Annotated in this window: 94 protein-coding genes (2 of these 94 running past the window's edge); 40 read left to right on the top strand and 54 right to left on the bottom strand. The window is 59.2% G+C overall.

The features are described 5' to 3' along the window. The 11 genes from AC1Z24_RS25965 to yaaA all read right to left on the bottom strand — a co-directional run. On the bottom strand, nt 1–178 hold the beginning of the coding sequence (locus AC1Z24_RS25965) for an alginate O-acetyltransferase (RefSeq protein ID WP_483743272.1). 1,010 nt of this gene lie to the left of the window's left edge; the window shows 178 of its 1,188 coding nt (coding positions 1–178); the start codon lies at nt 176–178; the stop codon falls past the left edge of the window. Between the two features lie 10 nt (nt 179–188). Further along, nucleotides 189–1,754, bottom strand: a complete 1,566-nt coding sequence (locus AC1Z24_RS25960) for an MBOAT family O-acyltransferase (RefSeq protein ID WP_483743271.1) — start codon at nt 1,752–1,754, stop codon at nt 189–191. Between the two features lie 224 nt (nt 1,755–1,978). Beyond that, entirely contained in the window at nt 1,979–3,103 is a 1,125-nt protein-coding gene (locus AC1Z24_RS25955) for a mannuronate-specific alginate lyase (protein ID WP_483743270.1), read from the bottom strand. An 8-nt stretch (nt 3,104–3,111) separates the two neighbouring features. After that, on the bottom strand, nt 3,112–4,554 hold the full coding sequence (locus tag AC1Z24_RS25950) for an alginate O-acetyltransferase (RefSeq protein ID WP_483743269.1): 1,443 nt from the start codon (nt 4,552–4,554) through the stop codon (nt 3,112–3,114). 15 nt (nt 4,555–4,569) lie between these two features. Continuing rightward, entirely contained in the window at nt 4,570–6,153 is a 1,584-nt protein-coding gene (algG, locus tag AC1Z24_RS25945; protein WP_483743268.1) for a mannuronan 5-epimerase AlgG, read from the bottom strand. Nucleotides 6,154–6,220: 67 nt separating this feature from the next. Next, nucleotides 6,221–7,702: an alginate export family protein gene (locus AC1Z24_RS25940; RefSeq protein ID WP_483743267.1), complete on the bottom strand. Its 1,482-nt coding sequence runs from the start codon at nt 7,700–7,702 to the stop codon at nt 6,221–6,223. Beyond that, nucleotides 7,699–9,117 carry an alginate biosynthesis TPR repeat lipoprotein AlgK gene (algK, locus tag AC1Z24_RS25935; protein ID WP_483743266.1) on the bottom strand — a complete coding sequence of 473 codons (1,419 nt, stop codon included), beginning with the start codon at nt 9,115–9,117 and terminating at the stop codon, nt 7,699–7,701. The genes AC1Z24_RS25940 and algK overlap by 4 nt, the downstream gene beginning before the upstream one ends. Nucleotides 9,118–9,119: 2 nt before the next feature. Beyond that, on the bottom strand, nt 9,120–10,292 hold the full coding sequence (locus tag AC1Z24_RS25930; protein ID WP_483743265.1) for a PilZ domain-containing protein: 1,173 nt from the start codon (nt 10,290–10,292) through the stop codon (nt 9,120–9,122). A gap of 41 nt (nt 10,293–10,333) precedes the next feature. Continuing rightward, nucleotides 10,334–11,815 (bottom strand): mannuronan synthase, encoded by a 1,482-nt coding sequence (alg8, locus tag AC1Z24_RS25925; RefSeq protein ID WP_483743264.1) that lies wholly within the window; start codon nt 11,813–11,815, stop codon nt 10,334–10,336. Between the two features lie 105 nt (nt 11,816–11,920). Beyond that, on the bottom strand, nt 11,921–13,237 hold the full coding sequence (locus tag AC1Z24_RS25920; protein WP_483743263.1) for a nucleotide sugar dehydrogenase: 1,317 nt from the start codon (nt 13,235–13,237) through the stop codon (nt 11,921–11,923). Between the two features lie 885 nt (nt 13,238–14,122). Next, nucleotides 14,123–14,902, bottom strand: coding sequence for a peroxide stress protein YaaA (gene yaaA, locus AC1Z24_RS25915; RefSeq protein ID WP_483743262.1), 780 nt, complete (start codon nt 14,900–14,902; stop codon nt 14,123–14,125). A gap of 192 nt (nt 14,903–15,094) precedes the next feature. Here yaaA and AC1Z24_RS25910 point away from each other — a divergent pair, with 192 nt between their 5' ends. From AC1Z24_RS25910 to moaE, 6 genes are all read left to right on the top strand, one after another. After that, nucleotides 15,095–16,231, top strand: coding sequence for a polysaccharide deacetylase family protein (locus AC1Z24_RS25910; protein WP_483746719.1), 1,137 nt, complete (start codon nt 15,095–15,097; stop codon nt 16,229–16,231). A gap of 332 nt (nt 16,232–16,563) precedes the next feature. Further along, nucleotides 16,564–17,958 (top strand): PhoH family protein, encoded by a 1,395-nt coding sequence (locus tag AC1Z24_RS25905; RefSeq protein ID WP_259107420.1) that lies wholly within the window; start codon nt 16,564–16,566, stop codon nt 17,956–17,958. Nucleotides 17,959–18,545: 587 nt separating this feature from the next. Further along, nucleotides 18,546–19,034 (top strand): hypothetical protein, encoded by a 489-nt coding sequence (locus AC1Z24_RS25900; RefSeq protein WP_483743261.1) that lies wholly within the window; start codon nt 18,546–18,548, stop codon nt 19,032–19,034. 117 nt (nt 19,035–19,151) lie between these two features. Continuing rightward, nucleotides 19,152–19,637 carry a cyclic pyranopterin monophosphate synthase MoaC gene (gene moaC, locus AC1Z24_RS25895; RefSeq protein ID WP_483743260.1) on the top strand — a complete coding sequence of 162 codons (486 nt, stop codon included), beginning with the start codon at nt 19,152–19,154 and terminating at the stop codon, nt 19,635–19,637. Further along, entirely contained in the window at nt 19,634–19,879 is a 246-nt protein-coding gene (locus tag AC1Z24_RS25890; RefSeq protein ID WP_483743259.1) for a MoaD/ThiS family protein, read from the top strand. The genes moaC and AC1Z24_RS25890 overlap by 4 nt, the downstream gene beginning before the upstream one ends. Before the next feature lie 3 nt (nt 19,880–19,882). Further along, complete coding sequence (moaE, locus tag AC1Z24_RS25885; RefSeq protein WP_483743258.1) at nt 19,883–20,356, top strand: molybdopterin synthase catalytic subunit MoaE; 474 nt, start codon at nt 19,883–19,885, stop codon at nt 20,354–20,356. Between the two features lie 139 nt (nt 20,357–20,495). Here moaE and rhlB read toward each other — a convergent pair whose 3' ends face one another. Next, nucleotides 20,496–21,971, bottom strand: a complete 1,476-nt coding sequence (gene rhlB, locus AC1Z24_RS25880) for an ATP-dependent RNA helicase RhlB (protein ID WP_483743257.1) — start codon at nt 21,969–21,971, stop codon at nt 20,496–20,498. A 113-nt stretch (nt 21,972–22,084) separates the two neighbouring features. Beyond that, nucleotides 22,085–22,741, bottom strand: coding sequence for an alpha/beta hydrolase (locus AC1Z24_RS25875; RefSeq protein WP_483743256.1), 657 nt, complete (start codon nt 22,739–22,741; stop codon nt 22,085–22,087). A gap of 501 nt (nt 22,742–23,242) precedes the next feature. On the opposite strand from AC1Z24_RS25875, the gene AC1Z24_RS25870 reads away from it, so the two are divergent. The 4 genes from AC1Z24_RS25870 (at nt 23,243) to AC1Z24_RS25855 (ending at nt 27,406) form a co-directional block, all read left to right on the top strand. Then, nucleotides 23,243–24,274, top strand: a complete 1,032-nt coding sequence (locus AC1Z24_RS25870) for an amino acid ABC transporter substrate-binding protein (RefSeq protein WP_483743255.1) — start codon at nt 23,243–23,245, stop codon at nt 24,272–24,274. Between the two features lie 67 nt (nt 24,275–24,341). Then, nucleotides 24,342–25,523, top strand: coding sequence for an amino acid ABC transporter permease (locus tag AC1Z24_RS25865; protein ID WP_259107448.1), 1,182 nt, complete (start codon nt 24,342–24,344; stop codon nt 25,521–25,523). 10 nt (nt 25,524–25,533) lie between these two features. After that, nucleotides 25,534–26,631 (top strand): amino acid ABC transporter permease, encoded by a 1,098-nt coding sequence (locus tag AC1Z24_RS25860; RefSeq protein WP_483743254.1) that lies wholly within the window; start codon nt 25,534–25,536, stop codon nt 26,629–26,631. A 10-nt stretch (nt 26,632–26,641) separates the two neighbouring features. Further along, nucleotides 26,642–27,406, top strand: a complete 765-nt coding sequence (locus tag AC1Z24_RS25855) for an amino acid ABC transporter ATP-binding protein (protein ID WP_259107453.1) — start codon at nt 26,642–26,644, stop codon at nt 27,404–27,406. Nucleotides 27,407–27,474: 68 nt separating this feature from the next. Here AC1Z24_RS25855 and AC1Z24_RS25850 read toward each other — a convergent pair whose 3' ends face one another. Then, on the bottom strand, nt 27,475–27,684 hold the full coding sequence (locus AC1Z24_RS25850) for a DUF6124 family protein (protein WP_483743253.1): 210 nt from the start codon (nt 27,682–27,684) through the stop codon (nt 27,475–27,477). Nucleotides 27,685–28,230: 546 nt separating this feature from the next. On the opposite strand from AC1Z24_RS25850, the gene AC1Z24_RS25845 reads away from it, so the two are divergent. Beyond that, entirely contained in the window at nt 28,231–29,520 is a 1,290-nt protein-coding gene (locus tag AC1Z24_RS25845) for a CynX/NimT family MFS transporter (RefSeq protein ID WP_483743252.1), read from the top strand. Nucleotides 29,521–29,776: 256 nt separating this feature from the next. On the opposite strand, the gene AC1Z24_RS25840 is transcribed toward AC1Z24_RS25845, so the two are convergent. Further along, the gene (locus tag AC1Z24_RS25840; RefSeq protein ID WP_483743251.1) at nt 29,777–34,045 is read right to left on the bottom strand and encodes an RHS repeat-associated core domain-containing protein; all 4,269 of its coding nucleotides are present in this window, start codon (nt 34,043–34,045) and stop codon (nt 29,777–29,779) included. 24 nt (nt 34,046–34,069) lie between these two features. Continuing rightward, on the bottom strand, nt 34,070–38,044 hold the full coding sequence (locus AC1Z24_RS25835) for a hypothetical protein (RefSeq protein WP_483743250.1): 3,975 nt from the start codon (nt 38,042–38,044) through the stop codon (nt 34,070–34,072). A gap of 253 nt (nt 38,045–38,297) precedes the next feature. Here AC1Z24_RS25835 and AC1Z24_RS25830 point away from each other — a divergent pair, with 253 nt between their 5' ends. The 3 genes from AC1Z24_RS25830 to AC1Z24_RS25820 all read left to right on the top strand — a co-directional run bounded on the left by AC1Z24_RS25830 (nt 38,298) and on the right by AC1Z24_RS25820 (nt 40,162). After that, entirely contained in the window at nt 38,298–38,783 is a 486-nt protein-coding gene (locus AC1Z24_RS25830) for a nuclear transport factor 2 family protein (protein WP_483743249.1), read from the top strand. A gap of 43 nt (nt 38,784–38,826) precedes the next feature. After that, a complete protein-coding gene (locus AC1Z24_RS25825; RefSeq protein WP_483743248.1) occupies nt 38,827–39,165 on the top strand; it encodes a GIY-YIG nuclease family protein in 339 nt (112 codons plus the stop codon). Nucleotides 39,166–39,229: 64 nt separating this feature from the next. Next, nucleotides 39,230–40,162 carry a glutathione S-transferase family protein gene (locus tag AC1Z24_RS25820; protein ID WP_483743247.1) on the top strand — a complete coding sequence of 311 codons (933 nt, stop codon included), beginning with the start codon at nt 39,230–39,232 and terminating at the stop codon, nt 40,160–40,162. Nucleotides 40,163–40,210: 48 nt separating this feature from the next. Here the strand turns inward: AC1Z24_RS25820 and AC1Z24_RS25815 are convergent, their stop codons facing one another. Then, complete coding sequence (locus AC1Z24_RS25815; protein ID WP_483743246.1) at nt 40,211–41,512, bottom strand: DUF2599 domain-containing protein; 1,302 nt, start codon at nt 41,510–41,512, stop codon at nt 40,211–40,213. A 180-nt stretch (nt 41,513–41,692) separates the two neighbouring features. Beyond that, the gene (locus AC1Z24_RS25810; RefSeq protein ID WP_259105998.1) at nt 41,693–42,043 is read right to left on the bottom strand and encodes a glutaredoxin family protein; all 351 of its coding nucleotides are present in this window, start codon (nt 42,041–42,043) and stop codon (nt 41,693–41,695) included. Nucleotides 42,044–42,395: 352 nt separating this feature from the next. Between AC1Z24_RS25810 and AC1Z24_RS25805 the strand changes: the two genes are divergently transcribed. Then, the gene (locus AC1Z24_RS25805; protein WP_483743245.1) at nt 42,396–43,433 is read left to right on the top strand and encodes a hypothetical protein; all 1,038 of its coding nucleotides are present in this window, start codon (nt 42,396–42,398) and stop codon (nt 43,431–43,433) included. A gap of 104 nt (nt 43,434–43,537) precedes the next feature. Here the strand turns inward: AC1Z24_RS25805 and yejK are convergent, their stop codons facing one another. Next, the gene (yejK, locus tag AC1Z24_RS25800; protein ID WP_483743244.1) at nt 43,538–44,539 is read right to left on the bottom strand and encodes a nucleoid-associated protein YejK; all 1,002 of its coding nucleotides are present in this window, start codon (nt 44,537–44,539) and stop codon (nt 43,538–43,540) included. A gap of 393 nt (nt 44,540–44,932) precedes the next feature. Here yejK and AC1Z24_RS25795 point away from each other — a divergent pair, with 393 nt between their 5' ends. Then, complete coding sequence (locus tag AC1Z24_RS25795) at nt 44,933–45,214, top strand: HU family DNA-binding protein (RefSeq protein ID WP_259105994.1); 282 nt, start codon at nt 44,933–44,935, stop codon at nt 45,212–45,214. Between the two features lie 184 nt (nt 45,215–45,398). Here the strand turns inward: AC1Z24_RS25795 and rlmF are convergent, their stop codons facing one another. Further along, entirely contained in the window at nt 45,399–46,415 is a 1,017-nt protein-coding gene (gene rlmF, locus AC1Z24_RS25790; protein ID WP_483743243.1) for a 23S rRNA (adenine(1618)-N(6))-methyltransferase RlmF, read from the bottom strand. A gap of 160 nt (nt 46,416–46,575) precedes the next feature. Here rlmF and AC1Z24_RS25785 point away from each other — a divergent pair, with 160 nt between their 5' ends. Continuing rightward, a complete protein-coding gene (locus tag AC1Z24_RS25785; RefSeq protein WP_483743242.1) occupies nt 46,576–47,451 on the top strand; it encodes a LysR family transcriptional regulator in 876 nt (291 codons plus the stop codon). Nucleotides 47,452–47,453: 2 nt separating this feature from the next. Here the strand turns inward: AC1Z24_RS25785 and AC1Z24_RS25780 are convergent, their stop codons facing one another. The 8 genes from AC1Z24_RS25780 to AC1Z24_RS25745 form a co-directional block, all read right to left on the bottom strand. Next, on the bottom strand, nt 47,454–48,698 hold the full coding sequence (locus AC1Z24_RS25780) for an aspartate aminotransferase family protein (protein WP_483743241.1): 1,245 nt from the start codon (nt 48,696–48,698) through the stop codon (nt 47,454–47,456). Nucleotides 48,699–48,725: 27 nt separating this feature from the next. Beyond that, complete coding sequence (locus tag AC1Z24_RS25775; RefSeq protein ID WP_483743240.1) at nt 48,726–50,012, bottom strand: TRAP transporter large permease; 1,287 nt, start codon at nt 50,010–50,012, stop codon at nt 48,726–48,728. Further along, nucleotides 50,009–50,506, bottom strand: a complete 498-nt coding sequence (locus AC1Z24_RS25770) for a TRAP transporter small permease (RefSeq protein WP_483743239.1) — start codon at nt 50,504–50,506, stop codon at nt 50,009–50,011. The genes AC1Z24_RS25775 and AC1Z24_RS25770 overlap by 4 nt, the downstream gene beginning before the upstream one ends. A gap of 6 nt (nt 50,507–50,512) precedes the next feature. Next, on the bottom strand, nt 50,513–51,514 hold the full coding sequence (locus AC1Z24_RS25765) for a TRAP transporter substrate-binding protein (protein ID WP_483743238.1): 1,002 nt from the start codon (nt 51,512–51,514) through the stop codon (nt 50,513–50,515). Between the two features lie 244 nt (nt 51,515–51,758). After that, nucleotides 51,759–54,605 (bottom strand): valine--tRNA ligase, encoded by a 2,847-nt coding sequence (locus AC1Z24_RS25760; RefSeq protein WP_483743237.1) that lies wholly within the window; start codon nt 54,603–54,605, stop codon nt 51,759–51,761. A gap of 192 nt (nt 54,606–54,797) precedes the next feature. Then, nucleotides 54,798–55,217 (bottom strand): DNA polymerase III subunit chi, encoded by a 420-nt coding sequence (locus AC1Z24_RS25755; protein ID WP_483743236.1) that lies wholly within the window; start codon nt 55,215–55,217, stop codon nt 54,798–54,800. A 7-nt stretch (nt 55,218–55,224) separates the two neighbouring features. Then, the gene (locus AC1Z24_RS25750) at nt 55,225–55,653 is read right to left on the bottom strand and encodes a DNA polymerase III subunit chi (protein WP_483743235.1); all 429 of its coding nucleotides are present in this window, start codon (nt 55,651–55,653) and stop codon (nt 55,225–55,227) included. Nucleotides 55,654–55,756: 103 nt separating this feature from the next. Continuing rightward, a complete protein-coding gene (locus AC1Z24_RS25745; RefSeq protein ID WP_483743234.1) occupies nt 55,757–57,247 on the bottom strand; it encodes a leucyl aminopeptidase in 1,491 nt (496 codons plus the stop codon). Between the two features lie 322 nt (nt 57,248–57,569). Between AC1Z24_RS25745 and lptF the strand changes: the two genes are divergently transcribed. Together lptF and lptG are read left to right on the top strand one after the other, a co-directional pair. After that, nucleotides 57,570–58,691: an LPS export ABC transporter permease LptF gene (lptF, locus tag AC1Z24_RS25740; RefSeq protein WP_483743233.1), complete on the top strand. Its 1,122-nt coding sequence runs from the start codon at nt 57,570–57,572 to the stop codon at nt 58,689–58,691. Then, on the top strand, nt 58,684–59,745 hold the full coding sequence (gene lptG, locus AC1Z24_RS25735) for an LPS export ABC transporter permease LptG (protein ID WP_259105982.1): 1,062 nt from the start codon (nt 58,684–58,686) through the stop codon (nt 59,743–59,745). Before lptF ends, lptG begins: the two co-directional genes overlap by 8 nt. Before the next feature lie 102 nt (nt 59,746–59,847). Here lptG and AC1Z24_RS25730 read toward each other — a convergent pair whose 3' ends face one another. The 18 genes from AC1Z24_RS25730 to gap all read right to left on the bottom strand — a co-directional run bounded on the left by AC1Z24_RS25730 (nt 59,848) and on the right by gap (nt 81,165). Then, nucleotides 59,848–60,336 carry an RDD family protein gene (locus AC1Z24_RS25730; protein WP_483743232.1) on the bottom strand — a complete coding sequence of 163 codons (489 nt, stop codon included), beginning with the start codon at nt 60,334–60,336 and terminating at the stop codon, nt 59,848–59,850. Nucleotides 60,337–60,432: 96 nt separating this feature from the next. Continuing rightward, entirely contained in the window at nt 60,433–60,645 is a 213-nt protein-coding gene (locus AC1Z24_RS25725; RefSeq protein WP_024689098.1) for a cold-shock protein, read from the bottom strand. Between the two features lie 397 nt (nt 60,646–61,042). Then, complete coding sequence (gene gcvT, locus AC1Z24_RS25720) at nt 61,043–62,167, bottom strand: glycine cleavage system aminomethyltransferase GcvT (protein WP_483743231.1); 1,125 nt, start codon at nt 62,165–62,167, stop codon at nt 61,043–61,045. Between the two features lie 61 nt (nt 62,168–62,228). Beyond that, nucleotides 62,229–63,605, bottom strand: a complete 1,377-nt coding sequence (locus AC1Z24_RS25715; RefSeq protein ID WP_483743230.1) for an L-serine ammonia-lyase — start codon at nt 63,603–63,605, stop codon at nt 62,229–62,231. Between the two features lie 183 nt (nt 63,606–63,788). Continuing rightward, nucleotides 63,789–66,653: an aminomethyl-transferring glycine dehydrogenase gene (gcvP, locus tag AC1Z24_RS25710; RefSeq protein WP_483743229.1), complete on the bottom strand. Its 2,865-nt coding sequence runs from the start codon at nt 66,651–66,653 to the stop codon at nt 63,789–63,791. A gap of 9 nt (nt 66,654–66,662) precedes the next feature. Further along, nucleotides 66,663–67,046: a glycine cleavage system protein GcvH gene (gcvH, locus tag AC1Z24_RS25705; RefSeq protein WP_483743228.1), complete on the bottom strand. Its 384-nt coding sequence runs from the start codon at nt 67,044–67,046 to the stop codon at nt 66,663–66,665. Nucleotides 67,047–67,454: 408 nt separating this feature from the next. Next, a complete protein-coding gene (locus AC1Z24_RS25700) occupies nt 67,455–68,963 on the bottom strand; it encodes a sigma-54-dependent transcriptional regulator (RefSeq protein ID WP_483743227.1) in 1,509 nt (502 codons plus the stop codon). Nucleotides 68,964–69,130: 167 nt separating this feature from the next. After that, entirely contained in the window at nt 69,131–69,487 is a 357-nt protein-coding gene (locus tag AC1Z24_RS25695) for a DUF5064 family protein (RefSeq protein WP_483743226.1), read from the bottom strand. A 74-nt stretch (nt 69,488–69,561) separates the two neighbouring features. Then, complete coding sequence (gene arcC / locus AC1Z24_RS25690) at nt 69,562–70,491, bottom strand: carbamate kinase (RefSeq protein ID WP_483743225.1); 930 nt, start codon at nt 70,489–70,491, stop codon at nt 69,562–69,564. A gap of 155 nt (nt 70,492–70,646) precedes the next feature. Then, complete coding sequence (locus AC1Z24_RS25685; RefSeq protein WP_483743224.1) at nt 70,647–71,657, bottom strand: ornithine carbamoyltransferase; 1,011 nt, start codon at nt 71,655–71,657, stop codon at nt 70,647–70,649. 13 nt (nt 71,658–71,670) lie between these two features. After that, nucleotides 71,671–72,927, bottom strand: a complete 1,257-nt coding sequence (gene arcA, locus AC1Z24_RS25680) for an arginine deiminase (RefSeq protein ID WP_483743223.1) — start codon at nt 72,925–72,927, stop codon at nt 71,671–71,673. A 24-nt stretch (nt 72,928–72,951) separates the two neighbouring features. Further along, a complete protein-coding gene (gene arcD, locus AC1Z24_RS25675) occupies nt 72,952–74,379 on the bottom strand; it encodes an arginine-ornithine antiporter (protein WP_483743222.1) in 1,428 nt (475 codons plus the stop codon). Nucleotides 74,380–74,651: 272 nt separating this feature from the next. Then, on the bottom strand, nt 74,652–75,047 hold the full coding sequence (locus AC1Z24_RS25670; RefSeq protein WP_483743221.1) for a YbaN family protein: 396 nt from the start codon (nt 75,045–75,047) through the stop codon (nt 74,652–74,654). Nucleotides 75,048–75,102: 55 nt separating this feature from the next. Continuing rightward, nucleotides 75,103–75,699, bottom strand: coding sequence for a biliverdin-producing heme oxygenase (locus tag AC1Z24_RS25665; RefSeq protein WP_483743220.1), 597 nt, complete (start codon nt 75,697–75,699; stop codon nt 75,103–75,105). A 68-nt stretch (nt 75,700–75,767) separates the two neighbouring features. After that, nucleotides 75,768–78,359: a TonB-dependent receptor gene (locus AC1Z24_RS25660; protein WP_483743219.1), complete on the bottom strand. Its 2,592-nt coding sequence runs from the start codon at nt 78,357–78,359 to the stop codon at nt 75,768–75,770. 192 nt (nt 78,360–78,551) lie between these two features. Beyond that, nucleotides 78,552–79,517 (bottom strand): FecR family protein, encoded by a 966-nt coding sequence (locus tag AC1Z24_RS25655; RefSeq protein WP_483743218.1) that lies wholly within the window; start codon nt 79,515–79,517, stop codon nt 78,552–78,554. A 27-nt stretch (nt 79,518–79,544) separates the two neighbouring features. Beyond that, nucleotides 79,545–80,063: an RNA polymerase sigma factor gene (locus tag AC1Z24_RS25650; protein WP_483743217.1), complete on the bottom strand. Its 519-nt coding sequence runs from the start codon at nt 80,061–80,063 to the stop codon at nt 79,545–79,547. A gap of 100 nt (nt 80,064–80,163) precedes the next feature. Beyond that, entirely contained in the window at nt 80,164–81,165 is a 1,002-nt protein-coding gene (gene gap, locus AC1Z24_RS25645; protein ID WP_483743216.1) for a type I glyceraldehyde-3-phosphate dehydrogenase, read from the bottom strand. 220 nt (nt 81,166–81,385) lie between these two features. Between gap and edd the strand changes: the two genes are divergently transcribed. The 10 genes from edd (at nt 81,386) to AC1Z24_RS25595 (ending at nt 93,785) form a co-directional block, all read left to right on the top strand. Further along, nucleotides 81,386–83,212 (top strand): phosphogluconate dehydratase, encoded by a 1,827-nt coding sequence (edd, locus tag AC1Z24_RS25640; RefSeq protein ID WP_259105965.1) that lies wholly within the window; start codon nt 81,386–81,388, stop codon nt 83,210–83,212. Next, nucleotides 83,209–84,189, top strand: coding sequence for a glucokinase (locus tag AC1Z24_RS25635; RefSeq protein WP_483743215.1), 981 nt, complete (start codon nt 83,209–83,211; stop codon nt 84,187–84,189). The genes edd and AC1Z24_RS25635 overlap by 4 nt, the downstream gene beginning before the upstream one ends. A gap of 126 nt (nt 84,190–84,315) precedes the next feature. Then, on the top strand, nt 84,316–85,056 hold the full coding sequence (locus AC1Z24_RS25630; protein WP_259105963.1) for a response regulator: 741 nt from the start codon (nt 84,316–84,318) through the stop codon (nt 85,054–85,056). 60 nt (nt 85,057–85,116) lie between these two features. Beyond that, on the top strand, nt 85,117–86,523 hold the full coding sequence (locus tag AC1Z24_RS25625) for an ATP-binding protein (RefSeq protein ID WP_483746718.1): 1,407 nt from the start codon (nt 85,117–85,119) through the stop codon (nt 86,521–86,523). A gap of 387 nt (nt 86,524–86,910) precedes the next feature. After that, entirely contained in the window at nt 86,911–88,197 is a 1,287-nt protein-coding gene (locus tag AC1Z24_RS25620; RefSeq protein WP_483743214.1) for an ABC transporter substrate-binding protein, read from the top strand. A 105-nt stretch (nt 88,198–88,302) separates the two neighbouring features. After that, nucleotides 88,303–89,217, top strand: coding sequence for a carbohydrate ABC transporter permease (locus AC1Z24_RS25615; protein WP_483743213.1), 915 nt, complete (start codon nt 88,303–88,305; stop codon nt 89,215–89,217). After that, nucleotides 89,210–90,055: a carbohydrate ABC transporter permease gene (locus AC1Z24_RS25610; protein WP_259105960.1), complete on the top strand. Its 846-nt coding sequence runs from the start codon at nt 89,210–89,212 to the stop codon at nt 90,053–90,055. Before AC1Z24_RS25615 ends, AC1Z24_RS25610 begins: the two co-directional genes overlap by 8 nt. Nucleotides 90,056–90,057: 2 nt before the next feature. After that, entirely contained in the window at nt 90,058–91,230 is a 1,173-nt protein-coding gene (locus AC1Z24_RS25605) for an ABC transporter ATP-binding protein (protein WP_483743212.1), read from the top strand. 129 nt (nt 91,231–91,359) lie between these two features. Continuing rightward, entirely contained in the window at nt 91,360–92,718 is a 1,359-nt protein-coding gene (locus AC1Z24_RS25600) for a carbohydrate porin (RefSeq protein ID WP_483743211.1), read from the top strand. Between the two features lie 212 nt (nt 92,719–92,930). Next, nucleotides 92,931–93,785, top strand: a complete 855-nt coding sequence (locus AC1Z24_RS25595) for a D-hexose-6-phosphate mutarotase (protein ID WP_483746717.1) — start codon at nt 92,931–92,933, stop codon at nt 93,783–93,785. 117 nt (nt 93,786–93,902) lie between these two features. On the opposite strand, the gene AC1Z24_RS25590 is transcribed toward AC1Z24_RS25595, so the two are convergent. Further along, on the bottom strand, nt 93,903–94,760 hold the full coding sequence (locus AC1Z24_RS25590; RefSeq protein ID WP_259106015.1) for a MurR/RpiR family transcriptional regulator: 858 nt from the start codon (nt 94,758–94,760) through the stop codon (nt 93,903–93,905). Nucleotides 94,761–94,986: 226 nt separating this feature from the next. On the opposite strand from AC1Z24_RS25590, the gene zwf reads away from it, so the two are divergent. From zwf to AC1Z24_RS25575, 3 genes are read left to right on the top strand one after another with little or no spacing between them, the layout of a single operon-like run. Then, a complete protein-coding gene (gene zwf, locus AC1Z24_RS25585) occupies nt 94,987–96,456 on the top strand; it encodes a glucose-6-phosphate dehydrogenase (protein ID WP_483743210.1) in 1,470 nt (489 codons plus the stop codon). Beyond that, nucleotides 96,443–97,156 carry a 6-phosphogluconolactonase gene (gene pgl, locus AC1Z24_RS25580; RefSeq protein ID WP_483743209.1) on the top strand — a complete coding sequence of 238 codons (714 nt, stop codon included), beginning with the start codon at nt 96,443–96,445 and terminating at the stop codon, nt 97,154–97,156. The genes zwf and pgl overlap by 14 nt, the downstream gene beginning before the upstream one ends. A 17-nt stretch (nt 97,157–97,173) precedes the next feature. Then, on the top strand, nt 97,174–97,848 hold the full coding sequence (locus tag AC1Z24_RS25575; protein WP_483743208.1) for a bifunctional 4-hydroxy-2-oxoglutarate aldolase/2-dehydro-3-deoxy-phosphogluconate aldolase: 675 nt from the start codon (nt 97,174–97,176) through the stop codon (nt 97,846–97,848). Between the two features lie 98 nt (nt 97,849–97,946). On the opposite strand, the gene AC1Z24_RS25570 is transcribed toward AC1Z24_RS25575, so the two are convergent. Together AC1Z24_RS25570 and AC1Z24_RS25565 are read right to left on the bottom strand one after the other, a co-directional pair. After that, nucleotides 97,947–99,146, bottom strand: coding sequence for an aminotransferase class V-fold PLP-dependent enzyme (locus AC1Z24_RS25570; RefSeq protein ID WP_483743207.1), 1,200 nt, complete (start codon nt 99,144–99,146; stop codon nt 97,947–97,949). A gap of 7 nt (nt 99,147–99,153) precedes the next feature. Next, nucleotides 99,154–99,390: a DUF3820 family protein gene (locus tag AC1Z24_RS25565; protein WP_259106014.1), complete on the bottom strand. Its 237-nt coding sequence runs from the start codon at nt 99,388–99,390 to the stop codon at nt 99,154–99,156. Between the two features lie 230 nt (nt 99,391–99,620). On the opposite strand from AC1Z24_RS25565, the gene AC1Z24_RS25560 reads away from it, so the two are divergent. After that, nucleotides 99,621–100,091: a ferritin-like domain-containing protein gene (locus AC1Z24_RS25560; protein WP_483743206.1), complete on the top strand. Its 471-nt coding sequence runs from the start codon at nt 99,621–99,623 to the stop codon at nt 100,089–100,091. Nucleotides 100,092–100,282: 191 nt separating this feature from the next. Here the strand turns inward: AC1Z24_RS25560 and AC1Z24_RS25555 are convergent, their stop codons facing one another. The 5 genes from AC1Z24_RS25555 to AC1Z24_RS25535 all read right to left on the bottom strand — a co-directional run bounded on the left by AC1Z24_RS25555 (nt 100,283) and on the right by AC1Z24_RS25535 (nt 108,328). After that, nucleotides 100,283–101,809 carry a sensor domain-containing diguanylate cyclase gene (locus tag AC1Z24_RS25555; RefSeq protein WP_483743205.1) on the bottom strand — a complete coding sequence of 509 codons (1,527 nt, stop codon included), beginning with the start codon at nt 101,807–101,809 and terminating at the stop codon, nt 100,283–100,285. A gap of 200 nt (nt 101,810–102,009) precedes the next feature. Continuing rightward, the gene (locus AC1Z24_RS25550; RefSeq protein ID WP_483743204.1) at nt 102,010–103,374 is read right to left on the bottom strand and encodes a heavy metal sensor histidine kinase; all 1,365 of its coding nucleotides are present in this window, start codon (nt 103,372–103,374) and stop codon (nt 102,010–102,012) included. After that, nucleotides 103,364–104,041 (bottom strand): heavy metal response regulator transcription factor, encoded by a 678-nt coding sequence (locus AC1Z24_RS25545; protein ID WP_483743203.1) that lies wholly within the window; start codon nt 104,039–104,041, stop codon nt 103,364–103,366. Before AC1Z24_RS25545 ends, AC1Z24_RS25550 begins: the two co-directional genes overlap by 11 nt. A 10-nt stretch (nt 104,042–104,051) precedes the next feature. Further along, nucleotides 104,052–107,177 (bottom strand): multidrug efflux RND transporter permease subunit, encoded by a 3,126-nt coding sequence (locus AC1Z24_RS25540; RefSeq protein WP_483743202.1) that lies wholly within the window; start codon nt 107,175–107,177, stop codon nt 104,052–104,054. Further along, a complete protein-coding gene (locus AC1Z24_RS25535) occupies nt 107,174–108,328 on the bottom strand; it encodes an efflux RND transporter periplasmic adaptor subunit (RefSeq protein ID WP_259105947.1) in 1,155 nt (384 codons plus the stop codon). Before AC1Z24_RS25535 ends, AC1Z24_RS25540 begins: the two co-directional genes overlap by 4 nt. 303 nt (nt 108,329–108,631) lie before the next feature. On the opposite strand from AC1Z24_RS25535, the gene AC1Z24_RS25530 reads away from it, so the two are divergent. From AC1Z24_RS25530 to AC1Z24_RS25500, 7 genes are all read left to right on the top strand, one after another. Further along, a complete protein-coding gene (locus AC1Z24_RS25530; protein ID WP_483743201.1) occupies nt 108,632–109,003 on the top strand; it encodes a hypothetical protein in 372 nt (123 codons plus the stop codon). A 332-nt stretch (nt 109,004–109,335) separates the two neighbouring features. After that, the gene (locus tag AC1Z24_RS25525) at nt 109,336–109,920 is read left to right on the top strand and encodes a fimbrial protein (protein WP_259106013.1); all 585 of its coding nucleotides are present in this window, start codon (nt 109,336–109,338) and stop codon (nt 109,918–109,920) included. A 99-nt stretch (nt 109,921–110,019) separates the two neighbouring features. Next, on the top strand, nt 110,020–110,763 hold the full coding sequence (locus AC1Z24_RS25520; RefSeq protein ID WP_483743200.1) for a fimbrial biogenesis chaperone: 744 nt from the start codon (nt 110,020–110,022) through the stop codon (nt 110,761–110,763). A 122-nt stretch (nt 110,764–110,885) separates the two neighbouring features. Beyond that, nucleotides 110,886–113,372 carry a fimbria/pilus outer membrane usher protein gene (locus AC1Z24_RS25515; RefSeq protein WP_483743199.1) on the top strand — a complete coding sequence of 829 codons (2,487 nt, stop codon included), beginning with the start codon at nt 110,886–110,888 and terminating at the stop codon, nt 113,370–113,372. Further along, nucleotides 113,369–114,133: a fimbrial biogenesis chaperone gene (locus AC1Z24_RS25510; RefSeq protein ID WP_483743198.1), complete on the top strand. Its 765-nt coding sequence runs from the start codon at nt 113,369–113,371 to the stop codon at nt 114,131–114,133. Before AC1Z24_RS25515 ends, AC1Z24_RS25510 begins: the two co-directional genes overlap by 4 nt. A gap of 2 nt (nt 114,134–114,135) precedes the next feature. After that, nucleotides 114,136–115,128 (top strand): fimbrial protein, encoded by a 993-nt coding sequence (locus tag AC1Z24_RS25505; RefSeq protein ID WP_483743197.1) that lies wholly within the window; start codon nt 114,136–114,138, stop codon nt 115,126–115,128. A 200-nt stretch (nt 115,129–115,328) separates the two neighbouring features. Further along, nucleotides 115,329–115,343 carry the beginning of a hypothetical protein gene (locus AC1Z24_RS25500; protein WP_483743196.1) on the top strand. Its footprint extends 219 nt past the window's final position, so 15 of the gene's 234 nt are visible here — the first part of the coding sequence; the start codon lies at nt 115,329–115,331; the stop codon falls past the right edge of the window.

The following is a 115,343-nucleotide window of genomic DNA, read 5'->3' as shown; positions in this document are numbered from 1 at the left end:
GCTTGAGCGGGAACTGGTCGTCGTAGTGGGTTTCCACGGCCTTGGTCCAGTGACCATTGAGCACAGTGGTTTCCCTGGACGTCGAGAAGCCGCTGAAGCTGCGCAGCGACCACAGCCCCAGCGCCAGCAGAATGGCCAGGAACAGGGCGATGTAGAGGATGCGGAATGAGCGGGTCATGGCTGGCTCCTCAGAACTGGAAGTAAAGGAACGGCGAGAAGCTGGCCGCCGAGAGTTTCAGGATCGAGGCAACGAACATCAGCAGGATCAGGCCGCGCATCACGTAGCGCGACCAGTCGGCGGTCCAGTAGGCCGGTTGCACCTGAGCCTCGGTGCCGACGATGTAGCCCGGCTGATGAATGCTGCCCGGCGCATCGCCCGGTACGGCCTTGATCAGGCCCGGTTGTGCGGTGGCAGGGCCATCGGCCTGTACAGGCTTGTCGCGATCGGTCTTCAAAGGGGCGCGGTTTTTGTAGAAGTCGCGCAGGCCGAAGAACGCCAGGGTGATGTAGGCGACGATCAGGGTGGCGATCTGCAGGCCGGTGAGGCTGGCGCGGTTGAGGTCCGATAGCTGCCATTCACTGAAGCTGAACATGGCGCCGTACATGCGTGCGGCGACGTGCAGGTTTTCGGCGCGGAAGATCACCCAGCCCATGATTACCAGGAGGAAGGTCAGGGCCCAGCGGATCGGGTTGAAACTGCGTGGTGTGGTGTTGATGCCCAGGGCTTTTTCAATCGCCAGCCAGATGCCATGCCAGGCGCCCCAGACGATGTAGGTGATATTGGCGCCGTGCCACAGGCCGCCCAGCAGCATGGTCAGGAACAGGTTGCGGTAGGTCGCGATCTTGCCGCCACGGTTGCCGCCCAGAGTGATGTACAGGTAGTCGCGCAGCCAGGTCGACAGGCTGATGTGCCAGCGCCGCCAGAACTCGGTGATCGACTGGCTGATGTAGGGCTGCTTGAAGTTTTCCATGAAGCGGAAACCCATCATCAGTCCCAGGCCGATGGCCATGTCGCTGTAGCCGGAGAAGTCGAAGTACAGCTGCGCGGTGTAGGCCAGGGCGCCGAGCCAGGCATCACCGGTGGTGGGGTGTTGCAGGGCGAAGCAATGGTCGGCGACCACGGCCAGGGTGTCGGCGATGAACACTTTCTTGATGAAGCCCTGCATGAAACGCGTGGCGCCTTCGGAGAACTTGTCCAGGGTATGGGTGCGGTTGTTGAACTGATCGGCCAGGTCACGGAAACGCAGCACGGGGCCGGCGATCAGGTGCGGGAAGATCGCCACGAACGCCGCAAAGTCGATCAGGTTACGGGTGGCCGGGGTGTCGCCGCGATACACATCGATGATGTAGCTGATGGACTCGAAGATGTAGAACGAGATGCCGATGGGCAGCAGCACATGGGTCAGGATGAAAGGCGAAAGCCCCATCGAGGTCATGATCGCATTGAGGCTGTCGACGCCGAAGTTGGCGTACTTGAAGTAGCCCAGGATGCACAGATCCACGGCCACGCCGAGCAGCAGCCAGCGCTGGGCCGGTTTGGTCCGCACGCCAGCGGCGCCGACGCGCAGGCCGATCCAGTAGTTCCACAGCGTGACGGCGGCGAACAGGGCGAGGAAGTCCACGCGCCACCAGGCATAGAACACGTAGCTGGCAATCAGCAGCAGCAGGTTGCGATAGCGTGTTCCGCTCAAGTAGTACAAGCCGAGAAACACCGGCAGGAACAGGAACAGGAACACATTGGATGAGAACACCATCCTGATTTTCTCCGTTTGTCCAACAGTCAAGGGCCAAAGCCCCCCCAAACCCCCCATCAGAAACCGGGGGGATGAATCACAATCCGTGGGACTCGCTTCTGTGGGACCGGCTTTAGCCGGGATGGCATCGGTATAGACGAAAGAGACATATCGACTGTACCGGCCTCTTCCCGGCTAAAGCCGGTCCCACAATCCCTTCCCACATAGCAGCTTTAATCTCTGTTTCAGGTACCGCCTTTATCGCCCTTGTCATGACTCGGGTCGTAGACCTTGGTCACGTCGCCGCCCAGGCGCGGGTTCTTGAACGGCTGCATTTGGTGCTTGCGTTCAAGTACGTCCGGGGGGCAGTTGTAGAGCGAGCACCAGGGTTCCAGCCAGGCGTATTTGTTGTCCGCCTTGAGGTCGGTCATGTCCTGGGATTCGCCGCTGCGCGAGGCAATGGCGTCGGGGCTCTTGACCCCGGCCAGCACCTGATCGCCCAGGCGCTTGAGGGCGCCGTTGTTTTCCGGACGCAGATCGACGCCGTTGACCTGGGCGAAGCTGGCGATCATCGCCAGCGGTGCCAGGGCGTAGTTGTGATAGGCCAGGGCGCGTTGCTTGCGCTTGAGCTCGTTGGGCAGGAAGCCGTTCGGATCAACCTGCGTGGCGGCGAGGCGGAATTCCTTCACCGACCAGTCGAACAGGTCCTTGCGATTGGTCGCCACCGAAGTGGCCATCACTGCCCAGGCCGCCCAGTACGAGTGGTTGTTGGTCTTGTCCAGTGGCAGGTTGTCCCAGTCGCTGACCACCTGGGTGCCGAGCTTGCTGAACCAGGCCTCAATGATCTGCGCTTCCTGTTGGCGGGTGGCCAGCGGATGCGAGTCGGAGAACTTCAGGCGCAGATAGGACGACGCCATGCTGCCCAGCGCCCATTTGCGCATGGACTTGCCGGTGTGGTTGAAGTCAGTAGACTCCAGGGCATCGGCCTTGGCCCAACTGGTCAGCAGGTTAAGGGCACAGTCCAGTTGTTCCGGGCGGCCATCACGCATGTACTGCATGACCACCTTGCTGATGTCACGCTCAAGGGAGGTGATGCTCTTGGTGGCATCCTTGAAGGCTTCATCGGAAGCGGCATTGAAGGTCGAACGGGATTTGTCCGAACCTTCGTATTTGCTGCGGAACTGCAACGCGCCGGTGTAGGGCGCCGGTGCAGCGTCACAGCTGAAGTTGCCGGCTTTCTCCTTTACCTTATCGATGGCCGCGTAGTAACCCTGGGGCGGCACTAATGTGCCGGCGGCCTGGGTCGTACCGGCTGCAAAGAGCATGGCCAGGGACAACAGGGAAGGAAGCATCAATCTTTTAGTGTGCATAGGAAACCTCATAGCCCGGCCTGGGCGGTGGAGCTTTTGCCCGCGCCGGGGAATACGTTGCGTTTGCATACTGTCGCTTCGACTTGCTGAGGTGCCGCGCCCGCTTCCGGGCCTTGCAGTTCCAGTGCGAGCAGTTGTTGGTCTGCCCAGTCCTTGTCCTCGCGCAGTTCAAAGGCGAAGCGCCCGTCGGTATCGGATGTCTCCGGTTTCTCGATCTTCAGGTCTTCGTGGCGCCCATTCATGTACCAGAGGCGGGCCTGCAGGGTTTTCACCGAGGTGTCGGCGAAGCGGATGTCGACCTGATTACTGCCGTTACGCACGTCCTTGGCACCGCCATTGACCAGTATTTCGTTGGTGCCGGTCTTGAGGGAGGCCTTGGCGCTCATCAGCGCGGGCTTGCCTTCGCAACCATTGCCCAGCAGCGACATCATCTGGCGGTAGATGGTCTCCTGGTCGAGTCTGTACAGCGGGGAAAATTCCCAGATCAGGATCTTCGGTGGATGCTTCTGGAAATCGTCGCTGCCCAGGTATTGCAACATCGAGCCTTCCAGACCGCCGCCGGGAAAGGCGACGTTGAGAATGTCGGCGCCGATGTACTGTTGCAGGAAGCCGCCGAAGTTGTAGTTCTTGCCACTGTGGCTGGTGCCGACCAGGGTGATCTGCGGCGTGGCAGAGTCGCCGAACAGATCGCCGTCGGCCGCTTCGCCCTTGGGCTCGGTGCCGAACTGATCCATGTACTGGATCGCATAGCTGGTGCCGCACAGCTGTCCGGCCATGTTGTGCAGGGTGCCTTTCTTGCCCATGCGACCGATGCGATGGGTTTCGAATTCACGCCGTGGAATGTCGGCGAACTGGGGCATTTTCTTCACGGTCTCGGCGACGATTTTCGCCGTGCGCTCGGCCCCGTATGGCGTCCAGTGCTGGTCGCCACGGAAGTAGAAATCATGAGCCTGTTGCTCGTTGGTCAACGGCGACAGGTCCGGCACCCAGTAGCCCATCTTGCTGAAGCGGCCGAGCATCGCCTGATAGTTTTTCAGGGCGGTGTCGTAGTCGAACTTGTCGCGTTCAGCGGGGAAAAGTTTGTTGCGATCCACCAGGCCACGGGTCGGCTGATAGACCACCACCAACTCGACACCCTTGCTCTTGAAGGCGTCGTGCAGTTCCTGCATGCGCCGGTAGCCTTCGGGCGTGGTGTTGAACTCGGTACGCAGGTCTTCCTGGGTACGGAATAGCCAGTCGCTCTGAGCCTGCACCAGCGTGGTGAAGTTTTGCTGGTAGCGCGTGACGTAGTTCTTCGCATCATGTGCTTCAGGGCACAGGTTGCAGCACGGCTCGGCGGTGAAGGTCGGCGCCGCGGGCAGGTTTTCTGCGCTGGCAGTGCCGGCGCTGATGGCAAACAGGGCGGCGCTGAGACCGCTGAAACTGAGAAGCTTGATCAAATGGGCGTGCATAAAAAATACCTGTGCTCAGTCGCGAAGATCGGCTTGGCGTTCGACCGGATCGATCAATACGGCTTTTTGCTGGCGCACCAGCAGATCGAGGATTTCCCCCTGACGCTCTCCCAGCACACCGTTGAAGCTGATGCCGCTGGCCTTGACCGGGGCTTTCATCGATACCTTGTACAGCTCCAGGCTCAGGGGCGAGTCGATGGACAGGGGACCGGAGCCATTGCCGGCCAGTTCACCGCCGACCACGATCAGCGAAACTTCGGCGTCGAAGGGGTCCAGGGCGATGTCGCGGTCGGTGTCGCTGAGGTCCTTGATGTGGCCGAACACGCCCATCAGGCCGTTGCCCATGGCGATGTTCTCGTAGAGGCGCACGTTGACGCTGTTGCGCACGCGGATGCCGTGGCGGCGATTGGCGATGACGCGGTTGCCGTAGAGCAGGTTGTCCGCGCTTTCGTACAAGGTGATGCCGTCGGTGTGGTTCTGGTAGATCTCGTTGTAGGCCACCAGGTTATTCACGCTGTTACGGTCGATCACCAGGCCTGAAAGGTGGTTGTCATAGCTCTTGTTGCCGAAGATGAAGCTGTCGTTCACTTCACGGGAAATGATGATGCCGTGCTTCTTCTTGGTCCCGTGGACGATGTTGTCGGCGATGATCAGACCGTGGGAACGGTCATGGGGGTCAATGCCGTAGACGATGTTGTCCTTGTAGGTATTGCCCTTGACCACAACGTCCCGCGCTTCATAGCAGTAGAAGCCGTACCACATGTCGCTGAACTCGGAGCCGATGATCCAGCCGGTCGGTTGCGGGCGCTTGAGCACCTTGGCCATGTTCGGCGTGTACTGGGAAATACTCACCCCGTAGGACTTGCTGTTGGCGTAACCGAAACTGGCCATCTTGCTGTTGATGATGTAGGTATCGGTGCCGCCCCAGGCCAGCAGGAACGGGCGGAATTCCTTGGGCGAACGGAAGGTCGCCGGGCCGTTGTCAGCCTCGCGCCAGCCAGTGACCCTGGTGTCACGAATGAACATCTGGCCGTCGTTGATCAGGAACGAACCGCCCTCCTGGGACAGGCGCAGCTCCTGGGTCTTGCCGTCGATTTCGAAGATGCCTTTACGCCCGACCACGATCGGGATCCGCGCCAGGAACACGCCCGGCGAGGTCTCGCTGAAGTATTTCTTCGGCAGGGTCTTGGTCAGGTCACGCAGGTTGACGTAGCCGTCTTCGATAAAGATCGCCTGGGGAATGCCGTGCTGGCGGCGGACCCATTCGGCCAGCTTGTTATCGCCGCCGACGAATTCCTTGAGGGCGTCTTCCATCATGAAGCGGGTAACCCGCACCTTGCCCGGCTTGCTGCGCACGATCTTCGCGGCGGCTGCTTCGGCGGTGTAGCCAGACAGGTCCGGCGGCACCGGCTTGGCCAGGTTCAGGGGGCCTACGGGCGGACTGCTGATGGTATAGGTCTTGGCCTGTTGCAGCTCCTTGACCACTTTGTCGGTGGCACCGGTAACGGGGGCATTGGCCAGGGCCGTACCGCCTGCCAGCAACAGTGCGCCGCCGAGCAGGGTGCAGGGCCAGAGCCTGCGGCTTACTTGACTGTTCATCTCATTGCACCCTCTGCGAAATTAGTCGGATTAACTCGGCCCACAAGTCTTCTCCTGTGCGCGTTCATCAGAAGCGCCAGATCACGTCGATAAACGCGCGGTGCATGTAGCTGTCCACACCGCTGCCATAGGCATCACCGGGCTTGAACACGCCGCCACGAAAACGCACCAGGGCCGAAGGTTCATCGATGGACTGGCTCAGGGCCGCCGGCAGCAGGCCTTGCTTGAAGTACTTGGTGACCACCAGGTCCATTTCCTGACCCAGGTCTTTCTTGCCATCGACCAGCGGCAGGGAGGTGCTCGATTCCAGGCCGGTCAGCGGGTCGGTGTTGTTGTCCACCGCATCAATGCCGGTGCCAGTGACCGGCTTGTTGCCGTCGACGCGCCAGAACTTGTGGTAGACCAGGCTGGCGTCGTATTCGTCGCGTAGTTCCCAGGAGCCGAACAGGGTTGCCGACTGCATGTTGTTCATGCTGCCGCGAAAGGCTTCGCCGAAGCGGTGGACGCGCGAGCGAGTGCCGGTAAAGGCCGAGCGGTTACTCTCCAGGCCGTTCTGTTCGTACTCGCCGCTGGCCCGGGCGTAGGCCGCGCCGACCTGCCATTGCGGGTCGAGGCGCAGACGCAGGCCAAGGTCGGTGGCCCAGCCGTTGACGTCGTCGCTGCTTTTCTGCCCGGCGACGCGCACGCCGTTCTGGTCCAGCGGGCTGATGCTGTGCCGCGAGCCACTGAGGCCGGTGACGCTGCCCCAGTAATTGATCGTATTGGTGTTGTTGTGGTTGTAGGCGTCGCTGTTGACGTCCAGGCCGAGCCAGGTCAGGTCGCCGTTCTCGGTCTTGTCCAGAGAGTCGACCTCGGTGCTGCCGGTCTTCAGGTGGCCGTCGTCATGGGTATGGTGCGCGCGCAGGCCGACCCATTGGCCGGGCATCCACTGGGCGTAGATATCGCCGTAGACATGCAGGCGATCCTTGTCCTGGGGCGCCAGTTCGGTGAGGTCGGTGCGGTATTCGCTGAAGCGTTCGGCGGCACCCAGATGGGCGCGCAGCAGGGTGGTGTCGAAGTCCCAGTTCAGTGCTTCGATATTGGTGTCGCGCCACTGGCCGTCGTCGTTGCGCAGGCGCTGGCGACCGAACTTGAGAATCTCGCCGGGGTAGGGCGTGAAGCCGCTGTAGCCGACCCAGAATTCACGCAGGGCCAGGTAGCTCTTGTCGGGCTTGCGCTTGTCGGCGGAGCTGTCGTCTTGCTGGCTGCCATCGGCGGACTGGCGCAGGGTATCGGTTTCGACGATATCGGTGGCGGTCACGGCCTGGCCCATGGCGTAGGCGCTCCAGTTACCGTTCTCGAAGTAAGCCCATGGACGCAGGTCCAGGCCCAGGCCGTTGACGTCGCCGCCGTCACGGGTGCCGAGGTCGCGGTCGTCTTCGGATTGCGCGGTGGCTTTGATTTCAATGCCGAAGTTCTTGTCTTCGGTCAGGGCTGCCAGCGTCGGGCAGGCCCACAGCAGGGTAAAGCCCAGGCCAAGCCCGGCTGCCATCAAGGGGTTCAACTTCATAGTGCATCCTCGCCGTCTTGTTTTTGCAGGGCCTGCATCACCAGTGTGTTGTTCTGGTTGGCAGTGGCGCCCCGTACCTGTTGCTCTTGTTGCAGCAGCCGTTGGGCGACTGCGAGCTTTTCAGGCGGCAATTGTTCGCTGAGTTGCTGGGCCAGATCCTTGGCTTCGGGAGTGTCTTGCTTGAGCGCCAGTTGGCCGAAGACCCAGGCGTTGACTGGATCAGGCTTGGTGCCCTTGCCCTGGGAAAACAGCTGGGCGAGGGCGAAATCGGCGCTGTTCTGGCCGCCGCGTGCGGCCTTGAGCAGTTCGTCAGTGGCCTTCTGCGGGTAGACATCGCCCAGGTAGCCACGCCGATAGATCTGCCCCAGGTAGTAATGGGCGGCCAGTTCGGTATTGGCGGCTTTCTTCAGGTGTTCTTCGGACTTGGCCGGATCGGCCGGGACCAGCTTGCCCTCGTAGTAGAGCTTGCCCAGCAGCAGTTCGGCGCGGGGCTGGTCGGCGGCGCGGCCGTTGTCCAGGTATTCCATCATCTTGTTGACGTCGCCCAGGTCCGGGAAGTCGTAGAGCAGCTTGGCCAGGGTGACCCAGGAAACCGGGTAGCCCGGCGCGACTTTTTCCAGCAGCGCTTGGGCGGTTTTCTCGTCCGGTTTGCCGATCTCGGGGTCGGCCAGTACCCGCGCTACGCCATCGACCCGTGCCGGATCGACGACGCCGATGCGATAGGCGTCCTGCAGTTGATCGAGCAGGGCGGCCAGTTTGTCTTTGTCGGCTTCGCCGCGCTTCTGGTAGACAGTGGCCAGTTCGATGTAGCAGATATCGGTGCTGGCCAGCAGCGGTTTGCAGATGTTTTCGACGTCGGCCAGGTGCTGATCGTAGGTGCCCTGGGTGCGATACAGCAGCACCTGAGCCAGACCGGCTTCGGGATAGCCGGCCTTGCGCCATTGATCGATCTTCTGCTGCGCGTTGACCTGGGGGAAGGTCTGCGGATATTGCAGATAGAGCATGGCCAGCGGCAGGACCGAGCCGGTCTCGCCGTTGTTGATCGACTTCTGCAGCAGACCCTCGGCTTCACGCTGTTCGGCCGGGGTGGCGCCGGGCTTGGTGGCCAACAGGCGACCCAGACGCGATTGCGCACGCACCGAGGTCTCGGCGGCGGCGCGGTAGGTCGCCTCGGCCAGTTTCATTTGTGCCGGGTCACGGCTTTCGACCTGGATATCGGCCAGCCCGACCTGGGCGTCGCTGTAGCCCAGGTCAGCCAGTTGCCGGTAGTTCTGCTCGGCCAGAGCGGTATCGCCGTGCTTGAGGGCTTCATTGGCCAGGCGCTGGTCAGGCAGACCGGCGCAGCCGCTGATGCCGATGGCTACAGCAATGCTCAACAGCGCGGGAGTCGACAAGTGTCGCAACGGGCCAGTCATGGTCAGAGACCCGCGGCCATGGCTTTATCGATGATCCAGCTCAGGGACGGGCCCCGATCGCTGGTCACTTCAACCGGCTTGCCGGCGTAGCGGCTGTCCAGGGCTTCGTCCGGCTGGATTTGCACGCGGATGTCAGTGGACAGGTCGGTGGCGGCCAGGTTGGTGCTGCTGGTGATCACGCCGCTGCGGGTTTCGCTTTCACCGGCAATCTGGAAGTTCACCCGGGTGCCCGGCATGACATTGCCGAACTGGCGATAGCTGAAGCGTGCGTCGATGGTGGCGGCGGTATGGCGCGGTACCAGTTGGAAGATCACCTGGCCTTTGGCGGCGTACTGACCGTTGGCGACCAGTTGGCGGGCCACGGTGCAATCACATGGGCTGGTCAGGGTGCCGCTGAGTTTGCGACCGAACAGTTCTTCGACCTTGGCCGGTTGTAGCAGGGCGTCATCGAGGTGGCCCTGAAGCATTTCCAGCATGTTGGTGCTGAACGAAGCCAGTGGCGCGTCCTTGGTCACTACGCCATCGGCGCCGACCAGGCTTTGCACGGTACCTTCGCGAGGCATGGTCACGTCCATGCCCGGCACGCTGACCACACCGGCTTCGGCGTGGCTGACGAAGTACAGGCCGTAGACCGTCTTGAAGATGAAACCGAAGGCTACCAGACCGATGACAAACACACCGAGGCTGAAGGTCACGGCGCGAATGCGGCCGAGCACGCTCATGCCGTTGCCGTCACCCTTGATCTTGCGCGCCTTGGTGAAGTTGTCGCGCTGCAGGGTGGCGAGCACTTCGCCCATGCTGACGATATCGCCGCTCAGGTGCGAGGTGATCAGGTGGCGCAGGGTGGCGATGTCCTGGGCTTCCAGATGCTGGAACTGGCAGCCGACCCGGCCGCTGGCAGCGTCGAGGGAGCGCACTTGCAGCTCGACATCCATGGCCAGGCCGAGGTTGTCGATGAGAAATTGCAGGCGACCCTTGATCACCTCACCGACGGTTGGCCGCTGGCTGGCGGGGGCGATATAGCTCAGGCCACCGGCAGAGAGGTCTTCGATACGCACCAGTGGTGCGTTGGGCTGCCCGTTGAGCAGGCGCAGCTTGGCGGGAATCTTGACCCGTGCATGTTGGCGCTGGGCTTCGGATTCATGGACGACGTTCACATTCACGGCTGTATTCATGACGATAGTTCCTGATTAAACGGTTGATCCATGGGGGCCTGTCAGACCATTGTCAGCAGCACGGCAACGAAGATGCTGCCCGCGGAAAAGGTCATGGTTCGCGACGACCAGGTGTTGAACCAACCCTGGAAACTGGCCATGTCGCGGCTGAGCTTGGTGTCCTGACGAGTCCAGGACTGGCGGTCAAGACGGAAGAACACGTAGATCTTCATCAGGGCGCCGACGATCTGGTTGTAATAGAGAATCACCGGGTAGGCCGGGCCGATGCTGTGCCCGCTGCACGACAGCAGCAGGGTGAGGATCAGGCGGGTAATGCCGATCCACAGCAGGTACATCAGCAAAAAGGTCACGCCGTATTTGAAGCTGGCGATCAGGGCCACAGTCAGGCCGAGGATCGACGTCCACATGGACACGCGCTGGTCGAACAGCACTACGCTGGTGAACACGCCGAGGCGATTGACACCCAGGCCCAGGGCACGGGAGTTCTGCCGCAGGTTGTTGCCGTACCAGCGGTACATCAGTTTGCGGCTGGCCTTGAGGAAGCTCTTTTCCGGTGGGTGTTCAACGGTGTTGATCGCCGCATCCGGTACGTAAAAGGTGTCGTAGCCCAGGCGCATCAGGCTGAACCAGCTGGACTTGTCGTCGCCGGTGAGGAACTTGAAAGTGCCCAGGCGCCAGTGGTGCAGCGAATCGCTTTCGACGTCGGCAATGAACTCGGGGTCGGTGACCACCGTGGCGCGAAATACCGACATGCGCCCGGTCATGGTCAGCACGCGCTTGGACAGGGCCATGGAGCACATATTGATGTGGCGCTGGGCGAAACGCAGCTTGTGCCACTCGCTCATGATGTAGCCGCCGCGCACTTCACAGAACTCGTTGGTGGTCAGGCCGCCGACATTGCCGAACAACTGGAACCACGGCACGGTCTTGCGCACCACGCCTTCGCTGAGCACGGTGTCGCCGTCGATCACCGCTACCACTGCGCGCTCGTCCGGCAGGTGGCGGGAGATGGCGCGGAAACCGAAGGCCAGGCCATCACGTTTGCCGGTGCCGGCGATGCGCACGAAGTCCAGGGTCACGCGAGCCGGCGGATTCATCCGCGCCCACAGGGCCTTGACCAACAGCTCGTCAGACATCTCCACCAGGGAGCAGACCACGGTGGTCGGGTAGCCGCATTCGATCGCTTCGCGGATCACCGAGCTGTAAACCTGAGCAGTGGTCAGGGCATCGATGCGAAAACTGGTGACCATCAGAAATACGTGGGACGGATCCGCCGCCTCGCCCAGCTTGCGCACTTTGCGCCGCAGGTGCGGGTAGACCACGTAGAGAAACAGCATGCCGCGCAGAAAGTGCGTAATGCCCATCGAGTAGCGCCAGATACCCACGGCGCCAATCAGGAAAATGAAGTTCTTGGACTGCGAGTCAAAGATGCTCGTCGGCAAGGCCAGGGCCAGGGCCATCAAGAAACTGAGGTAAAACAGCCAACCTGCGGCCTGTAGGAGGCCATGCTTTAGCCTTTGCATAATCGAATCCCTTGGCTGGATAGCTGCAAGCTGCAAGCTGCGAGCTTCAAGAGGATGTTGACCTTGAGCTCGTGGCTTGCCGCTTGCAGCGTGTAGCTGCTTTCGTTACCAGCAAATCCCTTCGGACTGGCCGCTTTCACCGGTGGTCTTGGTCATGAAGCCCACCAGGTCGACGACGTGCTTGCCGGCCGGAGCCTTGTCCGCCAGAGCACGGAAGCGCTCGTCACGGTTGCCGAGGATGATCACGTCGGAGTCGTTGATCACCTGATCGAAATCAGAGTTGAGCAGCGAGGAAACGTGAGGGATCTTCGACTCGATGTAGTCCTTGTTGGCACCGTGGACGCGGGCGTATTCGACGTTGCTGTCGAAGATGCTCAGGTCGAAGCCCTTGCCGATCAGCATCTCGGCCAGTTCCACCAGCGGGCTCTCGCGCAGGTCGTCAGTACCGGCCTTGAAGCTCAGGCCGAGCAGGGCGACTTTGCGGGTGTCGTGGCTGGCGACGATGTCGAAGGCGTTCTGTACCTGGGAGACGTTGCTGCGCATCAGCGAGTTGAGCAGTGGCGCTTCCACATCCAGGCTGCTGGCGCGGTAGGTCAGGGCGCGGACGTCTTTTGGCAGGCAGGAGCCGCCGAAAGCGAAGCCAGGACGCATGTAGTACTGGGACAGGTTCAACTGTTTGTCCTGGCAGACCACTTCCATCACTTCGCGACCGTCGACACCCACCGCCTTGGCGATGTTGCCGATTTCGTTGGCGAAGGTGACCTTGGTCGCATGCCAGACGTTGCAGGTGTACTTGATCATCTCGGCAACGGCGATGTCCTTGCGGATGATCGGCGCGTCGAGTTCTTCGTACAGGGCTTGCAGCACATCGCCGGAAGCTTTGTCGAACTCGCCGATAACGGTCATTGGCGGATGGTCGTAGTCTTTGATCGCGGTGCTTTCACGCAGGAACTCAGGGTTCACCGCGACACCGAAATCGACACCGGCCTTCTTGCCGGAACAGTCTTCGAGGATAGGAATCACCACGTTGGCGACAGTGCCCGGCAGTACGGTACTGCGCACCACGATGGTGTGGCGGGAAGTCTTGTCACGCAGGACAAAGCCGATTTCGCGGCAGACGGACTCGATGAAATCCAGTTCCAGATCGCCGTTCTTCTTGCTTGGCGTGCCGACGCAGATCATCGACACATCAGTGGCACGGATGGCCTCGGAAAAGTCCGTGGTACCGCGCAGTCGGCCGGTCTTGATGCCCTTATCGAGCAACTCGCCCAAGCCCGGTTCGACGATGGGCGACTTGCCCTGGTTGATAAGGTCAATCTTGGCGCTGGAGATATCCACACCGACTACATCATGACCTCGCGCTGACAGGCAACCGGCACATACTGCACCGACGTAGCCCAAACCAAAGATGCTGATACGCATCGTCTTTCTCCTCGATTTCACGCCATAAGTTGGCTGGATAAGTTGTATTGACCAGCAGTTAACGCGCACTCGAAAGTTCAACGGGTTAAGGCCGAAGAATCGAACGCAGGCAGGATTAATAATGAGTGCCTATTAACTTAGGCAACCTCGAACCGCAGTAGCGATGAGTGGCAAGTAGCTCGTGTCCGACGGGCACGGGATCTTGCTCTGGTGAAGTGGTGAGCCACTCCCTGTGGGCGGATGCACACGAATCCTCAATCACAACCCTGAGCCAGAGCCCACGGCCTGATGCGCCTGAGTGATCGTTTGCCAGCACTTCGGTGGTGCCGTGCCCGTCTTACTCCAACTAATGTAGGTGCTGCTTCTCCCGATACATGGGCTCTGGCGGTTAAGCCAGAAGTTCCTCTTGGAACTTCCTGATTTTCTCGGTGTGATGTAAGTGATCTCTCACGTCACAGACGATAATTGTTACGGGATGTAGGAGCCTGTGCCATTTGGATAAGTTCCGGGCCACTCGTCCTCTTTTTGAGAATCAGGCGGAAATGGGAGAAATGTGACGGTAGTCGCAATTTGATGGCAACTTGTGTTTCGCCCTTAGTTCATGGGTAGTTGCGCGAGGGGGATGTTTTTGTGCCACTACTGCAAATGAGCGAAATGCCAGCAGCGAAAAAAAGTTGTTATTTTTTTGAGAATGCCAAGTTGGCTAGCTGCCTGACAATTTAATGTCGTCAATAAGTCGTCATTTGAGCGATTGTCGCCAGGTAAACATTTGGCCGTAGCACCGGCTTTAGCCGGGAGAGCGTCATTTGCTTCGCAGGTGCCCTCCCGGCTAAAGCCGGTCCTACAGAAATCGCATTTCAATTCACGCGTTTGCGGCGTGTTCGACTATTGCTCGGGGCTGTCACGCAGGAACACCAGCTTGTCCGGGCTCGATTGCTCGCTGCTGTAGCGATAACCCTGCACGTCGAACTGCTTAAGGGCGGCCGGATCGTTGATACGCTCGCTGATGACGAAGCGGCTCATCATGCCCCGGGCCTTTTTGGCGTAGAAGCTGATGATCTTGTACTGGCCGTTCTTCAGGTCCTTGAACTCGGTGTCGATGATCCGCGCCTTGAGGGCCGAACGCTTGACCGCCGAAAAATATTCGGTAGAGGCCAGGTTCAGCAGCAGGTCATCACCTTGATCAGCCAGGGCCTGGTTCAGCCATTCGCTGATGCGCGTGCCCCAGAAGGCGTACAGGTCCTTGCCCCGGGCGTTGGCCAGGCGTGTGCCCATTTCCAGGCGGTAGGGCTGCATCAGGTCCAGCGGGCGCAGCAGGCCGTACAGGCCCGAGAGCATGCGCAGGTGGTCCTGGGCATAGCTGAGTTGATCGTCACTCAGGGTCTCGGCGTTCAGGCCGGTGTAGACATCGCCCTTGAATGCCAGCAGCGCCTGCTTGGCGTTGGCCGGGGTGAAGGCGGGCGTCCAGCTGCCGAAGCGCGCGGCGTTCAGCCCGGCCAGCTTGTCCGACAGGTGCATCAGCTCACTGATCTGCGCCGGGCTCAATTCGCGCAACTGCGTGATCAGTTCCTGAGAGTGGTCCAGATATTGCGGTTGGGTGAAACGCGTCGTGGTGGGCGGTGTTTCGAAATCGAGGGTTTTGGCTGGGGAAATCACCATCAGCATAACGTCGTCTCCTTTAATCGTCGGGGGATTCTAGGGACTTGGGCGCTATGACTCCAGCTATGGAGGCGATAGTCTCGACTCGATCACAGCTCGCCCGGCTTTGTATCAGCCACGACATCAGGTGTGGCATCGGGATCGGCTATAGTGCCGGGCTGGTTCAAACAGGTTTGTCTAAGGATGAGAGCAGTGGCTTTGCGGATCTTGATAGCAGTGTGCACCGGAGTCTTCTGGCTCAATGCCCAGGCAGCGTTGCCGCTGCCGGCGACCATGGACCGCAGTGTCTGGCCCGAGCAATTGACCTCGGAGCAATTGTTCGATGTCGCCTCGCGCGCGGAAATCCTAGCGTTCGCTCATGCCCTGTATCTCAGCGAAGGACTCGACGAAGAGGGCCTCAAGGCGCGCCTGGGCCTGCGTTCGATCAATATGCAGTCGATCAACCTGGTGCGTAACCGCCTGTGGACGCGCCTGCTGGAGAACTATCAGTTTGCCCAGAAGAGCTGCGAACAGGACGCCTCTTTCTGCGTGCTGGCCGATGAAATGGACCAGTTGCGCGAGCGCGCCGCCGAGTACCAGATCGCCGATGACTCCTTCTATGCCAGCTGGGCCAAGCCGAGCAATGCCTTTCACACCCGCTATCTGAATGAGCTGCTGCGCATGGCGGCGCTGTTCCCCCAGACCAGCAGCGAGATCGAGCGTTACAACTCCGATGAGCTGAGTGGCGATGAAATGCCCGATCGCAGCTTCATGCTCAATTTCGACAGCGGCCCGACGGCAGTCGATGGTGGCACCGACTGGCTGGCCGACTTCATGCGCCAGCAGAAACTCACCGCGACCTTCAATGTGCTGGGCAAAAGCCTGCAGGATCGTCTGGAAGACAGCTCGGTGACCAAGTTGCAGGATCTCTACCGCCTGCAATGCGTCGGTATTCAGGGTTGGGAGTATCGTTCCCACAGCCAGTGGGTCGACTGGCAGAACTCGGTGGCGCGCAGTGCCGCACTGGTTCAGCAGCTGTTGCCCGACAACTACGTGCCACTGTTCCGACCGCCCTACGGCCATCGTCGGGCCGACAGCGCGGAATTTTTCCGATCCCAGGATCTGCGGGTTTCATTGTGGAGCATCGACTCCCAGGACCTGAATCCGCGTATCACGCCCCAACAGAGTGCCGAGCGCGTACTGACCCTGATGCTGCTCTGGCGCCGTGGCACCATCATGTTTCATGACACCGGCAGCAAAGCCCAGGATGCATTGCCCTGGCTGCTGCTCAATACCGGACAAAGCGGCGTGCAGTGGCAGGACTGTCGTCAGATACCGGAAAGGCCCGTGGAATAAGGGCTGGAGAAGGTTTTAAGCGGGATGCGCAGGAAGATTCCTACGTGATTTTGCCTGGAGCGGACTTCCGACTGTAAACGTGCACGGCGCCCCCGCCAAGGGCTATTCGTCATACTGTGAAATAAACTTCAAAAAACTGTCAAAGAGCTTTTTTCTGTCATCTGTTTTGCGGTATTACGAAGACAGACCGCCGAACCCTGCAACACAGGTGGCGTCTTCCCGGACTCCATTTTGAGCATTTCTCTCCTGCCTGAAGGAGAGAGCCTCGGCGGCCTTTTCGTGGCGCAGTATGTTGGCTCTGCGCCGCCTGGCTTCTATAAAGGTGAGCGAGTATGGATGATCACGGACGCACCCCTTCCTCTAACCAGCCAATCCTTTACGTGCTCGATACCAACGTATTGATTCATGATCCAAACGCACTGCTGAACTTCGAAGAACACCACGTCGCCATCCCGATGACGGTCCTTGAGGAGCTCGACAAACTCAAGGCAGGCAAGCATTCGGTGGCTGCGGAATGCCGTCAGGCCATCCGCCTGATCGACAAGACCCTGGGCGAAGCCACACCGGAGGATGTTGAAAAAGGCGTACCGATCGATCGCGGCACCGGCGTGTTCAAGGGCTTTCTGTCGATCCTCATGAGCAAACGCGAGGAACCCAACAGCCTGCTGCCTGAACACCTCAACGACAACATCATCATCAACCAGTTGATCGACCTGCACGCGCGCGACAAGGACTTGCGCCTGGTGCTGGTGACCAAAGACATCAATATGCGCCTCAAGGCGCGGGCCTGCGGGATCGCTGCCGAAGACTACAGCACCGACCAGTTGGTCGATGATGTGTCGATGCTGTCCCGTGGCTATCACACCTTGACCGGCTCGTTCTGGGACCGGGTCAGCAAGGTCGAGACCCGTCAGGATCATGGCCGCACTTGGCACCGTGTGCAGATGAGCGATGCACTGCCTTCCGTGCATATCAACGAGTTCATTGTTGATGAGCAGGGCTTCGTCGGCTGGATCAAGGGCGTCAAGGCCGATGAACTGCTGATTCTGGACATGCATCAGGAACCGCTGCTGCATCAGGAAGCCTGGGGCCTCAAGCCTCGCGACATCTATCAGGGCCTGGCGCTGTTCGCCCTGCTTGATCCCGATATCCACCTGGTCAACCTGTCCGGCGCTGCGGGCTCCGGCAAGACCATTCTCGCCCTGGCCGCTGCCATCGAGCAGACCATGGTCAGCAAACGCTATCGCCGCATCATCGCTACCCGCAGCGTGCAGGGGCTGGACCAGGAGATCGGTTTCCTGCCCGGCACCGAAGCAGAAAAAATGGAGCCGTGGCTCGGCGCCATCACCGACAACCTCGAAGCCTTGCACATGGATGACGAAAACACCCATGGCAGCGTCGACTACATCCTCAGCAAAGTGCCCTTGCAGTTCAAATCCCTTAACTACATTCGTGGTCGCAGCTTCCAGCAGAGCCTGATCCTCATCGACGAATGCCAGAACCTCACCCCGCATCAGATGAAAACCATCATCACCCGCGCCGGCGCCGGTTCCAAAGTGGTCTGCCTGGGTAACCTGGCGCAGATCGATACGCCTTACCTGTCGGCCACCAGTTCCGGCCTGACCTACCTCACGGAGCGCTTCAAGGACTTCCCCAACGGCGTGCACATCACCCTGCAGGGTGTGCCGCGCTCGATCCTGGCTGAATATGCGGAGTCGCATTTGTAAGTTTGAAGTTGACGCTTGAAACCGGGGAGCGAATTTATCGAACGATAGATTCGCTCCCCGTTTTTTTACTGCTTTCGATTCTCATGCCTTTGCACTGCACTATGTGCATATCGATGCTTGACGGACCCTGCCGAATTTGATTAACAGTCCTGTGTGCCGTCGTGAAAAATGCAAGGGTACTTTATATAGGCTCCATAGACCGGGCAAAGGCAGCATTAAACAAGTTAAACGTCGAAGGTGATGGAATGGCAATAGCGGGTTGAAAGAGAGCGTTAGCAGTAACGCAAATATTGATGTAAACAAGCGTCGCAGTTTTTCAAGGATTTAGCATCTAGCCACAGTGGTGTTTGCCAAGTACAAACCTTCTATTCTGACAAGATTTACCCGATAAACGGACTGGTAGTTTTGACAGGTAGACGGGAAAGCGTTTTGCTCCCATAGTCATTGCTCCCCAAGGCCACAGGCCCTATGAGGGGCGACAGTCCATACAAGGACCAGACCGCAAGATCAAGACGGAACGCAGTTTCGTTTGGCAGGCTGTGGCTGATAGACAGTATGGATAAACTATCACTACAGGAGTTATAAAGATGGCCGAATATATTCAAAATGGCGATTTCAAGAGCGGCGTTCTGGCGCCTTGGGCGCCTAAAGGAAGTGTTGTTACCGAGGAAGATATCAACCGTCGGCGGTTTCATGTCTCCATCGGTGCTGCATCGCAAATCGTACAGCATTGGCGTATGGACGAGCCGCATGGCAGTCTGTTGTTTATGTTGGATATAAAGGTTGAGAATGGAACGGACGAACCCAAAGGCGGTGTGCAGGTCTTGTTTCTGTTCTCCGGTGGCCCAGACGGCCCGATCAGTGCAACTTACAATGTTAGAGAGGCGTCGGAGTGGGAGACGTTATACTTGCCGCTGTACGCTGGCGGTACTGCGACCAGTGGCAATATTGATTTATTGGTCCAGCCGGGTTTTACCAATAAGGTCACTATGACCAACATCTCTCTCTTGGGGGTCACCGGCGAGGAGTATGGATTTGAGTTGGTCAAATATGAGGTAGGTAAGCGAGACGCATAATAACGTCTGTCAGACGTCTGTCCCTGGGTACCGTGGGTATTCAGGGACAGATTTTAACCATGCCAGCTGTACGCTCGGTTTGGTTTACAATCTCTGCTCCTGTTCAGGAGTATCTCCGTGCTGACTCATCTCGATTCCCAAGGTCGCGCCAATATGGTCGACGTCACCGACAAGGCCGTGACGTCCCGTGAAGCCGTGGCCGAAGCCCGCGTGCGCATGCTGCCAACCACCCTGCAAATGATCGTCAGTGGCGGCCACCCCAAGGGTGATGTGTTCGCCGTGGCGCGCATTGCCGGGATTCAGGCGGCGAAGAAAACCAGTGACCTGATCCCGCTGTGCCATCCGCTGATGCTGACCAGCGTCAAGGTCGAGCTCAGCGCCGAGGGCGAAGACACCGTGCATATCGTCGCGCGCTGCAAATTGTCCGGGCAGACCGGCGTGGAAATGGAGGCACTGACCGCCGCCAGTGTCGCTGCTCTGACGATCTACGACATGTGTAAGGCCGTTGACCGGGGCATGGTGATTGAAGCCGTACGCCTGCTGGAGAAGCTGGGCGGCAAGAGCGGGCACTTCGTTGCCGACGCTGAAGGACAGACCCCATGAACATACAAGTGCGGTATTTCGCCCGTTATCGCGAAGCCCTGGGGCTGGACGGTGAGCGGGTCGATGGCGAGTTCTCCACTATCGATGACCTGCGCGCCCATTTGGCCAGGCGCGGCGATGTCTGGCAGGTGCTGACCGAGCAGAACCTGATGTGCGCCCGCAATGAAGAACTGCGCTCGGTAAACGAGCCGTTGCAGGATGGCGACGAAGTCGCGTTCTTTCCCACCGTGACCGGAGGCTGAACCATGGCGATTCGGGTTCAGGCGGCAGCGTTCGATCCGGGGGCCGAGGTCAATGCCCTGCATGCGGCCAATGTCGGTGTGGGTGCGGTGGTGAGTTTTGTCGGCTATGTGCGTGATTTCAACGATGGCCGTGAGGTAGCGGGGATGTTTCTGGAGCACTATCCCGGCATGACCGAAAAGGCCCTGGACAAGATTGCCGTCGAGGCCGAACAACGCTGGCCGCTGCTCAAGCTGGAGGTGTTGCATCGGGTCGGCGCCCTCGAGCCGGGTGAGCCTATCGTCTTCGTTGGCGTTGCCAGTGCTCATCGCCAGGCCGCATTCGAGGCCTGTGATTTCGTCATGGACTACCTGAAAACCCGTGCACCGTTCTGGAAGAAGGAAACCACTTCACAAGGACCGCGCTGGGTTGAAGGGCGGGACAGTGATCATGCGGCGGCGGGGCGGTGGCATAAAGCCGAACGCGGCGAGCCTACCTGAATTGGAATGAGATTTTTGTAGGAGCTGCCGAAGGCTGCGAGCGGGTGTATCTGATACACCGCTTTCTCAGCCTTCGGCAGCTCTTACAGGCCGGTGGTCGCTGCTAGATCGCTCTGCGGGACCCACCGCCCCCGTCTAATTACGCAGGCTTGCGCACCACCGCCCGCAACAACTCCATCGGTGGCATTTCGCAGCTGATCTTGCGGCCCAGCTTCTCTTCGATAGCGGGCAACTGATACGAATCGTCTTCCCCGGCAAAGCTGATCGATACACCGTCGGCCCCGGCGCGTCCGGTACGGCCGATACGGTGTACGTAGTCGTCCGGCACTTCTGGCAGGGTGAAGTTGATGACGTGGCTGATACCGTCAATGTGAATCCCGCGGCCAGCCACGTCGGTGGCGACCAGTACACGGATCTTGCCTTCGCGGAAACCTTCCAGCGTTTTGATGCGCTTGTGCTGCGGCACGTCGCCGGACAGTTGCGCGGCGTTGACGCCATCACGTACCAGGCGCTCTTCGATGCGACGCACTTCGTCCTTGCGGTTGGCAAAGACCATGACCCGTTCCCAGCCGTTGTCGGTGACCAGGTTATAAAGCAGCTTGTACTTGTCCGCCGAGGCCACGGCATAGATATGCTGCTCGACGTTATCGGCGGCGACGTTTTCGGACTCGATCTCGACGATGGACGGCTCGGTGGTCCATTGCTTGGCCAGATTCATCACGTCTTCGGTAAAGGTCGCAGAGAACAGCAGGGTCTGGCGCTCGCCCTTGTGCGGAGTCTGACGAATGATCTGACGGACTTGCGGGATAAAGCCCATATCGAGCATGCGGTCGGCTTCGTCGAGGACCATGACTTCGACCATGTCCAGATGCACTTCGCCGCGCTGGTTGAAGTCCAGCAGACGGCCCGGCGTGGCGACGAGGATGTCGCAATGACGCGCTTCGAGCTGCTTGAGCTGCTTGTCGAAGTCCATGCCACCGACGAAGGTCATGACGTTCAGGTCGGTGTACTTGGTCAGGTCGGCCGCGTCCTTGGCGATCTGTACCACCAGTTCGCGGGTCGGGGCGATGATCAGCGCGCGGGGCTCACCCATGTAGCGCTCTTTCGGCGGCGGGGTCTGGGTCAGCTGGGAAATGATCGAAATCAGGAAAGCGGCGGTCTTGCCGGTGCCGGTCTGGGCGCGGCCGATGGCGTCCTTGCCCTTGAGGGTGAAACCCAGTACGCCTGCCTGGATCGGCGTGCAGTACGGGAAACCCAGATCTTGAATCGCATGCATCAATTCCGGAGCGAGATCGAAATCGTGGAAGCGGGTCTTGCCTTCCTGTGGCTCGACAACGAAATCTTCAAGTTTCCATGGCGCAACCACCGGCTTGGGCGCGCGTTCGCGACGCGGGCGTGGGGCTTTGAGTTGGACTTTTTCGCCGTCGTCTTGCTCGATCTGGTCGGCTTGCGGCGCGGCAACCGCTGCAGGCGCGCTGTCTACGGTGACAACCTGGGGCTGCACGACAGGTTCGGCTGGGGCGGCGGGAGCGGTAACAGAGGGGGCAGGCACAGGGGCGAGCGACTCGACCTCGCTTTTACCGAACATCTTTTTAAGTGCTTTAAGCACGGTCATCTCATCAATTGATTAAGGAATGTACGTCGGGCAGTGTAAAGCAAGAACCGTGCGCGGCGTAGTGGCATGCCGAATGCGCTACAGAACGTTTCTGCCCGATGCGTTTAAAGACGTTACCCGAGCCGTTGAGCGAGCCAGGTTCCGATGTCGGAGATTTCCTCGGGTAACACTTCGTGGCCCATTGGGTACTCCTGCCATGCGGCGGTTACGCCCAGAGCCGTGAGTGTGTCGTAGGCGGCGCGGCCCATGGCCTTTTGCACCACATCATCGTATTGACCATGCAAGCTGTAGACCGGAATACGGCCCTGAATGTCTGTCAGGGTCAGGTGTTCGCTGAAGGTCGGGGCATAGGTCGATAGTGCCAATACGCCACCTAGCGGGCCCTGCCAGCGCAGGAACGCCGTGTGATAAACCACGGCGCCGCCCTGGGAAAAACCTGCCAGAAAAATCCGCGACGGGTCGATACCGCCGTCGCGCTGGGCCTCGATCAAAGCGATCACCCGCTGCGCCGACGCTTCCATCTGTTCCTTATTAATAGAGCGCGCCGGACTCATGGCAAGAATGTCGTACCAGCTGGGCATGGCATAACCGCCATTGATGGTCACGGCCTGGGTCGGCGCCTGAGGCAAAACGAAGCGCGTGGTCAGCAGTTTCTCCTGCAGCGCTTCAGCGACCGGCAGGAAGTCATATCGGTCAGCGCCCAGGCCGTGCAGCCAGATTACGCAGGCATCCGGCGTGTCCACGGGTTCAAGAATGAGGGATTCGTGCATGGTTGCTCCAATGAAGTGCGCGGCAAAATTTTAGATGCATTATTAAGGTGCGCAATCAAATGAAATTCGGCAGCGAATTGAAAGAAATTTGAATGAAGATGTCGCAAGGTTACAAGTTTTAGACTTGACGTGTCGCCTATTCGACATTGCTCGCAGTCTGGTACGGGCTTTGCTATGGATCATTCGAGTCAAAGTGCTCTGCTTGTGCGGTAACACTGAGCAACTACTCTCAGTGTCTGTGCGGCGCGGCATGGAATCCATACGACAGGATTCCCGGCACGGTTCGGCCTGTACCATCTTGGTCAGGTACATCATGGGGTTTGATCCATTTGACCGATTGACGGATCGGGAACAGGGTTGACGAGATGATCTTGCGCCCGGTTCCAGATTCAGGTCTTACGTCGCATGACCCAAAAAAAAGCCAGCACGGGTCATCAGTGCCTCACAAGGGTGCGACGGGGCTCAAGCTCCAACACAACAAAGAGCAAACTGGAGGTTTGAATGAAGATGTTGAAATCCACCCTGGCTGTAGTCACCACGGCAGCAGTACTGGGTGTTTCGGGTTTCGCGCACGCAGGTGCCACCCTTGACGCGGTCATGAAGAAGGGTTTTGTCCAGTGCGGCGTCAGTGATGGCCTGCCAGGTTTCTCCGTTCCAGACAGCACCGGCAAGATCGTAGGGATCGACGCCGACGTCTGCCGCGCTGTTGCTGCCGCTGTCTTCGGTGATGCTACCAAGGTCAAGTTCAGCCAGTTGAACGCCAAAGAGCGTTTCACCGCTCTGCAATCCGGCGAGATCGACATCCTGTCGCGTAACACCACCTGGACCAGCTCCCGTGACGCTGGCATGGGTCTGAAATTCCCTGGCTTCGTCACCTACTTCGACGGCGTAGGTTTCCTCGCCAACAAGAAACTGGGCGTGAAAAGTGCCAAGGAACTGGACGGTGCGACCATCTGCATCCAGGCCGGTACCACTACCGAGCTGAACGTTTCCGACTACTTCCGTGCCAACAACCTGAAGTACACCCCGATCACCTTCGACACCTCCGACGAAAGCGCCAAGTCGCTGGAATCCGGTCGTTGCGACGTACTGACCTCCGACAAGTCGCAGCTGTACGCACAGCGCAGCAAACTGGCTGCGCCAAAAGACTACGTCGTTCTGCCTGAAACCATCTCCAAGGAGCCTCTGGCGCCTGTAGTGCGTAACGGCGATGACGAGTGGCTGGCTATCGTGCGCTGGACTGGCTATGCACTGCTGAACGCAGAAGAAGCCGGCATCACTTCGAAAAACGTTGAAGCTGAAGCCAAAGGCACCAAGAACCCGGACGTAGCCCGTATGCTCGGCGCTGACGGCGAATACGGCAAAGACCTGAAACTGCCGAAAGGCTGGGTTGTAGCCATCGTCAAGCAAGTCGGTAACTACGGCGAGATCTTCGAGAAGAACCTGGGCAAAAGCACCCCGCTCGAAATCGAACGTGGCATGAACGCTCTGTGGACCAATGGCGGCATTCAATACGCACCACCAGTGCGCTAATTGAACTGTGCCCGCAAGCCCCGTCAGGCTTGCGGGCATTTTTGTTCCATTTTTCCTGGGGCACTCCATGCAAAAGCAAATCGGCGCACCAACGAAGGGTTTTTCCCTGACAGATCCAAAAGTGCGTGCCTGGTTATTCCAGATCATCACGGTTGTCGCGGTAATCGCGATGGGCTGGTATCTGTTCAGCAACACCCAGACCAACCTGCAACATCGGGGTATTACCTCCGGCTTCGGTTTCCTTGATCGAAGTGCCGGTTTCGGTATCGCCCAGCATTTGATCGACTACACCGAATCCGACAGCTACGCCCGCGTATTTGTCATCGGCCTGCTCAACACCCTGCTGGTGACGTTCATCGGTGTGATCCTGGCGACCCTGTTGGGTTTCGTCATTGGTGTCGCGCGGCTGTCCAACAACTGGATCATCAACAAGCTGGCGACGGTCTACGTCGAAGTTTTCCGTAACATTCCGCCTCTGTTGCAGATCCTGTTCTGGTACTTCGCTGTGTTCCTGACCCTGCCGGGCCCTCGTAATGCCCATGGTTTCCTGGACATGTTCTATGTCAGCAGCCGTGGCCTGAACATGCCGGCCGCTTTGAAGGCTGACGGGTTCTGGGCATTCTGGGTCAGCATCGTTGTGGCCATTGTCGCCATCGTGCTGATGGCCAAGTGGGCCAACAAGCGTTTCGATGAAACCGGCGTACCTTTCCACAAGTTCTGGGCCGGTCTCGGTCTGTTCATTGTGATCCCGGCCTTGAGCATGCTGATCTTCGGCGTGCCGGTGCATTGGGAAATGCCGGAGCTCAAGGGCTTCAACTTCGTCGGTGGCTGGGTAATGATCCCGGAACTGCTGGCCTTGACCCTGGCGCTGACGGTTTATACCGCGGCGTTCATCTCCGAGATCGTGCGTTCGGGTATCAAATCGGTCAGCCATGGCCAGACCGAAGCTGCCCGTTCCCTGGGGCTGCGCCCTGGTCCAACGCTGCGCAAGGTGATCATTCCCCAGGCGCTGCGGGTGATCATTCCGCCACTGACCAGCCAATACCTGAACCTGGCGAAGAACTCCTCGCTGGCAGCCGGTATCGGTTATCCGGAAATGGTTTCGCTGTTTGCCGGTACCGTTCTCAACCAGACCGGTCAGGCGATTGAAGTCATTGCCATCACCATGAGCGTGTACCTGGCGATCAGTATCAGCATTTCCCTGCTGATGAACTGGTACAACAAGCGCATTGCGCTGATCGAGCGGTGAGGAAGAGCGCATGAGTACACATATTTTCAAACCCAACATGCCGCCACCGAGCAAAGTCTTCGGGCCGGTGGCATGGATGCGCCAGAACCTGTTCTCGAACTGGATCAACACCCTGTTGACCCTGTTCGCGATCTACCTGGTCTGGCTGATTATCCCGCCACTGTTGAGCTGGACGATCTTCGACGCCAACTGGGTCGGTACCACTCGCGCCGACTGCACCAAGGCCGGTGCCTGCTGGGTGTTCGTTGAACAGCGCTTCGGCCAGTTCATGTACGGCTACTACCCGGCTGACCTGCGCTGGAGGGTTGACCTGACCGTCATCCTGGCCATCGTTGGCGTTGCACCGCTGTTTATCTCCCGGTTCCCGCGCAAGGCTGTTTATGGCCTGAGCTTCCTGGTGGTTTACCCGATCATTGCCTTCTGCCTGCTGCGTGGCGATGTCTTCGGCATGACCGGTGTGGCGACCAGCCAGTGGGGCGGCCTGATGCTGACCCTGGTGATCGCCACCGTCGGTATTGCCGGTGCCTTGCCACTGGGTGTCGTACTGGCCCTGGGTCGTCGCTCGAACATGCCAGCGGTGAAAGTGGTCTGCGTGACCTTCATCGAGTTCTGGCGCGGTGTGCCGTTGATCACGGTGTTGTTCATGTCCTCGGTGATGTTGCCGTTGTTCCTGCCTGAAGGCATGAGCTTCGACAAATTGCTGCGCGCCCTGATCGGCGTGATCCTGTTCCAGTCGGCCTATGTGGCCGAAGTGGTGCGGGGCGGCATGCAGGCGATTCCCAAAGGGCAATACGAAGCCGCGGCCGCCATGGGCCTGGGTTACTGGCGCAGCATGGGCCTGGTGATTCTGCCTCAGGCGCTCAAGCTGGTCATCCCCGGGATCGTCAACACGATCATCGCCCTGTTCAAAGATACAAGCCTGGTGATCATCATCGGGTTGTTCGATCTGCTCAACAGCGTCAAGCAAGCGGCCGCCGACCCGAAATGGCTCGGTATGGCCACAGAAGGCTACGTCTTCGCGGCCCTGGTGTTCTGGATCTTCTGTTTCGGCATGTCCCGCTACTCCATGCATCTGGAGCGCAAGCTGGACACCGGCCACAAGCATTAGGAGTTTTGTGATGAGTGAAGCTATCGTTAAGCCCCTGGGCGCTGAAGGCATGATCCGGATGGAGGGCGTACACAAGTGGTACGGCCAGTTCCATGTGTTGAAAGACATCAACCTGAACGTGCGTCAGGGCGAGCGTATCGTCCTGTGCGGCCCGTCGGGTTCGGGCAAGTCGACCACCATTCGCTGCCTCAACCGTCTGGAAGAGCACCAGCAGGGCAAGATCATTGTCGACGGCACCGAGCTGACTTCGGACCTGAAGCAGATCGAAACCATCCGCCGCGAAGTCGGCATGGTGTTCCAGCACTTCAACCTGTTCCCGCACCTGACCATCCTGCAGAACTGCACGCTGGCACCGATGTGGGTGCGCAAGATGCCCAAGGCCAAGGCCGAGGAAATCGCCATGCACTACCTGGAGCGCGTACGCATTCCAGAACAGGCGCATAAATTCCCGGGCCAGCTCTCCGGCGGTCAGCAACAGCGTGTGGCGATTGCCCGTGCCCTGTGCATGAAGCCGAAGATCATGCTGTTCGACGAGCCGACTTCGGCACTGGACCCGGAAATGGTCAAAGAGGTTCTGGACACCATGGTCGGCCTGGCGGAAGAAGGCATGACCATGCTCTGCGTAACCCACGAAATGGGCTTTGCCCGTACCGTGGCCAATCGCGTGATCTTCATGGACAAAGGCGAGATCGTCGAACAAGCCGCGCCAAACGACTTCTTCGACAACCCGCAAAGCGACCGTACCCGCCTGTTCCTCAGCCAGATCCTGCATTGATCGGTTGAAGGCAGTACAAAAAAACCGGACCTTGGGGTCCGGTTTTTTTATGGCTGAATGTCAGATGATCACGCCTGCAGACTGCTCAGCGAGCTCTCCACATCATCACGGGCCACTTCAATGAAGTGCAGCACCGAAAACGCCATGTCTCGATCGCTGCCCTTGAGTTTGTCGGCGTGTTCATAGGCGACGACGGCGGCATAGCGCAGCATGTCGGCGGCGTGGGTCATGCGGGTTGGGATAGATTGCGTAGGTAGATCAGTTGGAATATCGGACATTTTCATACTTCTGATTGATTGAAGGAATCCGTCACCGATCGCGACTAAACGAGGGTGGCGGCTGTGCACAGGTTAGTCGACCGACCAAACAGAAAATCGGCGCATCCGAAGATGCCCTGCGCACAGCCACCATTAAGACCTACGACGAGCCTGGCTGGCTGCCGACATGGTTATGACGTTGTGCGCTGTTTGATCTGGGCGACTAAACCCGGTCGCTGATATCAGCGACCGACGCAGCCTAGCCACCTGAATCAACAGGCACAAGCGCCCGGGATTCTCTCGGAAAGTTCGCCCCGAAGAAAGAGACAGGTCCTACGAATTTGTTGCGGGCAATGCCCGTGGGAGCGAGGCTTGCCCGCGAAGGGGCTGGTACAGCCGATATATCTCTACTGACTGAAATGCTGCTTTCGTGGGCAAGACACGCTCCCACGAGGTTGATCCTTTCGGTTGTATCCAATTCACCTGAACCTTGTATTCCCCGGCGTTCTCCAACAGGATGCTTGCCCGCCATTCAGTGCAATGACATTTCCAGATACAGAGCGTCCCATGACTATTCAGGCCCCCAAGAGCCCGTTGTCCGAAGAAACTTTACTGCCCCGTGATATCGAGCCATTGATCGACTGCGAAGCCGATGATGAACAGGTTCAGCACAGCGCCCCGGTGCTCAAGCGCCCGTGGTTATTGCTGTTGGGCCTGGTGCTGGTGGCGCTGAACCTGCGTCCGGCGTTGTCGAGCATGTCGCCGTTGCTTGGCGGGGTATCCGAGAGCCTGGGCCTGTCGGGTTCGACCGCAGGTTTGCTGACCACGCTACCGGTGCTGTGCCTGGGGCTGTTCGCGCCGCTGGCGCCGATCCTGGCGCGGCGCTTTGGCAGTGAGCGGGTGGTGTTGGGAATTCTGCTGACACTCGCGGCGGGGCTGGTCGTACGCAGCTCGTTGGGGACGGCCGGATTGTTCCTCGGCAGTATTATTGCCGGGGCCAGTATCGGCATCATTGGCGTGTTGCTGCCGGGGATCGTCAAACGGGATTTCCCCAGGCAAGCGGGCACCATGACCGGTGTCTACACTATGGCATTGTGCCTTGGTGCCGCCATCGCGGCCGGGTCCACGGTGCCGTTGAGTCACTACTTCGATAACAGCTGGGCCATCGGTCTGGGCTTCTGGATCGTGCCGGCGCTGATCGCTGCGATGGTGTGGCTGCCCCAGGCGAAGCAAGGCCATGGCGCCCATCATGTGGCTTATCGGGTGCGTGGGCTGCTGCGCGATCCTCTGGCCTGGCAGGTCACCCTTTATATGGGGCTGCAGTCGTCCCTGGCCTATATCGTCTTCGGCTGGCTGCCCTCGGTGCTGATTGGTCGTGGTCTAACGCCGACCCAGGCCGGCCTGCTGCTGTCCGGCTCGATCATGGTCCAGTTGATCAGCGCCCTGAGCTCGCCCTGGCTGGCGACCCGGGGCAAGGATCAGCGCTTGGGTATCCTGATCGTCATGGCCCTGACCTTGGGCGGCCTGTTTGGCTGCCTCTATGGACCACTGGACGGTCTATGGGTTTGGGCGATCGTGCTCGGCCTGGGGCAGGGTGGTACGTTCAGTCTGGGCCTGACCCTGATCGTGCTGCGCTCGCGCGATCCCCATGTCGCTGCCAACCTGTCGAGTATGGCCCAGGGCATTGGCTACACCCTGGCCTCGTTGGGGCCATTCGCCGTCGGCGTCGTGCATGACATGACCGGTGACTGGGACGCTATTGGCTGGATTTTCGGGGTGATTGGCGTGGCGGCTATCGTTGCCGGGCTGGGTGCCGGGCGGGCGCGGTATGTGCAGGTTATTAGTGAGAAAGCCTGAGCTCTGCGCAGCGTCACCATGAGCGGACTCATTCTCAGGCCTCGGCAACCATGTGGCTGGCCTCGTCAGTTTAGGGAGAGGCAGATATTCTACCCGCCCTCCCTATTTATCTGTATTCCGGCAGAGGTAACTATTACAACTGCTCGCAGAGAAGTCAGTCACAAGATAAAAAGAGCCGATGACCTTTCTACGGTCTCATATGTATCTATAAGTAATTGTTGTGAATGTGGCTTTTCCTTATTCTTGGTAAAAACGCCTATAAAGAGGAGATGTCGAGTGCGGTGAACATGCTTTCCTTTATGGTTTTGGTATTAACCGCATAGCCCACAAATCCTATGAGTGCGTCGTCTTCTGCGGGGACTCCCTTTCCAGTCCAGAACTTGTGGGCAGAAGATGTTCGGCTACTTTTTGTAGGGTGTATGATGTATATCGTATCTATATTGTAGGTTGATGATTTTGCACTTGTTACTTTTAGCTCTTTGGCTAATTGACTAGCTAACCAGCTTTCTCTTTGGTTGTGAATAGTACCCAGAGACGGATCCGGTAAGAAAGGAGGCGTCAGGTCATTCGGTTTACTGTTTACAGTAAACACCGTCGTGCTTTCTTCCATGCTGCCAATTCGTTGTGTCGGTGAATTTGTCTTTTTGAGAGTATAACCTTTTGTTGATGTAAAGTGTTTATCAAGTAGGCCTGGCATATCTAAAGAACCGAGATCATCTATTGCACTACCGCGCTTTATGGGTGCGGAATTTTGGCCCCGCAGGGCTGGTATATCCAGAGATCCAAGGTCATCTATCGGATTTACACGCTGGGTTTGTATAGCATTTCGGCCTTGTAGGCCCGGTATGTCCAACGATCCTAGATCATCTATCGGGTTACCGCGTACCACTGTAGCGGCTCTTGATGGAGAGCGAATAATTGGTACTATTTTGTTGGTTCTGCTTAAGGAGTTTCCTATGCGAATTGCCATACGGCCCGCTTTACTTCCAGCCCACCTAACAAAAGACATACCGTATGAAAGTGCGGCTTTGAAGGGTATAAGTATGGTTGCCATATCAATGCCGAATGAGGCCCAGCCAAGTTTGGCGGCCAGTTCAGGATTGCTGTTCTGCAATGAGGCACTGGTGATAGAGATAGCGCTGCTGACGGCTGTCACGGTAAGTAGGGCGATTGCTGCCACGAGGCTGAGGCCACCCGTTGGGAAGGCGAGCAACACGGAACTGACGGCTATCAGAACCGCGACTGCGGCCCAGATGATGGTTGTGAGTAAACCGGAGAGACCGCTACCTTGGACTGCCTCCTGCGGTTCAGGCGGCTTTGGTGTGTATTCATTAATGAGTTGGTCCAGCTTGTTGATCATCTGGTCCTGACCCCAGCGGCTGATCATGACATGCCCGCTCGGGTCATACAGATTAACCGGGTCACCGCCGCAGTAGGCGTAGTTATTGATGCCCCCCCTACCAAAAGGGCTGTCCCGGTCGGGCTGTTGAAAAGCGCGCTGAGCCGGACTGTAAACCCGATAGCCATTGCCCAGATGGTAGGCGCCGGTCAAAGGATCACGACGTTCACCGTTGAAGCCCAAGCCGCTGATGAGTTTGCGATGAAGTCCATCGTCGCATTCACCCCAAGGGGTGTAGGCAATGCTGGTGACGGTAGTAGGCTTCGACGAAGCTAGCTGATATTCACTGCTGACGCCATTTTGTGGATCGGTAATAATAAAAGACGTTGTTTTGCTCTCGTTGACAATTAACTCGGTCACAAGCCCGGCCTCAGTGTCCAGCCTCAATTGTTGCAGCACTTTGCCTTGTTCATCCAGACATATCTGTGCGCACAAAATATTCTGGCTATATACGAACACCAAGCGTTGTTTTTTTTCTTCATCCCATTGATTTGCCAAGCGATCCTGCTCGTCGTATTCATACTTCGTAATCAATTTTTTATTTTTATCGCTCACCGACTCAAGTTGGCCAAGCAGGGTATAGGTCATCTTCCGATCCAGTTCATCCTGAATCAAATTGCCGTTAGCGTCATACGTGAGAGTTTTTTCCTCAGTTGAAGCATTCGGCGTTTTTCCATTGCTGTCCGGAGCCGGCGTCGTGACCGTTTTGATTTTACTGCGTTGCGTCGGGATATCTGTATTGTAGGTGTAGGTCTGATTCTGCTTGCTGCCGTCAACAAACCCGGTTTCGCAGGACGTCAGGTTATTGAGCACGTCGTGGGTGTATTTTTGGCTAGAGATAATTTTTCCTGACGAATTCCTGGGTCCGGCAGTGGAGTCTGTACTGACGGACCACTCTTGAATGCGTTCTAGATTGTCGTACTTGAATATTTCGTCAAGGCAGGTCACACCCTTACGTGTAACCGTTTTCCTGAGCAATTGGCCGCTGGCTGACCACTCTTGCAAATAGACTTCAACTTCGTCGTCGTCCATTACATACCGGCGAGCTGTTTCGCGGCCAAAACTGTCAAACTCGTGGTTCACTTTCAGTACATGGCCTGAGGCCATGTCTCGCACGGTGGTACGCTCGCATTCTCCCCAGGCGTTATAGCGATAATGGTAATCGAGGTCGCCGCGCATGCTCCTGGTGCGGCGATTCAGGTGATCACGCCAGACTCTTGCTTGAAGCCCATTGGCGAGCCCCTCGATATATTCCGCACCGGCCAACGAGCTGTAGCGCCTGGCGTTGAATGTCAGACCGCTGGTCACCCGGGTATACAAAACGTCGCGCCAGGGTGCTTTGGGTGCCGTGATCGTCAATGACTTGTCAGCTTTGTCGTCTGAACTCAAGGCTCTTGTGAGCGGATTATAGGTAAAGGTTGCAAGCACTACTCCTTCAGCTTTTCCAGCGGCTTTGGCCTTCCAGGTCAGGGTATTACCGTCTGGGGATAGCTCGCTGAAAATCTGAGTCTCATCGGGCAATGTTTGCGAGGTTGGTCTTTTGTCGGTGCGGTATTCGAAGCGGTATTTGAGCTTGCCCACTGAGCGTTCTTTGACAAGCGCGTTGTTTTCCAGGATTTGTGTTCCCATGACAACTTCGGTATCTGCTGCACCACCGCCTTTAACGCTGATCTGGTTAACCGTGTCACTCATTCCAGCATAGACTCGTTTGACACTGGTTTTATCCGGACCTATCCATTCAATCGGTCGGTGTAATTCGTCATACTCAATTTTAAATACCCGTTCAGTTTTCGGGGCTGTGGCGAAGGTCTGCTTGAGCTCCTTCAGGCACCCAAATTCATCGAAGGTTTTTTCTGTGGTGCCAGCCGCTTTTTTGTCGGCGGCAGGTGCCCCCTCCGGCAATTTCTGCTCTTCGCGTAGTATAAAACCGCCCTTGTTCTGGTTCTGTTGGCTCCGCACACGGGTTAGCAGTGGGCCGCTTTGATTACCCAAGGTCTCTTCAATAATCTGCGTGGGCGTGAGCTGCCCTTTTATCTCTTGCTCTTTTTCGCTGCTTGCTCCCCAGATCACATCTCCTGACAAACCGCGCAGGTCCTTGTTGTAACGTTGAAGACCTCCAGGCAGGTAATCGTATGCTCCATCCTGGCCGTATATCGGGCAGAAGTCCGTATCTCGCACCGGTCTGGTCGTCGTGCGTTGCTGTTCTATACCGACTACCTGTTGTAGACCGTCGTGGAGTATGCGTCGAACTGGCGTGTCTGACTGAACGACATCCGTCTTCACCGACCAGATGCAGCCATTTTTTGCGTGCTCGTAGCGTGTCTGGGTATGGGCCAGTTTTTTGTCTGTTCGCGTGGCTAAAGGATTCTGTTTCGGGTCATTCGCATAGGTGATTTCTTCGGTGATACGGCCAAGAGCGTCATAACTGAATCGTTGCTGTTGCTTGCTCTCAGTGCGTCGCATCAGCAGCCCACGATAGATTGAACGCTCTTCGGTACATAACTCTTGCCATGTTTCGGGCGTGACATCATTCACCATGGACGAAAGGGTAAGTTTAGTTAGTTTCGCTTTCATATCGCTACTGCGTACTTGTCGAGTCTTGAGTTGTTGCCGTTCTTTGTTCCAGTACCGACGCTCAGTTACAGTGAGGGTGTTCTCTTCCTTGAATGTGGTTTGACAATGAATCAAAGCTTTGTTGCGCCCAGCTATAATCTGTAAATTCCAGGCCGTCAGTGGGTTTTCTTCTATCGCAGTAATATTACTGAGAGTGACACCTTCGACACTGATAACAGTGTCGACTTCGTTGGGGTGCGTGGCGCTGTAGCCATAGAGCCTTAGGGAGGTCGGCATGACGACCTTCTCTTGTAGCATGTACTGAAACTCCGCCATTACCCTCAAGGGTAAGCCTTCAGCTGTCTTCGGTGCTTTCAACGACCGTGATTCACTCTGCCAGATATCGCTTTTCCATTTTGAGTCGAGGAAGTCTTTGAGGTCAGGACTTTCACCACCTTCATTTTTGTAATGACACCACAGTGTAATGGTACCGTCTGCGGCTACGCTCTTTATCAATTTTCCGTCTGTGGCATAGGTAAATGCCTGAGTTAATTTTACTGTTTGAGCAGTCATGACCCGTCTCCATAAGATTGCTGTTCATATGTCTTGATAAATCGTCGTGATTCCGACTGGCGAGCCAAAACGTGGATCGGGTCGTTGGACATCACTAAACGTCCACTGCGTGGTCTTGCCTGTGCCGCTTGGAGATGTTTTTTGTTCCTCAATTTGTAGATGGAATCCGTTCCAGCTTCGTTTGGTCGCAACGCCCTGATATTCGGTTTCTGTACATGAGTAGATATAGCTGGCGCCTTGCTGAACAGCAGTATCTTCGAATCGATTAAAACTTATAGTGGCGGTATAGCCCAAATGGTTTTGTTCCGAATACTGCCAGTTAGTTCGCAGGGTAGGCTGGTCTATGCCGGGTGATATGACGTGAATGCTGACGCAAGGTAATGCCGGTTTCCAGCCACTCCCGGCGGGGAACTGCATGCCTTCTGCTTCGTAGAAAACTGCCTCCAATGAACCGTCGGACTCAGTGATGGAAGTTAATACCCTGTCTAAAGTGGGGTCAGGACCATAAGTATACTGCACCCATTCCGCCACGGTGCTGTCTGCCTGGCTGGATCGGTTAATGCGATCAAGCAGATAATTCCTCAGTTTAAGCTCCACGTCGGTAGACTCTGTAGTGTTCGGCCACAAGATAAACTTCACGGTTGACTCAATAGCGGTTGTCTCGGACGACGGGCGAGCTTCATAGGTGGCGGTGAGCAGTGTTTCGTTTACGGTGGATATTTTTTTGAGCAGGTATTGTCCCTGCTCTTGTTCCCAGTCAAATTTAAGCTCGCCGCCGGTAGAGGAGAGGATGCTTTTCGGAATAAGATGCTGGTCAGGTGTTTGCCAATAAGCCAATTCGAGAGCAACCTGATTTTGAAGCTCTACGGCATGTCCGACCCAATAGGCTTTGGCTTTATTTTCTCGCTCCTCGAGATAAGTTTTAGCACGCTCTTTGCTCTCGGTGTCGTATGCCTTTGCATAGGTCAAATGAATTAGGTAGGGCCAATTCTTATAGAGATATTCTTTATCTGTAATATGAGTTGAGATCAGTTCTTGAAGGTTTTTAAGCTTGGATATCACGTCGGCGTTGTGTTTGCTAGTATAGTCTGCTGAGGCATTGGCGCCGACGCCTAAAATCTCTTTGCGACCCGAAGGGAGGCTGATAGTCATTGATTCAAATAGGGTTTTCTCGTTGTTGGATACTGTTGCTGTGACGTTGACAATGACTTTGTCAATTGATCTGCCGTCCTTGAGCTGGCTTAACTCTTCTTCGGTGAACTGAACGGTCTGCCCGGTGCTTAGAGTCAATAATTTTTGACGGTTATCGAAGGAGGAGAAGTTGAACGCCCAACCATCTCCCAATCCTGCCTCGTTCGCGCGCAAAGGCGAATAGCGCATGGTGAGATCAATAGTGGGCCCTTTGCCCTCAAGATCCGTAAAGGTTGCGATGGAATAATGGGCATTAAATAGTCCAGTACGCGGGTCTACTCCAGTCGTATTTTGTCCGCTGACATCAAAAACCTCTGATCGGTAGGTATTACCGTAATCCTCGCAGAGAGGGCTGGCTGGTACCGCTAATTCATAAGGTGATGACGTACTACAAGATAGGATTTTGGCTCTTTCCCAGATATTGCCCGCGTGTGTAAAACCCACATAGGCTAAAGGGCCAGAGGGCGGAGCGATGCCATCGGGAATATATATGTTGAATTGCTCATACGTCGCGAAGTCCGAATCTGCGAGGGAAGGAATCAATCTGGCTCCGCTCGCACGGAAGAGAGGAGTCAACCGAGCAACAAAGGTGATCGGAGGATCATAGCTATAAAGGATTTCGTAAGCGTTGGCAGCTGGATATTGCCTGGCGGGTTGGCCGTGTTTAATGTAGATGCGCTGTGCGGTCGTGGCAAGCTTTATACATTGTACCAAACTGAGGATGCCGTAACCTGCCATCTCGCTTTCAAGATAATTGATTACGCTTTCTGAGTCGCTGCGCAGAATAAAACGATATAGTTCTTGCTTGTTGACATGTTGCTGAGGGTTTTTATTTAAAAGATCTGTTAGCCGCTCCAGGTTTTTTATGTGGGTACTCAGCGTCCCTAATTGATCTGCGCCGTTGAAATGCTGTTCTAGTAATCTTTGCGCAGCGAAGGACTCCATTTGTTGGTTTTTTATTGTCCCGTCATGATCCGAGCCAAAATCACTCGGATGCTGTGATGGGTGGCTATCATAAAAGAAAAATTTTTCCGGCTGCGATTCCACGCTGAAATCCGGAAGGGGAGTCGCAAAAATAGAGGGCTCAGCAAACCCATTGTCAAGACCTCGGTTACCTGGCGTTTTGAGTTCTAATGCAGTCTCTATTTTTTGGGCTATATCTAAATAGGACAGGTATCCAGAGAGGCGATCTGATGAGAAATCATTGGATGATAACCCTGTGAAGATATCAAGTTTTTTTTGACGAAAGTCTTCCATTACTTTATTTATATTTTTTTTCTGCTCCAGCCATCTGGCGGCTCCCTCGGATAAACCATCGTCCTGAGCTTTTTGATAAGCTTTCAAAATTTCAATTATTCCCCATGCTTCCATTTCGTCGGCAGCTACGGGTATCGATGGTTCAATGTTGATATTCAATCCGGACCGTCTTGGTGTACGTATGGATAGCACTTTGTCGTCGGGGATCTGGATATAAGCCTTTCCGTCTCGATTGAATCGAGTGCGTACGGTCTGAGCGGTTCTGCGCCACCAAGATGCTGCGTCTGTCAGTGGTTTGCTGGAGTTGGTCCTGGATAGATGTTGATAAAAAATCCGCTGGGAGAAATCGTTTATCACCCGTATTTCAATTGCACTGTATGTGTCCTTATACATCTTATCCAGGGGCGCGGAGAAGGTGGCCCAGTTTTTATCTGACGGTTCTGTCGTAAATACCCTCAGTCCAGTCCCAGCCTGCCAAAGAGTCGCCTCGCCTGAGTCTTTGGCAAGTTCTGTGGACTTGTTTGCACTGGCGGCCAATTTTACATACGGTGCAAGTTTTGAAGCATTGAGCGATTTGGCCCATGCACCGATCCAGTTCTGTTTCTTGCGGTCTTCGGCATTCGTCGGTGTGAAAGTATGAGGTTCAATTAGTTCGGCGTTGGAATACTCATCCCAGACATAGGTGGAGATGGACTCGTCTGCAGTCAGATCCCGTTCGGCCTTGATGGTCTGTTCGGTCCACCAAGTCATGGGCTGGACAGTTACGGCCAACTCGGAACATTGCGGGATCCACAAGGCATTGTCTTTATCTGTGGGGCTGACGCTGGCGGTTTTCGAGTTCCAGGTCCCCGCCCGTAGCATTTTGCTGTTCAAGTTGATGTGAGCGCAAAGATCTTTAGTCCATTTCATATTCTCAAGACTGTCGGCTTTTGGGATGAAGAAATGGGTTTCGTAAAGGTATTGCGAAGTGATATCGCGTACTTGTACACAGAGTGTGGCGCCTGCTTCCAGCGTCATCGAAGCGAGTAATAGCGTCTGCACCCAATTGCTATTGAAGGCCGCAGTAGAGAAGGTACGGTTCTCGCGATTGTAGTGCCAAAGCCGGTTGATTTTTGATTTTTCGATCAAGTCCAGTTCGCTGAATTGTGAGGTGTTTTTGCTACCTTCAAGAGCGGTGAATTCTCCTTCGGCATTCCAGCCTCCCGCTCTCAAGTGTCGGGCACTTTTATTGACGTGTTGTGCGAACAACTGCGGCCATTTGGCTTTGTCCTCGCTACCTTTCGGCACGTTAAATGTGATTTCTTCCAAGGGATAGCCATCCGAGCAGCGGATTAGCCAGGCATATAGCTTTTCGCCAGGAGTAAGATCGCGATCGGCCAATATGAAGCTGGGACTGAGCCATGAGTTTGTGGGTATACCGAGTTCATCAGGATCGAAACCGGTCATATCAGGAAGGCCGTTCGCGCTAGGGAGTGTCAATCCTGCGCCGAAATGTTGGTTAACGATTTGCGCAGCAAGTTTTGCGGGCTCGCTTGTGTTGTCCGTAGCCATGGTCAGACGTCCGTTCTTATGTTCATTGAATTAAGCCTAGACCCTGATAATTGACCGATTGGAGATCTGTTCGGATTTTTTAGATTGATTGGCGATTGGTTGACAAGTGCTGATCGCTAGCGGAAGTAGAGACGGTTAATTATAAGAGCTCGGAATTAGAGCAAATTTATTGAGTATCTTGCGATACCCTCTCGCCATTTTCGATGCTTGCGCTTATCGTGCAGCTACCTTTTGCTCCAATGGACTTGCATGCATGAGCGACGAAGAAAAACGCCTGGTTAACAATGCCCTGATCACTCGCTTCTATGAGGCCTTCAGCCGCCTCGATGCCGAGGGTATGGCCGCCTGTTATGCCGAGGATGTGATTTTCAGCGACCCGGTATTCGGTGAGCTGCATGGCCGCCAGGTCGGGGATATGTGGCGCATGCTCACGTCCCGGGCCAAGGAATTCTCGGTGACTTTCGATCAGGTCCGCGCCGACGAGCACAGCGGCGCAGCGCACTGGGTCGCTACCTACCTGTTCAGCCAGACCGGCCGTACGGTGGTCAACGATATCCAGGCGCGTTTCGTGTTCCGTCACGGCAAGATCATCGAGCACCACGACTACTTCGACCTGTGGCGCTGGTCGCGTCAGGCACTGGGCACCAAAGGCCTGCTGCTGGGCTGGACGCCACTGGTCAAGAACGCCGTGCGCGCCCAGGCGCAGAAAGGTCTCAAGGCGTTTCAGGCGGGGCGTTGAGGCTCTGTTAGAATCGCGCCTTTGACGCTGATCGACCGTTGCCATGCCTGATGCTGCCCTTGCTGTTACTTCGACTGCCGAACCATTGGCCATCAAGCCGTGGTTCGTCTATCTGGTGCGCGCGGCCAACGGCTCGCTGTACTGCGGGATCAGTGATAACCCTGTGCGCCGTTTTGCCAGCCATCAGAGCGGCAAGGGCGCACGCTTCTTCAGCTCCAGCCCGGCAGTGGCGTTGGTTTATGTCGAGGCATGGCCGAGCAAGGGCGAGGCGCTGCGCCATGAACGCCTGATCAAACGCCTGAAAAAGAGTGCCAAGGAGCATCTTGTGGCGAGCTTCGATCGCCTGACCATCCAGCCCGTTGATATGGCGCCATCAGCCTGAGCGGGTAGGCCGCCTGCACCGGGGGCGCTAAGCTGTGGGCTTTCCCACCGCAGGACGGACCCCCATGTCAGAGCTGATCCTCCATCATTACCCCACCTCGCTGTTCGCCGAGAAGGCGCGCCTTATGCTGGGGTTCAAGGGGCTGTCCTGGCGCTCGGTGACCATCCCGCCGATCCTGCCCAAGCCGGATCTGATCGCCCTGACCGGAGGCTATCGCAAGACCCCGGTGTTGCAAGTGGGTGCCGATATCTACTGTGACACCGCGCTGATTGCCCGTCGCCTGGAGCAGGAAAAAGCCTCGCCAACCTTTTACCCCGCAGGCCAGGAGTTCACCGTGGCCGCGTTTGCCGAATGGGCCGACGCAGTCATGTTCAAACATGCGGTCAGCCTTGTTTTCCAGCCGGCTTCCCTGGCCGTGCGCTTTGCCAAGGTTCCACCCGAGGCGTTCAAGGCGTTTGTTGCCGACCGCGCGACGCTGTTCGACGGCGGCAGCGCATCCCGTGTGCCGTTGCAGCAGGCACTGCATCAATGGCCGACGTTCATGGCGCGGCTTGAGCTGCAGTTGTCGCGTAGCGGCGATTACCTGTTTGGTGAACCGTCGATTGCCGACTTCTCCGTAGCCCATACGCTGTGGTTTCTCAAGCAGACTCCGGTGACGGCGCCTCTGGTCGATGAGTATCCGCAAGTCGCCACCTGGTTGGCCCGGGTGCAGGGGTTCGGCCATGGCGCCCCGAGCGAGCTGAGTTCTGCCCAGGCGCTGGAAATCGCTGCCAACGCGACCCCGGCGGCGCTGCCAGATGAAGTCTTCGTCGACCCCAACGGCTTCCAGCCCGGTGATCAGGTAGTGATTGCCGCCACCGACTACGGCGTCGATCCGGTGTCGGGGGAATTGGTGTTCAGCGGGCGTGAGGAACTGATCCTGCGCCGTGAGGACGAGCGTGCCGGTGTCGTGCATGTACATTTCCCGCGCCTGGGTTTTCGCATCGAGAAGCGCTGAGATCGAGCCTGGCGCGCCCTTTATTGCTTGGCGCGCCAGAGCGCCTGTTCAGGGGAGCGGGTTGCAGCCACTGGCTTTTGCGACCGCCTCGGTTACGTTGGGCCGGAAGGGCTCCAGATTCCACACGGGCTTATCGCCATAGTTCTCCAACAGGCAGCTGAATTGGCGGCGCATACCGCCGCCGTTTCTTTCAAGCCATTCGGGATCGCGGTTATGGGCGTTGGCCAATTCGGAAAAGGCGACACTGATTTCATTATCTTTAATGGTCCTGGCGCAAGGTGTAGGGGTGACGGCTAACGTCCAGATATTCTGTTTGATATCGACGTCATTACGCTGGCTCCAGGTTGCACTCTCGATATATTTGTCGCAGGTGCCTTGATCATGGCCGTTATAAGTAAAGCGGGTGCCGGTAAAACCCGGCGCCAGATTCATGCGCAATACAGGCACCAGATAGCCCGCCTGCTTGAGCTTGTATTGAAAGATCATGGCCAGGGTCAGAGGGGGCAGATTATCGGCATTGAGTTCGCTGCTTCTGTTGACGTCGTAGACGAACGCGTCGATATAAGGCATCAACTTGCTGCCGTCGTTGGTTGTCGAGCTGTTCTTCAATAACATTTCCGTCCACACAGTCGCTGCCCAAGCACCTTTGAATTTGTGAATGCCGATCAGGGTTAGCCAGTCGGAATTGCTCTCTACATTCCATGAGCACTGATTGCGTTGCATGGCCACGCCACCGGCGCCATAGAGCCGGATCCAGGCGTCGGCCGGATTGGCTGCCGACGACACGCCGACTTCGGCACAGGAGCCGTAAGCGTTGTCCTGATTGATGTTGGGCTGCATCTGCTTCTGGTTGCTCTTGTCTTCCTGGAAGTCGCCTTCGAAGTCACAGCCATTCCAGCCCCTGGGTTTTCCGGATTTTCCACTCTCGTCTCGTAGCGCCCGAGTGGTGTCGGCGTCGAAGGTATAGATGCACAGCCAGCCCACGTCCAGCGGCGGTAATTGATTGGCGGCGGCATCTTCGGGCGTGCGGATGATGAAGCCAGCAGGGTGATAGAGCTTGTTGCTCGGGCTGTCCTGCCTGATCCAGCTATAGGACGTGGAGCCCAGTTCTATGGCGAGCGGGCTGTAATCCCACGGGTTGTATCTGCCGGTATTGAGGGTGCGCACTATGACGCCGCTGCAGTAATAAAGGCCGCGTTGTGCACCGGTTGTATCCTTGCAGCTTTGCAGTTGTTCGTTGTAGTTCTTATTGATCATGGCTGCGGTTGTTTGCGGCGCAATCTTGAACTCGAGTGCCAGGCATTGCGTGGTCAGCAAGATAAGCAGAGGCATTGAGGCGAGATGATTCATCTTCGTCACTCCATGGATTCTGTGCAGGCAAATACGCTGTCCAGTACCTGGGATTTTTATTCGCGGACGAATCACTGTGTGACGAGAGGGCGGGACTGTCTACTGTCATAACTACTAGGTCAAGCCTGCCGTTAGTTGTTAACGACAGACTTTTTATTGCGACCGGTTTTATGCGCGGGCTCAGTTCAGCGCGGCGAGAATGTCCTGCTCGCTGAAGCCGCGAATGATCGTACCGTTGACGTCGATCAGCGGAATCCCGCGTCCGCCAAGCGCCTCGTAGGCCTTGCGGCCCTCGACGGACTTCTCGATATCGAATTCCTTGTAAGCAATGCCCTTGCTGTCGAGAAAGCGCCGGGTCTGCTTGCAGTAGCCGCACCAGTCGGTGGCATACAGCACCACATGCTGTTGCTTCTGCGTAGCGCTGGCGGTGACCGGGTCAGGGTTGAAGACATGCTCGATCTTGCCCCAGTTCTGGTAGACCGCGACGAACAGCAGGATCAGGGCAAATTTTTTTAGAACACCTGAAAACATTGGGTGTTTCCTTTCTGAATCAATATTGAGCGAACTCGTTCTGGTGCGTCGTTTTACCGCGCTGTCGAGGTAATGGCAAGTGACACCCGGATGTGCGTGGTATTTTAATTTAGAAATAAGTAGTTGTGGGTAATCGCTAATGGGTCTTGGTGACCCCGGTTTACTGGCTGGAATAGCTTGATTGGTTGTGCTTAGATTTTATCAGTCGTAAGTGTTGTATCGTTCGTTGGATGACTTCGTGTTGCGAAATTTATCTGCGTTACGGTTTTTCTTTGGAGCGCTTCGAAAGTATCTGGGATTTATTGCCGGAACATGCTCGGAGTTGTCCTGTTTTTTTGTTGGAGTTGCCTTGATGAAAGCCCGATTGATAGTTCCATTTCTATTTTTTTTGAGCCTGCTTCTAAGTTGTTCTACAGTATCGCAGAACACGCCTTCGATCCCAACGACAACTCCGCCTCAACTACGACAGTTACCGGAGCGACCGGAGGATACGGTCGCTGCAATCAATCGTCGCTATAACCTGGTGGATAATCAGTGTCGGGAACTCGGCACCAATGAGCCGAGAGGTCATTACTATTGCAGTGGTGTATTGACGCGCGGTGTTGAGGATGGTCCGTTTTTGCCTTGGACTCATAGCCCTTCGGTTATTGCCAGCGGGTCCAGTTCTTACTCATGGATTCGCCGCGATATGCCCTTGGCGAGACTGATGTTTAAACCTGCTGGATTTATTCTACGGAACCCGGTTGAAGGCGCGGCAAGTGGTTTGCCGGCACTGGACCGCGGATTGATATGTATCTATCCGTTCGATGCCAGCACGGGGACGAATCTCCGGCACAAGGGTTGTGCTCTCAGGTATGAAAACACGGTTTTGTACCCTCAACCGGAAGCGCACCATCGCAACCAGGCTTATGCCTGGGGGCAATGCGAAGCTATGGGTATCCGGACGACGCAGGCGTGGATGGCTTTCTGGGAAAGTGACCCAACACCTGACCTGAGTATGCGCCATCAGTGTTCATGGAATGCTGATTCACCAGAGGGTTGGGATTCAGCAATATCCATATTTAATGACCAGCGTTACCAACACAGTGAAGCGATGTATACATGGAATGAACTCCTGCTCGACACCATGAAGGATGATGGCAATATGCTCATGCCTTACATTGCTGCCTTTTACTATGTTCTAGATCTATCGCCAACAGTTCGGGGTGGTCTGGAAGACGCCCGGACTTTCCAAACGAAGTTATACAAGAACGGTTACTGGGTGCCCATACTGCAATTGAACGCCGACGCCCCTTCATTGTGGCGGTATACCTATCACCCGGAAGACCAAGCCATACCTGTTCCAGGGTCTTTACACCGTGCTGTCGCACAGCAAACACGGGGTCAATAACAATGTAGGGCCAGCTTTGGCTGGGAAGGCAGCGTTTCAGACGCAACATATATGTTGGCTGCCCTGACGCTTTCCCGGCTGAAGCCGGTCCCACAGCCGCTGTGCTACCGCCGCTTGAGCTGATCGGTGAGTTGCGTCGGCAAGCCCTTGATGATCAGGGTGCCCGCTTCTTCGTCATATTCGATCTTGTCGCCCAGCAGATGCGCTTCGAAGCTGATCGACAGGCCCTCTGCACGGCCGGTGAAGCGGCGGAACTGGTTGAGGGTGCGTTTGTCCGCCGGGATCTCCGGGGACAGGCCGTAGTCCTTGTTGCGGATGTGATCGTAAAAGGCGCGAGGGCGGTCTTCGTCGATCAGGCCCGACAGTTCCTCAAGCTCCATGGGCTCACCCATTTTGCTCTGGCTGCTGGCGTAGTCGACCAGGGCCTTGGTTTTCTCTCGGGCGGCATCCTCGGGCAGGTCTTCACTTTCGACGAAGTCACTGAAAGCCTTGAGCAGGGTGCGGGTTTCGCCTGGGCCGTCGACGCCTTCCTGGCAGCCGATGAAGTCGCGGAAATACTCCGAAACCTTTTTCCCGTTCTTGCCTTTAATAAAGGAAATGTACTGCCTGGATTGCTTGTTGTTCTGCCATTCCGAGCAGTTGATGCGCGCGGCCAGGTGCAGTTGGCCCAAATCCAGATGGCGCGAGGGCGTGACATCGAGCACTTCGTTGACCGCCACACCTTCGCTGTGGTGCAAGAGGGCGATGGCCAGGTAGTCGGTCATGCCCTGTTGGTAGTGGGCAAACAGCACATGGCCGCCCACCGACAGGTTGGATTCTTCCATCAGCTTCTGCAGATGTTCCACCGCCACGCGGCTGAAGGTAGTGAAGTCCTTGCCGCCATCGAGGTATTCCTTGAGCCAGCCGCTGAACGGATGCGCTCCGGATTCGGCATGGAAAAAGCCCCAGGCTTTGCCCTGCTTGGCGTTATAGCTTTCGTTGAGGTCGGCCAGCATGTTCTCGATCGCCTGGGATTCGGCGAGTTCGGAGTCGCGTGCATGGAGGACTGCGGGCGTACCGTCGGGTTTTTTGTCGATCAGGTGGACGATGCAGTGACGGATCGGCATGGGGCTTCTCGCTGAAGGTGGTGTGCGCGGCCAGCTGGGCGGCGGGGCGTCTCGATTCAAAGGCGCCAAGTGTAACGCACCCGTGCCGATCTGCGCGGCCCGAGCCAGGTTTTGAGCGTTCACTCTGCTTTTTTACAACTTTGTCGCCGCAAACCTGACCAAAAGGGTAGGTAGGTGGGGATATTTGCTCTCTGCTGTGCTAGTTTTGCGCCGTCTTGCGCACTGAAGCGCGCTAAGCACGCAGTTTTGCACGTTGTGGCCGAACCAAACCCCGGTTTGAGTATCTACATTTCGCGATTAATCGTGGCTCTAGGGGGGCCAGGTTTGTTGCCTGGCCGCAGGCCGACTTGCACTCTGCAATCCAAATGAATTTGATAGGGAAGGAACACCACCATGGCTCTGACTAAAGACCAATTGATCGCCGATATCGCAGAAGCTATCGACGCGCCAAAAACCACCGCGCGTAACGCTCTTGAGCAATTGGGCCAGATCGTTGCCGATCAACTGGAAAACGGCGTTGAAATCACTCTGCCAGGCATTGGCAAACTGAAAGTGACCGAACGTCCAGCTCGCACTGGTCGCAACCCTTCGACTGGCGCTGCCATCGAAATCGCTGCCAAGAAAGTCATCAAGTTCGTTCCAGCCAAAGTGCTGACCGACTCGATCAACAAGTAAGCTTCGGCTGATTTGTTAAAAAAGCCGTGCTCCGGTTTACCGGGCACGGCTTTTTTGTATTCACAGTACAGAACCGTTGGAGCGAGGCTTGCCCGCGAAGAGGGTGTTCATTGGGTACATATTTTGTGCCTGAATATTGCCTTGGCGGGCAAGCCTCGCTCCAGCGCACGAATGCGCGATGCTTTTATTTCCAGCGCTCTTGCCGCCACGCCTCTTGCTGCACCTGATCCTGAAAGGTCCAGGCGACAAAGCGGCTCTGTTTCTGCCCTTGCCCCATCTCCACCACCTGGCTGTGCAGCGCGCCAGCCTTCTTCAGGGCGCTCTGGATCAAGGGCAGGTTGGAGGCCTTGGACACCAGGGTGCTGAACCACAACACTTGCTGCGGCACTTGGGCGCTTTCGTTGATCAGTTGCGTCACGAAGCCGATTTCGCCGCCTTCGCACCACAGTTCCTGGGATTGCCCACCAAAGTTCAGCACTGGCAGTTTGCGCTTGGGGTCGGCCTTGCCCAGTGCCCGCCACTTGCGCTGGCTGCCGCGCAGGGCTTCGTCCGGGGATGCGTGGAAGGGCGGGTTGCACAGGCTGATATCGAAGCGTTCGTCGCTGGCGAGCAACCCGAGCAGGATATGCTTGCGATTGGCCTGCTGACGCACACTGATCGCCTTACCCAGGCCATTGGCCTTGACGATGGTCGTGGCGGCAGCGACGGCCGTGGTATCGATCTCCGAGCCGACGAATTGCCAGCCGTAGTCGCTATGCCCCAGCAGCGGATAGATGCAGTTGGCGCCGGTGCCGATATCCAGGGCTCTGATCGTTGCGCCCTTGGGGATCACGCCGTCGTTGTGCGCGGCCAACAGATCCGCCAGAAAGTGCACATAGTCTGCGCGGCCCGGAATGGGCGGGCACAGGTAATCCGCCGGGATATCCCAATGGGCGATGCCGTAGAACGCCTTGAGCAGTGCGCGGTTGAACACGCGCACGGCGGCCGGGTCGGCGAAATCGATGCTTTCCTTGCCATAGGGATTGATGATCACGAATTTAGCCAGCTCGGGGCTGCTTTTGATCAGCTTGGGAAAGTCGTAGCGACCCTGGTGGCGGTTGCGCGGATGTAAGGTGGCCTTCTCTTTGACGGCCGCCGATTTGCCCGTTGAAGGTTTTGCAGCCTTTTTAACGGGCGCAACGGATTTGCGTGGAGTTGTCATGTACAGATTTAGTCGGGAGAAAGACAAACATTGTCACACAGTCTTGCGTGTAACGCTGCGCAGCACCGTCCGCGATGAACCGCACATACGGAACAATCCTTGCTTGTAAAACCCTGGGTAAGTTAACCGCCGCCCTGCGGTTTTCACGAGGTATCGAGCTATGCGCCATCTAGATACAGATGCTTTGGCTGCGTTCGTGGCGGTCATCGACAACAACGGCTTCACGGCCGCTGGCGATCGAATCGGTAAGACCCAGGCAGCGGTGAGTCTGATGCTTGCCCGGCTTGAGGCGCGAATCGGTCGCAAGCTGGTCGAGCGGCATCGACGTGGCGTTACCCTGACCGAACATGGCGAGTTGTTGATTGGTTACGCCCGGCGAATCCAGATGCTGGAAGACGAGGCGTTGCTGGCATTGCAATGTGAAGGTGAAGCCTCGCGGATCCGCATCGGTATGCCAGACGATTATCTCGAATCCATCGGTTGTGTGTTGGTCCAGCAGTTCTCGGTTCTGCACCCGCATTTGCAGGTTGAGATCATTTGCGATTTCTCTTCGAAGCTCGAAGTGATGCTGCACCACGACAGTATCGACTTGGCCATCATTACGCGCAGTGAAGACAGCAGCAGCGGCGAGCTACTGCGTGTCGAGGAGCAACTCTGGTGCGCAATGTCGGGATATTTCCCCGAGGCCAGTGCGGTATTGCCGCTATCACTGTTCGCTGATTCGTGTCGCGCCCGCCCGAGGATTCTTCAGGCGCTGGACAGTGCCCTGGTGCCGTGGCGCGTGGTCAGCTCCTCCTCGCATCTGCCAGGGGTAATGCATCCGGTGCGCAGCGGGTCCGCTGTTACGGTATTACCCGCGTCAGTCATCCCCAATGGATGGCGCATCCTGGGCGAAGAACAGAACCTGCCGGCTCTGCCCGCGCTGGAACTGGCATTGATGGTCCCGGAAAATGCTCGCTTGAGCACCCGCCGTCTGGCGCATTTCGTGCGCGAACATTTCCAGGTCGCTGCCGCTGCTGTCGCCATAGGTGCCTGAAGTCAGGTCGCCGTGGCAGCCAGTTTACCGGCAGCGGCCTTATAGCCGTTGAGCAAAGCCTGCATCGCGGCTTCGTCATGGGCGAAGGTCAGGTAGATGCGCCCAAAAGCGAAAGGCATGGTCATGACGTTCTGCGCACGTAACGCCACATGCAGATCGAGACTCCACCGGGCATTGGCGATGGCAGCTGCCTGGGCATAGTCTGCAGGCGCCTTGTCGTTCGGCCACAGGGTAAACACGGAGCCATATCCGCTGCTGCTCAGGGGCAGTCCCTCATCGGCGAATGCGCGGATGATGTCCGAGCGCAGTTGGTTGCCGCGCCTGAGCAGCGGCAAATAGTCATGCTGGCGCAGTTGCTCCAGGGTTGCCACCACTGCCGCGCAAGCGGGCGGGTTGCCACTGTAGGTCCCGGCGCGAACGATGCGCTTGTCTTCAAAAAGCTGCATGATCTCGGGCTTGCCCAGCAACGCTGCGACCGGCACGCCACTGCCGATGGCTTTGCCGACTGTCGCCAGATCGGCATCGACGCCCAGCAAGTGCCCGGTCAGGCCTGCGTGCAGACGAAAACCCATGAGTACTTCGTCCAGTATGACCAGTGCACCCTGCTCATGTGCCTTATCGCTCAAATGCTTGAGATAGCCCGTCATGGGCTCGATGCAGCCAGCATTGGCCAATACCGGCTCGATGATCACGGCGGCAATGTCCGGGTATTCGTGGAACAAGCGGTCGATATCCGCGAAGTCGTTGTAACGCAGCAAGAGCATGCCATCGCGTTCGGGACGTGCTGCCGAGGCGGGCATTTGCGCTTCGCTGGAACCTGCATTACCGAACGCTACTTCATCGAACCAGCCGTCATAGCTGGCGGCGAACCGGACGATGCGTGTGCGCCCGGTGGCAGCCCGCGCAGTCCGACAGGCCAGGTGCACGGCTTCGCTGCCGGTATTGAGGAAGATGACCTGACTCAGCGGGCCCGTGTGGCTGACCAGAGAGCAGGCGGCCTCTGTTTCAAGATCATGGGCGAATGACGGCATGGGGCCACGCTGCAGGGCCTGGATGACTGGCGCTAGAACCTTGGGGGCGGCATGGCCGAGCATCGTTGCGCCAAAACCCATGGCGGTATCGACATATTGCTCGCCGTCGTTACCCCACAGCCAGGCTCCCTGTGAGCGCTGGACTATGAACGGCTGGCCGTCGATTTCAGGCAAAGCGCGGCCGCCGCTGGAAATACCACCGATTAGATGTTTCATGGATGTACCCTGAAAATTTAAAGGAAATCAGTAGCCCGTGATGCGTGGCAGCCATTGGGTCAGGCTTGGGAAGGCAATCAACAGGGCGATGGCGATGGCGGTGGCGAACCAGAACGGAATCAACTGGCGCGATACTGCGCCGATGTCGACACGCCCAACGTTACACACCACAAAAATGTTGGTGCCGATAGGTGGGGTGAACAGCCCCCAGCCCAGGGTCATGGTGAAGATCAGGCCTATCTGATAGGGATCGAACCCGGCGGTCTTGGCGATAGGCACCAGAATGGGCGCGAGGATGATCATCGCCGGGCCCAGATCGAGCCAGAAGCCAACAACTTTGAGTACCAGCACCACCAGCAAAATTGTCGCAATAGGCCCGGTATGCAGGTTGACGATCCATGAAGCTACGGTGTGCGGTACAAGTTCGAAGGTCAGAATCCAGCCGAAAGGCATAGCCACAGCCATGATAATCATCACCGAACCGGTGATGGTCACAGCCTCGGTAATGGCCGGGAACAGATCTTTCCACGCCAGTTGCCGATAGATCACCGTGCCGACGAAGATCGCATACAGCACTGACAGGGATGCGGCTTCAGTAGCAGTGGCAAAGCCGCTGACGATGGAGCCCAATACCATGATGGGCATCAATAACGCGGGCGACGCGCTCCACAGATCGCGCAGCAGGGCGAGCGCATCGAAGCGTTCGTCACTTTTCGGAAAGTTCTGGCGCACACCAATGATGTAGGCGGTGATCATGAACGTGGCGGCAAGCATGACGCCCGGCAACACTCCGGCCATGAACAGGCCACCAATGGAGGTGTTGGTCAACACGCCATAGAGGATCAGGATCACGCTGGGTGGCACGATAATGCCCAGTGTTCCCGATGCGGCCGTGACGGCCGCCGCGAATGCCCGTGGATAACCCCTGGCCTCCATGACCGGAATCATGACTTTGGCAACGGTGCCGGTGTCTGCTGTCGCCGATCCGGTCAAGCCGCCATAGACGAAAGCCGTGGCCACGTTGACCGGCCCGAGCCCGCCGCGCATGCGCCCGAAGCAATGTTCGGCGATGCGCATGATGCGCACGGTCAGTCCGCCCCGATTCATTAACTCTCCGGCCAGCAGAAACAGCGGAATCGAGGCCAGGGTGGATGAATCGGCGCCGCGCACAGCCTGTTGCGCCAGCCATGACCAAGGCATGTGCAGATCGCCCAGGGCCAGGGCGGCAATGCTGCCCCCGGCCATGGCCCAGACCACCGGTACGCCGGCCATCAGCAGGCAGAAGAACGCCAGAAAAAGAATCAGAACGGTCACAGGGCTTTCTCCCGGCGGTTGAATATGACCCATAACCGCACCAGAGCAATGATCGCCAGCATGGCTGAGGCACTGATCAGGGCCAGCATGGTCAGCCCGGATGGCCAGCGCAGCACCGGCGTGGGTAATGCCCAGCCGCGGCTGATCGCGGCACTGCCACTGATCAGCAGCCAGATACTGATGATCAATAGCGTCAGACAGCCGAGACCTTCGAGCCCGCGCTGCACCTTGCCTGGCAACAGCGACACCAGGCCCTGGAAGCTGACGTTCTCGTGGCGCAGCTCGGCAATCACGGCACCGACAAACGTGACCCAGACAAAGCTCATCGTGGCTATTTCGAACGACCATTCGAAGCCGTGAAGGCCGAAATAGCGGGCGAAGACACCCGCCAACGTCGAGATGAACGTTACGATGAACATCGCGACGCCGATCACCGACAGTACGCGCTCGGGCCAGGAGTGTGGCGTTTGCTCAGAGGGCAGGATGGTGGACATGATCAGTCACTCGCCCTGGGCATCGTGGCGAAGTTTCTCGACGAAGTCAGGACCCCAGACGGCCCCGAAATGCTCATAGACAGGCTTGCTCAGGCTACGGAATGCAGTGGTGTCGACCTGATTGAACTTGACCCCCTTGGCTTCCATTTCCTTCTGGATTTTGGCGTAGACGTCATCCAGTTGAGCGCGATACCAGGTTGTCGTGTCGGCGACCGCATGATTGAGTGCGGTACGGTCAGCGGCGCTAAGACTGTCGTATTTGTCCTTGTTGATGAACCAGAAGTTGGCTGACCAGATGTAGTTGGACACCGAGACGTTTTTCGCCACTTCGTACCATTTCTGATCGTAGAAATCCCGAAGCTCCGGTTCCACCCCATCCACTACCCCGGCTTGCAGCGAGGTGTAGACCTCACCGAATGGAATTGACTGCCCCAAAGCGCCCAGTTGCTTGATGGTGGTCAGGATCACAGGGTTGGGCGGGGTGCGAATCTTCAGGCCAGCCAGATCGGCGGGATTAGTGATGGGGTGCTTGCTATTGGCAAATTGACGAAACCCCGAATCCAGCGCGGTAAGCATCATAAAGCCGTTGTCGTGGCCCATCGTAAGAAACTGCTTGCCCGCCGGGCTGTCAAGGTAGGCGTGGACGCTTTTTTCATCCTTGAACAGGAACGGCAAGGATAGAGCGTTGAGCTTGGGATCGATGCCATCCACCGACCCCCCCAGGCCAATGTCGATCGCACCAGCACCCACCGAGTCGACAATCGGAGCTTCATCACCCAACTGGCCGTCCGGGTAAATCTGGATTTTCAGGTCACCCTTGGTTTCGGCGCTGACCTGCGCGGCAAACTTGATCATCGCCTGATTGATCAGGCTGTCGCTGCTCGAGGCATGAGCCAGGCGCAAGGTTTGCTCAGCCATGGCCGTGCTCATGCACGAAAGCAGGGCCAAGCCCAGGACCGTACGCTTGAAACTGGGTAACCGGGAATTGCCTTTGAATGCTGCAAACATTTCGAATACTCCGCCGATTGCTGTCTGCAAGAGTTATCCGATGCGTGGGATTTCAAGTCAATAAATGCTGGCCTTTTGCTCATTAAGATCATAAATACCACTATACGATTATTAATCTTATTCAATAACTAATTGATTTTAATCATTTTAATTTTAATCGTTTAACGGGCTGGTTATTTTCAAAGCAAAAAAAAGAGGCCCGTGAAGGGGCCTCTCTTGTCAGCGCAACGACCGCCGTACAGGCTTACAAACTGGCAATCCGCGCATGTTGCTCGGCCAATTTGCCCAAAGCCTGTTCGGCTTCGGTCAGTTTGGCGCGCTCCTTGGCGATCACCTCAGGCGGTGCCTTGTCGACGAACGCGGCGTTGGACAGCTTGCCGCCCACGCGTTGCACTTCGCCCTGCAGACGCTGGATTTCCTTGTCCAGGCGCGCCAGTTCCGCGCCCTTGTCGATCAGGCCGGCCATGGGTACCAGCACTTCCATCTCGCCGACCAGGGCGGTCGCGGACAGCGGTGCTTCGGCGCCTTCGGCCAGGACGGTGATGGACTCGAGCTTGGCCAGCTTTTTCAGCAGGTAGTCGTTTTCGCTGAGGCGACGCTGGTCTTCGGCGCTGACGTTCTTGAGGAACAGTTGCAGCGGCTTGCCCGGGCCGATGTTCATTTCCCCGCGAATGTTACGCACGCCGAGCATCAGGCCCTTGAGCCATTCGATGTCGTTCTCGGCGGCTTCGTCGATGCGTGCTTCGTTGGCCACCGGCCAGGGTTGCAGCATGATGGTCTTGCCGCTCGCGCCCGCCAGCGGCGCCAGGCGCTGCCAGATTTCTTCGGTGATGAAGGGCATGAACGGGTGCGCCAGGCGCAAGGCCACTTCCAGCACGCGTACCAGGGTACGGCGGGTGCCACGCTGACGTTCGATCGGTGCGGTTTCGTCCCACAGCACAGGCTTGGACAATTCCAGGTACCAGTCGCAGTACTGGTTCCAGATGAACTCGTACAGGGCCTGGGCGGCCAGGTCGAAACGGAACTGATCCAGTTGGCGGGTCACTTCGGCTTCGGTGCGTTGCAGCTGCGAGATGATCCAGCGATCAGCCAGGGACAGTTCGACTTCTTCGCCGTTCTGGCCGCAGTCCTCGCCCTTGTCCAGCACGTAGCGGGCGGCGTTCCAGATCTTGTTGCAGAAGTTGCGATAGCCTTCGACACGGCCCATGTCGAACTTGATGTCGCGACCGGTGGACGCCAGTGAGCAGAAGGTGAAGCGCAGGGCGTCGGTGCCGTAGCTGGCGATACCGTCGGCGAACTCGTCGCGGGTCTGTTTTTCGATTTTTTTCAGCAGTTTCGGCTGCATCAGACCGGTGGTGCGTTTGGCCACAAGGTCTTCGAGTTCGATACCGTCGATGATGTCCAGCGGGTCAAGGACGTTGCCCTTGGACTTGGACATCTTCTGACCCTGGCCATCGCGGACCAGACCATGCACGTACACCGTCTTGAACGGTACCTGCGCGGTGCCGTCTTCGTTCTTCACCAAATGCATGGTGAGCATGATCATCCGGGCGACCCAGAAGAAAATGATGTCGAAGCCGGTGACCAGCACGTCGGTGGAGTGGAAGGTTTCCAGCGCCTTGGTCTTTTCCGGCCAGCCGAGGGTGGAGAAGGTCCACAGGCCCGAGCTGAACCAGGTGTCGAGTACGTCGTTGTCCTGCTGCAGGGCGATGTCCGGGCCAAGGTTATGCTTGGCACGTACTTCGGCTTCGTCGCGGCCGACATACACCTTGCCGGACTCGTCGTACCAGGCCGGAATACGGTGGCCCCACCACAGCTGGCGGCTGATGCACCAGTCCTGGATATCGCGCATCCAGGAGAAGTACATGTTTTCGTATTGCTTGGGCACGAAGGCGATGCGGCCATCTTCCACGGCGGCGATGGCTGGTTCAGCCAACGGCTTGGTGGAGACATACCACTGGTCGGTCAGCCACGGCTCGATGATGGTGCCGGAGCGGTCGCCCTTCGGTACTTTCAGGCCGTGGTCGTCAACGCTGACCAGCAGGCCGGCGGCGTCGAACGCGGCGACGATCTGCTTGCGTGCCTCGAAACGATCCAGACCGGCGTATTGCGCAGGCAGAGTGCCGTCAACGCTTTCGTTTAGGGTGCCGTCGAGGTTGAATACCTGGGCGGCCGGCAGTACGGCGGCGTTCTTGTCGAAGATGTTGAGCAGCGGCAGGTTGTGGCGCTTGCCGACTTCATAGTCGTTGAAATCGTGGGCCGGGGTGATTTTCACGCAGCCGGTGCCGAATTCAGGATCGCAGTAGTCGTCGGCGATGATCGGGATACGACGGCCGACCAGGGGCAGTTCGACGAACTTGCCGATCAGTGCCTTGTAGCGCTCATCCGCCGGGTTTACCGCGACGGCGGCGTCGCCGAGCATGGTTTCCGGGCGGGTGGTGGCAACGATCAGGTAATCCAGGCCGTCAGCGGTTTTCGCGCCGTCAGCCAGGGGGTAGCGCAGGTTCCACAGGAAGCCTTTCTCGTCGTGGTTTTCCACTTCCAGATCGGAAATCGCCGTGTGCAGCTTGGTGTCCCAGTTGACCAGGCGCTTGCCGCGGTAGATCAGGCCGTCTTCATGCAGGCGCACGAAGGCTTCCTTGACCGCGTCGGACAGGCCGTCATCCATGGTGAAACGCTCGCGGCTCCAGTCTACGGACGAGCCCAGACGGCGAATCTGGCGGCTGATGTTGCCACCGGACTGGTCTTTCCATTCCCAGATTTTTTCCAGAAATTTCTCGCGACCCAGTTCGTGGCGGTTCTGGCCCTGGGCTTCGAGTTGGCGCTCTACCAGCATTTGCGTGGCGATACCGGCGTGGTCGGTGCCCGGCTGCCACAGGGTGTTGCGACCCTGCATGCGGCGGAAACGGATCAGGGCGTCCATGATCGCGTTGTTGAAACCGTGGCCCATGTGCAGGCTGCCGGTCACGTTCGGCGGCGGGATCATGATGGTGTACGAGTCACCCGCGCCCTGCGGAGCGAAGTAATTCTCGGACTCCCAGGTCTGATACCAGGAAGTTTCGATGGCGTGCGGCTGGTAGGTCTTGTCCATGCGCGGCGGGAACCTGATTGGCATTAATTCGGGAAAGCCGACAAGTATAGCGAGGGGGGGAGCCTGAGGCCACCAGTGGGCGGTTTTAAGCTGCGAGTGGTGGGTGGCGAGCTACGAGCTACGAGCTTAAAGCCTACAAGACATCCTGACGTGCTTCACTCCGCTTCTAGCTCGAGGCTCGCAGCTCGCAGCCTAATCCTGATACTGGCTCAAAAGTCGCTCCAACCTTACATCCAGCCGCCGCTTGATCTCGGTCTCGATATGCGGGGCGAAGTCGTCGATCACGTCTTGCATGATCAGTTGCGCGGCGTCGCGCAGTTCGCGATCCAGATGCAGCAGGGCGTCGGCCTTGCTGACGGCCGGTTTTTTCGGCGCTGGTACCGGAGCGGGCGCGGGTGTCGGGGTCAGGGTGGGGATGCGGCTGTCGTCGCTGTCGAAGTCCAGTTCGGGCGTCAGGTTGGGCTGGGCGCCGACCACATCGAACAACAGGGGAATCTGGGTTTCGCCCGAAGAGGCGGGGGCTGGCTGGGATTCATCGCCGAGCAGTTGGCGGATCGATTCGAGATCGTCCAGCAGGTGTGCGGCTTCTTTCTGAGGTTTTGAAGTGTCCATCGGTTACTCAAAGACGCTGTAGACGGTGATCCTGCAGAGGATAGCCCTGTTCGCGGTAGAAGCGGAAACTCTCTCGCGCGGCCAGACGAATTGCCGGGTCTTCGACGACGATCTCGGCTACACGGGCAAAGTTCTTGAAGAACGCCGGGATGCGCAGGTCGAGATTGACCAGCAGGTCCTGATGTACGCCGGCATCGTCGCCCAGGCCCAGTACTACCGCTGCGTCATGATCGTCCTCGGCGCTGCCATGGGGCACGAAGGCTTCGCCCTTGAAGCGCCACAGGCGGGCATCCAGTTCTTCGCGCTGCGCGGCATCGCTGCAGTGCAGATAGACCTTGTGCCCCAGGCGCCAGGCTTTGTCGGTCAGCTTGCAGGCAAAATCCAGGCGCGCGACGGGATCGGCGCTGGGCAGGATGTAGAAATCGACTTGGGTCATGGCATGTCCAGAAAGTCTGCCGGGCTATATAGATAGACCGGCAGGTTTGCGAGGCTTTAAGGGCTGCACGAAAGGTCGAGCGCAGCCACTTTTCGTGGAGAGCCTAGGCGCCGACGCGGTCCAGCAGGTACTGAGTCAGCAACGGAACCGGACGGCCAGTGGCGCCCTTGTCCTTGCCACCGCTCAGCCATGCGGTGCCGGCGATGTCCAGATGCGCCCAGTCGAAGGACTTGGCGAAGCGCGACAGGAAGCACGCAGCGGTGATGGTGCCGCCTTTCGGCCCGCCGATGTTGGCGATGTCGGCGAACGGGCTGTCCAGTTGCTCCTGGTATTCGTCGAACAGCGGCAGTTGCCAGGCACGGTCGTCAGCCAGCTTGCCCGCATCGAGCAACTGGTTGATCAGGGTGTCGTTGTTGCCCAGCAGCCCGGATGTGTGGCCGCCCAGCGCGACGACGCAGGCGCCGGTCAGGGTCGCGATGTCGATTACCGCCTGTGGCTTGAAGCGTTCGGCGTAGGTCAGGGCATCGCACAGCACCAGACGGCCTTCGGCGTCGGTGTTGAGGATTTCCACGGTCTGGCCGCTCATGGTAGTGACGATGTCGCCCGGGCGAGTTGCGGTGCCGCTCGGCATGTTCTCGGCTGCGGCGATGATGCACACCAGGTTGATCGGCAGTTGCAGTTCCAGCACGGCACGCAGGGTGCCGAATACGCTGGCGGCGCCGCACATGTCGAATTTCATTTCGTCCATTGCAGCGGCTGGCTTGATGCTGATGCCGCCGGTATCGAAGGTGATGCCTTTACCGACCAGCACGAACGGCTTCTCGCTTTTCTTGCCGCCCTGGTAGTTCATCACGATCAGGCGCGGCGGCTGAGCGCTGCCCTGGGCCACGGCGAGGAACGAACCCATGCCCAGCTCGGCGAGTTTCTTCTCGTCGTGCACTTCGACTTTCAGGTTCTTGTGGGCTTTGCCCAGGGCCTTGGCTTGCTCACCGAGGTAAGTCGGGTGGCAGATGTTCGGCGGCATGTTGCCCAGGGTACGGGTGAAGGCCATGCCGGTCGCGATGGCCTGGGCGTGGGTCGCGGCGCGTTCGACGTCAGCAGCGCTGGCCTTGGCAGTCAGCAGGGTAATTTTCTTCAGCGCGCGCGGTTCGGCTTTCTGGCTCTTGAACTGGTCGAAGACGTATTCGCCATCGGCCAGGGTTTCCACCAGCAGGCGGGCCTTGCCGTAGGCTTCGCGATTCTTGACGGTCAGATGATCCAGCGCCAGGGCTGCGTCAGTGCCGCCCAGGCCTTTAAGAGTCGATAGCACGCCACTGACGATTTTCTTGAACTGGCGGTCAGACAATGCCTCATCTTTACCGCTGCCAACCAGCAGCACGCGCTCGGCCTTGAGGTTGGGCAGGCTGTGCAGCAGCAGGCTCTGGCCGACCTTGCCTTGCAGGTCGCCGCGCTTGAGCACGGCGCTGATGGCGCCGCCGCTGAGGGTGTCGACGCTTTTCGCCACGTCACCAAGGGTGCGGCCTTCACCTACTGCAATGACCAGGGTGGCGGTCTTCAAGGTTTCTGGGCTGACGCTTTTAACAACCAATTCCATGTCGGGGTCCCCGAAAGGGCGATGTGCTATCGCCGAATAAATAAGGTGCGCGGTACGTCTATCACATGCGTACCAGCGGCTGGCCCGCAGTTTGACCCTGCGGCACGACCGCTGACAAGCCCGTAGCCCACTTGGCAGGCGGGGATGTAGGACGACCTTGTACGAAGTATCCGGCGTGCGCAGTGACAGACACCCTCATTCACTGGATAATGCCGCATATTTTTTCACGGTTCATGCCTGTCTTGCTCATACCATTCGTGTTCCGTTCGATCATTTTTCCCTTGTTCGGCTGCCTGAGCCTGACAACTCTGGAGTGTCCGGTTTGATTGTTTTTCGTTATCTGTCCCGGGAAGTGCTGGTTACCATGGGTGCGGTCAGCGCCGTGCTGTTGGTCATCATCATGAGCGGGCGCTTCATCAAATATCTGGCCCAGGCCGCCTCGGGGCAACTGGACCCCAGCGCTCTGTTCCTGATCATGGGCTATCGCCTGCCAGGCTTTATGCAGTTGATCCTGCCTCTGGGACTGTTCCTCGGGATCCTGCTGTCCTACGGGCGCCTGTATCTGGAAAGTGAAATGACTGTGCTCGCCGCCACCGGCATGAGCCAGCAACGCCTGCTGCGCATCACCATGGCCCCGGCCCTGGTGGTGGGCCTGCTGGTGGCCTGGTTGAGCTTCAGCCTGGCGCCACTGGGGGCGACGCAGTTCGCCATGTTGATCAACAAGCAGGACGCCCTGACCGAGTTCGACACCCTGGTGCCGGGCCGCTTCCAGACCCTGCGCGACGGCAGCCGCGTGACCTACACCGAAGAGCTCTCCGATGACCGGATCAAGCTGGGCGGTGTGTTCATCACGGAAAAACGCATTGCCGGCGAGAAATCCAAGGACCACGGCATCACGGTGCTGGTCGCGGAAAAGGGCCACCAGGAAATCAAGCCTGACGGCAGCCGCTTCCTGATCCTGGAAAACGGCTACCGCTATGACGGCAACCCCGGTGAAGCCGATTATCGGGCGATCAAGTACGACACTTACGGCGCGCTGCTGCCCAAGCCCGATATCAGCGATGAAATCACCGACCGTGACGCCATCGCCACCAGCGAGCTGATCGGCAACCCGACGCCGCGCTACAAGGCCGAGCTGCAATGGCGGATTTCCCTGCCGATCCTGGTCTTTATCGTGACTCTCATGGCCGTGCCGCTGGCCCGGGTCAACCCGCGTCAGGGACGTTTCCTCAAGCTGCTGCCGGCGATTCTTCTTTATATGGCTTACCTGACGATCCTTATCGCTGCCCGTGGCGCGCTTGAGCGCGGCAAGCTGCCGATGAGCCTGGGCCTGTGGTGGGTGCATGGGATATTCCTGGCGATCGGACTGATGCTGCTGTACTGGGAACCTCTGCGCCTGAAGATGGCCAGCCGCCGCGCCGCAGCGGAGGTGACCCGTGGTTAAGATTGATCGCTATATCGGCAAGAGCGTCTTCGTCGCCATTATCGGTGTGCTGGGCGTGATTCTTGGCCTTGCTTCGCTGTTTGCCTTTATCGATGAGATGGCTGACGTCAGCGACACCTATACCCTCATGGATGTCCTCAGTTTCGTCACCCTGACCGCTCCGCGACGCATGTACGACATGTTGCCGATGGCGGCTTTGATCGGCTGCCTGATCGGTCTGGGCAGCCTGGCGAGCAGCAGTGAACTGACCATCATGCGCGCGGCCGGGGTTTCCATCGGCCGTATCGTCTGGGCGGTGATGAAGCCCATGCTGGTGCTGATGGTCGCGGGGCTGTTGATCGGTGAGTACGTTGCGCCGGTTACCGAGAACATTGCCCAGTCCAACCGCTCCTTGGCCCAGGGCACCGGTGATGCACAGAGTTCCAGGCATGGCCTGTGGCATCGCCAGGGGCAGGAGTTCATCCATATCAACACCGTGCAACCCAACGGCCTGTTGTATGGCGTGACCCGCTACAGCTTCGACGGCGAGCGGCACATGCTGACCTCGAGCTTTGCCAAGCAGGCCAATTACAAGCACAACGCCTGGGAGCTGACCGACGTTACGACGACCTATTTCCGCAAGGACAAGACCGAAGTCATCAACGTGCCTTCCGAGCACTGGGAGATCGCCCTCAGCCCGCAGCTGTTGAGCACCGTGGTATTGCCGCCGGAGTCCCTGTCGATCAGCGGCTTGTGGGGCTATTCCCACTATCTCGCTGATCAGGGGCTGGCCAATGGTAAATATTGGCTGGCGTTCTGGACCAAGGTGCTGCAGCCACTGGTCACGGTGGCGCTGGTGTTGATGGCGATCTCGTTCATCTTCGGCCCGCTGCGCTCGGTGACCCTTGGCCAGCGAGTATTTACCGGTGTGCTGGTGGGCTTCACCTTCCGCATCTTCCAGGACCTGCTGGGGCCGTCGAGCCTGGTATTCGGCTTCTCGCCGCTGTTCGCGGTGCTGGTGCCTGCCGGGGTCTGCGCTTTGGCGGGGATCTGGTTATTGCGTAGGGCGGGCTAATGTAGGACCGGCTTTAGCCGGGAGGGCGCTCTCGCGGCTAAAGCCACTCCTACACATGTCACCACACAAGAAACCGGCGTCGAGCCGGTTTTTTGTGGGCGCTTATTTCTTCTGTTTCGGCACCCGCACCAACTGGCTGTTGGAATACCGGTCATGCCAGCTGCGGTTCTGCTTGTCGAACAACGCCCAGATAAAACCCAGCCCCAGGCATAGCCACGAGGCGATGGCGATCATGAAGCGCAGCAGGGCCTGGGTCAGGCTGATCCCGGTGCCATCGGCGTTCTGCACTCGAATCCCCCAGACCTGCATACCCAGAGTCTGCCCCGAGTGGGTCCAGAACTTGGCGAAGAAGGCGAACAGCACAAAAAACAGGATGGTGGACAACAGTGGATCGCCGTCCAGCGAGCCGGACTCTGACATCGCCTTGAGCTTCGCTTCGCCGACAAAACCCATCAGCACCAGTTTGTAGACCAGCGCGGTGACCATCAGCAGTGCCAGGCACAGAAAGGCGTCATAGAAGATAGCGGCCAGGCGTCGGCCCAGGCTTGCGGCAGGATAGCTGCCTTGAGGGCGCAGCAGGTGTTTCGACATGAGCTATGTCTCGGTCACGAAAAACCGGATTCTACGAAATTGCACGCAAAAAAAAGCCCCTGATGTCAGCATCAAGGGCTTTTTCATCACTGAGGCTTACGCTTCAGCTTGAACCTCATCAGCTTGCATGCCTTTCTGGCCCTGCACAGCGATGAAGGTCACTTTTTGGCCTTCTTTCAGGCTCTTGAAACCGTTGCCCTGAATAGCGCGGAAGTGCACGAACAGATCCGGACCGCTTTCTGGAGTGATAAAACCAAAACCCTTCTCGTCGTTAAACCACTTGACGGTACCGCTCTGACGTGTAGACATTTTCTTATTTCCTTGGAGCTTAGAATTGATGACAGTCTCTTTCACACGAAAGAGTACTGGGCTGGTTGCAGGAAGTAAGACACGTAGAACGGGATGTAGCAAAGCTTAGAGCTACTGCCCAGGTCACGATCCAAGCGACCTTTGCAAACACAGTCAGGAAACTCTACGCTAACTCTTGTTACAAAAACAAGCCCCCGTATCAGCCCCGGTTTCAGGCAGTTTTGCCCACTTTTTAAAAAGTTTTACTGAAAGTACCGGATCGATAGTTTTTAACTCTTTGACGCACTTTGCTAGTGCGTGCACTGCTCATAAACAGTGCTCTTTTGGTATGCCGAGTGAGTAATGATGTAACAGTATTGGGGCAATACTGTTACACCCCTTTCTTTGCCGTCAGGTCTTAGCCGCGGAAGTAACGCTGCGGTACAAACGGCATTTTGCTGACCAACATCGCAACTTTCTTGCCGCGCACAATGGCCCAGACCGGTGTTTCCAATGCATTGAAGGCACTGTCGACATAACCCATGGCCAACGGCCCACCCAGGGTCGGACCGAAGCCGCCGCTGCATACGCTGCCGATCACGGTGCCGTCGGCGTCGACGATTTCCGCGCCTTCACGCACCGGAGTGCGCTCCTGCGGCAACAGGCCGATGCGCTTGCGCGCCACGCCACCTTTCTGTTGGGCAAAGATCGTTTCGGCGCCGGGGAAGCCGCCGGCACGGGCGCCATCGGCACGACGTACCTTGGATATTGCCCACAGCAGGCTGGCTTCGATGGGCGTGGTTTCGGTGTTCATGTCGTGGCCGTACAGGCACAGGCCGGCCTCCAGGCGCAGGGAGTCACGGGCGCCGAGGCCGATAGGCGCGACTTCCGACTCGGCCAGCAGGGCGCGGGCCAGGGTTTCGGCCTGATCAGCCGGGACCGAGATTTCATAGCCGTCTTCGCCGGTGTAGCCCGAGCGGCTGACGTAGCAGTCGATGCCCAGCAGTTGCACGCTGGCGAACTGCATGAACGTCATGCTCGCCACCTGCGGTGCCAGGCGCGCCAGTACGGTGACCGCAGCCGGGCCTTGCAGGGCCAGCAGGGCGCGGGCTTCGAACAGCGGTTCGACGGTGCAGTGGTCGGCCAGATGCTTGCGCAGGTGCGCCAGGTCTTCATTTTTGCAGGCGGCGTTGACCACCAGCATCAGTTGATCGTTGCCCAGGTTGGCGACCATCAGGTCGTCGAGGATACCGCCTGTTTCGTTGGTGAACATTGCGTAGCGCTGCATGCCCACCGGCAGGTCGATGATGTCCACCGGCACCAGGGTTTCCAGGGCCTTGGCGGCATCAGCGCCAGTGAGGCGAATCTGGCCCATGTGGGAGACGTCGAACAGACCGGCCTTCTCACGAGTGTGCAAATGTTCTTTCATGACCCCGGCCGGGTACTGCACGGGCATGTCGTAACCGGCGAAGGGCACCATTTTGGCGCCGAGTTCGCGATGCAGGGCGTGGAGCGGGGTGATCAACAGTTGTTCGGTGGACATGCATGACTCCTTGGTGCCAGCGGCCGACAGGGCCGCACAGCGCGATTGAATGAGGCCGGTTTCAGCACTCGATAATGTTCACGGCCAGCCCGCCACGGGCGGTCTCTTTGTATTTGCTTTTCATGTCGGCGCCGGTCTGGCGCATGGTGCGGATCACTTTGTCCAGAGAGACAAAGTGCTGGCCGTCACCGCGCAGGGCCATGCGCACAGCGTTGATGGCTTTCACCGAGCCCATGGCGTTGCGCTCGATGCAGGGCACCTGCACCAGGCCGCCAATCGGGTCGCAGGTCAGGCCCAGGTTGTGTTCCATGCCGATTTCTGCGGCGTTCTCAACCTGCTGGACATTGCCGCCCATGACCTCACACAAGGCCCCGGCGGCCATGGAACAGGCCACGCCGACTTCGCCCTGGCAGCCGACCTCGGCGCCGGAAATCGACGCGTTTTCCTTGTACAGAATGCCAATGGCCGCTGCCGTGAGCAGGAAGCGCACCACCGCGTCCTCGTTGGCGCCGCTGTTGAAGCGCATGTAGTAATGCAGCACTGCCGGGATAATCCCCGCCGCGCCGTTGGTAGGTGCGGTGACAACCCGGCCGCCATTGGCGTTTTCTTCGTTGACGGCCAGGGCGTACAGGTTCACCCAGTCCAGCACCGACAAGGCATCACGCAACGCGGCCTCCGGGTTCTTGCACAGCTGACGGTGCAGCGCCGCAGCCCGACGCTTGACCTTCAGCCCGCCCGGCAGGATGCCCTCGTTGCGGCAACCCGCTTCCACGCAGTCCTGCATGACCTGCCAGATATGCAGCAGGCGCTGGCGGGTTTCGGCTTCTGGGCGCCACGCCGCTTCGTTGGCCAGCATGACCTGACTGATGGACAGGCCATGGGTGGTGCAATGGCCGAGCAATTCCTTGCCGGTCTTGAACGGGTAAGTCAGCGGCGTGGTGTCTTCGACGATACGGTCGGCGCCGGCGGCGTCTTCATCGACGACGAAGCCGCCACCGACCGAGTAATACTCGCGGCTGCGAATCTGCAAACCGGCTTCGTCAAAGGCACGAAAGATCATTCCGTTGGGGTGATAGGCCAGGGGTTTGCGGATCATTGCCAGGTGTTGTTTTTCAATGAACGCAATGCTGTGTTCACCCAGCAGATTGATGCGCTCGCTGCTGCGGATGCGCGCCAGTTGCTCGGCGACGTGTTCGGTATCCACGCTATCCGGGTATTCGCCTTCCAGGCCCAGCAGGACCGCCTTGTCGCTGCCGTGGCCCTTGCCGGTGGCGCCAAGCGAGCCGTACAGCTCGACCTTGACGCTGGCAGTGCTCAGCAGCAGGTCGTCACGGCGCAGCCCTTCGACAAAGCGAACGGCAGCGAGCATGGGACCGACGGTGTGGGAACTGGATGGGCCGATGCCAATCTTGAACAGGTCGAAAACACTCAGGGACATGATCAGGCTCCGGTTTTTATTGTTAGGTAAAACTGTTGGCAATTTCATCGGAAGCGGACTCTGTGGGACCGGCTTCAGCCGGGAAGACTGCCTGGCAGACGATAGAGGTATATCGACTGTTCCGGCCTCTTCCCGGCTAAAGCCGGTCCCACATAGGGCATTCCTACAGTTTGATCCGTGCTGTTACGCCTCTTGATAGCTCTCGATCGACGGGCACGCGCAGACCAGGTTACGGTCGCCGAACACGTTGTCGACCCGGCCAACCGGCGGCCAGTACTTGCCGTCGATCAGTGATTCGACCGGGTAAACGGCCTGTTCGCGGCTGTAGCTGTGGGTCCATTCGCCGACGATTTCCGCCGCAGTGTGCGGGGCGTTTTTCAGCGGGTTGTCGTCCTTGTCCAGCGTGCCGTTCTCCACCGCGCGGATTTCGTCGCGGATCTTGATCATGGCGTCACAGAAGCGGTCCAATTCTTCCCTGGATTCGCTTTCGGTCGGTTCGATCATCAGGGTGCCAGCGACCGGGAACGACATGGTTGGCGCATGGAAGCCGAAGTCGATCAGGCGCTTGGCGACGTCATCGACGCTGATGCCGCTGGTTTCTTTCAGCGGACGCAGGTCGAGGATGCACTCGTGAGCCACCAGGCCGTTGCTGCCGCTGTAGAGCACTGGGTAATGCTCTTCCAGGCGACGGGCGATGTAGTTGGCGTTGAGGATCGCCAGCTGCGAGGCGCGCTTGAGGCCTTCGCCGCCCATCATGCGGATGTACATCCAGGTGATTGGCAGGATGCTGGCGCTGCCGAACGGCGCCGCGCTGACTGCGCCTTCCTTGCGTGCCATATGGCCGTGGCCGGGCAGGAACGGGGTCAGGTGCGACTTGACGCCGATCGGGCCGACGCCCGGGCCGCCACCGCCGTGAGGGATGCAGAAGGTCTTGTGCAGGTTCAGGTGGGACACGTCGCCGCCGAACTTGCCTGGGGCGCAGAGGCCGACCATGGCGTTCATGTTGGCGCCGTCGATGTACACCTGGCCGCCGTTGTCATGAATGATCGAGCAGATTTCGCGGATGCCTTCCTCGAACACGCCGTGGGTCGACGGGTAGGTGATCATCAGCGCCGCCAGTTGCTCGCGGTGTTCTACGGCTTTGGCGCGCAGGTCTTCGATATCGACGTTGCCACGGGCATCGCAGGCGGTGACGACAACGCGCATGCCGGCCATGTTGGCGGTGGCCGGGTTGGTGCCATGGGCCGACGACGGAATCAGGCAGATATCACGACGACCTTCGCCACGGCTCTGGTGGTAGGCGCGGATGGCCAGCAGGCCTGCGTACTCACCCTGGGAGCCAGCGTTGGGTTGCAGGGAGATCGAGTCGTAGCCGGTCGCGGCGCAGAGCATCGCTTCCAGCTCAAAGGTCAGTTGCTGATAACCGGCACTCTGCTCGACGGGAGCGAACGGGTGCAGGTTGCCGAACTCGGCCCAGGTGATCGGGATCATTTCGCTGGCGGCGTTGAGCTTCATGGTGCACGAACCCAGCGGGATCATCGTGCGATCCAGAGCCAGGTCCTTGTCGGCCAGCTTGCGCAGGTAGCGCATCAGCTCGGTTTCCGAGTGATAGCGGTTGAATACCGGATGGCTGAGGATCGCCGACTGACGCAGCAGCGGCGCAGGCAGGTGAGCCTTGACGCTGGCAGCCAGGGTTGCGAAGTCCGGCAGGCTCTGGCCGCTCTTGGCGAAGATCGCCCACAGGGTCTCGATGGACGACTGCGAAGTGGTTTCGTCGATGGACAGACCCAGGCGCTCGGTGTCGATTTCCCGCAGGTTGATCTGATGGGCGCGGGCTTTGGCATGCAGCTCGGCGGTCAGGGCGCCGGTGCGCACGCTGACGGTGTCGAAGAAGAACGACTGCTCGATCTCCAGACCCAGTTGACCCAGGCCCTTGGCGAAGATCGCGGTCAGTTGATGTACGCGCTTGGCGATGCGGGTCAGACCCTGCGGGCCGTGGTAGACGGCGTACATGCTGGCGATGTTGGCCAGCAGCACCTGAGCAGTGCAGATGTTGCTGGTGGCCTTCTCGCGACGGATATGCTGTTCGCGGGTCTGCATGGCCAGGCGCAGGGCCTGCTTGCCATGACGGTCAACCGAAACACCGACCAGACGGCCCGGCATGTCGCGCTTGAATGCATCGCGGGTAGAGAAGTAGGCCGCGTGCGGACCACCGAAGCCCAGCGGCACGCCGAAACGCTGGGCGCTGCCGATGGCCACGTCGGCGCCGAACTCGCCCGGCGGGGTCAGCAGGGTCAGGGCCAGCAGGTCGGCGGCTACGGCAACCAGGGCACCGGCGGCGTGGAAGCGCTCGGCCAGTTCACGGTAGTCGAACAGATCGCCATTGCTGGCCGGGTATTGCAGCAGGGCGCCAAAGAACGCGCTGACATCGTCCAGGCCGCGCTCGTCGGCGACGACCACAGTGATGCCCAGAGGCTCGGCACGGGTGCGCAGCACGTCGAGGGTCTGCGGATGGCAATGGCTGGAGGCGAAGAACTGGGTGCTGCTTTTGTTCTTGCTCAGGCGCTTGCAGAAGGTCATGGCCTCGGCGGCGGCAGTGGCTTCATCGAGCAACGAGGCGTTGGCGATGGGCAGGCCGGTGAGGTCGCTGATCAGGGTCTGGAAGTTCAGCAGCGATTCCAGACGGCCCTGGGAAATTTCTGGCTGATACGGGGTGTAAGCGGTGTACCAAGCCGGATTTTCCAGCAGGTTGCGCAGGATCGGGGCTGGGGTGTGGGTGTTGTAGTAACCCTGGCCGATGTAGGTCTTGAACAGCTGGTTCTTGCCGGCAATGGCCTTGATCGAGGCCAGGGCGTCGGCTTCGCTCTGCCCGGCAGGCAGGTCGAGGACGCTGGTGCCCTTGATGCTGTCCGGGATGACGCTGGCGCTCAGGGCTTGCAGCGAGTCGAAGCCCAGGGTCGCGAGCATGGCGCTTTCATCAGCGGCACGCGGGCCGATATGGCGGGCGATGAATTCGTTGGCGGTGCTCAATTCGATACGGTCAGTCATGTCGGCTCCTCAGGCGTCAGCGTTGGCTTTGATCAGGCGGTCGTAGGCTTGCTGATCCATCAGGCCATCGATGGCACTGGCATCTTGTGGGATGAAGCGGAAGAACCAGCCGGCGCCCAGGGCGTCTTCGTTGACCAGTTCAGGGGTGCTGTCCAGCGCCGAATTGACTTCGACTACTTCGCCATCGAGGGGCATGTTGATGCTGCTGGCAGCTTTTACCGATTCCACTACCGATACTTCGGCGTGTTGAGTGTAGGACTGTAATTCCGGGAGTTGCACATAGACCACGTCACCGAGGGATTCCTGGGCGTAAGGCGTAATGCCGACCGTGACACTGCCATCGGCTTCGGCGCGAAGCCATTCGTGTTCAACGGTAAAACGCAACTCGCTCATAAAAACTCCTCAAGGTGAAGGGCTCGTGACAGGCACGAGCGTTATGGCGAAATACATAGCAAAAAAGCAGCCAATATTAAAATATTGTTATATATCAATATCTTAGTTATTTTTGATAGTCTTGTTTTTGCTGTGGCTGTAGCGAAATCGATACAGCTGATGGCGGCTGGAAAATACTTATGGGATCAAGGCCTTGGCGGGCGTGGACATGCGAAGGTCGTAATGAATTCGTTACGGTGTATTGAATTCATTCCGTGCGTGTCTGCAAAAACGACTGCTCGGCAATGATGGACCCAAACGCTGTGGGACCGGCTTTAGCCGGGAAGAGGCCAGTGAACTCGATACATCTTGATTGTCTGTACCGACGCCTTCCCGGCTAAAGCCGGTCCCACAGATTTGCAGCCTGTCTTATGCCTTCCCTGGAATCCCGTACTTGCGCAGCCGATGGGCAATGGCGGTATGCGAGGTTTGTAGCCGAGCGGCCAACTGGCGGGTTGAAGGGTAGTCGCTGTAGAGCTTTTCCAGCAGGGCTTTTTCAAAGCTTTCCACGGCCTGTTCCAAACTGCCGACTTCGCTCTCGCTGGTCAGGGCCATCGCGGTGCCAGCGATGTCCAGGTCGCCGATGTCCACCAGATTGCCGTCGCAGATGGCGGCGGCGCGGAAGATCACGTTCTGCAACTGACGCACGTTGCCCGGCCAGCGATTGCCCAGCAGCGCCGGATAGGTGCCGGTGGCCAGGCGGCAGACCGGGCGCTGGATCTGCGCGCAGGCCTGTTCCATGAACGAGCGCGCCAGCAACAGGATGTCTTGGCCGCGTTCACGCAGGGGCGGCACTTCCAGGTTGAGCACGTTGAGGCGATAGAACAGGTCTTCGCGGAAAGTCCCCTCGCTGACCATCTTTTCCAGATTGCGGTGAGTGGCGCTGAGAATGCGCACGTTGACCTTTACCTCGCGGTCGCCACCGACCCGGCGGAAGCTGCCGTCATTGAGAAAGCGCAGTAGCTTGGCCTGCAGGTACGGTGACATTTCGCCGATCTCGTCGAGAAATACCGTGCCCTGATTGGCCAGCTCCATCAGCCCCGGCTTGCCGCCGCGCTGGGCGCCGGTAAAGGCGCCGGGGGCGTAGCCGAACAGTTCGCTTTCGGCGAGGTTTTCCGGCAGGGCCGCACAGTTCAGCGCCAGAAAAGGCGCCGCCTGGCGCGCACTGGTGGCGTGGCAGGCGCGGGCCACCAGCTCCTTTCCGGTGCCGGTCTCGCCCTGAATCAGCAGTGGTGCATCGAGGGCCGCGACCCGTTGCGCCCGTGCCTTGAGGGTACGGATGGCCGGGGACTCGCCGAGCAGTGCGTCAAATCCTTCGGCGTGATCATGGTGTAGCGCCGCCAGACGTTCGCCGATGCGGCTCGGTTGATACAGCGTTAGCAGGGCCCCAGCGTCGGTGATGGGCGTAGCATCGAGCAGCAACGCTTCGCCGTTGAGGGTGACTTCACGCAGCGGCAGGCGGAAAGCGTTCTCCAGCAGGGCGCTGTGCAGCCCGGCGTCGGCAAACAACTCGCCCACAGCTTCACCGGTGGGGTCGCGGCCAATCAAGGCGATCAGCGCCGGGTTGCCAAGCAGCACATGCCCGGCGCTGTCCAGGGCCAGTACCGGATCGGTCATGGCCGCGAGCAAGGCATCGAGTTGCAGGTGACGACGCTGCCCGGGAAGGATATCCACCACCGTGATCGCCTCGACGCCACGCACCCGGAACAGCGCGTCCTTGAGTTCTTCGAGCACTTGATGGCTGAGGGTCGGCGCGTCGATATAGACGTTGGGCGGCACCATCTCCACCGCATCCAGATTCAGATTGCGCCCACCGAGGATCGCCAGAACTTCCTGGGTAATACCGACTCGGTCGATGAAACTGACGTGGATACGCATGGGGGATCAAGGGTTCCGGGCGAGGAAAGGCGCCAGTATGCCTTGATGGGTGGGGGTTCTCTACATTGTGGGACCGGCTTTAGCCGGGAAGGCGTCGGTATGATCGACACAATTTTAGTGTCTATTGCATCGCCTTCCCGGCTAAAGCCGGTCCCACCAAAGCTAAATCAGGTCAGATGCTCAGGCTTCACCGGCTCGCCCGACTGGGCGTGCAGCTTGGCCCTTACATCCTCGAACATGGCGTCGTAATCCTTGTGCATGGCCAGGGGCAGGCCGGTGTTGTGCGGCAGGCCGTTTTTCAGGGCGATGCGATTGGCGTCGTGGGCGAAGTTGAAGGCCATGTCCCGGGGCAGCAGAAACTGGTCTTCGAAGGCATTGCCGTTGACCTGGCCCTGCATGCGAAACAGCATGCAGGTGCCTTCCGTTGCGTCTTGGCTGACCTCGTAGTGAATATGAATGTCGTAGCCGAAATCCGACGGTTGCAGTGGCACGCGGGTGATGTGCAAGTGTCCTGGCTCAAACATGACGTGATTCCCCGGAGATAGGTGGTGTGAAAGATACAGACCCTGAGCCCGCGACAAGGGTTCAGGGCTCATGCTCAACGGTATTCGATGCCCTGACTTGCCGTGCTGATGCGTGTTCCGGCGCGGCCTGCGACGATCTCTTCAATATCCGCCAGTGCGCCGATCACCGCTACCTTGCCGGTATTGCGGGCGAACTCGCAAGCAGCTTGCACCTTGGGGCCCATGGAGCCAGCGGCAAAGCCGAGTTTTTCCAGCGCATCGGGGTGGGCGTGGGCGATGGATTTCTGCGTCGGCTTGCCCCAGTCGATACAGGCCGCCGCGACGTCCGTGGCGATGACCAATAAATCGCTCCCCAGTTGCTCGGCCAGCAGTGCCGAGCACAGGTCTTTATCGATCACCGCCTCGATACCGCGCAGGCTGCCGTCCCCTGCGTACATCGTTGGAATGCCGCCGCCACCGGCACAGATCACGATGACGTCTTTTTCCAGCAGCCACTGGATCGGGCGTATCTCGAAAATGCGCCGGGGCCGGGGGCTGGCGACTACGCGGCGGAAATACTCGCCGTCCGGCGCGATGGCCCAGCCTTTTTCTGTGGCCAGACGCTCGGCTTCTTCGCGGCTGTAGACCGGGCCGATGGGTTTGCTCGGATGTTCGAAGGCCGGGTCGTTGGCATCGACTTCGACCTGGGTCAGCAGCGTGGCGAAGGGTTTTTCCACCGGCAGCAGGTTACCCAGTTCCTGTTCGATCATATAACCGATCATGCCCTCGGTTTCGGCGCCCAGAACATCCAGCGGATAGGGTGAAACCGGTGTGTAGGCCGCTGCCTGCAAGGACAGCAGGCCGACTTGCGGGCCGTTGCCATGGGCAATAACCAGTTGATTGCCGTCGACGATGCGGGCGATCTGCTCGGTGGCGACGCGTATATTGGCGCGCTGGTTGTCGGCGGTCATGGGCTCACCACGGCGAAGCAGGGCGTTGCCGCCCAGGGCTACGACGATTCGCATATCAGCTCCTCTTTTTAACTGAATTGACCTCAATCTCCGGGGACCTTTCTGTGGGACCGGCTTTAGCCGGGAAGGCGGTATCAGGGATCATGGATATGTGTTGGTCGTACCAAAGCTTTCCCGGCTAAAGCCGGTCCCACCCATAGCAATACGGTTTAGATATCGGCCAACGCCGCCACCAGAATCGCCTTGATGGTATGCATGCGGTTTTCCGCTTGCTCAAAGGCAATGTTGGCCGGTGATTCGAAGACTTCTTCGGTCACTTCCACGCCATTGGCCAGGTGCGGGTAGCGGCTGGCGATGTCTTTGCCGACCTTGGTTTCGCTGTTATGAAAGGCGGGCAGGCAGTGCATGAATTTGACTCGCGGATTCTCTGCGGCCTTCATCATCTGTGCGTTGACCTGGTAGGGCAGCAACTGCTTGATGCGCTCGTCCCAGGCCTCCACCGGTTCGCCCATGGAGACCCAGACGTCGGTGTGGACAAAGTCCACACCCTTGACGGCGACTTTCGGGTCTTCGGTCAGGGTGATGCGTGCGCCGCTCTCTTGGGCAAAGCCACGGCACTGGGCGATGAATTCTTCGCTCGGCCACAGGGCCTTGGGCGCGCCGATGCGTACGTCCATGCCCAGCTTGGCACCGATCATCAGCAGCGAGTTGCCCATGTTGTAGCGGGCGTCGCCCAGGTAGGCGTAGCTGATGTCGTGCAGCGGTTTGTCGCTGTGCTCGCGCATGGTCATGGTGTCGGCGATCATTTGCGTCGGGTGGAATTCGGCGGTCAGGCCGTTGAATACCGGCACACCGGCGAATTTCGCCAACTCTTCGACGATTTCCTGCTCGAAGCCACGGTATTCGATGGCGTCGAACATGCGTCCCAGCACCCGGGCGGTGTCCTTCATGCTTTCCTTGTGGCCGATCTGCGACGACACCGTATCGATATAGGTGACGTGGGCGCCCTGATCATGGGCCGCGACCTCAAAGGCGCAGCGGGTGCGGGTCGAGGTCTTTTCGAAGATCAGCGCGATGTTCTTGCCCTTGAGGTGCTGCTGTTCGGTGCCGGTGTACTTGGCGCGCTTGAGGTCCCGGGACAGGTCGAGCAGGTAATGCAGTTCGCGGTTGCTGTGGTGCATCAAGCTCAGCAGGCTGCGGTTGCGCATATTGAAAGCCATGATCGTATTCCTCTTAGTAGTCGACGGCGTCGCGGGTGATCGGGCAGGTCATGCAATGACCGCCGCCGCGTCCGCGCCCCAGTTCGCTGGCGCTGATGGTGATGACTTCCACCCCGGCCTTGCGCAACAGGGTGTTGGTGTAGGTATTGCGGTCGTAACCGATGACCACGCCGGGTTCCAGAGCCACCACGTTATTGCCGTCGTCCCATTGCTCACGCTCGGCGGCGAAGCTGTTGCCACCGGTCTCGACGATGCGCAGGGTCTTGAGGTTGAGGGCCTTGGCCACGGTTTCCAGGAAGCTGCCTTCTTCGCGGCGGATATCGATGCCGCTGGGCTGGCTGTCGTCCGGGCGCAGGCTGAAGGCGACGATCTGGCTGACCACTTCCGGGAAGATGGTCACCAGGTCGCGGTCGCAGAAGCTGAATACGGTGTCCAGGTGCATGGCGGAGCGGGACTTGGGCAGACCGGCGACGATCACTCGCTCTACGGCGTTGTGCTTGAACAGGTTGCGCGCCAACTGGCCGATGGCCTGATGGGAGGTGCGCTCGCCCATGCCGATCAACACGATGCCGTTGCCCAGGGGCATGACATCGCCGCCTTCCAGGGTCGCGCTGCCGTGATCCTGATCCGGGTCGCCATACCAGATCTGGAAATCGGCCTGGGCGAACTGCGGATGGAATTTATAGATAGCGCTGGCCAGCAGGGTTTCCTGGCGCCGAGCGGGCCAGTACATCGGGTTGAGCGTGACGCCGCCGTAGATCCAGCAGGTGGTGTCGCGGGTGAATTGGGTGTTGGGCAGCGGCGGCAGAATGAAGCTGGAATGACCGAGGAAGTCGCGGAAGATTTCGATGGTCTTGCCGCCGAAGCTGCTCGGCAGATCGTCCGCCGATACGCCGCCGATCAGGTACTCGGCGCACTTGCGTGGTTCCAGGCTGCGCAGCCAACTGGCGACTTCGTGGATCAGGCCGACGCCGATTTGATTGGCGGTGATCTTGCGCTCGATGATCCACTCCAGGGCTTCGGGAATGGCGACGATATCGGTCAGCAGGTTGTGCATTTCCAGCACTTCGATATTGCGTTCGCGCATCTTGGTGACGAAGTCGAAGTGATCGCGTTTGGCCTGGTTGACCCATAGCACATCGTCGAACAGCAGTTCGTCGCAGTTGTTCGGGGTCAGGCGCTGATGGGCCAGGCCGGGGGAGCAGACCATGACCTTGCGCAGTTTGCCCACTTCCGAGTGGACGCCCAGTTTCACGTTATCCGAAGACATATCCGTTTCCTTCAATGACAAGAATCAGAGGCTCAGAAAGCCCGAGTACAGGCCGTAGGCGGCGATCAGTGCGCCGATGACCACGGCCACGAAAATCAGCTTTTCCACGGTGGTGAAGACCGGTTTGCCGGTTTCAAAGCGGGCCTTGGCGAACAGGATTGCGCCCGGTGCGTAGAGCAGGGCCGAGAGCAGCAGGTACTTGAGGCCGCCGGCATAGAGCAGCCAGATGGCATAAGTCAGGGAGATAGCGGCGATGATCAGGTCTTTCCTGCGCTCGCCCAGGGCGTTTTCGTAGGTCTCGCCACGCGCCGCCAGCAGCAGGGCGTAGGCCGCCGACCACAGGTAAGGCACCAGAATCATCGAGGTCGCCAGATAGATCAGCGACAGGTAAGTGCTGGCCGAGAACAGGGTGATGATCAGGAACAGCTGGACCATGGCATTGGTCAGCCACAGGGCGTTGGCCGGGACGTGATTGGCGTTTTCCTTGCGCAGAAAGGCCGGCATGGTGTGATCGCGGGCGGCGGCAAAGAGGATTTCCGCACACAGCAGCACCCACGACAGCAGCGCTCCGAGCAGGGAGACGATCAGGCCGATGCTGATCAGCACCGCGCCCCAGTGGCCGACCACATGTTCCAGCACGGCGGCCATGGACGGGTTAGGCAGTTTTGCCAGTTCCGGCTGGGTCATGATGCCCAGGGACAGCACGTTGACCAGGACCAGCAGCAACAGCACGGTGACGAAGCCGAGAATGGTGGCCTTGCCGACATCCGAGCGCTTTTCTGCGCGAGCCGAGAAGATGCTCGCGCCTTCAATGCCGATGAACACCCAGACGGTGACCAGCATCATGTTGCGCATCTGGTTCATCACGCTGCCCAGATTGGCGTTGCCGCTGCCCCAGATATCCGCGCTGAATATGTCCAGCTTGAAGGCGAACAGGGCAATCAGCACGAACAGCAGCAGGGGCACGATCTTGGCGACGGTGGTCACCAGATTGATGAACGCTGCCTCACGGATACCGCGCAGCACCAGGAAGTGTACGGCCCACAGCAATACCGACGAGCCAATGATGGCGGCGACGGTATTGCCCTCGCCGAATACCGGGAAGAAGTAGCCAAGGGTGCTGAACAGCAGCACGAAATAACCGACGTTGCCCAGCCAGGCGCTGATCCAGTAACCCCAGGCCGACGAGAAGCCCATGTAGTCACCGAAGCCGGCCTTGGCGTAGACATAGACGCCGCCATCCAGATCAGGTTTGCGATTGGCCAGGGTCTGGAATACGAAGGCCAGGGTCAGCATGCCGACGGCGGTGATGGCCCAGCCGATGAGAATGGCGCCGACGCCTGCACTGGCCGCCATGTTCTGCGGCAGAGAGAAAATCCCGCCACCGATCATTGAACCGACGACCAGCGCGACCAGCGCACCGAGTTTGAGTTTGCCGGGGGTAGCGGACATGGCACTGCTCCATCCTGGGAAGATGGAGACAGGCTAGGGTGGGGGGTATCTGATTCTGCTGATGCAGATCAGTACTGTGGGCGATTTAATGGGGCGGGGAACAGATGTGACAGGAAATGTCGCATCCAGGAATCGAGATTGGTATGAGTGGCTTTTGTGGGACCGGCTTTAGCCGGGAATGCAGTGGTGAAGGAGCAAGAGCTGTATCGGACGTGCCGCCGTCTTCCCGGCTAAAGCCGGTCCCACAAAAAAAGGGATCGCCAGAGACCGGATCAGACCTGCGGCGCAGGCTCCGGCCTTGACCATATCCACAGATTGCCCATGCCCATCCCCGTCAGCGCCAGGTACATCGGCCAGGCATGCGTGAGCAGGCTGAGCATCAGCACGGCGCAGATCAGCATGCTGATGGTGGCGCTGATCTTGGCGCGGCGGGCGATGAGCTTGCCGTTGCGCCAGTTGTACAGGATTGGCCCGAACAGCCGGTGGCTTTCCAGCCAGGCGCTCAGACGCGGCGAGCTGCGGGTCGCGGCCCAGGCAGCCAGCAGGATGAACTCGGTGGTCGGCAGACCGGGCACGACAATGGCCACCAGCCCGATCCCCAGGCTGACATAAGCGAGGATTGCGAACAGAAAGCGCGACAGTGGGGTTCCGGGCGGTTTGCAGGTCATGGTCGTTTGCGGTGCAAATCAATCAGTGAGTTGGGGGCCTGGCTAGCTTAACAGCTCAGGCTGATTCAGCCGCGTAGGCAATATCCAACAGCTCGTTGAAACGCTCAAAGGCCTGCAGGGCGCCGAGGTCGGCGTCGGCCTCTTCTTCGGCGCTGAACTGCAGTGCGTCGAGGGTGCGGGTAAAGGACTTCCAGCCCTCGGCACGGCCGCCCGCCGGTTCGCCCAGATGGCGGGCGCCGAAGCTGTCGCTGAGGTTCAGGGCCACGGCGCGCTTGATCAGGAACGCCGCACCGAGTTTCGAGCCTTCGGAAACGAACAGCCAGCCCATGGCCTGAGCCTTGCCCGGATTACGCAGGGCGCCGGGGGCGGGCGGTGGTACTTCGATTTCGAGGTCGGCGAGATCGGCCAGGGCCTGTTCGGCACGGCAACGCTGAGCCAGATCAGGGAATACCTCGATCAGCGCCGGATCGCTGTACAGCGCCTTGAGCTCGTTCTGAAACAGGTACTGGGCCACGACAAAGCGCGTGTAGCTGGCCAGGGTTTCGAACGGGGCGTTGGCCTTGACGGCACGGTCGAGCTTTTCGTGGGGCACCTGGGTGATCTGGTTCAGGCGTTGCGAGCGCAGGGTGGGGCGGTTGGAGGGGGTGTTCATGATGTCTTCCTGATCGAATTAAAACGTCGCCGCCCGTCTACGCAGAAACGGGCGGCGCAGATATTGGGTCAGATATCCCAGACCACATTGATGGCGAAGTTGCGACCCGGCTGGGTCAGGCGGTCCAGGTTGGCCGGGGCGGTTACGCCTGCCTCGCCGACGCCGTCGTAGCCGCGGATGTCGTCCCAGCGCCAGTATTTCTTGTCGGTGAGGTTGTACAGGCCAGCGTTGACCGTGACGTCCCGGGTGACCTTGTAGAAGCCGCTCAGGTCGAGCACGCCATAGCCCGGCGTTTTGAACTGGCTGGAGGCGGAAACGCCGTCCGGGGTATGGAAGTTAGTGTCGTCGACACGGTCCTTGCGTTTGACCAGGGTCCAGCTCAGCAGGCCGCCGTAGTTGTCCTGCTCGTAGCCCAGGCCGAGCACGCCGGTCAGCGGGTTGACGCTGTTGATCGGCTCGCCGCTGTCATCGTTGCGACCGTAGGCATAAGCCAGGGAACCCAGGCTGTAGAGGCCCTGGGGCGCGCCGAAGACGTCGAGGTTCAAGCGGCCCTTGACCTCGGCGCCCTTGATGGTGGCGTGCTTGATATTGTTGGACTGGAACACCGTCTGGGTGTAGCCGGGGGTGATGGCGTCTTCGTTGATGAAATCGCGGTATTTGTTATAGAACACCGCGACATCAAAGGAGCCCGAGTCGAAACGCCCACGCAGGCCGGTCTCGTAGCTCTTGCTCTTTTCCGGTTCCAGGTTCGAGTTGGGTTCGACCACGTAGCCCGAACCGAGGTTTTCGAAGCGCCCGTAGAGTGCCTTGGCCGAAGGGGTACGGAAGCCCTCGGCGTACTGACCGTACCAGGTGTACTGGTCGGTGATCGCGTAAGTCAGGCCGAACTTGGGCGACAGGCGATGCCAGGTCTTGTCCTTGCCATCGACCTGGCTGGAATTGCTCAGGGCTACGGTATTGAGGAATTCCTGGGTGATCTTCGGATTCAGGCGCGTGTAGTCGTAGCGCAGCGCAGGCAGGAAGGACCAGTCGTTCCAGCGGATTTCATCCTGGGCGAACAGGGCGTAGCTGGTGGTGATCGGGTCCGGGAAGTCGCTGGAGCGAACAAGACGGTCGCTGGGGCTGTCGGCGCCGACGGTGCGGCAACTGCCGAAGACCCGAGCGCAGACGCCGCTGCCCTGGCGCAGGCCGGTGGTTTCCTGGCGTTTGAGGGTGGTGCCGTAAGTCAGCAGATGATCGGTTTCGGCGATCTGGAAGGCCTTGTCCAGTTGCACATCCAGGATCCATTGTTTTTCCTGGTAGGAGGCTTCGCGGTTACGCCACACATCCCGGGAGAACGGGAAATAACGCTCAAGTGTTTCCTGCTCGGTCTTGGCGGTCTGGTAGTTGAGGCTCCACTTGACGTTGTCCACCAGCAGGCTGTCGAGGGCAAAGTTGTTTTCCACGCCAAAGCGTTCGCGGGTGATCACGTCGTTGCCGGTGCGCGAGGTGTACATGCCCAGGGGGCTGCCGTTGTTGTACGGGCCGCCGATGGCGCTTTTCTGGTTGGTGGAGCGGTCGTCCTTGTACTTCTCGTAGGTCAGTCCCAGGCGCGCGTCGTCGGCGTAGTCCCAGCCCAGTTTGGCCAGTACGTTGGTAGTGCGTACGTCCTCCGGGTTGGCTTCGGTGCGTTGCAGGCCGGTGCCGTTGTTGCTGCCGTAGGATTCGGTCTCGTGACCGTTGCGCTGGCTCAGGTGCAGCAGGCCATCGAACTGGCCGGTGCGCCCGGCGACGGTGGCCGAGGTCAGCCAGCTTTCGTCGGCGGAGCTGTAGCCGGTCTTGAGGCGCGCGCCGACATCCTTGCCGGGCTTGATGATGTCATCGGGATCAAGGGTGTAATAGCTGACCGCGCCGCCGATGGCGCTGCTGCCATACAGCGCCGAGGCCGGGCCGCGGAGGATTTCCACGCGCTTGACGATTTCCGGGTCGACGTAGTTGCGGTGGGTGTTGGCGTAGGGGCCGGTGAAAAAGCTGTCGGGCACTTCAACGCCATCGACCTGGGTCAGGATGCGATCGCCGTCGATGCCGCGAATGTTGTAGCCGGTGGTGCCGGCACGCTGACCGGCGCCGCCGACCGAGATGCCCGGTTCGTAGCGCACCAGATCGCGAATGTTATTGACGTTCAGGCGGTCCAGCTCGGCGCGGTCGTGCACGCTGACGCTGCCGGGCACGGTCGCCACTTCCTGAGCCTGACGGGTGGCGCTGACGGTGATCTGCTCAAGGGCCAGGGCGCCGCTGCTGCGCTTTTCCAGCACGACATTGTTGTTGCCCAGGTTGCGATAGCCCAGGTGGCTGCCAGCCAGCAGTTTATCCAGGGCCTTGTCGGCAGGCAGGGTGCCGATAGCGCCGGGTGAGACCACGTCCCTGGCCAGATCAGCGGAAACACCCACCTGCCAACCGGTGATGCGGCTGAATTCGTTCAGGGCTGGGACCAGGGGTTGCTGGACGATGGCGAAGGGATAAGTACCGACGCTGCGTGGGGCGCTTTCACCGGGCGTAGCGGCCAGGGCACCGCTGGTATACGGCGTCGCACCAAGCATGGCCACGGTCAGCACTGACAGGGCAAAGGCATGCAGATCGATATGGAGGGTCTTGCGGATGGCGGGTGTCGCAGATGGCATGGGTACAGCTCCCCTGTCGTGCTGGTCTTTATGATAGTGACAAACGCTTACTAATGAGAATTAATTGCATTTGGTGACTAGACGAACGACGGGTGGTAATCGCGTAAAAGTTTTTCAGGGAGTTCGATTTCGAATCGATGGGCAGGTTTCGGTGGGACCGGCTGAAGCCGGTCCCACAAAGGTCATGAGTCTCTAATTGAGGATCACGACCCTGGGCAATTCATGCAGGCTCGCCGAGGTGATCTGCGCCAGGGAGCGCATCACGTCCAGCGGGTTGTCGAGGCGATAGTTGCCGGTGACGGCGACGTCGTCGAGGGCCGAGTTGGTGTTGATGATCCAGCCGGGGTAGTAGCGGCGCAGTTCTGTCAGGACCTGGCCGAGGGGGCGGTTGTCGAAGATCAGGCGGCCCTGGACCCAGGCCAGGTCGTTGTGGCTCATGGGTTCCGGCTGGCCGATGCCCGAAGGCCCGACCCGCAGGCTGTTGCCGGCGCTGAGGCTGATGCGGGTGTTGCCCTGGGTATTGCGTACATCCACGGCGCCGCGCTGGACCTGAATACGCGCTTCGCCATCCAGATAGCGCACGGCAAAGTCAGTGCTGCTGGCGCTCATATGCAGGGGGCCGGCCTCGACTTCCAGCGGGCGGTTGCGATTGTCCGGCACATTGAAGAAGGCCTCGCCCTGATACAACCGGGCACTGCGATGCTGTTCGTCGAGCTGGCTGGAAAAGGCCGAATCGGTGTTGAGCAGCACGGAGGATCCGTCCTGCAATTGCAGGCGCTCGCGTTCGCCGACCTGAGTCAGGTGATCGGCCTCGAGGCGCAGGGGCAGGTTGGTGAAATTGAACACCGCCAGCAGCAGGACGGCAGCACTGGCCATGGGTTTCCACAGGCGGCGCAGGGGCCGCGAACGGGCAGGGCGTGCCTGCTGCTCGAGGCTGGCGGCCACTTGTTGCAGGGGCGCCGAGTTCCACATCGCCTGGGCCTGGGCGAATGCTTCGACGTGGGCCTGATCGGCGTCGAGCCATTGCTCAAAGCGCTGGCGTTGCTGCGCGTCGCAGTGTTCCAGTTGAATCAGCCAGTCGAGGGCCTGATCCATGGCGCTGTTGTCCATGGGCGTCGGTTCGGGGGTGTTCACACGGGATCTCTGGCGATGGGACATGCAATGGCCCGCAGCCTGCGGTAGCGGTCAGCCATGGTCAAGCTTCGCGGCGACGTCGAGACAGATGGCCATGATCAACTTCAGCTCTTTTTGCACCGTACTCGCCGACACATTCAGCTGTTCGGCGATTTCAAGGTAGCTGCAACCCTGCAACCGGCTGAGGGTGAAGATGCGCTGCTGGCGTTCGCTCAGACGCCCCAGGCTGGCGCTCAGGCCTTTGATCAGGCGTTCGGCATGGGCGGCGTCTTCCGGCGGGCTTGACGGTGCGACGACGCTGTAAAGCTGATCAGCAGGCGTATCTTCGACCATGGTCCGGGCGTGCAGCTTATACGCGCGCAAATGATCCAGCGCCAGATTGCGCGCGGTCTGGTAGACGAAGGGTTCCAGATGGTCGATGGGGCGTTCGCCCAGGGCGCGGGTCACCCGCAGCCAGGTTTCCTGGAGCAGGTCTTCGGCGATGCTGGGGTTACGGACGATCCGTTGCAGGGTACGCAGCAGCACGGTGCGCTGGCTGAGAAATACGGCATTAAGGTGCGACTGAGTCACGGGGAGGCCCGACCGGAAAAACAAGCGGATGATAATGCTTATCATCCGCTTGTACGGTCAAGGGCCGAATGCAAAAGACCTTGTGGGATTTGTCCCGGTCTTATTCGGCGTTATGCAGCGCCAGGCAGTTATCCAGCATGCGGTTGGAGAATGCCCACTCGTTGTCGTACCAGGCCAGGACCTTGAGCAGCTTGCCGCTGGCCTTGGTGTGGTTGGCGTCGAAGATCGACGACAGCGGGTTGTGATTGAAGTCATGGGACACCAGCGGCAGGGTGTTGTAGCCCAGAACCTTGGAATGCTGGCTGGCTTCTTTCATCAGGGCGTTGACTTCCTCGGCCGTGGCTTCGCGCTTGAGCTGCACGGTCAGGTCGACCAGGGACACGTTGATCACCGGCACGCGCACGGCCATGCCGGTCAGCTTGCCAGCCAGTTCCGGCAGGACCAGGCCCACGGCCTCGGCGGCACCGGTCTTGCTTGGGATCATCGACTGGGTCGCGGAGCGGGCGCGGTACGGGTCGGTATGGTAGACGTCGATCAGGTTCTGGTCGTTGGTGTAGGCATGAATGGTGGTCATCAGGCCGCTTTCGATACCCAGCTCGCGATGCAGCACCTGGGCCACCGGGGCCAGGCAGTTGGTGGTGCAGGAGGCATTGGAAATGATCTGGTGCGACTGGCGCAGAACGTCATGGTTGACGCCGTAGACCACGGTGGCATCGGCGCCCTTGGCCGGGGCCGAAATGATCACTTTGCGCGCACCGGCAGTCAGGTGCGCCGCCGCCTTGGCACGGTCGGTGAACAGACCGGTGCATTCGAAGACGACGTCGATGTTCTCGGATTTCCACGGCAGCTCGGCCGGGTTGCGGATCGCGCTGACTGCGATACGGTCACCATTGACGGTCAGGCTTTCCTTGTCGAATTCCACGGTGCCGCCGAACGGGCCGTGCACGGTGTCGAAACGCAGGAGGTGGGCATTGATCTCGCTATCGCCCAAATCATTAATGGCGACGACTTGCAGGTCCTGTCGGTAGCCTTGGGTATAGAGTGCACGCAGGACGTTGCGGCCGATACGGCCAAAGCCATTGATTGCGATGCGAAGCGTCATAACAAGCATCCTCTCTAAATTTGTTGTTGGAATTACAAGATTATTCGCATAGAAATAGAAAACAAGCCTTTTTAATGGCAATATTTTGTTTTATCTACAACGACAAAGCTCGTAAGGCCAGTACATCCGTTCGAAATCAAGCGCTTGCCAATGCCTGCGTGGATCGATCGCCGACACTGCCTGCACGGGTGACCATAGACGTTAGCCTGGAGTTCATCACATGCATCCCCGCGTTCTTGAGGTAACCGAACGGCTGATAGCCCGTAGTCGCGAGACACGTCAGCGCTATCTCGAACTGATTCGAGGGGCCGCAAGCGATGGCCCGATGCGTGCCAAGCTGCAATGCGCCAACTTCGCCCACGGCGTGGCTGGCTGCGGCACCGAGGACAAACACAGCCTGCGCATGATGAATGCGGCCAACGTGGCCATCGTGTCTTCCTACAACGAAATGCTCTCGGCGCACCAGCCGTACGAGCATTACCCCGACCAGATCAAAAAGGCCCTGCGCGAAATCGGCTCGGTGGGCCAGTTCGCCGGTGGTGTACCGGCCATGTGCGACGGCGTCACCCAGGGTGAGCCGGGCATGGAGCTGGGCATTGCCAGCCGTGAAGTCATCGCCATGTCGACGGCGATTGCCTTGTCCCACAACATGTTCGATGCCGCCCTGATGCTGGGTATCTGCGACAAGATCGTACCGGGCCTGATGATGGGCGCCCTGCGCTTCGGCCATCTGCCGATGATCTTCGTGCCCGGCGGGCCGATGGTCTCGGGCATTTCCAACAAGGAAAAGGCCGATGTGCGGCAGCGCTACGCTGAAGGCAAGGCCACCCGTGAAGAGCTGCTGGACTCGGAAATGAAGTCCTACCACAGCCCCGGCACCTGCACCTTCTACGGCACCGCCAACACCAACCAGTTGGTGATGGAAGTCATGGGCCTGCACTTGCCCGGCTCGTCCTTCGTCAACCCTTACACGCCGTTGCGTGACGCCCTGACCACCGAGGCCTCGCATCAGGTCACGCGCATGACCAAGCAGAGCGGCAACTTCATGCCGATCGGCGAGATCGTTGACGAGCGCTCGCTGGTCAACTCCATCGTCGCCCTGCATGCCACGGGCGGTTCGACCAACCACACCCTGCACATGCCGGCAATTGCCCAGGCAGCCGGTATCCAGCTGACCTGGCAGGACATGGCCGACCTCTCCGAAGTCGTGCCGACCCTCAGCCACGTCTATCCGAACGGCAAGGCCGACATCAACCACTTCCAGGCAGCGGGCGGCATGTCGTTCCTGATTCGTGAGCTGCTGGGCGCCGGTCTGCTCCATGAAAACGTCAACACCGTGGCCGGTTACGGCCTGAGCCGCTATACCCGCGAGCCGTTCCTCGAAGACGGCAAATTGATCTGGCGCGAAGGTCCGCTGCAGAGCCTGGACGAAAATATCCTGCGCCCGGCATCGCGTCCGTTTTCGCCGGAAGGCGGCCTGCGCGTGATGGAAGGCAACCTCGGCCGTGGCGTGATGAAAGTCTCCGCCGTGGCGCCGGAGCACCAGATCGTCGAAGCACCGGCCAAGGTGTTCGAAGATCAGCAGGACCTGGCCGATGCGTTCAAGGCCGGCGAGCTGGAATGTGATTTCGTCGCAGTGATGCGTTTCCAGGGCCCGCGTTCCAACGGCATGCCTGAACTGCACAAAATGACACCGTTCCTCGGCGTGCTGCAGGACCGTGGCTTCAAGGTGGCATTGGTCACTGACGGGCGTATGTCCGGTGCCTCGGGCAAGATTCCGGCGGCGATCCACGTCTGCCCGGAAGCCTTTGATGGTGGCCCTTTGGCACTTGTTCGTGACGGCGATGTCATTCGTGTAGACGGCGTAAAAGGGACGTTGCAAGTTTTGCTTGAACCTGCAGAATTGGCCGCCCGGACACCGGCGATCGGCACCCTCGGCAACGCCGTGGGCTGCGGTCGTGAGCTGTTCGGTTTCATGCGCATGGCCTTCAGCTCCGCCGAGCAGGGCGCCAGCGCCTTTACCTCGCAATTGGAGACGCTGAAGTGACATTGGCCATGGTGGGTGATATTGGCGGTACCAATGCACGTTTTGCCATTTGGGAAGACGATCAACTGCATTCGATCCGGGTATTCCCGACCATCGACTACGTGAGCCCGGAAAAGGCCCTGTCGGTCTACCTGCAGGACCTTGAACTGCACAAGGGTGATGTCGGCTCGATCTGCCTGGCGGTTGCCGGGCCGGTCACCGGCGACGACTTTCATTTCACCAACAGCCACTGGACGATCAATCGCCAGAAGTTCTGCGAAGAAATGAAGATCGACAACCTGATCATGGTCAACGACTTCACCGCCCAGGCCCTGGGCATGACCCGGCTCAAGGACGATGAGTATCTGACCGTGGTCCACGGTATCGGCGATCCGGCCTGCGCTCGCGTAGTGATCGGTCCGGGCACCGGCCTCGGTGTCGGTACGTTGCTCAAGACCGGTGATGCGCACTGGACGGCGGTACCGGGGGAGGGCGGCCATGTCGACCTGCCCATCGGCAGCGCCCGGGAAGCCTTGCTGTGGATGCGCCTGATGGCCGACCACGAGCATGTCAGCGCCGAGACAATCCTCAGCGGTGCCGGGCTGTTGCTGCTGTACCAGGTCAGCTGCGCGCTGGACGATATCGAGCCCGAACTCAAGTCACCGGCGGCCATCACCTCGGCCGCGCTGGCCGGTGATCACGTAGCGGCGGCGGTGTTGGAGCAGTTCTGCGTGTTCCTTGGCCGTGTCGCGGGCAATAACGTACTGACAGTCGGCGGGCGCGGCGGGGTGTATATTACCGGCGGCGTGATTCCGCGCTTTACCGACTTTTTCCTGAGCAGTGGCTTCAAGCGCTCGTTCAGCGAGAAGGGCCATATGAGCGACTACTTCAAGGGCGTGCCGGTGTGGCTGGTGACAGCCGAGTATCCGGGGTTGATGGGCGCTGGGGTGGCGCTGGATCAGGCGTTGGCACTGACTAAACAGGATACGCCAATCTAAATTGGTGCACCTGTGGGACCGGCTTTAGCCGGGAGTACGCATTCCCGGCTAAAGCCGGTCCCACAGTCTGGCGCCTGACCTGTGATGGGCGTGATAATAATAATTTGCCTACAAGGACGATCCATCGTGAGTTCAGCCAGTAAATCCATTCTGTTGGTCGACGACGATCAGGAGATCCGGGAGTTGCTGCACACCTACCTGACCCGTGCGGGTTTCCAGGTGCGGACCGTGGGCGATGGTGCCGGCTTTCGTCAGGCGCTCAATGATGAGCCCAGCGATCTGGTGATCCTTGATGTGATGCTGCCCGACGAAGACGGCTTCAGCCTGTGCCGCTGGGTGCGCCAGCATCCGCGTCAGGCGCAGGTGCCGATCATCATGCTCACCGCCAGTTCCGATGAGGCTGACCGCGTGATCGGTCTGGAACTGGGTGCGGACGATTACCTCGGCAAACCTTTCAGTCCTCGTGAATTGCAGGCGCGGATCAAGGCTCTGTTGCGCCGGGCCCAGTTTGGTCAGCAGGAGCGGGTGGGTGGCGAAGTGCTGGTGTTCGATGAGTGGCGTCTGGATATGGTCAGCCACCGTCTGTTTCACAAGGACGGCGAAGAGGTGATTCTCTCCGGCGCCGACTTTGCCCTGCTCAAGCTGTTTCTCGATAATCCTCAACAGATCCTCGACCGCGACACCATCGGCAACGCCACCCGTGGCCGCGAGCTGATGCCCCTTGAGCGCATTGTCGATATGGCGGTCAGCCGCCTGCGTCAACGGCTGCGTGATACCGGCAAGTCGCCACGCTTGATCCGCACCGTGCGCGGCAGCGGCTACCTGCTGGCGGCCAACGTGCAATCGCAACTCAGCAATGGTTACTGACGCTTGATCAGTCTCGATACCAAGCGGCGGTTCCCATTGCCGCGCTCGTTGCTGGGGCGCATGTTGCTCCTGACTCTGCTGGCGGTGTTGCTGGCCCAGACCCTGTCCAGCGTGATCTGGCTGGCGCAGTTGCGTGCCACTCAGATGGAGGGGCTGATCACCGCAGCACGCAGCCTGGCCAACTCCATGGCGGCCAGTGCCAGTTATTTCCGCTCGTTGCCGGTGGCCTATCGCCCGCTGGTGCTGGATCAGCTGCGCAATATGGGCGGCACGCGCTTCGTCGTGACGCTCAACGATCGCCCGCTGGACATGACCACGCTGGAACTGACCCCGCGCAAGCAGGCGGTACTGGATATGGTCGGCCAGGTGCTGCGGGAGCACTTGGGCAACGGGCCGGATATCTCGGTGCGTTTCGTCCGTCCCGAAGACTTGCGGATCTTCAACAGCGGTCTCAAGCTCGACGAATTGCCGCGTTCCTGGGCGCATTACGCCTTGAGCCTGGAGCCGGTCAATCCGCCGGTACTGGTCACCCAGATCCAGATGGCGCCGGGGGAATGGCTGTACATCGCCTCGCTGTTGCCAGAGCCCTACACCACCCTGGAGGAGCAGGAATTACCGGTCTCCCAGGTCTGGTTCATCGTCCTGACCAGCGTGTTCCTGCTGCTGTTCATCGGCCTGCTGGTGCATTGGCAAAGCCGCCCGCTCAAGCGTCTGGCCCGTACCGCCCGGGACATGTCCCTGGGCGCCAATGTTGAGCCGGTGGTCGAAGGCGGCGGCAGCGAGGTGGTGGAAGTGAGCCGGGCGTTCAATGCCATGCGCACCCGCATCAGCCGCTATCTGACCGAGCGCGGCCAGTTGTTCAGCGCCATTTCCCACGACCTGCGCACGCCCATCACCCGCCTGCGCCTGCGGGTCGAGCTGCTGGAGGATGAAACCCTGCAAACCAAGTTCGGCCGCGATCTCGACGAGCTGGAGCTGTTGGTCAAGGGCGCGTTGCAATGCGTGAAAGACACGGACATCCACGAGAACATCGTCGACGTCGACCTCAATCACGTTCTCGACGTGCTGATCGAGCCGTACCTGCTGCCCCAGGGCAATGGCTGCGTGACCCAGCAGGGCCAGGCCGAGGCCAGCTATCCGGGCAAGCCCCTGGCGCTCAAGCGCTGCATCGGCAACCTGATCGACAACGCCATCAAGTACGGGCAAAAGGCCCACCTGAAGATCGAAGACAACCCCAAGGCGTTCGTTCTGCATGTCGATGACGAGGGGCCGGGTGTTCCCGAACAGCGTCTGGAGCAGGTCTTCGAGCCGCATTTCCGCCTCGCGGGCAGTCAGCAACAGGGCTACGGCCTGGGCCTGGGCATCGCGCGCAATATCGCCCACAGCCATGGGGGCGAGGTGAGTCTGCAGAACCTGCGCGGGGGTGGGTTGCGGGTGACCTTGTATCTGCCGCGCACGGCCGAGTGAGCCCTGTGGGACCGGCTTTAGCCGGGAAAGGGCCGGTACATCCGCCGCGTTTCGTTGATCAGAAGGGCGCCTTCCCGGCTAAAGCTGGTCCCACATTGGTCCCGCGACGAAAGCGGGATTTCCTGGGTTTGTTGGATTAATCCTACAAAACTTTAGGAAAATTCAGTCAAAACGAATTATTCCGACAGTCTGGACATCCCTTTTCGGACAATTGATCCTCTGCAACCCTCATTCCAGAGCGGTTTTTTCTGGATGTTCGAAATGTCACCATCTTGTGACACTTGCACATCCCTTCGTTACTGTTCTTTCAAAACCCTTGGTTAGACTTCTATGCAGCGCAAGCACCTGACGACTTGCTCATGCATAACAACAAGAAAGGTTAAATCGATGAATTCAATCTCCCGCCTCGCTGCTGTCATTTCTCTCGCCTCGTTGTTTCCGCTGAGCGCTCACGCTGCCGACTCCAAAGGTACGGTTGAAGTCGTACACTGGTGGACGTCCGGCGGTGAAAAAGCGGCTGTCGATGTACTCAAGGCGCAAGTTGAAAAAGACGGCTTTACCTGGAAAGACGGCGCTGTAGCCGGTGGTGGCGGTGCCACTGCCATGACCGTACTGAAAAGCCGCGCCGTTGCCGGTAACCCACCGGGCGTTGCCCAGATCAAAGGCCCCGACATTCAGGAATGGGCGTCTACCGGTCTGCTCGACACCGATGTGCTCAAGGACGTTGCCAAGCAGGAAAAGTGGGATTCGCTGCTCGACAAGAAAGTCTCCGATACCGTGAAGTACGACGGTGACTACGTCGCTGTGCCGGTGAACATCCACCGCGTCAACTGGCTGTGGATCAACCCGGAAGTCTTCAAGAAAGCCGGTATCACCAAGAACCCGACCACCCTCGAAGAATTCTACGCCGCTGGCGACAAGCTGAAGAAAGCCGGCTTCATCGCCCTGGCTCACGGCGGCCAGCCTTGGCAGGACAGCACCGTATTCGAAGCCGTTGTGCTCTCCGTCATGGGTGCCGACGGTTACAAGAAGGCCCTGGTTGACCTGGACAAAGATGCGTTGACCGGTCCGCAAATGATCAAGGCACTCACCGAGCTGAAAAAAGTCGCGACCTACATGGACGTTGACGGCAAAGGTCAGGACTGGAACCTGGAAGCAGGCAAGGTCATCAATGGCAAGGCCGGCATGCAGATCATGGGTGACTGGGCCAAGAGCGAGTGGACCGCAGCCAAGAAAGTCGCAGGCAAGGACTATGAATGCGTAGCCTTCCCGGGCACTGAAAAAGCCTTCACCTACAACATCGACTCCCTGGCGGTGTTCAAGCAGAAAGACAAGGGCACTACCGCCGCTCAACAGGATTTGGCCAAGGTCACCCTGGGCGAAGACTTCCAGAAAGTCTTCAGCATCAACAAGGGGTCGATCCCGGTTCGTAATGACATGTTGAACAACATGGCGGCACTGGGCTTTGACTCCTGCGCCCAGACCGCAGCCAAGGACTTTCTGGCGGATGCCAAAACCGGCGGTCTGCAACCGAGCATGGCGCACAACATGGCAACTACCCTTGCTGTTCAAGGTGCGTTTTTCGATGTCGTGACCAACTACATCAACGACCCGAAAGCCGACCCGGCTGACACAGCCAAGAAACTGGCCGCAGCGATCAAGTCCGCCAAGTAGTTTTTAGTACCTGAACCCCCAGCCGCAGTTCGTGCTGTTGAAACCGCAACCTGGTTTCACGCACGCCTGCGGGCTGGATTCGATGTATCAGACCTGGATTTTCCGATGAGCTCTGTCGCTGTCTTCAGCAAAGCCAAAGCCTCGCCGTTCGATGCGCTCCAGCGCTGGCTGCCCAAGTTGGTGCTGGCGCCGAGTATGTTCATCGTTCTGGTCGGCTTCTATGGCTACATCCTCTGGACGTTTGTGTTGTCTTTCACGTCCTCCACATTCCTGCCGTCCTACAAGTGGGCCGGGCTGGCGCAATACGAGCGCCTGTTCGACAACGACCGCTGGTGGGTGGCAAGCAAGAACCTGATGGTGTTCGGTGGCATGTTCATCGGCATCAGCCTGGTTGTCGGCGTGGTCCTGGCGATTTTTCTCGACCAGCGCATCCGCCGCGAAGGCTTTATCCGCACTATTTATCTGTACCCGATGGCGCTGTCGATGATCGTTACCGGCACCGCCTGGAAGTGGCTGCTCAACCCTGGCATGGGCCTGGACAAGCTGCTGCGTGACTGGGGCTGGGAAGGCTTCCGCCTGGACTGGCTGATCGACTCCGATCGCGTGGTTTACTGCCTGGTTATCGCCGCTGTCTGGCAAGCCTCGGGTTTCATCATGGCGATGTTCCTCGCCGGCCTGCGTGGCGTTGACCAGTCCATCGTGCGTGCTGCGCAGATCGACGGCGCCAGCCTGCCGACCATCTACTGGAAAGTGATCCTGCCGAGCCTGCGCCCGGTGTTTTTCAGTTCGGTGATGATCCTCGCTCACATCGCCATCAAGAGCTTCGACCTGGTCGCAGCCATGACGGCCGGCGGCCCTGGCTACTCCTCGGACCTGCCAGCGATGTTCATGTACTCCTTCACCTTCAGCCGCGGGCAAATGGGCATGGGCTCGGCCAGTGCGATCCTGATGCTGGGGGCGATCCTGGCCATTCTGGTGCCTTACCTGTATTCCGAGCTGAGGACCAAGCGCAATGACTAGTCTCGTTGGAAAATCGCCGATCAGCCTGAGCCGCATCGCCATCCATGTGGTGCTGATCGCCGCCTGCCTGCTGTATCTGGTGCCCCTGGTGGTGATGCTGCTGACCAGCTTCAAATCCCCTGAGGACATCAGTACCGGCAACCTGCTGAGCTGGCCGACCGTGATTACCGCCATTGGCTGGGTCAAGGCCTGGGCCACGGTTGACGGTTACTTCTGGAACTCGATCAAGATCACCATCCCGGCGGTGCTGATCTCCACGGCCATCGGTGCCTTGAACGGCTACGTGCTGTCGATGTGGCGCTTCCGTGGCTCGCAGCTGTTCTTCGGCCTGCTGCTATTCGGCTGCTTCCTGCCATTCCAGACCGTGCTGCTGCCGGCGTCCTTTACCCTCGGCAAGATGGGCCTGGCCAGCACCACCACCGGCCTGGTGTTCGTTCACGTGGTCTATGGCCTGGCCTTCACCACGCTGTTCTTCCGCAACTACTACGTGAGCATTCCCGATGCGCTGGTCAAGGCGGCACGCCTGGATGGCGCGGGTTTCTTCACCATTTTCGGCAAGATCATCCTGCCGATGTCGACGCCTATCGTGATGGTCTGCCTGATCTGGCAGTTCACTCAGATCTGGAACGACTTCCTGTTCGGTGTGGTCTTTTCCAGCGGTGATTCGCAGCCTATTACCGTGGCGCTGAACAACCTGGTCAACACCAGTACCGGGGTCAAGGAATACAACGTTGATATGGCGGCGGCGATGATTGCCGGTCTGCCGACACTGCTGGTCTACATCGTCGCCGGCAAGTATTTCGTGCGCGGGCTCACAGCCGGCGCAGTCAAGGGGTAATCATGGCAACGCTCGAACTACGCAACGTCAACAAGACCTACGGTGCCGGTCTGCCCGACACGCTGAAGAACATCGAACTGCAGATCAAGGACGGCGAGTTCCTGATCCTGGTCGGCCCGTCGGGCTGCGGCAAGTCGACCCTGATGAACTGCATCGCGGGCCTGGAAAACATTACCGGCGGCGCGATTCTCATCGACGGCTCCGATGTCAGCGGCATGAGCCCCAAAGACCGTGACATCGCCATGGTGTTCCAGTCCTACGCGCTGTACCCGACCATGAGCGTGCGCGAGAACATCGAGTTTGGCCTGAAGATTCGCAAGATGCCGCAAGCGGCCATTGATGAAGAAGTCTCCCGCGTCGCCAAGCTGCTGCAGATCGAACACCTGCTCAATCGCAAGCCCGGCCAGTTGTCCGGTGGTCAGCAACAGCGTGTGGCCATGGGCCGTGCCCTGGCGCGGCGGCCGAAGATCTACCTGTTCGACGAACCGCTGTCCAACCTCGATGCCAAGCTGCGGGTCGAGATGCGCACCGAAATGAAACTGATGCACCAGCGCCTCAAGACCACCACCGTCTACGTCACCCACGATCAGATCGAGGCGATGACCCTGGGCGACAAGGTTGCGGTCATGAAGGACGGCATCGTCCAGCAGTTCGGCACGCCGAAAGAGATCTACAACAACCCGGCGAACCTGTTCGTTGCCAGCTTCATCGGTTCACCGCCGATGAACTTCATTCCATTGCGCCTGCAACGCAAGGACGGCCGCCTGATTGCCCTGCTTGACAGCGGCCAGGCTCGTTGCGAGCTGCCGATGAGCATGAACGACGCCGGGCTTGAAGACCGTGAAGTGATTCTTGGCCTGCGCCCTGAGCAGATTCTCCTGGCTTCGGCCGAGACGTCCGGGCTGCCGACCATTCGCGCCGAAGTCCAGGTGACCGAGCCGACCGGCCCGGACACCCTGGTGTTCGTTGACCTGAACCAGAGCAAGGTCTGCTGCCGCCTGGCGCCAGACGTCGCGCCTCAGGTCGGGGAAAGCCTGAACCTGCAATTTGATCCATCCAAGGTGCTGCTGTTCGATGCCAAGACCGGCGAGCGCCTGGGCGTATTGGGTAATGGCGAGGGAAAGCCTCAGCCCGCTGAGCGTGTGGGCAACGTCACCCAATTCAACCGTAGCTGAACATGTTGTAACGCAACCGAGCACAGCAGGTCGGCCGTCTCTGCCTTACCGGGTGGCCAGCCTGTCAACACGAAGCAGTGAATACACGAAGCAGTAATCAATAAAAATAAAATTACGAGGATTTAAGGGATGAAGAAGATCAAAGCCAAATCGATTTCCCGTCTCCAGTTGGTCAGTCAGCTCTCTGTATTGGGCGCCCTGGCACTGACGGGTAATGCCCAGGCCGATGATGCATTCGCTGCGAACTCCAAGTACATGACCGGCGATTGGGGCGGTCTGCGTAGCGAGCTTGAGAGCAAGGGTTACACCATCTCGGCAGAGTACGTCGGTGAGGTGGGCAGCAACGTCAAGGGTGGTTACAACAATGACAAGACTGCACGTTATGCCGACCAGTTTGCCTTCGGTCTGGACATGGACCTGCAGAAAATCCTCGGCTGGCACGATGCTGAATTCAAGCTGGCAGTCACCGAGCGTAGCGGCCGCAACATCTCCAACGACCGTATTGGCGATCCTCGCGTCGGCACCATCAGCTCCTCGCAGGAAGTCTGGGGCCGTGGTCAGACCTGGCGCCTGACGCAAATGTGGTACAAGCAGAAATTCTTCGACGGCGCCCTGGACATCAAACTCGGCCGCTTCGGCGAAGGCGAAGACTTCAACAGCTTCCCTTGCGACTTCCAGAACCTGACCCTGTGCGGTTCTCAGGTCGGCAACTATGTGAACACCTGGTACAACTGGCCAATCAGCCAGTGGGCTGCGCGCGTGAAATACAACATCACGCCTGAGTTGTACGCCCAGGTCGGTATCTACATGCAGGACGCGGACAACCTCGACAAACACAACGGCTTCACCCTCGCCACCAGCGGCTCACAAGGCAACGTGGTACCGGTCGAGCTGGTGTGGTCGCCGATGGTCAACAAGCTGCCGGGCGAATACCGCATCGGTTACTACCGCAGCACGCCGAATGCCAACGATCTCTATGAAGCCCAGAACGGCCAGCCACAAGCTGTGGTCGGTGGCAATTTCAAAGAGCATGACGACAAGCACGGCTGGTGGGTCGTTGCCCAGCAACAGCTGACTTCGGTTGGCGGTGATACTTCCCGTGGCCTGAGCATTTTCGGCAACCTGACCGTGCATGATAAAGCGACCAACTTCGTCGACAACTATCAGCAGATCGGTCTGGTCTTCAAAGGTCCGTTCGACTCCCGTCCAAAAGACGATATCGGTGTCGGTGTTGCGCGTATCCATGTGAACGACAACGCAACGGATAACGCCCGCCTGCGCAACCAGCTCAGCGGCATCAGCGACTACGACAATCCAGGTTTCGTGCCGGTCCAGAAGACCGAATACAACTCCGAGATCTACTACGGTGTGCATGTCACCGACTGGTTGACCGTGCGTCCTAACCTGCAGTTTGTCAAACACCCAGGTGGTGTTGACCAGGTCGACGACGCCATTGTTGCCGGTATCAAGATTCAGTCGAAGTTCTAAGGGCCGCTACAAGCTATAAGCTGCAAGCGATAAATTAGAAGCTACTGGCTTGCAGCTTGCAGCTTGCAGCTGAGGCTAAAGATCGTGTGTGCTTTGCGGGCAGCAGTTCTGCCCGCCTTTTTTAAGCTCGAACAATTTGCTTCCGTGCTCCCGGAGGCATTTTTTTTTCTGTGCGGTAAACCGGGATAACCATGGCGATCAAGGAAGCGGGGATGCTGGAGCATCCATTGCAGCGTTTTTTCAGGTCGCGCCGGGCTCGCCCGACATTCGAATGGGAACGCTATCAGCTACGCGATGTTCTGGTGATCGATCACCCGCAGTGCCAAGCGGTGTTCAGTCGGCAGGGCGGGCAGTTGCTGCATTTCCAGCCGGTGGGGCAGAAGCCCTGGCTGTGGTGCGCCGCCCAGTGGCCTCAAGTCGGTCCGATCCGCGGTGGCGTGCCGGTGTGCTGGCCCTGGTACGGCCGCCATCCCAGCGAAGGCGTCTGGCCGGCCCACGGCTGGGCACGCCTGCTGGACTGGAAACTCATCGACAGCAGCGAAAGCGCAACAGGTGTCAGCCTGCACTGGCGCCTCAAGCTGTGGGACTGGCAGGCCGATCTGTACGCCGAACTGGGGCAGGGCATGGAGTTGCGCCTCAATACCTGCCACGAGGACAGCGCGCCCTGTCAGTTCAGTCATGCCTTGCACGCCTATTGGCGTATCAGCGATGTTGCCGATGTGGCGCTACAGGGGCTGGACGGCGTGCAGGGCTACGATCATCTGGTGCGTCGGGCCTGTCAGCAGGAGGGCGAGTTGCGTGTGGCCGGAGGCTGCCAGCGTGAATTCGATCACAGTGGCCCGCTGCATCTGCAGGACCCGGCCTGGGATCGACGCCTGGGCGTCGATAGTGGCGACAGCACCAGCACCGTGGTCTGGCATCCGGGGCGCAGGCCGCTGATGGGCGTGGCGGGCAGCGAGGCCTCGGAGTTCATCTGTGTCGAAGCGGCAGCGGGGGGCGGCGATAGCCTGAGCCTGGCGCCGGGGGAGCATGCCGAGCTGAGTTTGCAGGCGTATCTGGTGCATTGAGATGCGGATGAGCTGCCTTGTGTAGGAGCTGCCGAGGCTGCGAAGGCGGTGGGTCAGACACATCCATTCGCAGCCTTCGGCAGCTCCTACAGGTAGGCGTCGCAGTACAAATCCGCTTTACCCCTGATCCTCTATCGGATAGCGGCTGTCATTCAGACTTTCCTTGATCTTGCGCAGATGCGGCTGGAAGTCCACGCCACGGCGCAGGGTCATGCCCGTGGCCAGCACGTCCAGCACGGTCAGCTGGATGATCCGCGAGGTCATCGGCATATAGATGTCGGTGTCTTCCGGCAGCGGAATGTTCAGGCTGACCGAGCTGGCCTTGGCCAGTGGCGAACCGGCTGCGGTCAGGCCCAGCACCGAGGCGCCGTTGGCCCGGGCGATGCGTGCCACCTCTACCAGTTCGCGTGTGCGGCCGGTGTAGGAAATGATCACGAACAGCTCACCGGTATGGGCCACCGAGGCAATCATGCGCTGCATCAGCACGTCGGCATGGGCGGTGACGGCCAGGTTGAAGCGGAAGAACTTGTGCTGCGCGTCCAGGGCCACCGGGGCCGAGGCGCCGAGGCCGAAGAAGTGGATCTGCCGGGCCTGGATCAACATGTCCACGGCCTTGCTGATCAGGGACGGGTCCAGTTGCTGGCAGGCGCTGTCCAAAGAAGCGATGGCGCTGCCGAAGATTTTTTGCGTGTAGGCCTCGGGATTGTCGTCGGCCTCGACTGCGCGGCTGACATAGGCCGCGCCGCTGGCCAGGCTTTGGGCCAGTTGCAGCTTCAATTCGGGGTAGCCGCTGACCGCGAACGAACGGCAGAAACGGTTGACCGTCGGTTCGCTGACCTTGGCCGCCTGGGCCAATGCGGCAATGCTGAAACGGGTCGCTTGCTGCGGGTTGAGCAGGATCACTTCGGCGACCTTGCGTTCAGCCTTGTTCAGCTCTTCGAGCCGGCCCTGGATCTGCTCCAGGAGGTTGCGTATGCGGTCCATTCGGGTCCCTTCATCGTGTTGCAACAGGCTGATCTTCAACGAGGATCGACGAACCTCTTTAGCCTGTTGCAAAGGTGGCCTATCGTACTCAGGGCCTGTGTTGATCACCACTGGAATATCGATTCTGAACAAATGTTGTGGTTATTACTACATATGGCCTTGAGTAACGCCTTTAAAAAAGGTATTTGTAGTCTAACTTGATAAAAGAACCAACATTATGCCTTCGATTACGGTTGAACCGTGCACTTTTGCCTTGTTTGGCGCCTTGGGCGACCTGGCGGTGCGCAAGCTGTTCCCGGCTCTATACCAGCTGGACCGTGCCGGTTTGCTGCATGCCGACACCCGTATTCTCGCGCTCGCGCGCGAACCGGGCGACGAGCACCAGCACCTGGCGTACATCGATAAATCCCTGCGTCGCTTCGTGCCTGATGCCGAACTCGAGGCGGAACACGTCGCGCGTTTCCAGGCGCGCCTGAGCTACCTGCACGTCGACTTCCTCAAGGCTGAGGACTATGTCGCCCTGGCCGAGCGGGTCGGCGATGCCGAGACCCTGATTGCCTACTTCGCCACACCTGCATCGGTGTATGGCGCGATCTGCGAAAACCTGGCATCGGTCAATCTCACCGAGCGCACCCGCGCCGTGCTGGAAAAGCCCATCGGTCACGACCTGATCTCATCGCAGACGGTCAACGACGCCGTAGCGCAGTTCCTCCCGGAAACCCGCGTCTACCGCATCGACCACTATCTGGGCAAAGACACGGTGCAGAACCTGATTGCCCTGCGCTTCGCCAACAGCCTGTTCGAGACCCAGTGGAACCAGAACCACATCTCCCACGTAGAAATCACCGTGGCCGAGCAAGTGGGTATCGAGGGCCGCTGGGGTTATTTCGATCAGGCCGGGCAACTGCGCGACATGATCCAGAACCACCTGCTGCAACTGCTCTGCCTGATCGCCATGGACCCGCCAAGCGATCTGTCCGCCGACAGTATTCGTGACGAGAAGGTCAAGGTGCTCAAGGCTCTGGCGCCGTTCACCCCGGAGCGCCTGGCGACCCAGGTGGTCCGTGGTCAATACATCGCCGGCTACAGCGAAGGCAAGCCGGTACCCGGTTATCTGGAGGAAGAAAACTCCAATACCCAGAGCGACACCGAAACCTTCGTCGCCATTCGCGCCGATATCCGCAACTGGCGCTGGTCCGGTGTGCCGTTCTACCTGCGTACCGGCAAGCGCATGCCGCAGAAACTGTCGCAGATCGTCATCCACTTCAAGGAACCGCCGCACTATATCTTCGCGCCGGAGCAGCGCATGCAGATCAGCAACCGCCTGATCATTCGCCTGCAGCCCGACGAAGGCATTTCCCTGCAAGTGATGACCAAGGACCAGGGTCTGGACAAGGGCATGCAACTGCGCAGTGGTCCGTTGAAATTGAGTTTTTCCGACACCTACCGCAGCGCCCGGGTCCCGGACGCCTACGAGCGGTTGTTGCTGGAAGTGATGCGCGGCAATCAGAACCTGTTTGTCCGTAAAGATGAGATCGAGTACGCCTGGCGCTGGTGTGACCAACTGATCTCCGGCTGGCGCAAGGCGGGCGACGCGCCCAAGCCTTATGCGGCGGGGTCGTGGGGGCCGATGAGCTCCATCGCTTTGATTACTCGAGATGGGAGATCCTGGTATGGCGATATGTGAACTTGAATTGCCCGCTGGCCTGCTGGCCCGGGAATTCGATAATCCCGGCCTGCTGGCCGAAGGGCTGGCCGCTAACGTGGCCGACCGGCTGAACAGCGCGATCAACGAGCGTGGCATTGCCACGCTGGTGGTCTCCGGTGGGCGTAGCCCCGTGGCGTTTTTCCAGAGCCTGGCCGAACAGGCCGTGGACTGGTCGAAAGTCGTGATTAGCCTCGCCGACGAACGCTGGGTGCCGGTGGAACATGCCGACAGCAATGCCGGCCTGTTGCAGCGTTACCTGCTGCAAGGCCCGGTGGCCAAGGCGCGTTTTGTCGGCCTGTATCAGGTTGCCGACAGCCTGGAGGCTGCGGCCCTGTTGGCAGACAAAGCCTTGGCCGAACTGCCGACCATCGACGTGCTCGTACTGGGCATGGGCGATGACGGTCACACCGCTTCACTGTTCCCCAACAGCCCGAACCTGACCGAGGCCCTGAGCCTGGATGGCGAGCGTCGTTGCCTGCCGATGCTGGCACCGAGCGTGCCGCACCAGCGCCTGACCCTGACCCGTCGCCTTTTGAATTCGGCCCGTCAGCCCATCCTGTCCATTTCCGGGCAGGCCAAACTCGACACCCTGCGCACAGCACTGGCGGGCGATGACCTCGCCCAAATGCCGGTACGTGCGTTTCTCACCCCGTCCCTCGAGATTTACTGGTGCCCATAAGCAAAGGAACCGCCGCCATGAACACTCCTGAAACCCGACAGCCGCTCAACAGCATGGCGAACAAGGTTATCCAGATCGACGAACTCTGCGCCAAGGCGAAGATTCTGCCGGTCATCACCATCGCCCGCGAACAGGATGTCCTGCCGCTGGCCGATGCGCTGGCGGCAGGTGGCATGACGGCGCTGGAAATCACCCTGCGTTCGGCCTTTGGCTTGAGCGCAATCCGCATTCTGCGCGAGCAGCGCCCTGAAATGTGCATCGGCGCCGGGACCATCCTGGACCGCCATCAACTGGCCGCTGCCGAAGCTGCCGGTTCGCAGTTCATCGTCACGCCGGGCAGCACGCAAGACCTGCTGCAAGCCGCTGTCGACAGCCCGCTGCCGTTGCTGCCGGGTGTCAGCAGCGCCTCGGAAATCATGATCGGCTACGCCATGGGCTATCGCCGTTTCAAACTGTTCCCGGCGGAAATCAGCGGCGGCGTCGCGGCCATCAAAGCTCTGGGCGGCCCGTTCAACGAAGTGCGCTTCTGCCCGACTGGCGGCGTGAACGCCGACAACTTGAAGAAGTACATGGCCCTGCCTAACGTGATGTGCGTTGGCGGGACCTGGATGATCGACAACGAGTGGGTCAAGAACGGTGACTGGAACCGCATCACCGAAGCCACGGCAGAGGCCATGGCACTGTTTGACTGAAGGATCTTGCCAGGGCCTTCACTGACGGCCTTGGTAGCAATGAAGATGTGTGTGTAGTTGGCTTTTTTGGCGCACCCTGGTCCGGTGCGCCATTTTTTTCAGGCCAATTCAGTCAGTGCCCGGACCAGCAACTGTACATCCGCCACTGAAGTACTGAAGCCCGGCGTCACCCGGATGCACGGCCCGCAACCGGCGCCCGTACGGCCGACCGTGAACAGGTTGTAGTCGTGCAACAGTTTGTCCACCAGCGGTTGCTGATCCGCGTGACGAGTGAAGCGAAACGCCGTGATCCCGCAATACAGCCGTTGATCGTCCGGTGTCAGCACTTCGATCCCCTCCAGACCCCGCACCCCCTCGACCCAGATATCACGCAGATAATTCAGGCGTGCCTGTTTGACTGCGGCGCCACCCATCGCGTAATGCTCTTCAAAAACCGTCGGCAAGGTCATCCACGCCGGGATATTCGGCGTGCCGTAGGGCGCGCGGGAGCGGATATCGTCGTCGGCATAGCGGGTGTCACCCATATCGGCATCAATGCTGCTCAGGCGCTCCCGGGCGATATAGACAAAACCCAGGCTCAGAGGCGCGCCAATCCACTTCTGCAGGTTGTAACCGGCAAAAGCCACGCCCAGTTCATCAAGCTTGAAATCCAGCTGGGCGAGGGCGTGGGCGCCGTCGAGGATCACATCGATGCCGTGGGCTTTGGCCCGTTCGGCAATGGCCTGTACCGGCATGACCAGACCGGTACGGTGGGTGACGTGGGTCAGGGCCATCAGCTTGAGCCGTGGATACTGCCTGAACGCCGCTTCGTAGCTGTCCAGCAGGCTGTCGTAGCTGGCCGGGTGGACATGGGTGATCTCGATCACTTGCACGCCGCGGCTCTTGGCCAGCCAGCGCATGGCACTTTGCACGCTGATGTAGTCGAGGTCGCAGATCAGCACCTGATCGCCCGGCTGCAGGCCGTTGTAGTTACGGATCAGCACTTGCAGGGATTCCGAAGCGCAGCGGGTGATCGCCACCTCCTCGGTCGCCACCTGTACCAGCTCGGCCAGTTGTTGGCGGATCTGCTCGCTGTCATGGCTGTCGAACTGCTGGCGCACGTAGACCGAGTTGCTGCGGTTGACGTAGTCGATATGGCTTTTGTAGGCCGCCAGGGCCTTGTCGGTCATGCGCCCGAAGTAGCCGTTCTCCAGGTTGATCGGGCCGGGTTCGACGGTATAGGACTCGGCAACGCGTTGCCAAAAGTCTTCGTCTCGGGCCAGTTCAAGTGCAGTGGCGTTGTCGCGGGCGGCAGGCATGGCGGTCTCACTTATCGTTGAAGTGTCGGCGGGGGCGGGTGCGCAGAGGGTCGAGCAGCTCGGACAGGCCGTTATGGTCGATCTCCTGCATCAGGGCCAGCAAGGCACCCAGCTCGCCCTTGGGAAAGCCTTCACGGGCGAACCAGTTCAGGTATGGCCCCGGCAGATCGGCCAGCAGGCGGCCTTTGTACTTGCCGAAGGGCATTTCCTGGGTCACCAGCAGCTTGAGTTTTTCCGGATTCATCAGTTGTGCTCGTGGTTCGCCGGGCCGTACGGCCATGTGGGAAAAGATACGTGCATTCTGCATGCAGGCCAATTGACAGTTCATGCAGAAACCACGGTGCATCTGTCTCTTGATATTTATAACGTATTGAAATTAAAGGGTAAAAACTGTTTTCAATTCCTGGCACGGGCGCTGCAACTACCTTGGCAGCAACGCAAAACTTGATCAACCCGCCAATAAGGAATTTGAAAATGACAGATATCAATAAAGAATCGATCTCGCTGCTCAATGACCTGATCGAAACCAGTAAAGATGGTCAGAAAGGGTTTGAAGAAAGCGCCAAGGATTTGAAAAACCCTCAGCTCAAAGCGTTCTTCGCCGAGCATGCCGTAGCCTGCGCTACCGCTGTTCGTGAGCTACAGACCGAAGTTCGTGCCTTGGGCGGCGATCCTGAAACCAGCGGTACCGTTTCCGGCTCCGTACATCGTGCCTGGGTCAACCTGAAGTCGTCGGTAACCGGCAAAAGCGATGAGGCTGTGCTGAACGAAGTTGAGCGTGGTGAAGACCATGCGCTGAAGGCTTATCGTGAAGCGGCCGAGAAAGCCCGTAAGGAAAACCTGCCAGCGAATGTGGTCAGCCTGATCGAGCGTCAGCTTGCAGGCACCCAGAAAAATCACGATCAGGTCAAACTCCTGCGTGATCAGGTACGTCGCGCCAGCTAAGATCTTTTAGCCCGTCGAAAAAGCGCCAGCCCGTCTGGCGTTTTTTATGGGCGCTGCATTACTTCATTTTGTAGGAGCGAGGCTTGCCCGCGAATGGTCGATACGGCTGGCACATTATCTGGGCCAGATATATTGCATTCGCGGGCAAGCCTCGCTCCCACATGTGGTACTAGCACAAAGGATGGCCAAAATTAACTGACATCCTCCGGGCAAGGCACAAAAACGGCCTGTTCCACCCGATTGCGCCCCTTGCACTTGGCTTTGTACAGCGCCTTGTCGGCGACCCCGAACAGCGCCGCCAGTTTGTCTGCAGGGCCGGCGGTCTGCGCGGCGATGCCAATGCTCACGGTGATGGGTTGTGGATCATTGGCAAAGCGCGGCATGGCCTGAACGGCGAGGCGGATCTTCTCGGCCATCAGCCTGGCGCCGGCCAGGTCGGTCTCGGGCAGGATGATCAGGAATTCTTCACCGCCATAACGGGCCGCCAGGTCACCCGGTCGGCGAATGGTTTCGGTAAAGGTCTGGGCAACCCGGCGCAGTGCTTCATCTCCACCGTTGTGGCCGTGGCGGTCGTTGAAGGCCTTGAAGTGGTCGACATCGATCATCAGCAGCGCCAGGGGCTGGCCAGAGCGTTGGGCCCGCGCCCATTCCTGTCTCATCACCTGATCCAGCTGCCGACGGTTGGGCAGGCCGGTCAGCGAATCGGTCGCGGCCATCTGTGCCAACTCCGCCTCGGCCTGATGACGCAGGCGCAGTTCCCGGCACAGCAACAGGGTCAACCACATAATGCCGATGCACAGCAGGCCGGTGGCGCCGGCCACCAACAGCATGTTCCGACGCCAGACGGTATAGACCTCATCCAGAGACTGACCCACCACCACGATCAGCGGCAAGTCGCCGACACGAGAGAAGGTGTACAGGCGCTCGAGATTGTCCAGGCCGGAGATGCCGCTGAAACTGCCGTTTTCCTCCCTGAGCATGCGCTGGAAATTGGGCTGCTTGCTGAAGTCGGTACCGACCAGATCCTTGCCCTGGAAATCCGGCTGGCGGGTTATCAGGATGCCTTGGGAGTTGATCAAGGCCACGCTGCTGTTCTGGCCAACGTTCAGGTTCTTGAACAGATTCCTGAAATACACCACACGCATGGCACTGCTCGCCACGCCCATGAACTCGCCGTCAGGCCCGGACATGCGCCGACTGAAGGTCAGGCACCAGTCATTGAAGTTGGAGTAACTGCGGAACGGACCACCGACCTGCAGCGTTGAGTCGCTGTGTTGACGATGCCAGTCGAAATTGGGCCGGTCGGCAAAATTGTCCCGACGCGGCACGACCGAGGTGGAGTCGGCGAGAATGTCGCCCTTTTGATCCAGCAGAAGCAGGTCGCCTTTGTACGGCGCGGCGGTGGAGCGGTCGAACAGCACCATCTGTCGCAGTTCCGGAGAAATACTCATCAGGTCCGAACGCTGCCAGGCCAGGATGATGCCGGACAGCGAGGTGTCATATAGCTCGGCATTGCGCAGCACGTCGGCATCGATCAACTGGACGATATTGGTAGCCGCCCGGGCCGCAGCGGTCTTGGCGTCGGCATGTTCGCGTATCAGCAAGGAGGAAACGATGCCCACAATGGCCAGCACCGCAGCCAGGCCGCCGGAAATCAACAGGATTTGCGAGCGCGACCATTTCCTGCGCAAAGGAGGCTCAGCTGCAGTGGCAATCATGACAAGCTTTGCGCCATTGAGCGGGTGGAAGTATTCAATTCAGTTCAATACGCCTGTATTGCCGTGATTTAGCGTCGTTTGTAACTGAATAGCCAGTCTGCCGATACAAAAAAGATCGAGGTGCAATGCCATTAAACGACGCGATCTAAAAGCGACGTCGTTTATAGGTGTGCTCTCTGTAAAAGCCCGTTTTTAATCGGTTAACAGGGCAAATTGATGCCAAAGGTGTTGATTCCGCCTTCGCTGCGCACAAACACGCTACCGCCGTGCATCAGGGCAATGGCTTTGACAATCGCCAGGCCCAGGCCGTGGTTGGCGCCGCTGTTGCTGCGCGAGGCGTCCACTCGATAGAAGCGTTCGAACAGCTTGGGCAGATGTTCATCGGCAATGGCGCTGCCGGGGTTGGCGACGCCGACGCTGGCCTGTTGCTCGTCACCGTGGATATCGACGCGGATCACCTGACCTGGCCCGGTGTGTTGCACGGCATTGTGCAGCAGGTTGATCAGGGCACGGCGCAAGTGGGCCTTTTCAATTGGCGCACTGGCATCGCCATGGACTTCGACCTGCACCTGGGCGTCTTCGAGAATGAAGTCCAGATAGTCGAGGGTCGTCGCCACTTCCTCGGCCAGGGATGCGCAGGTCAGCTCCGTGGCCTTGCTGCCCTGATCGGCGCTGGCCAGGAACAACATGTCGTTGATGATCGAACGCAGGCGCTCCAACTCTTCCAGGTTCGATTGCAGGACCTCGAAATAATGCTCGGCCGAACGCCCACGGGTCAGGGCGACCTGGGTCTGGCCGATCAGGTTGGTCAGTGGCGAGCGCAGTTCGTGGGCCACATCGGCATTGAAGGATTCCAGGCGCGAATAGGCTTGTTCGACCCGTTCCAGCGTGCTGTTGAACGAAGTGACGAACTGGTCCAGCTCCGGCGGCAACGACGACAGTTGCAGGCGCCCGGACAAGCGCGGCGGCGCCAGCTTCTGCGCTTCCAGGGACAGGCTGACCAAAGGCTTGAGGCCGATGCGCGCGACCCAGTAGCCCAGCGCCGAGGCCAGCAGGATGCCCACGGCCGCCAGACTGATCAGGGCTATCAACAGCCGGTGCTGGGTGTCCCAGAAGGTTTGCATGTCGATGGCGATCAGAAAGCGCAGGGGCGGGCGCTGGTCCTTGGCCGGGAACTGGCTGATCAGCACTTTCAGGGGGAATTCACGATCCGGCAGTTGCAGATCGCGCATGCCTGGGCGGCCCATGGCGAACTGGCGGATGTTGGCGTCCGGGTTGCCGAACTCGTACTGCGGGTTGTCGCTGACCACCCAGAAGTGAATGCGCTTGTCTTCCTCGCTGAGCAGCTTCAACTTGGCGTTGATCTTGGCCCAGTGTTCGGGGCTGCCATAGCGGGTCACCGCCGACTCCAGCACGCTGTAGCGCGCATCCAGCTCGGCGGCGGGCAGGCGACCCAGGCCCTTGTCGACCTGCAGGTACAAGGCCCAGCCGATGAGCAGGAATACCAACAGCGCCACCAGGGCAAACAGGCCGCTCAGGCGCAGGGCAATGGAATTACTCGCCATCGCGACTTTCCAGCACATAGCCCATGCCCCGGATGGTGTGCAGCAGTTTCTTCTCGAACGGCCCGTCGAGCTTGGCGCGCAGACGCTTGATCGCGACTTCGACGACATTGGCATCGCTGTCGAAATTGATGTCCCAGACCATCTCGGCAATCGAGGTTTTCGAAAGGATTTCGCCCTGGCGCCGCGCCAGTACGCTGAGCAGGGAGAACTCCTTGGCGGTCAGGTCAAGACGTGTACCGGCACGGGTGGCCTTGCGGCTGATAAGGTCGATCCACAGGTCGGCGATGCTCACCTGCACCGGTTCATGGCCGCCGCTGCGCCGGGTCAGGGCTTGCAGGCGAGCGACCAGTTCAAGGAAGGAGAAGGGCTTGCCCAGGTAGTCATCGGCGCCTTCGCGCAGGCCGCGGATGCGGTCGTCGACGTTCTCCCGGGCGGTGAGCATGATCACCGGCGTCTGCTTGCGGGCCCGCAGCGCGCGCAGCACGCCGTAGCCGTCAAGGCCCGGGAGCATGACGTCGAGAATGATCACCGCGTAGTCGTTTTCCAGAGCCAGGTGCAGGCCCTCTATGCCTTCGCGCGCCAGGTCCACGGTGTAGCCCTGCTCGGTCAGTCCGCGATGCAGGTAGTCTGCGGTTTTCTCTTCATCTTCGATGATCAGCACGCGCATACAGCGACACTCACTTATTAATGGCCAGGGCCGCGACCGGTTCGGTCAAAGGCTCTGGGTTACGGCGATGGAACAGCCGCTCAAGCTGAAGGTAGACCACTGGGGTGGTAAACAGAGTCAATGCCTGGCTGACCAGCAAGCCGCCGACCACCGCAATACCCAATGGCTGGCGCAATTCGGCACCGACACCGTAGCCGAGCATCAGCGGCAGGGCGCCCAACAATGCCGCCAGGGTGGTCATGATAATGGGCCGAAAGCGCGTCAGGCAGGCTTCAAAGATCGCATCATGCGGGCTCAGCCCGCGTGAGCGTTGGGCATCCAGAGCGAAATCGACCAAGAGGATGCCGTTCTTCTTGACGATGCCGATCAGCAACACGACACCGATCAGCGCCATGATCGAGAAATCCTGGCCCATCAGCCACAGCAACAGCAATGCGCCGATACCCGCTGAAGGCAGGGTCGAGATGATGGTCAGCGGATGCACGAAACTCTCATAGAGCACGCCGAGGATGATGTACACCGCCACCAGCGCGGCAAGGATCAGCCATGGCTGGTTGGCCAGTGAGCTCTGGAACGCCTGGGCTGCGCCCTGGAAGTTGCCGATAATAGCCGTCGGCATGGCGATCTCGTTCTTGGCCTGATTGAGCATCTGCACCGCATCGCCGAGGGCGACGCCGGGCGCCAGGTTGAACGACAGGTTGGCGGCCGGGAACATGCCGTCGTGGGCAATAGACAGCGGCCCCATTTTCGGCGCACTGACTTTGGCCAGCGCCGACAACGGCACCATCTCGCCGGTCAATGGCGAGCGCAGGTAGAAGTAGTTCAGGCTCTCGGCCTTGCCGCGCTGATGGGCGTCGAGTTCGAGGATGACTTTGTACTGGTTGGTGTCGGTCTGGTACTCGTTGATCTGGCGCTGGCCGAAGGCGTCGTAGAGGGTCTGGTCGACATCGGTGGTGGTCAGGCCGAAACGTGCCGCGGCACTGCGGTCGATATCAATATGGGTAACGCTGCCGCCCAGTTGCAGATCGTTGGACAGGTCGCGAAACGCCGGGTTGGTGCGCAGCTTTTCGGTCAGGTGCTGGGTCCAGGTGTTGAGCAGCGCGCCGTCATTGCTCTTGAGCACGTACTGGTACTGGGCGCGGCTCGGGCCGGAACTGAGGTTGATGTCCTGGCCTGCGCGCAGGTACAGCATGATGCCGGGGACTTTCGCCAGTTTCGGCCGGATCCGGTCGATGAACTGGCTGACCGAGACATCCCGCTCGCCGCGCGGCTTCAAGGCAATCCAGAAACGCCCGCTGGCGATGGTCTGGTTACTGCCGCTGACCCCCACCGAATGAGAGAACGCCTGCACCGCCGGGTCGGCGCCGACGATGGCGGCCAGGGCCTGATGTTTGGCGACCATGTCCGGATAGGAAATGTCGGCGGCGGCATCGGTGGTGCCGAGGATGAACGCCGTGTCCTGGACCGGGAAGAAGCCTTTGGGAATCAACACATAGCCCGCACCGGCCAGGCCCAGGGTGAGGAAGAAGATCGTCATCATCAGCCGCTGATGGGCCAGGGCCTTGCGCAGAATGCGTTCGTAGCCCGCCAGCAGACGCTCGCCGAAGCCGGGTTTGGCGTGCGCATCGTGATGGGGGCGACGCATGAACAGCGCCGCCAGGGTCGGTGCCAGGGTCAGGGACACCACCACCGAAATCAGGATGGTCGCGGTGGCCGTCAGGGCAAACTCCTTGAACAGTCGCCCGACCACGCCGCCCATAAACAGCAGCGGAATGAAGGCGGCGATCAGCGAGAAGCTGATCGAGACCACGGTAAAGCCGATCTCTCCCGCGCCCTTGATCGCCGCTTCGCGCATGCCGTCACCGGCTTCGAGGTGGCGGTGGATGTTCTCCACGACGACGATGGCGTCATCGACCACGAAGCCCACGGCTACCACAATCGCCACCAGGGTCAGGTTATTCAGGCTGAAGCCCATGACATACATCATGGCAAAGCAGTTCACCAGGGACACCAGCAGCACGGATGTGACGATCAGGGTGGCCGACAGCTGGCGCAGGAACAGGGCCATGACCGCGACCACCAGAAGGATGGCGATCAGCAGGGTCATTTCCACTTCATGCAGCGAGGCGCGGATGGTCTTGGTGCGGTCCACCAGTACCGAGACGTCCACGGAAGCCGGGAGCATTTCCTGCAGGCGCGGCAATTCGCGCTGGATACGGTCCACGGTTTCGACGATGTTGGCGCCGGGCTGGCGGAAAATCACGATATTGACGCCCTGGCTGGTGCCATCCTGATTGCCCGACCAGGCCTTGACGTAGGCGTTCTCCGCGCCGTCGATGACCCGCGCCACGTCCTTGATTTGCACCGGGGCGCCGTTCTTGTAGGCGACGATCAGGCTTTCGTAGTCCTTGGCCTTGAACAACTGGTCGTTGGCGGCCAGGGTCGAGAGATTGTCCTTGCCGTACAGCGCGCCCTTGGCCAGGTTGAGGCTGGTCTGTTGCAACGCGCCGCGTACATCGGCCAGGGTCAGGCCCAGGGCGGCGAGTTTTTCCGCAGCGGCCTGGACGCGAATGGCCGGACGTTGCTGGCCGGTAATGGCGACCTGGCCGACACCGTCGATCTGGCTCAACTGCCGGGCCAGCAGCGATTCGGTGACATCGCTCAGCTCAGTGCCGGGCATCAGTTTCGAGCTGACGCTGAGGATCAGCACCGGGCTGTCTGCGGGGTTGACCTTGCGCCAGGTGGGCAGGGTCGGCAGGTCCTTGGGCAGGCGGCCGGCGGCGGTGTTGATCGCGGCCTGGACCTCCTGGGCTGCGGTGTCGATGCTCTTGTTCAGGGTGAATTGCAGGGTCAGGTTGGTCGAGCCCAATGCACTGCTCGACGTCATCTGGGTCACGCCGGGCACGGCGCTGAACTGCACCTCAAGGGGCGTTGCCACAGACGAGGCCATGGTTTCCGGGCTCGCGCCGGGCAACTGGGCCGAGACCTGGATGGTCGGGAATTCCGCCTCCGGCAACGGCGCGATGGGCAGGCGCGGATAGGCGATCACCCCCAGCAGAACCATGGCGAAGGTCAGCAGCAGGGTGGCTACCGGATGATCAATGCACCACGCCGATATTGAGCCCTGGCCTTTCATCGTGCAGTCTCCAGCTGGCCGTTTTCGCCGGTGGCGTCACGTACCACATCGACCCGGGAACCGGCCTTGAGCCGCGACTGGCCGTCGCTGACCAACTCATCGCCGGCATGGGGGCCGCTGATCAGGGTCTGCTCGCTGTCCTGATACACCACCTTGACCGGCACCACCTCGACCTTGTTGTCCTTAACCCGGTAGGCAAAGTGCTGATCGATGCCGCGCTGCACCACTTGCGGCGGCACCTTCAAGGCGTTGCGTTCAAGCCCGGTCTGGATCTTGATCGTCACCAACTGGCCCGGCCAGAGCTGATCCTTGGGGTTGTCGAATTCGGCCTTGGCGCGAATGGTCCCGGTGGTCGCCGCGACTTGGTTGTCGATCAGGCTCAGGTGGCCCTGGCCGAGCAGATTGCCCGTGTCACCGTCGCCGAGGAACGCACGGACTGGCGCTGGTGGGCTGGCGGCGATAAGACCCTGCAGGGTCGGCAGCATTTGCTGCGGCAGGGAGAACTCCACCGCGATCGGGTCGATCTGGGTCACGGTAAACAGGCCGATGCTGTCACTGACGCGCAGGAAGTTGCCTTCATCAACATTGCGAATACCGACCCGGCCCGTCACGGGCGAGCGGATCTGGGTGTAGGACAGTTGCACCTGCGCGGCATTGATGGATGCCTGATTGCCCTGCACGGTGGCGCTGAGCTGATGAACCAGGGCCTGTTGCTGATCAAAGGTCTGCTTGGAAATGCTGTTATCGGTGGTCAGCAGGCGATAGCGTTTGAGATCGACCTGGGCGACATCCAGCTGCGCCTGGCTCTGGGCCAGTTGCGCCTTGGCCTGCTCCAGGCTGGCGCGGATGGCGCGGTCATCAATGGTCGCCAGCAGGTCGCCCGCTTTCACCACCTGGCCTTCCTTGACCTGAATCCGGGTAAGGATGCCGTCCACCTGTGGACGCACCACCACACTGTGCAGCGACAGCACCGAGCCCAGGCCGCTGACGAACAGCGGTACATCCTGTTCCAGCACCTTGATCGTGCGCACCGGTATGGCCGCCGGCGCCGAGACTTTGGCCGTGGCGGGCCGGGTCAGGCTCCAACTGGTGGCGGCGACAATGGCCACGACAGCGATGGCGATAAAAACGGTGCGGGTGTGTTTAGGCATGCGAAGAGGCGCCGGAGGGTCATTGGATCAGACGGACGTTTCAGGTCTGCCCTTTATAGACTGCCAACCCGGTCAGGAGGATGACCGCTACCTGTCAGGATTGTCAGCAAGACAAATAAGTTGTTGACCGAACCATCAAGAAAATCAGTCGGTGGGCGATAGGATGATTAACGGTAGTTAGGTACGACGGTCATAGTGTTTGTCGTTCAATGGAAATTTCCTACGTGAATTTTAGCGTGTCTGGCAATTCATGGGGCCATCAGCTTAACTCATCTCTGTGATTTACCACGCTGGAGTACGGCTATGAAGACTAAAGTTTCACGGTGGCAGCAGTTTCACCATCGGATATTAAACAAAAATAAACAAACTGCTTTGGTTGTGTTCATGCTGGGTGCTCTAAGTGTTGATTTGACCGACGCGGCACCTGGCGGAGTTATAAAGCTTCACGGCCATATTACGCAGGCCGGTTGTGAGGTGCGAAATACCTCACAGGCCAGGAACAATGAGCGGGTGCTCAGGGTTTCTCCCGGCGTCACTATCGCGGTCAATACCGCTGACAACGCGTGCAACCAGCCGCAGGCGCCTTTCACCCTGGCTTACCGGCCGCTGCCTGTGTATGCGGGTGACGCCAATGCGCAAGCCCGGTCTGGCGTGGTAACGATGACCTACGAATAACCGGTTTGACTGCCTTTCGCCGCCTATGGCCGCCCGATGAATCGGAGCGGCCTTTTTTATGGCGACGCAGCAGGTTTTGATTGGCAAATGGCAAGTGGCAAAAAAAACATTTGGTTGATGTTTTTAGTCGGGTATTTGCTGCAAGTCTTTATTTGTGCGGCGTCCAGACGTATGTAGAATTTTCCTACAGAATGGGACGGCCTATGTAATAGTTAAAACGCTCAACTCAAAGTAATTTTCCTGACAGCGGTAGAAGTTCGTCGCGCCTATAGTTCTCGCCGTCCGATTGTGGGCACACACGAAATAACACAAGGAATGTTGTTAGCATGAACATGAAGAAGCTTTCTCTTACAGCGGCAGTAGTGGGCGCGATGGTTCTGGGTACGATGGGGACAGCTTCAGCCGCGAATAATGGCAAGCTGATCTTTAACGGCACATTGACCAATATTTCCTGCGACGTAGGTGCGGGTGCCGGCACCAGCCCAGGCAGCAATCCGGGCGATATCAATGTCGATCTGGGTAACGTTTCGTTCTCTGACATCGGCGCGTTCAGCGAGAGCAAATTGCAAACGGCCATGCCGATTCAGTTGCTGATCAATTGCAGCGCCGGGGCTGACCAGTACAACCAGGTGAAGATGCGCTTCAACGCCAGCAATGGTTCCGGTCAGGATCAGAACGACCTGAAGCTGCTGCGTACCACTGGCTCGGCGCAAGGCGTGGGTATCGGACTGATCAATGCGTCCAACGCGTTGATGGATCTGGGTGGCACCGAAACCATCGACAAGCCGCTGGTCCAGGACGGTAACGGCGGCGCCACTGCCGAGCTGAACTTCGGTGCGGTGTACGTCCTCAACGGCACCACCACCCGTGCCGGTAATGCCGATGGCTTCATGCCGTTCGTGCTGGATTACGAGTAATGCCGTGGACGGAGCGGGTGTTGCCTGCTCCGTCTCTCTGGTTTCAATTTCCGAACCCGTTTTTTGAATACGGGTTCTGAATTCAAGGCGAATGCCCCCATGTTTTTCAGTATTTTTCGCTCGGCTTGCTTGCTTGTGTCGGGCTTGTCGCTGGCGGTCAGTGTCCAGGCGGGCGTGGTACTCAACACCACGCGGGTCATTTACCCGGCCAAGGACAAGGAAGTCAGCCTGGCGGCCCATAACAGTGGCCGCGCCGAAATCCTTTTGCAGTCGTGGCTGGAGTCCGGCATCGCCGATGCAGATCCGTCCAGCCTGCCGTTCGTGATAACCCCGGGGCTGGCCCGGATGCCCGCAGATGCGCGGCAACTGCTGCGCATTATCTATGCCGGAAGCGGCATGCCCGAGGACCGCGAGTCGGTGTTCTGGCTCAATGTGCAGGAAATTCCCCAAGAGGCCAGCGAGAACACGTTGCAGATTGCTATCCGTCAGCGCATCAAGGTGTTCTTCCGGCCGCGTGGCCTTTCGGGCGATCCGTTCAAGGCGGCCGATGGCCTGAAGTGGCGCGTACTCAAGGATGAATTGCAGGTCGAAAACCCAAGTCCTTATCACGTCTCGATGATCGGTATCGGCGTGCGCCAGGGCAGTCGTGAGCTGATGAAAAAAGACAGCCAAATGCTGGCGCCCCGCCAGAGCCTGCGGCTGCCGCTCAAGTCCGGCCCGTCAAGCGAGACGTTGCAGCTGGAGTTTGCCAGCATCGACGACTTCGGTGCCCATGTGCGCTACCGCACCAACCTGAACGGCAATCAGCTCGTTCATGCAGACAGGGTCGAGCCTCAACCCTGATCGATCTTTTTTTCAAATGTGCTTGTTGGAGCCCGCTTCGTGCGTTGGCTCTTTTTCGCGCGCACGCGCAAAAGCATCCGTGATGCGTGGCGTTGGAACTTCGGAGTTTAGTGAAGGTTGCTATGGAATGGCTTGATAAGAACAACAGAGGCCTGGTCATGGTCTGTGCCGGCTTCAGCCTGGCAATGGGTGTCGAGGCCGCAGAACCGCCGACGGTGAAATTCAATACCGCTTTTATCCAGGGCAGCGATCAGCCGGCTGACCTCAGTGAGTTTATCCGGGGCAACAGTGTGGTTCCCGGTGTGTACCGGGTGGATGTCTACGTCAATCGGGCGCTGAGCGGCCGCCGTGACATCACCTTCAAACAGAAAGCCGGCTCCGCTCTGGTCGAGCCGTGTTTGAGTCTGGAAATGCTGCAAGATTTCGGCCTGGACCTGGGGCGCGTGCAGGAGAAGGGCGGCGCCATCAGTGATCAGGGCTGCTTCGATCTGGTCGGGCAGGTGCAGTTTGCTCATATCGAATACCAGCCCACGACCCTGCGCCTGAATATCAGCGTGCCCCAGGCCTATATGGCGCGCAGTGCCAGGGGCTATGTAGCGCCGGAACTCTGGGACGGCGGCGAGACCACCGGTTTCATCAATTACAACTTCAACGGTACGCAGCGGCGCAATGCGCAGCTCGATACCGATCAGTATTATCTTGGGCTGCGCAATGGCCTGAACCTGGGCGCCTGGCGTCTGCGCAATGAGGCCTCGCTGACCTACGGCAATCATCAGCCCTATCGCTATCGCAGCAATCGCACCTATGCCCAGCGCGACCTGACCGACTGGCGCAGTCAACTGACCCTGGGCGAGACCTACACCGACTCGCAAATCTTCGACAGCGTGCGTTTCAAAGGGGCGGCCATTGCCTCCGATGACGGCATGCTGCCTGACAGCGAACGGGTGTTTGCCCCGGTCATTCGCGGCATCGCCGAGACCAATGCGCTGGTGGAAGTCCGGCAGAACGGTTTTCTGCTGTACAGCGGCAATGTCTCGCCGGGGCCGTTTGAGATCAGCGATATCTACCCCAGCGGTTCCAACGGCGATCTGGAGGTCACGGTGATCGAGGCGGACGGTCGGCGCCGTTCCTTTACTCAGGCTTACGCGTCGTTGCCGATCATGCTGCCTGCGGGCGCGCTGCGTTATGGCGTGGCGGCGGGGCAGGTCGATAATTACGGCACCGATCAGGCGTCGCCGAATTTTCTCAGTGCCACGCTGGTGTACGGCCTGAGCGAGCGTCTTACCGGTTATGGCGGGTTGCAGGTCGCCGAGGATTATCAGGCGGGCAACGTTGGCATGGGGGTCAATACCGGTCTGGGTGCGGTCTCGGCCGACCTGACCCAATCGATCAGTAAAGCCCGTGGACAGGATCGCGTCGGTGAAAGCCTTCGACTGCGTTACGCCAATACCCTGGACCTGACCAACACCACGTTGGCGGTCGCCGGTTATCGCTATTCCACCGAGCATTACCGGACTCTGAATGACCATGTCGAGGAAGCTGCCCGCGCAGGCGGCCGACTGTTCACGGGACTGGCCAAGGATCGCCTGGAAATGAGTGTTTCCCAGGCCCTGCCCGAGCAACTGGGCTTTGTCAGCCTGACCGCCTCGGAGCAGCGTTACTGGAATCTGTCGGGCAAGACCCGGCAGTTTTATGTGTCGTACAACGCCGCCTGGCGTTCGTTGAGCTACAGCGTCTCGCTGGAGCGCAATCAGCAGTCCGTAGGTAATGGCGACCGGCAAACCGACAATCAGCTGGCCGTGACCCTGAGCATGCCGCTGGGCAGCAATCCGGGCTCATCGCGGGCCTGGTTCAATGGCGTGCGTGACAGCCGGGGCGACTACATCACTCAGGCCGGGCTCAGCGGTCAGGTGCTGGAGGACCGCGATACCTTCTATAGCATGCAGGCCGGGCACGACAGCTACTCCGGCAGTTCGGGCGCAGGCAAGCTCGATACCGCCACGGCATTCGGTCGCTTCAATGCCGGTTACAGCCAGGGTCGTGACTTCCATGCGGTCAGTGTTGGCGCGGCTGGCTCGTTGGTCGCTCACCGTGGCGGCCTCAATGCCGGGCAGCCGTTGGGTGAAACCTTCGCGTTGGTCGAAGTGCCGGATGTCGCTGGAGCTCGCCTGGGCAATTTCAATAATGTGCAGACCTCCGGCAATGGCTACGCGGTGATGCCTTATGCGCAGCCCTATCGCGCCAACTGGGTCAGCCTTGACACCCGCAGCCTGGGGGCCGACGTCGATCTGGATACTGCCATTACTCAGGTGGTGCCGCGCCGTGGCGCTGTGCCGGTCGTGCACTTCAAGGCTGCGCTTGGTCGTCGCGTGCAGTTCGAGCTGGTCAGGGCCGACGGCAGCAGGCTGCCCATGGGCGCCAGTGTCGAAGACGCCAATGGCAAGTTGCTGGCGGTGGTCGATCCTGCCAGTCGCGCCCTGGTGCTCAGTGAGCAGGAGCAGGGTGAATTGTCGGTGCGTTGGTCCGATCAACGCTGCCGGGCACCCTTTAGCCTGCCGCCGCGAGATCCGGCGCGGGCCTACGAGCGCCTGCGCGTGGTGTGCCAATGATCCGCGTACGGCGAAGTGCGGCACTTATCGCCTTCTGGGCCTGGCTGACGGCAGCTCAGGGGGCGGTGTCGCTGTCCGGTACGCGTCTGGTGTTCGACGGACGTTTCGTTGAGGCCAGCATTGAGGCGCGCAATCGAGATGATCGCGAGGTGCTGCTGCAGGTCTGGCTTACGGATGGCCGCCAGGGCGATGACTCCCCTGATGCCGCCTTGCCCTTTGTCGTCACGCCGCACCTGCTGCGCCTGCCCGCCCGCGGGCGTGAACAGCTGCGCCTGTTGTATCAGGGGCAGGGCATGCCCACGGAGCGGGAATCCCTGCTGCACCTATACGCCCTGGAAATTCCCCGGCGTGCCGAGGGTGCGCAGCAGCTGAATATCGCTCTGCGCCAGCGCATCAATGTGTTCTACCGGCCAAAGGATTTGCCCGGCGACCCGGCCCTGGCGCCCCAGGCGCTGCAATGGCAGCAGGACACCGATGGCGTGCTGCAACTGCGTAATCCCACGCCCTTCCACGCCACTTTGCAGGATATCCGTATCGACGGCGTGCAACTGCGCGACTACCTGCTGCTGGCGCCCGGCGCCGGGCATGACTGGCCGCTGCCCGATGCCGAGGTCGCCGCAACGCTGTCGTTTCAGGCGCTGAACGACTACGGCGGCCAGCTTGGCTACTGCGTTCGCCTGGCCCGGTCGGCGGTCGTCACGGCACAACCGATGCCACAGGACAGTTTTCAAACCCTTCAGCACAACAAGGAGCAATGCTGATCATGACCCCGGTTTTTCCCCGTCGATGGACGCGCTTTCTTTTTCTGATCTTATTGTTTAGTCCGGCCACCTGTTTCGCCTTGGTCTGCAAGACCCAGACTGGCGAAACCCTGTTGCGCAGCGAGTTGAGCAGCACCGTGGCCATTCCGGCGACGGTGCCCCAGGGTGATGTGGTCTGGCGTTCCGAGCGCTTCAATGTTCAGGTCGAATGCGCCAAGGACGGCCAGCAGGGCCTGCGCGAAGAAATCTTTATCTACCTGAATCCGGAGAGTCTGCCCATCGGCCAGGGTATCCGGGCCGGGCTGGCGTTCAATGGCATTGATTACGTGCAGAGCGCCGGGCGGATCAGCACCGGGCAATTTCTGCCGGTCTGTCATGAGGGGGATACGAATATCGGCGCTTGCCCAAAAGTCAGATTTTCCCTGCCGTTTTCGGTCTTTATCCAGAAGTTCGGCGCGACGCCGCCGTCTGGCGTTGCCAGCGATCTGTTGGATTACCGCCTGTTTCAGCTTGATGGTCAGACCTTGAACCCACTGCCGGGGCAGAGCCTCAGCTATCAGATCGCCAGTCTGCGCGGTCTGCGTTTCGTCGCCTGCGATGCCGAGTTGCAAGTGCTGCCAGAAACCGTCGAGTTCGGCAATATCGGCATTCAGAAAGTGGTGGTGGGCAATGTGATCGATAGTCGTCCATTTTCTCTGGTGACCAGCCGCAGCTGCGATTCGCCGTTCAGCCTCAATGCGCGCTTCAAGCCCGTGACCGGGTTTGTCCGCAATGATCTGCTGATTCCTTCGGCCAATAATGGTTTGGGCATTCGCCTGGTGGATGCGCGCAGGGGCACGCCATTGCGCTACAACGAACCTTTCCATCTGGCCGATCTGTTGGGTGAGACGCAGCAGAGCAGCATCGACTTCACTGCCGAACTGGTCTGGCAAAACCCGCGGCCCAACGCCGGGCCGTTCGAGGCGCAGGTGATGGTGGATTTGTTTTACAAGTAAGGCATTTGCCCGATTTCTGACGTCTGGCGCAGGACCTGTGGGAGCGAGGCTTGCCCGCGAAAAGGCCGGTACATTCAGCACGTTTTCCAGCTGAAAAATCGCCTTCGCGGGCAAGCCTCGCTCCTACGAGGTAATAGATTCAGGTATGCTGCGCGGCTGTTTCTTCCCATCGACCGAATACGCGCAACCCGGAGCTTTTCATGACCACCCCCGAA

This window comes from Pseudomonas sp. JL23 (genome assembly GCF_056933585.1).
The sequence above is the reverse complement of the archived record's forward strand: the minus strand, read 5'-3'. Positions and strand labels throughout refer to the sequence as shown.

Excerpts from the sequence above, each read along its gene's own strand:
- AC1Z24_RS25615 (WP_483743213.1), top strand. The coding sequence starts at position 88,303 with ATGAGCTCTGTCGCTGTCTTCAGCAAAGCCAAAGCCTCGCCGTTCGAT.
- AC1Z24_RS25515 (WP_483743199.1), top strand. The coding sequence starts at position 110,886 with ATGGAATGGCTTGATAAGAACAACAGAGGCCTGGTCATGGTCTGTGCC.
- AC1Z24_RS25625 (WP_483746718.1), top strand. The coding sequence starts at position 85,117 with ATGTTGCTCCTGACTCTGCTGGCGGTGTTGCTGGCCCAGACCCTGTCC.
- AC1Z24_RS25605 (WP_483743212.1), top strand. The coding sequence starts at position 90,058 with ATGGCAACGCTCGAACTACGCAACGTCAACAAGACCTACGGTGCCGGT.
- AC1Z24_RS25555 (WP_483743205.1), bottom strand. The coding sequence starts at position 101,809 with ATGATTGCCACTGCAGCTGAGCCTCCTTTGCGCAGGAAATGGTCGCGC.
- AC1Z24_RS25660 (WP_483743219.1), bottom strand. The coding sequence starts at position 78,359 with ATGCCATCTGCGACACCCGCCATCCGCAAGACCCTCCATATCGATCTG.
- alg8 (WP_483743264.1), bottom strand. The coding sequence starts at position 11,815 with ATGCAAAGGCTAAAGCATGGCCTCCTACAGGCCGCAGGTTGGCTGTTT.
- AC1Z24_RS25870 (WP_483743255.1), top strand. The coding sequence starts at position 23,243 with ATGAAGATGTTGAAATCCACCCTGGCTGTAGTCACCACGGCAGCAGTA.
- arcD (WP_483743222.1), bottom strand. The coding sequence starts at position 74,379 with ATGTCCGCTACCCCCGGCAAACTCAAACTCGGTGCGCTGGTCGCGCTG.
- edd (WP_259105965.1), top strand. The coding sequence starts at position 81,386 with ATGCATCCCCGCGTTCTTGAGGTAACCGAACGGCTGATAGCCCGTAGT.
- moaE (WP_483743258.1), top strand. The coding sequence starts at position 19,883 with ATGGCGATTCGGGTTCAGGCGGCAGCGTTCGATCCGGGGGCCGAGGTC.
- AC1Z24_RS25835 (WP_483743250.1), bottom strand. The coding sequence starts at position 38,044 with ATGGCTACGGACAACACAAGCGAGCCCGCAAAACTTGCTGCGCAAATC.
- AC1Z24_RS25780 (WP_483743241.1), bottom strand. The coding sequence starts at position 48,698 with ATGAAACATCTAATCGGTGGTATTTCCAGCGGCGGCCGCGCTTTGCCT.
- AC1Z24_RS25930 (WP_483743265.1), bottom strand. The coding sequence starts at position 10,292 with ATGAATACAGCCGTGAATGTGAACGTCGTCCATGAATCCGAAGCCCAG.
- AC1Z24_RS25850 (WP_483743253.1), bottom strand. The coding sequence starts at position 27,684 with ATGTCCGATATTCCAACTGATCTACCTACGCAATCTATCCCAACCCGC.
- gap (WP_483743216.1), bottom strand. The coding sequence starts at position 81,165 with ATGACGCTTCGCATCGCAATCAATGGCTTTGGCCGTATCGGCCGCAAC.
- AC1Z24_RS25685 (WP_483743224.1), bottom strand. The coding sequence starts at position 71,657 with ATGGCTTTCAATATGCGCAACCGCAGCCTGCTGAGCTTGATGCACCAC.
- AC1Z24_RS25505 (WP_483743197.1), top strand. The coding sequence starts at position 114,136 with ATGACCCCGGTTTTTCCCCGTCGATGGACGCGCTTTCTTTTTCTGATC.
- AC1Z24_RS25565 (WP_259106014.1), bottom strand. The coding sequence starts at position 99,390 with ATGAATCCGGAAAAACTCAAGCTGCTGGTGACCCAGGAAATGCCCTTC.
- AC1Z24_RS25865 (WP_259107448.1), top strand. The coding sequence starts at position 24,342 with ATGCAAAAGCAAATCGGCGCACCAACGAAGGGTTTTTCCCTGACAGAT.
- yejK (WP_483743244.1), bottom strand. The coding sequence starts at position 44,539 with ATGCCGATCCGTCACTGCATCGTCCACCTGATCGACAAAAAACCCGAC.
- AC1Z24_RS25960 (WP_483743271.1), bottom strand. The coding sequence starts at position 1,754 with ATGGTGTTCTCATCCAATGTGTTCCTGTTCCTGTTCCTGCCGGTGTTT.
- AC1Z24_RS25950 (WP_483743269.1), bottom strand. The coding sequence starts at position 4,554 with ATGCACGCCCATTTGATCAAGCTTCTCAGTTTCAGCGGTCTCAGCGCC.
- AC1Z24_RS25700 (WP_483743227.1), bottom strand. The coding sequence starts at position 68,963 with ATGCGTATCCACGTCAGTTTCATCGACCGAGTCGGTATTACCCAGGAA.
- rhlB (WP_483743257.1), bottom strand. The coding sequence starts at position 21,971 with ATGACCGTGCTTAAAGCACTTAAAAAGATGTTCGGTAAAAGCGAGGTC.
- algG (WP_483743268.1), bottom strand. The coding sequence starts at position 6,153 with ATGAACAGTCAAGTAAGCCGCAGGCTCTGGCCCTGCACCCTGCTCGGC.
- AC1Z24_RS25725 (WP_024689098.1), bottom strand. The coding sequence starts at position 60,645 with ATGTCTACACGTCAGAGCGGTACCGTCAAGTGGTTTAACGACGAGAAG.
- AC1Z24_RS25525 (WP_259106013.1), top strand. The coding sequence starts at position 109,336 with ATGAAGAAGCTTTCTCTTACAGCGGCAGTAGTGGGCGCGATGGTTCTG.
- gcvH (WP_483743228.1), bottom strand. The coding sequence starts at position 67,046 with ATGAGCGAGTTGCGTTTTACCGTTGAACACGAATGGCTTCGCGCCGAA.
- AC1Z24_RS25520 (WP_483743200.1), top strand. The coding sequence starts at position 110,020 with ATGTTTTTCAGTATTTTTCGCTCGGCTTGCTTGCTTGTGTCGGGCTTG.
- AC1Z24_RS25890 (WP_483743259.1), top strand. The coding sequence starts at position 19,634 with ATGAACATACAAGTGCGGTATTTCGCCCGTTATCGCGAAGCCCTGGGG.
- AC1Z24_RS25665 (WP_483743220.1), bottom strand. The coding sequence starts at position 75,699 with ATGAACACCCCCTCCAACCGCCCCACCCTGCGCTCGCAACGCCTGAAC.
- arcC (WP_483743225.1), bottom strand. The coding sequence starts at position 70,491 with ATGCGAATCGTCGTAGCCCTGGGCGGCAACGCCCTGCTTCGCCGTGGT.
- AC1Z24_RS25750 (WP_483743235.1), bottom strand. The coding sequence starts at position 55,653 with ATGACCCAAGTCGATTTCTACATCCTGCCCAGCGCCGATCCCGTCGCG.
- AC1Z24_RS25755 (WP_483743236.1), bottom strand. The coding sequence starts at position 55,217 with ATGGACACTTCAAAACCTCAGAAAGAAGCCGCACACCTGCTGGACGAT.
- pgl (WP_483743209.1), top strand. The coding sequence starts at position 96,443 with ATGGCGATATGTGAACTTGAATTGCCCGCTGGCCTGCTGGCCCGGGAA.
- AC1Z24_RS25570 (WP_483743207.1), bottom strand. The coding sequence starts at position 99,146 with ATGCCTGCCGCCCGCGACAACGCCACTGCACTTGAACTGGCCCGAGAC.
- AC1Z24_RS25670 (WP_483743221.1), bottom strand. The coding sequence starts at position 75,047 with ATGACCTGCAAACCGCCCGGAACCCCACTGTCGCGCTTTCTGTTCGCA.
- AC1Z24_RS25695 (WP_483743226.1), bottom strand. The coding sequence starts at position 69,487 with ATGTTTGAGCCAGGACACTTGCACATCACCCGCGTGCCACTGCAACCG.
- gcvT (WP_483743231.1), bottom strand. The coding sequence starts at position 62,167 with ATGTCCACCGAACAACTGTTGATCACCCCGCTCCACGCCCTGCATCGC.
- yaaA (WP_483743262.1), bottom strand. The coding sequence starts at position 14,902 with ATGCTGATGGTGATTTCCCCAGCCAAAACCCTCGATTTCGAAACACCG.
- AC1Z24_RS25820 (WP_483743247.1), top strand. The coding sequence starts at position 39,230 with ATGTCAGAGCTGATCCTCCATCATTACCCCACCTCGCTGTTCGCCGAG.
- AC1Z24_RS25825 (WP_483743248.1), top strand. The coding sequence starts at position 38,827 with ATGCCTGATGCTGCCCTTGCTGTTACTTCGACTGCCGAACCATTGGCC.
- AC1Z24_RS25560 (WP_483743206.1), top strand. The coding sequence starts at position 99,621 with ATGACAGATATCAATAAAGAATCGATCTCGCTGCTCAATGACCTGATC.
- AC1Z24_RS25900 (WP_483743261.1), top strand. The coding sequence starts at position 18,546 with ATGGCCGAATATATTCAAAATGGCGATTTCAAGAGCGGCGTTCTGGCG.
- AC1Z24_RS25760 (WP_483743237.1), bottom strand. The coding sequence starts at position 54,605 with ATGGACAAGACCTACCAGCCGCACGCCATCGAAACTTCCTGGTATCAG.
- AC1Z24_RS25730 (WP_483743232.1), bottom strand. The coding sequence starts at position 60,336 with ATGTCGAAACACCTGCTGCGCCCTCAAGGCAGCTATCCTGCCGCAAGC.
- AC1Z24_RS25855 (WP_259107453.1), top strand. The coding sequence starts at position 26,642 with ATGAGTGAAGCTATCGTTAAGCCCCTGGGCGCTGAAGGCATGATCCGG.
- AC1Z24_RS25905 (WP_259107420.1), top strand. The coding sequence starts at position 16,564 with ATGGATGATCACGGACGCACCCCTTCCTCTAACCAGCCAATCCTTTAC.
- AC1Z24_RS25510 (WP_483743198.1), top strand. The coding sequence starts at position 113,369 with ATGATCCGCGTACGGCGAAGTGCGGCACTTATCGCCTTCTGGGCCTGG.
- AC1Z24_RS25745 (WP_483743234.1), bottom strand. The coding sequence starts at position 57,247 with ATGGAATTGGTTGTTAAAAGCGTCAGCCCAGAAACCTTGAAGACCGCC.
- AC1Z24_RS25655 (WP_483743218.1), bottom strand. The coding sequence starts at position 79,517 with ATGTCCCATCGCCAGAGATCCCGTGTGAACACCCCCGAACCGACGCCC.
- AC1Z24_RS25770 (WP_483743239.1), bottom strand. The coding sequence starts at position 50,506 with ATGTCCACCATCCTGCCCTCTGAGCAAACGCCACACTCCTGGCCCGAG.
- AC1Z24_RS25595 (WP_483746717.1), top strand. The coding sequence starts at position 92,931 with ATGCTGGAGCATCCATTGCAGCGTTTTTTCAGGTCGCGCCGGGCTCGC.
- AC1Z24_RS25920 (WP_483743263.1), bottom strand. The coding sequence starts at position 13,237 with ATGCGTATCAGCATCTTTGGTTTGGGCTACGTCGGTGCAGTATGTGCC.
- AC1Z24_RS25815 (WP_483743246.1), bottom strand. The coding sequence starts at position 41,512 with ATGAATCATCTCGCCTCAATGCCTCTGCTTATCTTGCTGACCACGCAA.
- AC1Z24_RS25795 (WP_259105994.1), top strand. The coding sequence starts at position 44,933 with ATGGCTCTGACTAAAGACCAATTGATCGCCGATATCGCAGAAGCTATC.
- rlmF (WP_483743243.1), bottom strand. The coding sequence starts at position 46,415 with ATGACAACTCCACGCAAATCCGTTGCGCCCGTTAAAAAGGCTGCAAAA.
- AC1Z24_RS25805 (WP_483743245.1), top strand. The coding sequence starts at position 42,396 with ATGAAAGCCCGATTGATAGTTCCATTTCTATTTTTTTTGAGCCTGCTT.
- AC1Z24_RS25600 (WP_483743211.1), top strand. The coding sequence starts at position 91,360 with ATGAAGAAGATCAAAGCCAAATCGATTTCCCGTCTCCAGTTGGTCAGT.
- AC1Z24_RS25845 (WP_483743252.1), top strand. The coding sequence starts at position 28,231 with ATGACTATTCAGGCCCCCAAGAGCCCGTTGTCCGAAGAAACTTTACTG.
- AC1Z24_RS25620 (WP_483743214.1), top strand. The coding sequence starts at position 86,911 with ATGAATTCAATCTCCCGCCTCGCTGCTGTCATTTCTCTCGCCTCGTTG.
- AC1Z24_RS25875 (WP_483743256.1), bottom strand. The coding sequence starts at position 22,741 with ATGCACGAATCCCTCATTCTTGAACCCGTGGACACGCCGGATGCCTGC.
- AC1Z24_RS25550 (WP_483743204.1), bottom strand. The coding sequence starts at position 103,374 with ATGGCGAGTAATTCCATTGCCCTGCGCCTGAGCGGCCTGTTTGCCCTG.
- AC1Z24_RS25545 (WP_483743203.1), bottom strand. The coding sequence starts at position 104,041 with ATGCGCGTGCTGATCATCGAAGATGAAGAGAAAACCGCAGACTACCTG.
- AC1Z24_RS25575 (WP_483743208.1), top strand. The coding sequence starts at position 97,174 with ATGAACACTCCTGAAACCCGACAGCCGCTCAACAGCATGGCGAACAAG.
- AC1Z24_RS25810 (WP_259105998.1), bottom strand. The coding sequence starts at position 42,043 with ATGTTTTCAGGTGTTCTAAAAAAATTTGCCCTGATCCTGCTGTTCGTC.
- arcA (WP_483743223.1), bottom strand. The coding sequence starts at position 72,927 with ATGTCTTCGGATAACGTGAAACTGGGCGTCCACTCGGAAGTGGGCAAA.
- AC1Z24_RS25785 (WP_483743242.1), top strand. The coding sequence starts at position 46,576 with ATGCGCCATCTAGATACAGATGCTTTGGCTGCGTTCGTGGCGGTCATC.
- AC1Z24_RS25715 (WP_483743230.1), bottom strand. The coding sequence starts at position 63,605 with ATGTCCCTGAGTGTTTTCGACCTGTTCAAGATTGGCATCGGCCCATCC.
- AC1Z24_RS25535 (WP_259105947.1), bottom strand. The coding sequence starts at position 108,328 with ATGCCTAAACACACCCGCACCGTTTTTATCGCCATCGCTGTCGTGGCC.
- AC1Z24_RS25765 (WP_483743238.1), bottom strand. The coding sequence starts at position 51,514 with ATGTTTGCAGCATTCAAAGGCAATTCCCGGTTACCCAGTTTCAAGCGT.
- AC1Z24_RS25830 (WP_483743249.1), top strand. The coding sequence starts at position 38,298 with ATGAGCGACGAAGAAAAACGCCTGGTTAACAATGCCCTGATCACTCGC.
- AC1Z24_RS25940 (WP_483743267.1), bottom strand. The coding sequence starts at position 7,702 with ATGAAGTTGAACCCCTTGATGGCAGCCGGGCTTGGCCTGGGCTTTACC.
- AC1Z24_RS25530 (WP_483743201.1), top strand. The coding sequence starts at position 108,632 with ATGAAGACTAAAGTTTCACGGTGGCAGCAGTTTCACCATCGGATATTA.
- AC1Z24_RS25610 (WP_259105960.1), top strand. The coding sequence starts at position 89,210 with ATGACTAGTCTCGTTGGAAAATCGCCGATCAGCCTGAGCCGCATCGCC.
- algK (WP_483743266.1), bottom strand. The coding sequence starts at position 9,117 with ATGACTGGCCCGTTGCGACACTTGTCGACTCCCGCGCTGTTGAGCATT.
- gcvP (WP_483743229.1), bottom strand. The coding sequence starts at position 66,653 with ATGACTGACCGTATCGAATTGAGCACCGCCAACGAATTCATCGCCCGC.
- AC1Z24_RS25955 (WP_483743270.1), bottom strand. The coding sequence starts at position 3,103 with ATGCACACTAAAAGATTGATGCTTCCTTCCCTGTTGTCCCTGGCCATG.
- AC1Z24_RS25860 (WP_483743254.1), top strand. The coding sequence starts at position 25,534 with ATGAGTACACATATTTTCAAACCCAACATGCCGCCACCGAGCAAAGTC.
- zwf (WP_483743210.1), top strand. The coding sequence starts at position 94,987 with ATGCCTTCGATTACGGTTGAACCGTGCACTTTTGCCTTGTTTGGCGCC.
- AC1Z24_RS25540 (WP_483743202.1), bottom strand. The coding sequence starts at position 107,177 with ATGAAAGGCCAGGGCTCAATATCGGCGTGGTGCATTGATCATCCGGTA.
- AC1Z24_RS25840 (WP_483743251.1), bottom strand. The coding sequence starts at position 34,045 with ATGACTGCTCAAACAGTAAAATTAACTCAGGCATTTACCTATGCCACA.